The sequence below is a fragment of the Parabacteroides sp. FAFU027 genome, assembly GCF_022808675.1.
In the GTDB taxonomy this organism is placed as follows: domain Bacteria; phylum Bacteroidota; class Bacteroidia; order Bacteroidales; family UBA7332; genus CAXXIC01.
This window is the reverse complement of the sequence record NZ_JAKZKV010000004.1, coordinates 288,356-393,883: the sequence shown is the minus strand read 5'-3', so window position 1 is coordinate 393,883 and position 105,528 is coordinate 288,356. Positions and strand designations below refer to the sequence as shown.

General features: G+C 41.8%; 52 protein-coding genes and 2 pseudogenes (1 of these 54 running past the window's edge). 1 reads left to right on the top strand and 53 read right to left on the bottom strand.

From position 1 onward, the window contains the following. Positions 1–921 precede the first annotated feature (921 nt). The 53 genes and pseudogenes from MLE17_RS08795 to MLE17_RS08540 all read right to left on the bottom strand — a co-directional run bounded on the left by MLE17_RS08795 (position 922) and on the right by MLE17_RS08540 (position 105,016). Entirely contained in the window at positions 922–1,137 is a 216-nt protein-coding gene (locus MLE17_RS08795) for a hypothetical protein (protein ID WP_243348408.1), read from the bottom strand. 639 nt (positions 1,138–1,776) lie between these two features. Continuing rightward, positions 1,777–2,448 carry a hypothetical protein gene (locus MLE17_RS08790; protein ID WP_243348407.1) on the bottom strand — a complete coding sequence of 224 codons (672 nt, stop codon included), beginning with the start codon at positions 2,446–2,448 and terminating at the stop codon, positions 1,777–1,779. A gap of 769 nt (positions 2,449–3,217) precedes the next feature. Next, positions 3,218–5,131, bottom strand: coding sequence for an RICIN domain-containing protein (locus tag MLE17_RS08785; RefSeq protein WP_243348406.1), 1,914 nt, complete (start codon positions 5,129–5,131; stop codon positions 3,218–3,220). 919 nt (positions 5,132–6,050) lie between these two features. Further along, positions 6,051–6,824, bottom strand: coding sequence for a T9SS type A sorting domain-containing protein (locus MLE17_RS08780; protein WP_243348405.1), 774 nt, complete (start codon positions 6,822–6,824; stop codon positions 6,051–6,053). A gap of 368 nt (positions 6,825–7,192) precedes the next feature. Continuing rightward, positions 7,193–8,827 carry an alpha-galactosidase D gene (locus tag MLE17_RS08775; RefSeq protein WP_243348404.1) on the bottom strand — a complete coding sequence of 545 codons (1,635 nt, stop codon included), beginning with the start codon at positions 8,825–8,827 and terminating at the stop codon, positions 7,193–7,195. Between the two features lie 160 nt (positions 8,828–8,987). Beyond that, positions 8,988–10,556: a glycoside hydrolase 43 family protein gene (locus MLE17_RS08770; RefSeq protein ID WP_243348403.1), complete on the bottom strand. Its 1,569-nt coding sequence runs from the start codon at positions 10,554–10,556 to the stop codon at positions 8,988–8,990. 50 nt (positions 10,557–10,606) lie between these two features. After that, on the bottom strand, positions 10,607–11,143 hold the full coding sequence (locus tag MLE17_RS08765) for a DUF3237 domain-containing protein (RefSeq protein WP_243348402.1): 537 nt from the start codon (positions 11,141–11,143) through the stop codon (positions 10,607–10,609). Positions 11,144–11,152: 9 nt separating this feature from the next. Then, a complete protein-coding gene (locus MLE17_RS08760) occupies positions 11,153–12,715 on the bottom strand; it encodes a carboxylesterase/lipase family protein (protein ID WP_243348401.1) in 1,563 nt (520 codons plus the stop codon). 30 nt (positions 12,716–12,745) lie between these two features. Next, positions 12,746–14,338: a glycoside hydrolase 43 family protein gene (locus tag MLE17_RS08755; RefSeq protein ID WP_410795617.1), complete on the bottom strand. Its 1,593-nt coding sequence runs from the start codon at positions 14,336–14,338 to the stop codon at positions 12,746–12,748. Positions 14,339–14,498: 160 nt separating this feature from the next. After that, positions 14,499–15,200, bottom strand: coding sequence for a hypothetical protein (locus MLE17_RS08750; RefSeq protein WP_243348399.1), 702 nt, complete (start codon positions 15,198–15,200; stop codon positions 14,499–14,501). 127 nt (positions 15,201–15,327) lie between these two features. Continuing rightward, positions 15,328–19,698 carry a family 43 glycosylhydrolase gene (locus MLE17_RS08745; RefSeq protein WP_243348398.1) on the bottom strand — a complete coding sequence of 1,457 codons (4,371 nt, stop codon included), beginning with the start codon at positions 19,696–19,698 and terminating at the stop codon, positions 15,328–15,330. Between the two features lie 31 nt (positions 19,699–19,729). Next, positions 19,730–22,198, bottom strand: coding sequence for a glycoside hydrolase family 95 protein (locus MLE17_RS08740; protein WP_317236628.1), 2,469 nt, complete (start codon positions 22,196–22,198; stop codon positions 19,730–19,732). Between the two features lie 202 nt (positions 22,199–22,400). After that, positions 22,401–23,309, bottom strand: coding sequence for an alpha/beta hydrolase (locus MLE17_RS08735; protein ID WP_243348397.1), 909 nt, complete (start codon positions 23,307–23,309; stop codon positions 22,401–22,403). A gap of 12 nt (positions 23,310–23,321) precedes the next feature. Then, complete coding sequence (locus tag MLE17_RS08730) at positions 23,322–24,239, bottom strand: alpha/beta hydrolase (protein ID WP_243348396.1); 918 nt, start codon at positions 24,237–24,239, stop codon at positions 23,322–23,324. Between the two features lie 164 nt (positions 24,240–24,403). Next, positions 24,404–25,525, bottom strand: coding sequence for an alpha/beta hydrolase-fold protein (locus MLE17_RS08725; RefSeq protein ID WP_243348395.1), 1,122 nt, complete (start codon positions 25,523–25,525; stop codon positions 24,404–24,406). 41 nt (positions 25,526–25,566) lie between these two features. Continuing rightward, positions 25,567–27,138 carry an alpha/beta hydrolase family esterase gene (locus MLE17_RS08720; RefSeq protein WP_243348394.1) on the bottom strand — a complete coding sequence of 524 codons (1,572 nt, stop codon included), beginning with the start codon at positions 27,136–27,138 and terminating at the stop codon, positions 25,567–25,569. 286 nt (positions 27,139–27,424) lie between these two features. Beyond that, entirely contained in the window at positions 27,425–28,339 is a 915-nt protein-coding gene (locus MLE17_RS08715; RefSeq protein WP_243348393.1) for an alpha/beta hydrolase family protein, read from the bottom strand. A gap of 22 nt (positions 28,340–28,361) precedes the next feature. After that, positions 28,362–29,705 carry a family 43 glycosylhydrolase gene (locus MLE17_RS08710; protein ID WP_243348392.1) on the bottom strand — a complete coding sequence of 448 codons (1,344 nt, stop codon included), beginning with the start codon at positions 29,703–29,705 and terminating at the stop codon, positions 28,362–28,364. An 88-nt stretch (positions 29,706–29,793) separates the two neighbouring features. After that, complete coding sequence (locus tag MLE17_RS08705) at positions 29,794–31,776, bottom strand: alpha/beta hydrolase-fold protein (protein WP_243348391.1); 1,983 nt, start codon at positions 31,774–31,776, stop codon at positions 29,794–29,796. 22 nt (positions 31,777–31,798) lie between these two features. After that, positions 31,799–34,408 (bottom strand): TIM-barrel domain-containing protein, encoded by a 2,610-nt coding sequence (locus MLE17_RS08700; RefSeq protein ID WP_243348390.1) that lies wholly within the window; start codon positions 34,406–34,408, stop codon positions 31,799–31,801. 276 nt (positions 34,409–34,684) lie between these two features. Further along, the gene (locus MLE17_RS08695) at positions 34,685–36,070 is read right to left on the bottom strand and encodes a glycoside hydrolase family 43 protein (protein WP_243348389.1); all 1,386 of its coding nucleotides are present in this window, start codon (positions 36,068–36,070) and stop codon (positions 34,685–34,687) included. Positions 36,071–36,104: 34 nt separating this feature from the next. Continuing rightward, positions 36,105–37,475: a glycoside hydrolase family 43 protein gene (locus tag MLE17_RS08690; protein WP_243348388.1), complete on the bottom strand. Its 1,371-nt coding sequence runs from the start codon at positions 37,473–37,475 to the stop codon at positions 36,105–36,107. A gap of 14 nt (positions 37,476–37,489) precedes the next feature. Beyond that, entirely contained in the window at positions 37,490–38,869 is a 1,380-nt protein-coding gene (locus tag MLE17_RS08685; RefSeq protein WP_243348387.1) for a glycoside hydrolase family 43 protein, read from the bottom strand. A gap of 59 nt (positions 38,870–38,928) precedes the next feature. Next, positions 38,929–39,801 (bottom strand): carbohydrate-binding protein, encoded by an 873-nt coding sequence (locus MLE17_RS18955; RefSeq protein WP_410795616.1) that lies wholly within the window; start codon positions 39,799–39,801, stop codon positions 38,929–38,931. 336 nt (positions 39,802–40,137) lie between these two features. Beyond that, positions 40,138–41,511 (bottom strand): annotated as a pseudogene (locus MLE17_RS18950) (glycoside hydrolase family 43 protein); the annotation flags it as partial. 11 nt (positions 41,512–41,522) lie between these two features. Beyond that, the gene (locus MLE17_RS08675; protein WP_243348385.1) at positions 41,523–44,693 is read right to left on the bottom strand and encodes a glycoside hydrolase family 2 TIM barrel-domain containing protein; all 3,171 of its coding nucleotides are present in this window, start codon (positions 44,691–44,693) and stop codon (positions 41,523–41,525) included. A gap of 24 nt (positions 44,694–44,717) precedes the next feature. Further along, positions 44,718–47,336, bottom strand: a complete 2,619-nt coding sequence (xyl3A, locus tag MLE17_RS08670; RefSeq protein WP_243348384.1) for a xylan 1,4-beta-xylosidase — start codon at positions 47,334–47,336, stop codon at positions 44,718–44,720. A 31-nt stretch (positions 47,337–47,367) separates the two neighbouring features. Then, positions 47,368–49,299 (bottom strand): glycoside hydrolase family 97 protein, encoded by a 1,932-nt coding sequence (locus MLE17_RS08665; RefSeq protein WP_243348383.1) that lies wholly within the window; start codon positions 49,297–49,299, stop codon positions 47,368–47,370. 34 nt (positions 49,300–49,333) lie between these two features. Then, positions 49,334–51,469, bottom strand: a complete 2,136-nt coding sequence (locus MLE17_RS08660; RefSeq protein ID WP_410795612.1) for a carbohydrate-binding protein — start codon at positions 51,467–51,469, stop codon at positions 49,334–49,336. Positions 51,470–51,896: 427 nt separating this feature from the next. Then, positions 51,897–53,909, bottom strand: coding sequence for an NPCBM/NEW2 domain-containing protein (locus MLE17_RS08655; RefSeq protein WP_243348382.1), 2,013 nt, complete (start codon positions 53,907–53,909; stop codon positions 51,897–51,899). 206 nt (positions 53,910–54,115) lie between these two features. After that, a complete protein-coding gene (locus MLE17_RS08650; protein ID WP_243348381.1) occupies positions 54,116–55,312 on the bottom strand; it encodes an endo-1,4-beta-xylanase in 1,197 nt (398 codons plus the stop codon). Between the two features lie 140 nt (positions 55,313–55,452). Then, on the bottom strand, positions 55,453–57,792 hold the full coding sequence (locus tag MLE17_RS08645; RefSeq protein WP_243348380.1) for an alpha-L-fucosidase: 2,340 nt from the start codon (positions 57,790–57,792) through the stop codon (positions 55,453–55,455). 53 nt (positions 57,793–57,845) lie between these two features. Continuing rightward, positions 57,846–59,639: an NPCBM/NEW2 domain-containing protein gene (locus MLE17_RS08640; protein ID WP_243348379.1), complete on the bottom strand. Its 1,794-nt coding sequence runs from the start codon at positions 59,637–59,639 to the stop codon at positions 57,846–57,848. Positions 59,640–59,717: 78 nt separating this feature from the next. Then, positions 59,718–61,787: an alpha-glucuronidase gene (locus tag MLE17_RS08635; protein WP_243348378.1), complete on the bottom strand. Its 2,070-nt coding sequence runs from the start codon at positions 61,785–61,787 to the stop codon at positions 59,718–59,720. Positions 61,788–61,823: 36 nt separating this feature from the next. Beyond that, a complete protein-coding gene (locus tag MLE17_RS08630) occupies positions 61,824–64,802 on the bottom strand; it encodes a glycosyl hydrolase 115 family protein (protein WP_243348377.1) in 2,979 nt (992 codons plus the stop codon). Positions 64,803–64,866: 64 nt separating this feature from the next. Beyond that, positions 64,867–66,639, bottom strand: coding sequence for a family 43 glycosylhydrolase (locus MLE17_RS08625; protein ID WP_243348376.1), 1,773 nt, complete (start codon positions 66,637–66,639; stop codon positions 64,867–64,869). Positions 66,640–66,662: 23 nt separating this feature from the next. After that, positions 66,663–68,060, bottom strand: coding sequence for a family 43 glycosylhydrolase (locus MLE17_RS08620; RefSeq protein WP_243348375.1), 1,398 nt, complete (start codon positions 68,058–68,060; stop codon positions 66,663–66,665). Between the two features lie 100 nt (positions 68,061–68,160). Then, positions 68,161–70,500, bottom strand: coding sequence for a TIM-barrel domain-containing protein (locus MLE17_RS08615; protein ID WP_410795615.1), 2,340 nt, complete (start codon positions 70,498–70,500; stop codon positions 68,161–68,163). A 271-nt stretch (positions 70,501–70,771) separates the two neighbouring features. Continuing rightward, positions 70,772–71,599, bottom strand: a pseudogene (locus MLE17_RS08610) (sialate O-acetylesterase); the annotation flags it as partial. Between the two features lie 168 nt (positions 71,600–71,767). After that, a complete protein-coding gene (locus tag MLE17_RS08605; RefSeq protein ID WP_243348373.1) occupies positions 71,768–73,492 on the bottom strand; it encodes a sialate O-acetylesterase in 1,725 nt (574 codons plus the stop codon). Between the two features lie 272 nt (positions 73,493–73,764). Next, entirely contained in the window at positions 73,765–75,867 is a 2,103-nt protein-coding gene (locus MLE17_RS08600; protein ID WP_243348372.1) for a cellulase family glycosylhydrolase, read from the bottom strand. A gap of 143 nt (positions 75,868–76,010) precedes the next feature. Continuing rightward, complete coding sequence (locus tag MLE17_RS08595; protein WP_243348371.1) at positions 76,011–77,030, bottom strand: DUF5627 domain-containing protein; 1,020 nt, start codon at positions 77,028–77,030, stop codon at positions 76,011–76,013. Positions 77,031–77,058: 28 nt separating this feature from the next. Continuing rightward, on the bottom strand, positions 77,059–78,816 hold the full coding sequence (locus MLE17_RS08590; protein WP_243348370.1) for a RagB/SusD family nutrient uptake outer membrane protein: 1,758 nt from the start codon (positions 78,814–78,816) through the stop codon (positions 77,059–77,061). A 116-nt stretch (positions 78,817–78,932) separates the two neighbouring features. After that, entirely contained in the window at positions 78,933–81,746 is a 2,814-nt protein-coding gene (locus tag MLE17_RS08585) for a SusC/RagA family TonB-linked outer membrane protein (RefSeq protein ID WP_243348369.1), read from the bottom strand. A gap of 29 nt (positions 81,747–81,775) precedes the next feature. Then, positions 81,776–83,602, bottom strand: coding sequence for a RagB/SusD family nutrient uptake outer membrane protein (locus MLE17_RS08580; protein ID WP_243348368.1), 1,827 nt, complete (start codon positions 83,600–83,602; stop codon positions 81,776–81,778). Positions 83,603–83,611: 9 nt separating this feature from the next. Further along, positions 83,612–86,740: a SusC/RagA family TonB-linked outer membrane protein gene (locus MLE17_RS08575; RefSeq protein ID WP_243348367.1), complete on the bottom strand. Its 3,129-nt coding sequence runs from the start codon at positions 86,738–86,740 to the stop codon at positions 83,612–83,614. 535 nt (positions 86,741–87,275) lie between these two features. After that, positions 87,276–89,273, bottom strand: coding sequence for a family 43 glycosylhydrolase (locus MLE17_RS08570; RefSeq protein ID WP_243348366.1), 1,998 nt, complete (start codon positions 89,271–89,273; stop codon positions 87,276–87,278). A 583-nt stretch (positions 89,274–89,856) separates the two neighbouring features. Continuing rightward, positions 89,857–90,831, bottom strand: a complete 975-nt coding sequence (locus MLE17_RS08565) for a sugar-binding protein (RefSeq protein ID WP_243348365.1) — start codon at positions 90,829–90,831, stop codon at positions 89,857–89,859. A gap of 341 nt (positions 90,832–91,172) precedes the next feature. Further along, on the bottom strand, positions 91,173–92,093 hold the full coding sequence (locus tag MLE17_RS08560; protein ID WP_243348364.1) for a hypothetical protein: 921 nt from the start codon (positions 92,091–92,093) through the stop codon (positions 91,173–91,175). A gap of 366 nt (positions 92,094–92,459) precedes the next feature. Further along, positions 92,460–96,329: a hybrid sensor histidine kinase/response regulator transcription factor gene (locus tag MLE17_RS08555; RefSeq protein ID WP_243348363.1), complete on the bottom strand. Its 3,870-nt coding sequence runs from the start codon at positions 96,327–96,329 to the stop codon at positions 92,460–92,462. 753 nt (positions 96,330–97,082) lie between these two features. Beyond that, positions 97,083–98,882, bottom strand: a complete 1,800-nt coding sequence (locus MLE17_RS08550; protein ID WP_243348362.1) for a DUF6055 domain-containing protein — start codon at positions 98,880–98,882, stop codon at positions 97,083–97,085. Further along, on the bottom strand, positions 98,879–101,125 hold the full coding sequence (locus tag MLE17_RS08545; RefSeq protein ID WP_243348361.1) for a LamG-like jellyroll fold domain-containing protein: 2,247 nt from the start codon (positions 101,123–101,125) through the stop codon (positions 98,879–98,881). Before MLE17_RS08545 ends, MLE17_RS08550 begins: the two co-directional genes overlap by 4 nt. A 390-nt stretch (positions 101,126–101,515) precedes the next feature. Next, positions 101,516–105,016, bottom strand: a complete 3,501-nt coding sequence (locus MLE17_RS08540) for a beta-L-arabinofuranosidase domain-containing protein (RefSeq protein ID WP_243348360.1) — start codon at positions 105,014–105,016, stop codon at positions 101,516–101,518. 475 nt (positions 105,017–105,491) lie between these two features. On the opposite strand from MLE17_RS08540, the gene MLE17_RS08535 reads away from it, so the two are divergent. Next, on the top strand, positions 105,492–105,528 hold the 5' end (the start) of the coding sequence (locus tag MLE17_RS08535) for an NPCBM/NEW2 domain-containing protein (RefSeq protein WP_243348359.1). It continues 2,786 nt past the right edge of the window; 37 of the gene's 2,823 nt are visible here — the first part of the coding sequence; its start codon is at positions 105,492–105,494; its stop codon lies beyond the right edge, outside the window.

Here is a 105,528-nt window from a genome sequence, read left to right as displayed (position 1 = left end):
CCCAGTCCTCCCGGATATACCATAGAACAGCGGTGTGCGTTAGCGAGATTTGCAATCTCGCTTTTTAGTACTATAAGGATCTGTGATCCGACAACAAATATATATCTATTTTCGCATTTCAAATGCTTATAACAACCAAGAGGCGGATCACCGATCTCGCCCCGACAGCACATCATTTTTCTACGGCTTCATATCCGGTGGGACGGGAGCGATATTCATCGTGGAGATGAAGTCGTTAAAACCTCACACATCAGCCGTTACTAAGAATTGAGGCAGCAGGTACACGATTATACCCACCGCATCAATCTGATACTTCGCCTATTTCAGTCGGAGACTGCCCTGATTTTAGGTCCAAGTCCCCGCTGCGCTCAGACATTGAACCAGATACAGACTGCGATTAATTAGACTCGCGCGAAGAGGGGCAACGGGAGATCCTTCAACAGAGATTGTATCTTGATTTTCAATGTTCAATTTTAAAGTTATTATTGATTACCTTTTTCCAGTATGATCTTATACTTCTTATTTCATTTTTATTTATCACATATCTTTTTGCCTTTAAATCATACCTCCATTTAAGGTTGTTGTAACAATAATTTATAATACTCCCTTCGGCATTATAACTACAAGAAAATGAGCCATTTTGCGGTTCAAAAATATGTGTAAGTAAAACATGGATAGTCACAGTTTTGCTATTTATAGACAAATGATTGAATAACTTACATATCAAAATTGAATCATTATACCCGAGTTTGTTGATTAAAGAATCATTCAGTGCTATCTGAACAAAATAATTAGTTGAAACTTGAAATGAAGTCCAATCAATCTTATTTATTTGTCCATCTATCAAATTCTCTTTATTCTTAGTTTGGGAAAAGCAAAGACTAAAGAACATTATACAAAGTATTAAAACTCTTGCTTTCATCATTTTACATTGTTTGTTACACTGCCAACGCTAATATTCCCATTAGTAAAGATAATAGTTACGACTTTAGTTTGTCCTTTAAAAGTAACGGGAACTGTTATTGAACCATTCGGATTTATTGTTGCGCCACCACTTGTTGTACCATTTATTTTATTTTCATTAGGTATACCTGTAATGAAGTGTGCAGAGTTCGGTTTAACTCCATTAACTTGCATACCCCAGTCCTCCCGGATATACCATAGAACAGCGGTGTGCGTTAGCGAGATTTGCAATCTCGCTTTTTAGTACTATAAGGATCTGTGATCCGACAACAAATATATATCTATTTTCGCATTTCAAATGCTTATAACAACCAAGAGGCGGATCACCGATCTCGCCCCGACAGCACATCATTTTTCTACGGCTTCATATCCGGTGGGACGGGGTTATTACGATCTAATCAGCGGTTAAAAACCGCAGCACCTCCAGTCCTCCCGGATATACCATAGAACGGCGGTGTGCGTTAGCGAGATTTGCAATCTCGCTTTTTAGTACTATAAGGATCTATGATCCGACAACAAATACATATCTATTTTCGCATTTCAAATGCTTATAATAATCAAGGGGCGGATCACAGATCACGCCCCGACGGCACCTCACTTTTCTACGGTTTTATATCCGGAGGGACGGGGGAGTCTCTTGCTATCCGTGAGGCTGGCATCTGATTATGACGAAAGCCGAGCTTTTGCCAAACGGCATTACATATTACGTTAAACCCGGCACCAACACATTCTCAAAAAAAGCTCCTGCTTTTCACGATTGCGAAAGCAGGAGCTTATTCTCACTTATGTTATTCAAGCCGTCTGACTATTGGCTTATTTAAGTACACAAACTTTTTGGTTGTTTACAATATAAAGTCCAGGTTGCAATCCGTTAATTGCCTCCGATTGTTTTACGGCCTTACGGATCAAATCGCCGGCAATGCTATATACATTAACTGGTGCATCCGGATTTTCAGCTTTTGTTGTAGTTACACCTGATGATGTTGATTGTGTTTTTAATGCAATATAATTTAGTGTAACCGGAGTATTTGATGGTGTTCCATCATAAGTAAAAGACCAATGTGATGAACCATTGTAAAAAACTATACCACCAAGCCCGATAAAACCATTTGCATCTTTGTATTGCTCCAATGGAACTACAACTGTAAGGGTTGACGAATCGGTCGGAAGAGTCACTTTTAATGGATCTTTTGCCCCACCATTTATTGCAAAACGTATAACCACCTGATTTCCTCCATCCGCGGCATCAAAGGTCATTTTGAAAACCATTTCTTTGTAATTCGACAGATCATGATCTTGTAAAGCCCCCCAACCAGAAGCTGGACCGACAAATTGGAAACTAGTACCAGCAGCCACTTCGTGTGGACAAACTTCTGTCTCTTTATTCAAATCATATATGGATACATATCCGGTCGGTAGATCCAATGCAAAAGAAGATGAAACACACAACAGAGTAACGAATACTGAAAGTAAAATCTTTTTCATAAATACGAATGCTTAAAAGGTTGATAATTAATAATTGACATTGACAAATGTAACATTACACCAATCTTCATCGTATTTAAAAATAGATATTTGATTATCAATTACAAATATACTTGACTACGAAATCAGAATTCCTCCGGATTTTACTCCCGCCCCCCGTATTCTGCCAATAAACTGCCAAACAGCAACAAAACCGCACTCAGCCATTCTATCCCCAAGATGCCATAGCCTATCCGTCAACAATTCTACAATTATCAATAGCCGCAATATACCGTTAAGCGTGGCTCTGTCTTCGCTTAAAAAAAACGAAACTCAGGCTTGCATATCATTCGTAAGCAAACATAAACAATCATCTGAAATACCAGAAAGATACTCCAGATTTTCACGGAGGTCGCCTTTCTGAATATTGCTCCGCTACTCTTACCAGCTGGGACGTTGACTTCTAACAATGGCGACAGCAGAGCTGTCGCCAAACTACCTAGCGACCATTACACGTTACATCGAACCGGAGGGAGACAGTTATCTGAGAATCAAAAAAATACCGCCCAGAACTTCTGTTTTGAACGGTATTATTAGCAAAGCTTGTTAGGGTGTGTCGTAAATACTCACCTTATTTCTCATCTACCTCTTTTGGTGAACTATTGAAAATGTAATGATAGAGGTATTCCGGCTAAATAAAAACTCATTAAAAAGTTTCACGCAAGATATATCGAATAGTTAAACCCCGACCATGATCAAAGACCTTATCAGGGCTTAACCCAACGAAATTTTACCGTACGATTAATTTTACCTCAGAAGTCTTCTCGCCACATTTTATCTTTACAATGTAAATTCCTGCTTTAAGGGCTGACTGTATGTAGTTATCCCCTGCATTTAAGCCTTCCCGTTCATATACCTTCTTCCCCTCTATAGAATAAATACTTAAGTAGGAGTCTTCATCATTTACATTTTGCAATGTGATGGTAAAATTACCACCGACTGAAGGGTTCGGGAAAATCACAACAGAAGAGGCCGGTGTTGCATCAACCCCTGTAGTTATCATTGCAGATTTTAGGGTTGTTTTGTAATTAAACTTATATTTCTGACACGATGAGGCAATATAATCGTAAAGTTGCATTCCCTGCGAACCATCCATATTGCAATAAGGAATATCCCAACCGCGGGTTAGCCCCTGACCGACCGCCACCTTTGACAACACCTGATAATAACCGCCTCCAAGACTGGTGACTTTCCATGCCTGAGCGTCATTATTGTAATAATCCCACAATTTGATTTGTGTCCCATTTGACGGATTAGCGGTATAAAGATCGATACAACGATTTGTAGCGCTTGCCATTGAGACAAATCGCCAGTAACCGTTTCCAGCATCTATTGCTTTCCATTGCTGTGCACTTGCTCCATTTCTATCCCAGGGGCGAATGACAGTGCCATTGGCATCAGTACCGTTATAAAGATCAAGAACTTTACCTGGGTCTGTCTGGATTTCGATCTCGTAAACCCCATTATTTTCGAGGCTGCAAGCCGAAGCAGGTGTATTGGAAGTCGCATAGGCCTTGAACCAGGAATAAACCGGATTTGCACACGCCTCCGGATCATTATTGAAAGCTATGCCTCCACTGGGATCACCATTATTGATAAGGTCTTCCGGCATAAGGACATTCCAGCTAACATTTCCTGAGGCATCTATCAACTGTTTCAACTTATTACCAAAACCAGAGGTAAGACCGCCTTTTCCAAATACGCCATATTGCGTTGGAGCCCAGTCTGTTTCGGTAATAGCAATGGGGGCAATATTGGCTACAGGGGCTATGTGAGCGTTCCATGCATTTTGATAATTGGCAGCATCATTGAGCCCTACTCCCCAATAACCGGGATAGACATGTACCGCATAACCAATATTATTGCCGGTAACCGGATTATTAGCCAACCCTCTATAGAGCGATTGATAACCTAAACCTGGAACCCAAACTACATTATTCGCTCCATTGTTCCGTATCAAGTTCACAATCGGCTGGAAAAAGTTTTTCAGCGCATCGTAATATTTCTGGTCGTCGTTACCATATGTTCCATCAGATGCCTTTATGACGACCGGTTCGTTTGCCAATTCAAACATCACATTTGGTGCGTTCTTCAAAGCCGAGTTCTGTGATAGATAAGTCCATACAGTGACCAGATAGTTGTAATAGGCATCGTTTGCAGCTATCGTTTGCGGGCAAACACCCGGTGGACGAAGAATTACATACATTCCCCTGTCTCTGGCATGGTTGATAAGCGGGATAATGACACTGTTTGTGTATGTAACCAACCTGTTGTAGTTGAATTGCGAAATATCACTTTCACCGGTTGTTGAGGTCCCCGGGTTATTAGTCCAATAGGGATCGATATGAAGTCTGATATAATTTAGATACCAGCCTTGAGAGGTAGAAGTAAGCTTATCCATAACAGCATTATTATAGTTTAAGCACCCTTGAATATCATAATTATCCCAACGGCATGTTCCACTTGCACATCCATTAAACCAAGGGCTGGGGGTTATAGCAACACCATGCAAATTAATATTATTACCACACGGGTCTTTCAAATATCGCCCCTCCACGTGTAAAGCAGGTAATGGCATCCCAGGCCACGCAAAAGTTGTAAAAGGAATTAGTCCTAAAACAAAGATCAAAACCAGTTTTTTCATTTTTCTCATGTTTTACTTTAGATTTAATATTAAACAATAGCAAAATGAACCATGAATGATTATCCATTAAGGCCAGGTTAAGATAAGTTCACCACTGTAGATGACCAAGTTCCAAATATACCGTGTGTAATTGGAGACTAATTCCAATTACAGATATTTGATTTTTAATTTTAAATATCTATGCAGGCAATAAATCAATATAGGAAGCTTTTTAGAAACTAATCCCTGGTTACCCATAGCCTATCCCTTTAATAACCGCAGTCTGCCATTAAGCGTATGGCTACGCCTACGCTTTTTTAATAACCCCTCGCCCCGTCATATATCTACCGTAGGAATTAGCGGAACCGTCGATGGGATTTGCAAACCCATCTCCTTTATACTAAAAGGATTTGCAATCCGAAAACAAGCTATTCCGCTCTAAAATTAAGCATTTCAGCAATGCTTCGAATATTCTTTCGGATTTTAAATCCTTTCCTGTACATCACTTTTCTACGGTTTTATATCCGGTGCGACGGTGGCCATTCCATCCCCCAGATGCTATAGCCTATCCATCAACAATTCTACAATTATCAATAGCCGCAGTATGCCGTTAAGCGTGGCTCTGTCTTCGCTTAAAAAAAACGAAACTCAGGCTTGCATATCATTCGTAAGCAAACATAAACAATCATCTGAAATACCAGAAAGATACTCCAGATTTTCACGGAGGTCGCCTTTCTGAATATTGTGCTATTGCTACTCTTACTAGCCGGAAGGCTGGCTATCGGCAAACCACCTAACGACCGTTTACTCGTTATTTCGAACCGACAGGGAAGGGAAATGACTAACCTGTGATAATTTAAAAAAGATCACCCGGTGTAGCATTTTACTACACCGGGTGAAAGCGCTACCACTGATAAAACTGTTTTATTAAACTACTATATTATTTTTCTATCATCAGCTTCTGAGTAGTGTTGCCTACTTTTAACAAATAAGCTCCAGCCTTGATATTTTCCAATGAAATTGATTTGCCATCAATAACAGATGAAAGAACCAACTGACCTGCAAGTGAATAAATCGTCACCGCATCACCCACTTTTCCTCCATTAATAAACACAAAATTTTTCGCAGGGTTAGGATAATAACTAATGCCTATTTGGGAAGCACCTTTTATTCCTGCTGCTAGCTTATTCGTCAAAGAAAAATTGTCAATATAAATTTTAGTTCCTGAGTCTTTGCCATTTAATTCAAACCAGAACAAATAATTCATAGTTTTAGTACATCCAGACGTTGTAGTCAACGAAAAATGTTGAGAATCGGCAGTCAGGTTTAATGTCTGGCTTATAATCTCAGTTTGCCCTTCGTTACCATCTGTATTTAATTTTACAGGAATTGAAATCTCACTGCTGGCTTTAGCATCAAAAGAGACAATATACTCATCGCCAATATTTGCAGGGAAGGAATATCCAGCCACATTTTCGAACCAATTCCCCACATTATCAGCTATGTTAATTTCCAAAGCATTTACGCCTGTTAGCGTTGATTCTGTGTTTATCGAAAGTGCCGCATGCTGAGCCCCCCCAATAAAATTCGCGACTCTCCATCCCGAAGGAACATCGCTGGAACTTTCGAAATCATCACTGTAATTTTGTGCTTTCACACATACTAAAGACATTAAAGCAAATAATGCCACAAACAAAGAAGTTTTCATTTTCATAATTAATAAAATTTCATGTTAGACATAGTTCAGCGTTATCAGTTAACTATAGTAGTTTTGTCTAACAAAAGAAGTAAAACTGCCTATTTGCGAATACCATTATCAGATATTAAAGTTATAATTTTAGATAAATAGAGATTATTATCCGGAGTATGAATAATATAATAGGTAGATGTTCAAAAAAAGGATGTTATAATCCAGAATAAGCATAGAGTGCAAAAAAGCAGCAAGACAGTTTATCTTTATATCAAAAAGATAACCATTCCGATCCGGTTATACCACTTCATCACCCACTAAATACAGAAAGCAGCTTCAGACCTTTTTTCTGCTGAAACTGCTCTCTGCATTTTTATAATGAATCGGATAAGTTATCTATTCAAATCAATCTCAATCTTGTCTATATCAGGAGCCATTCCTGTCGGATTTGAAATGCGAACCACATTGTAGCCTTCTTTCAGTTTAACCGGAATAGTAACTTTAGCTGTAGATTTTGTGCTGCCTGAGTTCAGGTGGGATAGCTGAGTATCGATACCATTTACAGAAAGGATAGCGCTGCGGTTTTCAGCGGAAAGATACCAGAGGGTCAGCGTGTATTTTCCGGACTTTTTCGCATAAATATCTCGGAATTCAATAAAGTTATCGGCATAGCCGCCGATGTTAATCACTTTGCCTCCCCCTGAACATGTGACATCCGACACTGCTTTGCCCTGATTGGGGATGATCGCACTGTTATTGGTCAGGTTGAAATTATTTACCCACGCATATTCGGCTTCAAAGTGCTCTTTAAGCTTTGTCTTTCCGGCTGTCACTTTAATCAGGGATATGCCATGTCCGGGCAGCGTAACGGTGTACACCGAATCCATCACACCCACATCTGTACGCGCCCATAGGTCACGCACCTTAGCGCTACCCACAATATTCAGATCTTTCCATTTGACAGAAATCGTCGCCGGATTATTACCCTGATTAAACAATGCCACGGCAGACTCTTTACTCTGCCGGTAGTAAAGGTTCTTAGCCCATACCTGCACACTATCCTTTTGCGAGATAAGTTGCGCCTGCAATCCTGCCGGATCCTGATTTACAGCGATCACTTCCGGATTGGTAAGTATGGCTTTTGTTTCAGCGGTCATGTGCTCCATATCATTACCCAGCACCAACGGAGAAGATAAAATACACCACATGGAAAAATGGCTTTTATCCTCTTCTACCGTCATTCCACGCCCCACTTCGAGCATATCCATATCGTTGTAATGGCCCGGACTGGAATAAGGAGCCAGATATTTATTCAGGTCAATAATACTCAGGATGCTGCTCCATTTGGGCTTAGAACCCGGCACAAAGTTGATATCGTGCGACATACGCCACGAATCGGCAATCTTCGTCACCCAGGTACCCGGAAACTGCCAGCGACAAACGTTGTAATTAATATCGGGCCGGCCCGTATGATCAATAGCATTCCGGATTTCCGTGTAACGGGTCTTTTCATCCAGCTTTTGAGCTAGGCCTCCACAGTAGTCCACTTTGAGGAAATCAAAGTTCCACGTCTTGAAAAAGAGATCGGCATCCTGTTGGTCATGTTTATAAAGGCCGCCCCCTACCCCGCCGGGCTGTCCACTGTACTGCGAGCCACAGGTATTCTCCCCCGCTTCGGAATAAAAACCGGCCTTTAGTCCTTTTGAGTGAATATAATCGACCAAATGACGCATACCGTTAGGAAATTTGATCGAATCTATCCGCAAGGTACCATTGGGATATCGTCCATTGAAAAAACCATCATCAATATTGAGGTAATGAAATCCAGCAGCTGCAAGCCCGGAAGAGGCCATCATGTCTGCCTGTTTTTTGATTACGTTTTCATCGATCTTCACCCCAAACTGGTTCCAGCTGGCCCAGCCCATCAGTGGTAATCGGGGGAGCTGCGATTGAGGATTAGTTTTTGTTTGTGCAATTGCCATTGAGCCGAAAATAGTAAGGGTCACTCCAAGTAACAGCTTTTTCATACGTCATTATTTATTTTTGTTTTGGCTACGTATGGAACTCGCATATAATGTCATCTACTCTGATGAACATTAGTTCATGCTTGTTTCATAGTTAGATAATTAAATAAAAGAGCACCCTTTGAAAAGAGTGCTCTTCTGATTGTTATGTTTTTAAATAGGTTTATTTTGAAGATATCTTATCTGAGATGCGAAAATAATCGAAATCGGCATATCCACCTACGTTTTGTGTTGCATAATTAAACAAGCCGAAGCGATAACCCATAAAGTGTTCCAAGGAATATTGCATGTGCAGCGGTCCTCCAATTACATTCCACGATTTACCGTCAAGGCTATAGAAGAATTTCGCAATGTCAACCCTGTTTCTGAAGTCACATTCGATTTTAAGATAAACTTTATTCTGAGAAAGAGGAATGCTTTGCAGTTCTGTTGGTTTGTTGGATTCGCCGCTAACCATGAATAAATATCTAGCTCCGTCTTTCACTTTTACACCGACCTGTCCGAATTTCCATTGCAAAGCGCATAACCCGGCGTAATCTCCATTCTTCATTTTGGACACATCGACTAATGTAGTTCCTGAGCATACTGGTCCGATGGTTCTTTGAGTCAGGGTATTTCTTGATTTGAGGAAAAGAGAATCCAGGCGACCTGTTTTCAGACGTAAATATCCGGGACGTTCGGTTACCGACCACAATCGGTTATCTGGATTGTGATTCCACTGCCAAACCAACGGCAATGCAGGTTCCCCTTTTTTACGGGTAAATTCGTCGGAGTTGACAATTCCCGGGATCAAGCCTTTACTTGCGGGCAGATCAAGTGTTTCTGGTACTTTTCCATTTACACCCAAAACCGGCCATCCATCTTCCCATTTAACAGGAACTAAATAAGGAATGCGACCTACAGCTCCATAATCACGGAAGAGATAAGAAAACCATCGTCCGTCAGGAGTATCTATCAATCCCCCCTGAGCAACCCCCAAATCTTTCAAACCCAGGCGACCTTCGTAAGGGCCAGTAATCTTATCAGCACGGTGTATTACTACTGAGCGCATACCATTTCGGGGCCAGGTGATATTAAACAGGTAGTACTTTCCTTTTATTTTGAACAGTTGCGAACCCTCTGCAGGTAATCCTATCGGACCTGCCGGAGCACTGGCATTATCTATGATTACCTGTTCGGTACCCGGTTTTATTCCTGAAAGATCCTCTTTGAGCTCTACCAGATTAATTTTACCACTGCCAAAGACTAGATAAATACGTCCGTCTTCATCAAAAAGCAGGGAGTTATCATGATAAGAGGGACCAAACGATATGGCTTTCCATGGCCCCTTTTCAATATCTTTGGTCGAATAAATGTAGGTTTTACCGGTGGTCTGGGCAAAAGTACTCACGTAATACCGTCCTTTGTGGTAACGTATGCTACTGGCCCACGAACCTCTTCCATAGGTGCTTTTCCCGTTCACCAGATTCATTGCGTCAACATCGGCTAACGTATCATAGGCATAATTCACCAACCTCCAGTTTACCAGATCTTTCGACTTCATAATCGGTACCCCGGGACTCATGTGCATGGTTGTACTGGACATATAGTAAGTATCACCCACCCGAACCATCGACATATCGGGTACATCCGAGTAAATAAGTGGATTTTGGGCTTTGGGAGTCTGCGCTTGTAAATGCCCGCTCAGGCATAGTAGCAAAACAGATATTCCTAAAACAATTGTTTTTCTCATAATTAATTATTGATTTTAATGGTTTATGCTTCAAGACAGATGTATAAGCTTTACAAAACCTTATACACGCTAATAATCACATACGGCTCTTCTCCAGGTTTTAACACAGGCATCGTTAGCGTACCCAGAAATATGGCATGGTTCAGATAATCGTAAGGGCTTTTTGTTGGCGCTTCTAAATCGATAACCGATTTGCAGTAAAAAGCCCTGCTCTGAGTATCGGTGTGCATCAATGCCTGATTAATAACCTGAATGACATGACCGTCATCGGTTTTCAGGAGGTAGCGTGCATTCAACTCGGTATCGCCGTCGGGACGAACCAATTGCCAATCTTCGCCTCCGGGCAACACTACCCCTTTAATTTTAGGGCCGCTGAAAGTGCCTCCCGTTATTGGGATCACCCGCCTCACTCCTCTTTTACTTTCTCCGACATTAATCATGCCGCTAATTTTCACCTTCGCATCCCACATAAACTCGGTCTTGAAATCTTTGAACAAAGAATCAGATTTAACCGAATTGCTGTGTTGGGCATTGATGGTTTGATAAGCACATAAAATAAATGCCGCTATATAAATTAGTTTTTTCATCTTTCAGAATTATTTTGCCCAGGCTTCACCTTCCGGGCTTCTTCTCCATTTAAAATAATTATCCAACACTTTGAGTGACTCCAGACTTGGAACTGATCCAACGTGGGGTGTTTGTTGCAAGTACATTACCGAAGGTTTTCCCTCATTAAATGCCGGCCATTCTACACTGCCTTTGCCGTTCGGGGTACCATATTTTGCAAAGTTTGTCCAATAAGTTCCCATGGCTTCCGATATTGCAAGATCCGATTTTGTAGTTTGAGGATTAGATGGATCAAGAAGCATAAACACGTAGCCGACATCCTGTCCGTGTGGGGATCCGAAGCCATAACGAGGCGACTCTTTCGGATAATCGGGATGTTGGTCGAAATAGTACAAAAAGGCTTTTGATTTACCCGTTTTTGTCTGAAGGCGAGCCCAACTCCAGGTATGCCAGCCAAAGGCAGCATCACGAGCAAGGTCACGGGCCGTTTTAGGTACCGAGTTTTCTGCTGCCGGATAAGCTTTTATAAGGTCATCGGCAAATTTCCCGTAGCGTGCTTTTACTCCTGCGATATAATCTTCAGGGTTTCTTTCGTGCGAGAAGCTGGCACCCTCATCAGAGTTGTAGCCAATAAGCACCGGCACATCGTTGTATTTGCCGGCTTCGTACAACTTATACTGATCGTCGGGAATTACAACGCCGTCCACAATCGGCCAGCCACCAGGCATTCCGAATCCCATAGGAAGTTTGTCGGCTTCAATTTTCCGCAACTCGGCAAGTGATGTCACGCCGGCTTTCTTCATATAATTCTCGCCTTCGGCTTCCGCCTGTTTGAGTGTTTGCATGTTTTCTCCCGGAAAAGAGACCAAACGGGTAGGTCCGAAAGAGCCGCCGCTTTGAGAGATTGCTCCCTGAAAAAGGCCTTTTGCCAAAGGCGATGCGCACAGCATGCTGACTGAAATAGCTCCGGCAGACTCTCCGAAGATGGTAACTTTATCCGGATCACCGCCAAAGGCTGCAATATTTTTCTTAACCCATTGCAATGCAGCTATCTGATCGAGCAAGCCGTAATTACCGGAAACGTGGTTTGGACTTTCGGCACTCAATTCGGGATGAGCTATAAAACCGAGCTGGCCAACACGGTAGGCAATACTAACCAAAACAACTCCTTTTTGCGCCAGCTTTTCACCGGAATAACCCGGTTCTGAAGTAGATCCGAAACTAAATCCGCCTCCATAGATCCATACCAGTACCGGAATTTTGTCACCTGCCGATTTCGCAGGAGTCCATACATTCAGATACAAGCAATCTTCGCTCTTTCCTGATGGAGTGTTTCCTCCCTGAAAAGGAGCCGGAGCAAATTTATCTGCTTGTTTTACGCCTTCCCAGCTTTTTGCCGGCTGAGGAGCTTTCCAGCGAAGATCTCCGACTGGCGGAGCGGCAAAGGGAATTCCTTTGTAAACCGTCAAGCCATTTTCATAAATACCCTGAACAAGACCTTTGTCTGTTTTTACCGGTGCCGGTTGTTCTGCCTTACAGTAGTTTGCTACAACTGTAAGTAACATAGCTATTAATAATGTTCGTTTTTTCATGATTAGTTTGTTGCTGGATTATGAATCTTCCTATTCAAATTTCTTATAATGGAAAAAGTCAACATCCACATAACCACCGCTTGATTTAGTGGCATAGTTAAAAATGGCAAACTTCGTTCCCATAAATAATTTTCTGTAATCGAATATCATCTTGAATTCCAATCCAATCGGCATCCAGGTCTTATTATCCAGACTGTAATAGAATGTAGCCAGATCTTTACCCGGATTAAAATCACCGTCGATACGCAGATAGATCACATTCTGAGTCAAAGCAACTCTTGCTTTTTCTTCAACAGCAACGTTAAGAATCGCTTTGCTTTTATTGTCCAGATCAACCACATTCGTTGACATGGTCAGGTATTTTTTATCGCCTTCCATTTTCACGGACAAAAGGCCGGAATGACCATTAAATGCACTAAATCCGGCAACATCTCCATCTTTCATCTTAGACAAATCCAGAGCTACGACACCACTGCATTTGGGACCTTCCATCCGTTGAGTTATGGTATTGTGAGCTGCATAAAGATTGTCGGCCAGTTTATTCGTTTTTAATCGTAAATATCCTGGTCGTTCGGTCAGTGACCAGGCTTCATCAATCGGATTATGATTCCACTGCCAGGTGATTTTGAGTTTTGCCCCGCTAAAATCATCACTCTCGACAATTCGTTTGCCTGTATCATATGGTTTCAACGGAACCTTTCCGGTTAAAGGTACTTGACCGTTAGCATCACTCAACATTGGCCATCCGTCCTCCCAGCGAACAGGCAGCAAAAGAGGTACACGACCTACAGCTCCACGATCCTGAAATACAAGTCCGTACCAGTTGCCCTTTTCGTCATCTATAATGCAACCCTGACCCACATACGGGAATCCGCCAAAGGTCGACTGCAGAATCACTTTCTTTTCGTAAGGGCCTGTAATCTTGTCAGCCCGGTAGCAGACCTCACGACGAGGTTTACCATTTGGCCATGAAATCATCAACAGATAATATTTACCATTATGCTTGATAACCTGACTGCCTTCTAGCAATCCGGTCTCTTCAGAATCTCTTTCAAAAATCTTCATATCTACGCCATCAGGCTTTACATCCGAAAGATCACTCTTCAACTCTCTCAGAGATCCGGTGCCGGAAAAAACATATACCCGGTCATCATCATCGAAGAAAAGTGAAGCATCATGAAAATGCGGTGTTCTGGAAAGCACCTCCCATTTTCCGGCAGGATTGGTAGTGGTATAAATATAGGCTCTAAAGGGATTGTCATTAGGGGAGAATAGCACGTAATATTTTCCTTTATGGTAACGGATAGACGAGGCCCATTGCCCACGCCCGTAAACAGTCCCATCAACTAAATCATATTTGGGAGTATCTTTAAGTTTGTCAAATACGAAGCTAATTGGCTCCCAGTGAACCAGGTCTTTCGATTTCATAATAGGGCCACCTGGCATCAGGTGCATAGTGGTGCTGATCAGGTAAAAATCACTGCCTGCTCTTGCGACAGACAAATCGGGCACATCGGCCCACATGATAGGATTGGTAAAAGGAGTACTGCTCTGTGTCGATGCTTGCTGCTTAACAGCTTTCGATGCGGGTCTGTTTGCCGCTTTGCATACCAGGACAGCCATACTTATAAAAAGTATCGTACTGACTGTTCGTAGTTTTTTCATGTGCATGTTTTTAATTTATAGATTATGATACGGACAACATCAAGGAAAGAATGCAGACAACGCGAGAACTAAAAATCGCATGCCTGCATTCATCTGTATTCATTTAATTAAGTCTTTTTCATTTAACCTGAAATGAACTAACTGTCGATATGGAACTGTTTCCGGCTTTGTCGGTCGTAACCACCTTCCAGTAATAAGTTTTACCACTTGTAAGCGTCTGTGTGGTGGTAGCAGATGTGAGGGAAGATGTAACAAGCGTCGATGCATCTGTATTATCGAGGTAAAAAGTATAACCTGCAATGTCGTTATCCGAATCACTACCTGTCCATTGGAAGGTAACCTGTACTGTAGCTGCCCCATTGGCATTGATTACCGCTCCTGATGCCGGAGCTGTCAGGTCAGCAGGGTTAGGCGCATACTTGCTGGCGGGCGTGCCCGAAAGATAAAATTGCAGGGTATCACTGCTCGTGCTACCACCGCTGTTGATAGCCTTCACACTCCATGAATAGTACGCATTGATATCCAGTATCGCATTACAGGATAAACTTTTGACAGTCTGGCTGGTAGTAGTCTGCGTATTCAGGTTTGTGATGTCTATGCGATAGCTTTCGGCATTGCTTGCCGCTTTCCATGAAAAAGAGACTGAGGATGTTTTCCCTGCAATGACTGTTGTTCCCTGAATGCAGGTACTTGTTCCTGACGGAGACAATAACGCTATTGCACCCGGAGGAAGCACTTCATCTTTTTCATCACCGCCACAACCGGCAATGAATAATGCTACTATAAAAGCAATTGTTGCGAATAAATATTTTGTTCTCATTGGTAAATTGAATGTCACTTGGTTGAATATACTTTTCTTATTTTCTTCCAATGGAACAAGCGTTATCCCCTAATATGATAAAATAGTGAAATTGCTTGTTCCATTGAATAATTCATTTCTGGCAATCTTACTTCTTCACCATTTTTGCCGTACCGTTAATGGTGGAACCATATACCCTTACCGTATAAATGCCGGCAGGTAAAGCTGTCGCATTTATGTTGATTAACCTATCAGTTTGCACAGATAATAATTGTTTGTAGAGAATGCTTCCACTTAGCGTAACTATTTCCACAGTCACCTTCTCTTCTTTTCCAGGCACACCAATGGTTATCGGGCCTTCAGTCGGATTTGGATAAAGAATTATCTGACCGTTTTCATCTACAGAAACAGTCTCTTCATAAATACCCTGACAGGTTTTATCCGTGCGGATACTGATGCGGTTTTCTCCTTTTCGCAATGGTACGTCCACTGACGCTGAACGTGTTACAAACGTTTTATTATTTACCGAAATGTAATAATTCTCTCCTCCGGCTAAACTATATTGGGCAACGCTGTTTGCCGTTTTTACCTTTTGAACAGTTAACTCTTGCGGTTGACTGATTACTATTGAGAAATTCATCTGATAACCGGATAATGAAGCAGATGTGATATTGATATTATATGTACCGGCTGCCAATCCATTGAGACTATACGAACTGGAAGCAGAAGAGGTTTTACTATAACTACTTCCCGTAACTGTAACGGTATAGTTGAGTGGCTGAGCAAAGATTATACCGATAGTACCATCATTACTTTCCCGACAGCTACAGTCGGTAGCTTTCACCTGATAGTTGCTATTACTCATTGTAAAATTGGCGACCAATGAACGGGTTGAACTCACCGTAAAGGTATAAGTAGAATTCGAAGAAACAATGACGCCATTTTCAGTCCAGTTGGCGAAGGTATAACCTGTTGCTGCTGTTGCAGTTACAGTACATGATGATCCTTTACTGTAAATACCGCCTCCTTTAACCTTTCCTCCGGATAACAGATTTGACGCAATGGAAATTACAGGGTCGGTAGCCAATGGTTTTGAGTAATCACTGTTGTTGGTTACATAAACGTCGCTGATTACAATTGGTGAGTTACCAACTGACCAAATACCTACAATGTAAATGTGTGATGGATCAAATTTAGTGGTCGTAGTCGTACTTGTTTTGTAGGAATTTGCAAGATTGATAACCGCTTGCTTGGTTGAGCCAAAATCCACTAAAGTAGGTGTTGACCAATAACTGCTTTCATCGTATGCCCTCAAAGAAGCACCGCTTGATGTTGTGCTGCTTAGTTTTGCCACCAGATATTTATAATTTGATAAATCCAAACCGGTACTATAATTCCAACCACCAAATCCATATTGACCTGTAACCAACGTCTTTGTTGTAGCATTGAACGTTCCGGTCGCGTAAATCGAAGGATTAAACAAATCGCTGGTCAATGGGAAATAGGTTGAATTGACATGAATAGATAACGTCTTCGCATCACCCATACCACCTTGGTAGGAAACCGTTAAAGTCGCTTCACCATTGTTTTTTGCCACCATCTGTCCGTTTTTGATAGTCAGGACATCCGGATTGGAATTGGTGTAAGTGGCACTGAGGGTAACATCCTCGGTATGACCATCTTTATATACAGCAGTAATGGCAAAGCTTTTAGAGCTACCCGTCAGCAGATTTAAATCCGTCTTATCCGTTTTCAGATTGGTCAGTGTCAGTGTCTCTTCACTGTATCCGGTAAATGAATTGTCAAAAAAGGTATCTTCCGAGAAATCTTTCTCGGTTGAGAACCAGTCCACATCTACATAACCGCCTAAGGCTTCGGTTGCATAATTAAAGATACAGAACCTGTTCCCTACGAAAACCGACAGATTATATTTCATATCCAGCGTACCCACCTGAGTGAAGGTTACATTATCAGTGCTATAATAGAAATCAGCCTTATTGGTATTGTAATTAGCAATAGCCCTGAAGTAAACGATACTGTCTGTAATAGCCGCTCCGGTCTGTTGTGTCTGGGTGCCGGTATTCAACCATACTATGTTCTTTTGACCGTTTGTCATTTTCACACCAATGAATGCATACGGATCCTGAAAGACTGCTAATCCGACTAAATCGCCGTTGGCCATATTTTTGATGTGCATTTTCACCGTTCCGTAGGACTGGTTCTGATTAGCTGGAAAACCAAGAATACGTTGTGTAAGCGTATTTTTTGCTTTGGGAAGACTATCCGTTACGTTTGCCGTATATAAACGAAGGAATCCCGGACGTTTAACCAGAGACCACTTTGAGTTATCTGAATTGTGGTTCCACTCCCACTGTGGAGCAAATTTGTAATCACGGAAATTATCATTGGTTGGCAAATAAGTTGCCGGATAGGTTTTGCCTACATTCGGTTTGGTATAAGTGGTAACATCTTTACCGTTTACGCCGACAATAGGCCAGTTGTCAACCCATTTAACAGGTTCTAACATTGGCAATCGGCCATATGCTCCCTTATCGGCAAAAAGTATAGTCCACCATTCGCCGGTCTGAGTCTGTATCAAAGCTCCCTGATGAATGCGGTTACTATTGAATACCTCTTTTTCGTCATAAGTACCAAAAATAGAAGACGACCGGTAGCAAACCTGTGTGGCGTAATAACCTCCGGTAGTTGCATAGATGTAGTAATTGCCATTAATCTTGTACAGGTGGCTGCCTTCTGTTCCGGTATTTACGATTCCCGATTGTACATTACCCAGAGTTATGGCTTGGTCTTTAACCACGTTAAAGTCATTATCCAATTGGGCTATATGCAGGTTATTAATTCCATAGACGATATAAATCTTATCATCATCATCGAAGAATAGCCCCGCATCATAGAATGAGGACGATAATTTCTTTTTTGTCCAGGGACCTGCAGGATTTGTAGCGGTTAGCAGATAACTGCCTTCATCCAGGGTATTGAAATGGAGGTAATAAGTACCTTTGTGATATTTCAGGCTACTCGCCCACTGTCCATGGCTGTAACGGTTGCATCCATCCAGATTATAACAGTTGGTTGATTCGATTTTGTCCAATGGATTACTGCAATATTCCCAGTTTACCAGGTCTTTCGATTTCAGAATAGTAGCACCGGGGAAATTATGCATAGTAGTAGTGGACATATAATAAGTGTCTCCGACACGGATTACGTCTGGATCAGGAAAATCACCTAACACCACCGGATTGGTAAATGTACCATCCCCATTATCACTATGCGACAAGTTGGTATATTCGGGGTGAGGATAATTTACACTTGCATAGTTCTGAAACCAGTGATAAGCAGCCCACGGACAGGCTTCAGGATCATTAAGGAAGGTGTAGCTTTCGCCAGCAGCAGGAGCAACATCTTTAAACTGTGCCATCAGATTTGCATCTGTAAAAATCAACCAGCTCACATTACCGGTTTCGTCCATGATTTTTTTGAAATTGGCGCCAAATCCGGTTCCTCCGGCGGTACCGGTCAGCCCTTTACCCCACGAAGAGTTATATTTTGCATCGGCCCAGTCCATCTCGGTAACCATAATTGGCGCGAAATCGGAGACCGGTTTGATTTCGTCATCCCATGCAGCCTTAAAACCGTCATATCCGTTGATGGTCGATGTATTTCCACCATCCTGACTACCAAACCAACCCGGATAGACATGTATGGCATAACCGATATTATCTCCTTCTATTGGATTGATGGCAAATCCCTTGTATTTCGCCTGCCATCCCAATCCTGGAGCCCAGAGTATATTTGAGCAGCCGTTGGCTCGCATCGTATCAACTACAGGTTGTAAGAACTTCTTCAGGTTATCGAAATGGCCTTGCGAACCACTACCGTAATCACCATTAGGACCAAGAATTCTTACCGGTTCATTGGCCAGCTCAAACATGATGGCCGGATTATTTTTCAGTTTCGGGTGTTGCGACACGATATCCCACACTTTAATCAGGTATTTATTATACTCGTTACCAACGGATATGGTATCCGGACAAACACCGGGAGGACGCATAACAACATACAGTCCTTTCGAAATGGCATATTCAGCCATGGGGATAAATACCTGATCCAGATAGGTTCTAAATCGGCTCTCATCAAATGCCGAAATATCATTTTCACCTGTAGTATTTACCCCCGGTGTATTGGACCAATAAGGATCCATATGTAAGCGCATGAAATTCACTTTCCATCCTGCAGCTATAATCCCATCAATCTTACTTTTGTTGTAATTCAAACATCCCGCAACATCATAGTTTGTCCATTTTGTACCCTGTTCATTGAACCATGGACTGTAAGTTTGGGCAAAGCCGTGAAGATTTACCTTATTTCCGTGAGAATCTTTCAGATAACGACCTTCGATATGCAGCCGTGGCATTGCACTTCCCACCCAGGCATGCATATTCAAAGCCATTGCCAGAAATGAAACCGAGAGTAAGAGCCTAGTCAATTTTGTCTTCATGTAAATTTTATGATGTATGAATGGTTTATTATTATTTTCTGATAATCGTGTATGTTTTACCGGCTTTAGTTGGCAAATCGTATAACCAGGTCTTCTTCAGATTTACAGGTTGAAGCTTTGCCGAAGCTGAGATAAGAGACGTTTTCACCTTAACGGTTTCAAAAAAAGGATTTGAATTCTCTCCTGAAGCTGTAACCATTGACTTTCCACCGGCCAATTTAACTTCATTGGGTACCCGCAAACGGCAATTTCCTCCCAGATTGGATTTAATGACAATTTTCTGTACCTGATTATTTACCCAGGACACACTTACCTCAAAACCACCATATGATTTCAAACCGGAGATACTTCCCTTTTTCCAGTCATCGGGCAATGCGGGAAGAATATCAATAGCGCCATCGTGGCTTTGCAACAGCATTTCGGTAATACCAGATGTGCAACCGAAGTTTCCATCAATCTGGAAGGGAGGATGCGCATCGAATAGGTTGGGATAAGTACCTCCGTTATTACCGGAGTTTACCGGATCGACCAAAGTTAATTGATCTGTAATCAGGTTCAGTGCATGATTACCATCCAACAATCGCGCCCAAAGGTTGATCTTCCACCCCATCGACCATCCGGTAGAGACATCACCTCTATGAACTAAAACAGTGCGTGCTGCATCAAATAGTTCCGGGGTTGCTTCCGGCGTAATCTGATTACCGGGGAATAATCCATACAGGTGGGAAACGTGCCGGTGCTTATTTTCCGGATTATCCCAGTCCCCCATCCACTCTTGCAACTGGCCATATACACCAATATGCATCGGAGGCAGACGGTCGAGTATTTTCTGGAACTCAGCCATAAGGTCAGAGTCCTTCTTCAGCAATTTTGCCGCTTTGATGGTTTTGGTAAAAAGGTCAAACAAAATCTGGTTATCCATGGTCGTCCCGGCAGATAAAGCGCTGCTATGTCTGTCAGGAAAGTTCTCCGGAGAGATCGAAGGGCTTACCACTAACCATTTGTGCGTTGGCTCTTCGATCAGGAAATCCTGATAAAATTCGCAAGCAGACTTCAACACCGGATAAACCGATTCGAGGTATTTCAGGTCGCCATTATAGAGATATTTTTCCCACAAATGCTGCGACAACCAAGCACCACCCATAGGCCACAATCCGGCATTGGCAAAATCGACTACGCCACAGATGCGCCAAAGGTCGGTATTGTGATGAGCTACCCAGCCGTCACAACCATACATGGTTTTAGCTGTCTGTTTTCCGGTCTCGGAAAGTTCTTTAATCATTTGGATCAATGGCTCATGCATTTCCGACATATTACATTTCTCAGCCGGCCAGTAGTTCATCTCTGTATTGATATTGATGGTGTATTTACTATCCCATGCCGGATAAACGCTTCCGTTCCATATTCCCTGTAAGTTGGCAGGCTGGCCACCGGGCTGAGAAGAGGAAATCAGCAGATAACGCCCAAACTGGTAATACATCGAAACTAACGCCGGATCATACTTTTTGGAAAAATTCTGAATGCGGACATCGGTAGGCAATTTTGCCGCAGGAGATATACCCAAATCAAAGCCTACACGATTGAAATACTTCTGAAAAGCCGCAACATGACTTTTTAATATTGAAGAGTAAGGTTTTTTCTCTACAGCAGAAAGATAATTGGCACATTTCTCTGTTTCATTGGTTGACAGCGTTTTGTAATCTGTGAAATTCGTAGCAATAGATACCTGGATAATGACCTCATTGGCATTGATCACGTTGATCTTATTTCCCTCTATAGCCGTTGTTCCGCCAGTATTGATAATTCTGGCCCGCGCATCAAATTTCACCTGCCCCGTTACGCCTTCATGAGTTGAAGAAAGTCCGGTCATTTCGAGTGTTTGGGCATCCAGTGCTTTTGAAGTTTTTTGCAATGGGCCGTCGAAACTTGTGGTGAATGTCAGTTTTCCCGGCTTGTCAGCGGTGAGTCTAATGACGATCACCTGATCCGGTTGGGAAGCAAAAACCTCTCTTTTGAAAGTAACTCCGTCCACTTTGAAGGTGGTTGTAAAAACAGCTTTTTCAAGATCGAGCTCCCTGTAATATCCGGTATAGTTTTTATTCCCATTAAACGAGATATTCAAATCGCCAACAGTCTGAAACATGGAGCCATGCAACTGTTTTGCTGTAAGACCACGATTTGCAAGCATATCAGCACGTTGATAATCTTCTTTGAAAATGTAATAACGTACGGAATCAAGAACTGATAATCCGTCCGGATTATCATTCCGGGATGGTCCACCAGACCAAAAAGTGCTTTCGTTTAATTGGAGTTTTTCATTGGAGGGATCTCCGAAAACCATTGCAGCCAAGCGGCCATTCCCAATAGGTAAGGCTTCGTTCCACACCTTCGCAGGTTTATCATACCACATTTTGAGCTTACCACACTGTTGTGCTTTACCATAAGAAATGCAAAAGCAAAAACAGAGGGCTGTTAGAAGGATTGAATTTGATTTTTTCATATACTAATTTCAAGGATATAAGACTTCAAAATTAGTCACCTTTAACAGCATGAAACTTTCAAATATAGATTCTTAATTTCCAGAATTGGGTATTTATTTGATTTAAGAGAAAAACGGAAGGATATTGTAGAAGGGTTTTACCAATAGGTCACGTTATAAATAGAAACTGCCGGGACCATCTCAAAATCACCCGGCAGTCTAATTATCTGTCTGCAATCAACTTAGCATCCACAAGCCATTGAAACAAAGGATCCATCCAACCTCTACGACCAAAAACAAAGCCATGTCCGCCTTTGGGGTAAATGTGCATCTCTACCGGAACCTTATGATGGCGCAATGCCTCGAAATATCCGATACTGTTATCCACATCGACCACGTTATCATCAGCAGTATGAGTTATGTAAGCCGGTGGGGTATCTTCATTCACCTGAAGTTCGTTGGAAAACAAGTCCACAATTCCCTTTGAAGGATTATCACCCAACAACTGGCTCCTGGAGCCGCTATGAGTGAGTTTATCCTGCATGCTGATAACCGGATACACCAAAATCTGAAAATCGGGACGAAGGCTCGTATTATTGAGGTTCTCGATCAGGGATTTCTGGTAATGAGTAGCCTCGGTTGATGCCAAATGCCCCCCGGCGGAAAAACCCATAATCCCGATTCTATGAGCATCAAGGCCCCATTTAGCCACATTTTCACGAACCAGTTTAATCGCTTGTTGCGCATCCTGTAACGGGGCTATTGATTTATCATTCATCCTTGAGTCATCCGGCAAACGATATTTGAGCACAAAGGCCGCAACACCATTTTTTGCAAACTCTTTAGCCGTAGAAACACCTTCCCCCTGATATACAATGACGCTATATCCGCCTCCCGGGCAAATAACAACAGCTGTTCCGGTTGCTTTTTCCTTTTCCGGAAGAAAGACTTCCAGGGTAGGATTTGAGACATTACGGCACATACCCGATTCGAAACTTTCAGAGGTTATCGTTCCGACTGTTTTTTTCGCGTTTGGAATATCACCGCTGTACAATGAAATAATCTCCTGAGCACCTACCAACAAAGGGCTCAGGAGTATTATTGAAAACGCAAACTTTAGTTTTTTTATCATGTGCGCCAAACTTTACAGAGCTTTCTTTTTCTTTGCACAAGTGGTAAAAAAGTCAACCATCATTTGAATGTTCTTTTCATCATGTACACCTGGCCCGTGGTTTCCTCCGGGAACCAGATAGAAACTGCTGGGCACTTTGGCCTTTTGCAAAGCATCAAAAAGCAATTCACTCTGACAATGAGGCACGACATTGTCTTTGTCTCCATGGAAAATCAGGAATGGAGGGTCTGTCGGATCTACATAAGTAATCGGACTGGCCAGCAAGCACTTCTCTTTATTTTCCTGAATAGCTCCACCAATGTAAAGAGAAGCCGGTGACTTTGCATCGTTATGAATAAAATTAGTACCACCGCAAGAGTCCATGACCAGCATGTTTGTAGGTCCAAACCAATCGACTACCGCATCGACTGAGCTGCTGTATTTGGTAAAAGGGCCAACAGTCCCTTCAATATCAACTGTCGTAGATCCGAGTTTCTGCGTTTTAGTATTTCGGGATGTTCCGGCCATCGCAGCCATATTTCCACCCGAAGAGCTGCCACTAATCCCCACGAAAGAGGTATTAAAATGATACTTGGTCGCATTAGCCCGTACAAAGCGAATAGCTGCTTTGACATCATTCATTGGAGCTGGAAATTTAGCATCCATACTTGAACGGTGATTGGGGGTTACGACTGCAAAACCGGCGTCAAGCAAGGCTTTTCCTATAGTACCCATATCTGCTCCTTTGGATGAATTTGACATCCAAGCACTACCGTAAACGTAAATCACAACTGGATAGGTCGGCTTTTGTATCGCAGGCAAATAAATATCCAGTCGGTGATATATCATGGAATCGCTGGCATAGTTGACTTCTTTCCAACTTTTAGAATCAGACTGGCCAAAACTATGCAACGACACAATTAAGGCAAATAGAATCGAAACAAATCTCATATTCAACAATTTAAGTATTAAACGAATCAAATCCACAAAAAACGGTTATCCACCCGGGAAGCATAAGAAGAGCCGACATTCTTCTTTTCATGAATATCTCTTGACGCTTGCCCGAATTAGGGGATAGTGCAAATCTAATGATTATCCAACTATTAACCTCCAAATTACCTAAAAAGCATTGGTGCAAGTTCGCGCAAACTACGACGCCAAGTAAGAAACTCGTGCGCTGTATTTTGCGACACATACGATACTACATTAAACCCGGCCCCCCTCAAGTCGGTAACCGCTTTTTTGACGCCATCAGGATTTTCACGGCTCCCACAACTAATGAAAATCAGCTTGAGCTTTGATTTATCTTTAATCTCAGTCGGTGTATAAACACCTCCACTCAAAAGAGCATAATACGAAAATAAATCAGGACGAGCCAGTGTAATCATGTGAGTCTCCACACCACCCATCGAAAGCCCTGCCATAGCGCGGTTAGAAGGATCAGCAAGCGTACGGAAGTTAGTATCGACAAAAGGTATCAACTCATCAACCAAAACCGTTTGGAAAGGCTTGATGTCGAAATTTTTAAGTCCTCCGAATTTTACATCATTCGTCATCCCGTAAGTCATAACGATGATAAACGGTTTGATTTTACCATCGGCAATCATATTATCCATAATAAGGTTGGCATGTCCCTGATTACTCCAAGCTGTTTCATCTTCGCCCCAACCGTGTTGCAAATACAATACAGGGTAGCGTTTTTTGGGGTCTTTGCCATAACCGGGAGGAGTATAAATAAAAGCCCGACGTGAAGTCCCGGTGCTTTTGGATGGGAATAAAACCTGCTGAACATTTCCGTGAGGAACATCTTTCAGGGCATAAAAGTCTTTATCCTGAGCGGGAATCTCAATACCACTTTCCCAACGGGCAGAACCGTAAAAATTTAAAGTACCAGGATCGTTGAATACGCCACCATCAATAGAGAGATGATAGTAATGGAAGCCTTCGTCCATCGGACCTTCAGTCGTACCTGTCCACACGCCACCAGCACCCTTAGTCAGTACTGTACCTCCTTTTCCACCTAATCCGAGGCTCACACTAACACTCTGAGCCTGAGGCGCCACTACACGAAACCGGGCATAACCTTGTGAATTTACTTGCGGGTACTCCTGACCAGGTTGATTTTTTGTAGAAGGCTTGAAGTCTTCAACGATTGCAGGCTGATTAGTCTGAGCTAAACAGGCGCTTCCGGCTAATACAGCGATGAAAATTAAAGATAAAAATTTGTGATTCATCATTACTAGATATTTTTACATTTATAAAAGATAAAAAGATATGCTCATTTCAATACTTTAGTTACATAGCTTCTTTCACAACTCGAAACTATATAAACTCCGTTCTTCAATTCCCGGAGAGAGAGGGACAAACTCTTTTTCGAACTTACCATATTGCCATTCACCGTATAAACATCCACAAGTTCATCAGCAGAGACAGTGTCTATTTTAGTTGTTTCAACCCCGGTATTATCATTAATAAAAGAGTAAACGCCAAGATCTGCCACCATCATCTCTACAAAACCGGCAGGCAGTGTGAAGCTCAGTTGATATTCACCGTAATTTCTGATTGTCACGTCATAAGATGCCAGCGTAAAGTTTTTAGCCACATTATTCTGAATACAATTCACCGGTTGGACAGCTAAGCTGTAGATGTCAGTGTTATTATTTCTGTTTTTCAATTGCATTGTCAGGGTTTTGCCGACACTTTCTGAATTATATGCTATCACGCGAAACTTAATTTTATAACGTCCTGGCTGAAGTTGTAACGTGCGTTGTTTATCGAACCCATAAGTCAGTGATCCGGTTTGTGACCCCGACTGTAGAAGAAACCCATGTTGATAATCACTTCCATCTCCGAGCGTTATTATTCGCGGTCCACTGGTTACTATTTGATTGCTACCGTTGACACTTCTACTATCCACAAAGGTTGTCCAGCCAACGGGTACAATACCTTCTTTCTGCATCTGAAAATTCGGATTCCACTTCAATGTAGTGTCGCAGACATCGTTAAGTGTATATCGCTTTACAAAATTCCATATTTCCTTACTCGGATTAAATGTATCCGTAATAGTGTATTCATGCCCCCTGCCGTCAAGTGCATAATAAATATATTGAAAACTACTATTGGCGGCAGAATAGACACTCTTAGTATAAACCCCGAGCTTATCAGTGACTACCGGAACAGGATTACATCCATTGCGTATCACCCAATTGTCAACTACAATAGGCACTGAATCTACCTTTACAAACCCATCATATTTGCCATGAATGTGCATAAATGGGACAGGCCGGGCGCCTATGTAATAACGATGGTACTCATTCAACGGATAACCGCTCACCGACGCGAATGCGGCGAAAGTCTTGGCTGCAACATTTGCTGCATGATACGTCTCCATTCCTCCTATTGAAAACCCAGATAAATAAACGCGTGACTTGTTTATTTTATACCTGTCATACATGGTATTGATAATAGCCCTGAAAAAAGTAATATCATCATCAGTTGCCCCACTAACATCCCATCCGGTATTCCCCCCACCTCCGAGAATTGCCTGTGGCAGGCCATCCGGATAAACTACGATAAAACGGGCTGTATCTGCGATGGATTCAAATCTTGCGCATTGCTGCTGTGCTGCCCCATTCCCCCAACGACCGTGAAGGGAGATCATCAGCGGACTGTTTTCCTCGATATTCGCCGGGACATGAACGACCATTGTACGATTATTTCCTGAAACATTTATGCTCATTGTACCGTCAAAAACGGAATTTGTAGCGTAGGTGAACAGAATATTTAGACACATTACCGACATTAACACCATTTTTATCAGAAAAACTTTGGGTTGATTTAATTTGTTCATTTTAAATATTTGGTCAAGCATTAAAAATGCCAGTTTTACATTTATATTCTCGTTATACAATAGATAATCAATACATATCCTTTAGCGGTTACACTTGAAACTTGCATAAGAGCCACACGCTTTGGCGAATGGCTGAATATGCTCGCTTCTTATCTTTTCTCTATTTATGTAAGTTCAAAAAAAGTGGTAGTTTACAAATTACAGAATATCACTTTGAGTAAAATCCCTATTTATGAATTACCCGATGTCTCAGTCTTAGCTGATTGCCCCCCACCTCAATAAGTCATTAGGGAATCATTTTCTTATCCACTTTCCATATCGGATTCTGAGACAGCCCGCAAGGATTACCGGCAAACATTTTACCAGCTTCTGCATCGCCTTTCAGTTGCCATTTAAACCATGCTGTCGCTACTTTGGCAAATTCACCGCCATGTGGTTGACTGTATGTTCCTCCATGGCCCACTTCCATATTGGCAACAAATACCGGAAGATGATTAATCCGGTTGAAATCATCCATTCCATTACCATAGGCAATATCCTTTTCACCACCAAGGATATACAACGTCGGAGTATGCAGTTTCAGGAGATTATCTTTGGTCAGATTTGGCATTCCGGGAAATCCACCTGCTGCATTCACAAAGATTCCGCTGTTACAAATAACCGCAGTCGTGACACGTGGATCGGGGGCTGTCTCCAGAGTCTGCAAACCGCCGCACGACATGCCGCTCACGGCTATTTTTGAAACATCGAGTTTGTTGTATAAGGGACTCTTTTTATCGCTGTTCTGAGCAATGGCCCAGTTAATCGCATCGGTCATTTGTGAGGATGTTGATTTACCCCCACCCTTTTCACCTTCCTGCGGCATTGGGCCAATTGCTATTACCACGAAACCATGCGAGGCAACTTCAGACAGGAAATTAAGGTGTTCCCAGGGCGAATTGGCACATGCACCATTTCCCCAGGCAATTATCGGGAGCTTTTTTGCCTTACCAAACGCACTCATATCTTTCGGGCGAAAAATAGTGTGCGTAGGCAAACTTTTGTCGGCGTACATGATGGCGCTGTATGGGCCTGTGCCTCCATCTTCGATCGTCCTTACTGTAGGCTTGGTAGCCGAAGCCTCTGTTTGTGCTAGTGCAGGCTGAAAGAAGCCGATCGCTGTAAATGCGGCTAATAACCAAAACAAATTCCGTTTTTTCATTGATATATAATAATTTAAAAGGTTAGAATTTTATCCAGTCAATCTCTACTGGATTGTTTCCGGCATTGGAAAGTATAAGGCTATGGATCCCTTTTTTCATACCTGATATTTTCACCCTCATCGTTTTCCATTCGGCAGATGCCGGAACTTTAATTGTACTTACCATTCCAGCTTTTTTACTATCCTGACAAATCGTCAAAACACCGCCTTTGGGCGAAATATATTTTATATCCAACCACTTATATGATTCTTTATCAAAGGCAACACTATTGTACTGAATCCAGGCATCCTTTGCGGTCAAAACAGTTTTCCAGCCTTTAAAGTAGTCCAGCGTATCGTTATATGCGATTGATGCACCTTTATCACTGATCAGGTTATATCTATCCAGCTGAATTTCATCGGATGCTTTTGTCAGGCCTACTCCCCGTAAGGTCGGTTTAACTTTACGGATAGTTCCGTCAGCATTAAAGTTCAGGCTATCGATACGAACCGAACGATTTTTGTCAAATTTCGGAGACCAGTCGTTTTGATGATAAAAGAGATACCATTGATCTTTGAAATTCACAATGGATTGGTGGTTGGTCCAGCAATTAGTAGGCGATTCATCCATGATTACTCCGGCAAACTTAAATGGACCCATCGGATTATCAGCTGTGGCATATTCGAGGCGTTCGATGGTATTTTCGACATGCGGATAGGTCATATAATAAATCCCGTTGCGCTCAAACATAAAAGGGCCTTCCTTCAACCCTTTTGTAGGAAGATCTTTGATTTCCTGTGGTTCGGAAGCAAGCTCCAGCATGTTCTCTTTCAACTTGGCGATAGAAATCTTTCCCATTGCCCAAATCAAATAAGCTTGCCCATCCTTGTCTATAAAGACATTAGGGTCAATTCCGGGTACTCCTTTTATGGGCTCATCCTGTGGAAGATATGGACCTTCGGGTTTTTCCGCAATCGCCACTCCGATACCAAAGCCTTTGCGACCGTTCGCTCCTACCAGATTAGTATTGGCAGGAAAATAGAAATAATACTTTCCATTGCGTTCCACACAATCGGGAGCCCACATGCTGTAAGAAGTTGAATCAACCCATTTCACCTTCTCCTGGCTTACGATAACGCCGTGATCTGTCCAGTCGGTCAGGTTATCGGAGGAAAAAACGTGATAATCGGCCATACAGAACCAATCCGGACGAAGACCTTTGCCCTGTGGTGTCAGAATATCGTGAGAAGGAAACAGATACACTTTTCCGTTAAACACCCTTGCGGTCGGATCGGCTGAGTATTGATTACGGATAACCGGATTCTGGCTAAAAGCCAGAACCGGTATTATTATCAATAGAATAGTTATTACAATGTGTCTTTTCATGGATTATAGAATCAAAAGTTATAATTTAATTAAGAAGCAAAGATTGGAGCTCTTCTCCATATGATTTTCGGTAAAATCAAAACGGTTCCTAATGCGAGGCGTTTTTAAAAATCTGCGAAGCAAATTCTTTTAAATCTCTTCGCCATGTGAGCCATTCATGAGCAGTACCCGGTGATTCGTAATAGACATATTTTACACCCTGTTGATCAAGCATGGCACGAAAAGCACCTACAGAGCCTGGAAATGGCACCGGTTCGGTAGTTCCTAATCCCAACCAGAAAAGTTTCAGCTTACTATTTACCGCTTTGCCATCTTTAAAAGCACCTCCCATAAAGGTTGCAGGATCAATAGCAGATGTTGACGGATAATTGGAAGTTCCACTAAACCCGGCTAAATAAGAAAACTTATCCAGATTATTCATTGCGATTGTGATTGCCTGGTTTGCACCCATTGACAAACCGGCAAGAGCACGGTGTTCGCGATCGGCAATAGTGCGGAATGAAGCATCAATCATAGGAATTACCTCCGAAGTCAGCACACTGTCAAATGCTGAGAACATAGGCTTTTGTTTATCTGAAGAACCGCCGGCTGGTCTGCTGGCATAGCCGTTATCCATGACCACAATCATAGGTACCGCCTTTTTAGCTGCAATCAGATTATCCAGAATCAGGTTTGCTTTCCCCTGATTAGTCCATCCGGTTTCATCTTCGCCACTTCCGTGTTGCAGATAGAGAACCGGGTATTTTCCAGTGACATTTGCATCATATCCGGCAGGAGTATAGACAAATGCTCTGCGCCATGATTGGGTTACCTTGGAGAAATAAGGGATCTGTCTGACCTGACCATGAGGAACATCTTTAGCAGCAAAAAAATCCACGCCTTTTTCCGGTATTTCAATACCACTGGCCATGCGACTCATTCCATAAAAAGTCTGGCTACTGGGATCACAAACGGCCACGCCATCAATCAAAATCGAATAATAGTGAAACCCTTCCACAATAGGATCAGTGGTGATTGCCCAGGAGCCTTCCTCCTCTTTCACCATATCGTATTTTTTGCCCAAATCAACCTGAACTTTGTGCGCCTCAGGTGCCTTTATGCGAAACAACACCCTATTATCAGATAATACCTGCGGATATTGCGCACCCGGAATATTTGTAGAGGCCGGAACAGCTGATACAACACTATTTCCCGCCGGAATATTGCTATACTGATTAATCAAAGCAGTTGTAACCGGTTTGAACAATAGTTGTGAAAACATATAAAGGTTCTGTTTCCATACTTTGAAATCATGGTATCCACCAGGTATAACCTGATAAATGTGAGGCACGTCATTAGCTGCCAGATAATCATGAGTCCGCTTACTAAAGGTAATCAGGCCATCCTTATCACCACAGGAAATCCAGAGCAGTTTTAGTTGTTTTTTAGTTTCGGCTGGATTTGGCGCCAGTTCCTGAGGAGTCTTTGTATTCGGAGCAGAGGAAAACCCTCCTACCCAGGCGAATTTGTCCGGGTTACCAAGACCGAAATTCAACGATTGCCCACCTCCCATTGATAAACCGGCAAGAGCCCGATACGCACGATCTCTGATCACAGGATATTTCTTTTCAATGGATGGGATCAGGTCGTTAAGCAGGTCTTTTTCAAAAGTTGCAAAACCCTGTACTTTATCTGCGGTCATGATATTCCCAACAGCACGGTCATCTTTGATTGCGCGACCATTAGGTAAAACCACGATCATCGGCGCTACTTTTTTATCAGCATAAAGATTATCGAGGATTGCCTGCGGATTCCCCTGATTAAACCACTCTTTTTCATCACCGCCAATGCCGTGCAAGAGATAGAGAACCGGATATTTTTTTTTAGGTAAATAGCCCGGTGGTGTGTAAACCAGCGCTTTTCGAGTTGCACCTACGGTGGCAGATGCATACCCAAACGTATCAATCTTGCCGTGCGGAATGCCATTTCGCGAAACGTCAAATCCTTCAGGCGCTTTTTCAAAATTCTGACTTTTCACAGTACTAAAACCAACTGTAAGACTTGTCAGAAGAAACAATGCTAATCTTTTCATTTTTTCAGTATTTCTATTTATCTCATTTCAGTTGAACTCTGATACTTTTTCCCGTATAATAAACTGCCTTTTTCATTTGGCTCAATCCAGCTCCTTTACCTGCCGATTCATCGACAACTACGATATTAAATTGACGTTTTGCCAGACAACCGGGGTAAGCACCCTGACGATCTCCAATTACCAAAGTGTGAGTACGTTCACTCCAATTAAAAGGAATTATTGAATACTTCCCTTTCTCATAATTGTAGCTATCGCCTTCATCTTCATACAATTCAAACTTGCCATCCGCACCTTTATACACTCTGATCTCAAGCGCCTCCGAAGATTGCTGGGCTGAATACTGAACAACTTTACCCATTGGAATAATGGAACCTGCTTTGACAAACAGAGGTATTCTGTCAAGCGGAGCTGATACAACGACTGTTTGTCCTCCGACGAAGCGTTTTCCTGTCCAGAAATCAAACCAGGAAGCCGATTCAGGCAAATAAACACTCGTTTCTGTAATTCCGGGTTCAGTAACAGGAGCCACCAGAATAGACTTACCAAACATATATTCAAAGGGCTGATTTAGTGCCTTCTTATCCTCTTTAAAATCCATTACTAACGGACGCATGAGAGTGGATCCTTTTCGGGTAACTTTCGACGCTTCAGAGTAAATATACGGTAGCAGCTGATAACGTAGATTCAACATTTTGCGCATGTTGTCCTCCACCGTTTGCCCGTATTTCCACGGCTCGGTTTCGGTCATGTAGCCGTGTATGCGGAAAACAGGATTGAACACGCCCCATTGAAACCAACGGGTCAACAGTTCGTGGTATTTCTTGTCGGTATATTGCGACTGCCCCGGACGGAAAAAGCCTCCGATATCGGTTGTCCAGTAAGGAAATCCGGTGACGGAATAATTCAATCCTGCCACAATCTGACGTCTGTATGTATCCCAGGTTCCGCCAATATCGCCCGACCAGTTGATAATACCGTAGCGTTGCTGCCCCAGATAAGCCGAACGGGTAAGTATGCACACCCGCTTTTGATCGGATGTTGCACGCTGGCCTTCGTACACCGATTTACTTACAAAATAAGGATAGGTCAGGCGGTAGAAGTCACCAATGTCAAAGGTGGTCTTTTCACCTTTCAACGCATCGTTTTCAGGTTCTACGGCATCCATCCACCACGAATCCACACCGTTATCGAACATATTTGTTTTCAAAATATTCCAATAATCTTTTCGGGTTTCGGGATTGAAATAGTCCAGCCATTTGGTATTCGGGATAAAGCGGTTTTTAGCAACAAACTCTTTGCCTATATCCGAATTTTTATCAGGATTTGACCAGATTGAGATATTGAAATGAGCATTCAAATCATGCAGTTTTCCAATAAATTCTTTTGGATTCGGGTAATTCTTCTCATCGAATTTCGGTACACCCCAACCATTATTGCCCCAATATTGCCAGTCCTGCACAATCACATCCACCGGTAAACTGCGTTTCCGGAACTCTTCTATCGTTTCTACTAATTGCTTGCCTGATGAGTAACGTTCGCGACATTGCCAGAAGCCATAAGCCCATTTGGGAAATAAAGGAGCATTGCCCGAAAGCTTGCGATAAGCGGCTATGACATCGTCAGCCGATCCGGCAAAAACCACGTAATCCAACGATTTGGCAACCGGAGAACGGAAAGTTGTAGTATTTGACTGCGCCTTCCACGACAAACGCGGCGTGTTATCGGATTTACACAACACTTGCACCTGATGCTCTCCGGCAGTCAACTGCACCAACGCGCCGACGGTAGGCGGCAGCCACATATTGCTTTGATCGACAACCGGTTTTCCGTCAATGGCAACAAAATGACGGTTTCCCATATCGCCAAGGTCAAGGAAAAGCGAATATTCCCCATTCTGAGGGACACTGAACTTTCCATTATAAAGCGATTGGTTTTGAGATACTTTTTGAGTACCAGCTGTCGTGGTTACTTCCGCTTCCTGATTGCCAGTTGTTGCCTGCTCCTGTTTGTTCAGTGCAATGGCATTATCAGTAGGATTGAAATCGGTAAGGCCGTACTGGTGCCACAACAAACCGTAGCCCCGGCTGGAATAGATAAACGGAATCGAAATCTGGGTATTGACCTGAGTCAAACGACGGGCAACACCGCGCAGGTTGTAATGTCCGTCCTGAAACTGTCCCAAGCCGAAGATTGCCTCTCCCGCAGGAGAATCAAACGTTTGTTCGGCCATAAAGCAGGGTTCACCCTGAATTGTACCGGGCTCTAGCTTGCGGGAGCCGGCCGATTCATTTACCAAAGGCTTGCCGGTTGCATCAAAAAACGACAGCTTGCCCGATTGCTTATCAACAGAAACACTTATTTTAGCGACCTTCACTTCCACCGCAGTAGCAGATTCCTGCACTTTAAAAGCCGGTGTGGGGGCATTGGATGTAAACACAAGCTCCTGCAGGTTGTCTTCTGCACCTTTGTAAAACTTCACCCGCACACTGTTTTCAGTCAACGGATTAAGAGCTAGCGTGCCTTCACTTAGAGTCACGACTACTCCTTTTTTATATTGCGTGAAACTTTTTACAGCCTGAGCAAAACAAATTGCAGGAAGTAAAAAGGTTAGCAATAGTATTTTTTTCTTCATGAATGTAGTTTTTAAGATTGAATATGAATATCAGACAATCTACCAAATAAATTGTCCTATTTGGACTAAATGAGAATAACCCCGCACTGAGTGCGGGGTTAATATACTAAATAGATTTCGGTATCCTGTAAGATTGACGATCATTGCTTAGTTGGACTAACCTCGAGAGATTGAGAAGCTCACCATTTCGATAATATATTATTATACAATCACTTATTTTTAGAATCCCCATCCAAAAGAGGTTCGAAATCAAACCGGATAATAAAAAAGTCAGTCTTATTTCCGGTTGAATTTCCACCAGTCGAAATTGAACAATTCACGTCCGGCTGTGATATTCTGTCCATTGAAATAGAAATAGACATCGTGCGTGCCGGTTACCTCTTTACTAAGGTTAGAGGTAAAGGTGACAAACTTATCCCAGCCTCCTGTACGTGGCAGATTCACGGATGCAATGATTGGCCCCCCCACGCTATCGAGACGAGCCTCCAAAATGCCACCATCTACTCCGGCGGCTAAAGATGCCATAAAGGATTTTGGTGACTGACTTCCAAAGTTCACCTCACGAACTTTAATGTAGCCTTTCAAGCGAGTTGACGAAACATACATTCCATTCTTTGGACTTTGAGTAATGGCGCATTTATCAGACCAAGCCATTGTTTCAGCTTCCTGACGTTTGTACGGATCGATAAAGCCAACCGGTTTGGGACCTTCTTTCGTTGCAGTAACAGCAGGAATGGTACCATCAGGATTGTAGGTAAATTGTTCCACGCAGGCAGCACGTCCATAACTTCCACCGTTAGGGAGCAAGCCGCTATGATAGAACAAGTAAGAATTTCCCTTGTAGTCGATGATACCACCATGATTGGTAAAGCTGTTCAACTTTTGGTTTTCCATGATCTTGCCCTGATACTTCCAGGGGCCGGTAGGTCCATTGCTGGTAGAGTAAGAAAGACATTCACCTCCTTTGCCCATTCCGGCATACATTAAATAATAGAGATTGTTGCGTTTGTAGAACCATGGGCCTTCCACATACATATCTTTGTTCGGATTTTCAACGCTTTTGTTTCCTCTTGCGCCACCAAAAGACTCTACTGTAACCGGAACTGTTACAATATCACCAGAGTACGAGATCATATCTTTGTTCAGCTTCACATAGAACAAACTTCCATTTCCCCAATAAAGATAAGCCTGTCCATCGTCATCAATAAATACAGTCGGGTCAATATTCGACCAGCTGCCATTTATAATCAGTGGTTTACCGATTGCATCCTTGAAAGGCCCGGTAGGACTGTCGGAAACAGCTACACCGATTGCCATATCGTTTTTGGTACTTTGTGCACAAATATACCAGTAGAATTTACCGTTACGTTCGATACATTGAGCAGCCCAGGCACGATCGCGCGCCCACTTGAACGATTCGAGTGAAATTGGAGAACCATGGTCGGTCCAGTTCACCATGTCTGTACTGGAAAGAACACGCCATTTAGTCATATAGTAAAAGTCAGTTCCCGGAATATCGTCACCCACATAGGCATACACCGTGCCGTTATAGACCATTGGCGCCGGATCAGGGCCGAAATGAGACTGCATAATAGGGTTTTCTGCCTTTGCCCCCCCTCCGATAAGCACTAAAAGCAGTGCAATTACAATAAGTTTTTTCATCGTATATATTGATTTAAACAATCAGGTTAATAAGTTATTTAGCAGAAAATTTCCACCAATCGAAATTAAATGCATTCTCTTTCTTTCCTTTAAATACAAAGAACAGGTCATGAATGCCTTTAACAGATTTAATCTTGCATGTCAATGTTTTCCAACTTTGATCACCACCGGTATTGGCTACAGGCAAAGTGCCCATCAATTGACCATCTTTACCATCCAATCGGATCTCTATGCTACCACCGGAAGTTGCTGCAACGCTTGCCTGAAAAGATGCCGCACCTTTCCCAAAATCAACTCCACGTACTTTGATAAAGTCGCCGTTATCAATCTGACATACATTCATTCCGCCCGCTTTGCAAACTTCTGTTTTAATACCGCTTTGAGCATTAAAGGTCTCGGCTTCTGTACGGTCAAATGGATTGAGAGAAGCTTGTTGTTTCACTCCATCCGCGGTATTTTCCATCACATTAATGGTTCCATCAGGATTGTGGCTAAATGAGTCCAAGCAAATATTCCGTTTATAAGTCGGAGGAATGTTGGCCTGCTTCGCAACGATACGGTTGTGATATGCCTCATACCACACACCATTAAACTTGAAAATAGCCTGGTGATTGTTGTTGTCATTGAGCGGTGGCTGCTTTGAAATTACGCCGCCATATGTAAATCCAGAAATCGGGCTGATACTTTTCATATAATCAATTCTCATTTGAGCTCTTGGATTCGAAGAGTATGAAAAATAGTAAATACCATTTTCCTTGTGCATCCACGAAGCTTCAAAGAAATCCTGAGCTGTCAGCGGAATAGCCGGGCCATCAACGCTAATCATATCTTTGTTAAGTTTGATCACACGAACATTATTGTCGCCATTTCCACCGAAATACATATAAGCCTGACCGTCATCGTCGATAAAGGTCATAGGGTCGAAAAGCCACATATTTCTGGCCGGCATCACACCCGGAGTCTCAGAACTAACCAACGCTTTACCAATAGGATCCTTGAAAGGGCCTAATGGATTATCCGATTTTGCCACACCAATACCATTACCACCATTACCAAAATAGAGGAATATTTTCCCGTCGCGGGTTGCAGGTGATGGAGCCCAGCTTTTAGGAGCCCACGCTGCATCGCGCGGCACCTGAAATACGACACCATGATCTGTCCAGTTCTTCAGGTCGCTACTTGAAATACAGACTATGGAGTTCATCTGATAACTGCTTTTTTCGCCAGTAGGGTTATCATCATCGTTGGAACAATACAGATAGACTCTGCCATTATAAACCAACGCTCCCGGATCGGCCAGATAACGATGAGACGCTATGGGATAATCAGCCCAAACACATTGGCTAATCCCTATAAAAGAGAGAAGAACAATAAGAAAAAATCGAGTTCTGAAATAATTGCACATGGTTCTTATTTTAATTATTTGGTTAATTTCCACCAGTCGAAATTGAATAGATTTCCGTCTCCGCCTTTGAATACAAGGTATATATCATGAATGCCTTTAACGGAATTGATTTTACAGGACTGTGTTTTCCAGACCTTATCGCCACCAGTAGCTTTCACGGGTAAAATGCCGAGCAACTTGCCATATTTATCATCAACACGGATTTCAATCGATCCTTTAGACGTAGCTGATCCAACACTTGCCTGAAAGTTTTTCGCACCTTTTCCAAAATCAACGCTGCGCACTTTGATATAGTCTCCGTTACTAATTTCAGTAACGTACACTCCTGTTTGCTCATCTTGTGCTGTTTTCAGTCCTTCTGAAAAGGCAATAGTTTCGGCTTCCGTTCTTTTGTAAGGATCAACATTGGCTGCACTCTCGACAACACCCTTGCTTGTGGGAGTAATCAAAGGAATAGATCCGTCGGCATTGAAATTGAACGGTTCGATACATACCGAACGCTTGAATCCGCCTCCGCCCGGCAAACCGGCATCATGATAAAAGAGGTATGATTTCCCCTTAAATTCAACATAGCCGGGATGGTTGGTAAATGCTCCGTGGTTTTTAATCACGTGCATAATAGTATCGCCATACACCCACGGGTCAGTAGGACCGTTACTGGTGGAATAAGCCAAATGTTCGGGAACACCACCTGCCGGATAAAGCATGTAATATTTTGCATTGCGTTTGAAAAACCATGGACCTTCTTCATAGGACGCCGTACGGTTATCAATCTTTTTTGCACGATACCCAAAATTCTCATCTTTCAAATCTTCTTTTACAATACCCAAAGTTTGATCATAGGAGATCATGTCTTCATTCAACTTTACGTGCCAAAGATTAGGGTTTCCCCAGTAAAGGTAGGCTTGCCCGTCAGTATCGATGTAAACCGTTGGGTCGATATAGCCATAACCGGTAAACAAAGGTTTCCCCAACGCATCTTTAAAAGGGCCGGTAGGACTGTCGGAAACAGCAACTCCAATCGCGTTGCCTCCATTTTTCATATTTACAGGTAAATAATAATAGAACTTTCCATTTCGGAATATACACTGACCAGCCCAGGCATCGCCACGCGACCATTCAAACGTTTTGTAAGATAATACAGAGCCACGATCAGTCCAGTTTACCATATCGGTTGAAGAATAACATTTCCAGTCATTCATACTAAAGAAATTATTGACCGTTACGTCTTCATCATGGCTTGTATAGAGATAAACGGTCCCATTGTGCTCCATTGGTGCTGGGTCAGCGGTATAACTGGTTTGAATAATCGGATTTTCCGAATACGCTAATGCAAAGCACAATACTGCACCCAACAATAAAGAAAATTTCGTTTTTAAGTTGCTCGTTCTCATATTTTAAACTAATAATTTATCATTAATACATCTTATCAACAAGTGTTCATTCGCCAATTTCACGCCCGTTTCAATACCGTTTTCAGACTATATAATTTTAGTCCTCGCCTGATTTGAATTATTACAGCCCCAAAATTCCCTGACAATGACTCTTCAGTTGAAGTAGCTTTGAATGATTTAATTTCCTGGCCTAAACTGTTATATAAAATGACAACATCATCAGGAATAATATTTACTATATAGTTTTGGCCATTTTTTGAAACGATAGCTGGCGTCAACTCACTTTTTGAATCAATGACAGAAGCAGAAGTGGCATAAAACTTCCACCAATTCATGTTAAACAGGTAACCACCTCCACCTGTAAAGACAAGATAAATATCATAGATTCCTTTGATGTTTTCAATCGCGCAGGTCTTTGTCACCCATGTTTGCCAGCCTCCGGTATTCGTCACAGGACATTTACCTATCAAAGTTCCCGAAGGACTATTCAAGCGGATTTCAATATATCCACCACTACTTGCCGAAGAGACTCTTGCCTCAAATTTAGAGATGCCTTTATCAAAATCAAGTGCATTTATTCTAACCCAGTCCCCATTTTCGATATAACCTATATTTTTACCACCATCAATATCGTTGCAATCTTCGGATTGAATGCCTGATTGATCGTTATAATCTTCAACTTCATTCTTTACATATGGTGATCGGTTATAAACATTTACAGCTATGGTACCTGATTTGGAAACACCAATTTCCCCCCGAAAGTCAGCAGAAATAGTAACCGCCCCTTTACTTAGCGCAGTAACTACGCCATTGGATATTGTGGCAATCTGGGGTGATGGATTGAATATCGTTGCCAGATTGGTTACATTTTCTGTATGCCCATCAAGATATTCAGCAGTAATCACAACTGGAGATGTAGTTCCACACAACATTTCGAGATTTCCGGGATCGGTTAGAAGGCGGTTTACGGTTAATTCGCTATCGAGATTCTTGACAATCAGTTTCAGTTCATCCGTCATTCCGCCATAGGAAACTTTCACATTTTCCGATCCATATCCAGTTCCTTTGATTACACCGTTAGTTATTGTAACCAGTCCACCTTGCTGAAAACTAAAGGCTGCTTGCGACGTTACATCACTAGATGACCCATCTGAATAAATGGCAAGGACTTTGATATTGGAACTATTTTTAGCAGAAATAGTATCAATCTTATATTTTTCAGTTGTTGCATTGACAGCAATCAATTCCTTGGTTGTCGATTTTGGAGTAAAAATCCATTTGTCAAAATTAAACACATCGTCGGTTGCTGATTTAAACACAAAATAAACATCGTGTACCCCCGTAGTACCAGAGATGTTTGTTGTTTCATTCAACCATTCATTTGCCCCACCTGTATAAGTTACCGGAAGTGAACCAACTAACAATCCACTTTGGCTATCCAGTCGAACTTCGATTATGCCTCCACCCGTAATTCCTGCACCGGTTTCGCATGTCACAGAAGCAGAAAAAGCTGCTGCTCCGGCTTGACCAAAGTCAACACTATGGACTTTTATGTAATCACCGTTATCAATATCTGTAACGTAGATGCCGGCTTTATCGGATTTTGCAGTTTCTATTCCTTCTTCCCATACCATAGTCTCCGCCTGATTTTCCATATAAGGATTTACATTTTCTACGGCGGTTTGTACGCCTGATGTTGGAGCTATAAGTGAAATTGATCCGTCATTATTAAACTGGAACTCATCAACACATACAGATCGCTTATATCCGCCACCACCGGGTAATGCGGCATTATGATAAAATAAATATGACTTGCCTTTATAGTCAATATAGCCCGGATGATTTGTGAAAGCTCCTTTATCCGCAATTTGGTTCATAATAATATTACCATAAGTCCAGGGTCCGGTTGGGCCGGGGCTTGTAGAATAGGCTAAAACCTCGGGGACTCCACCAGCAGGATACAATAGATAATACTTATTATTACGTTTAAAAAACCAGGGGCCTTCCTCATACGAAGTAATTCTATCTGAAGAGTTGGTACGCGAACCAAAACCGCTAACCGTAAGCGGTGTTTTAACAACTCCAACTGTAGAATTATACGAAATCATATCTTCGTTTAGCTTTACATACCATAAATCAGGATTTCCCCAATAAAGGTATGCCTGACTATCATCATCAATAAAAACAGTTGGATCAATATATCCAGAGCCAATAAGCAATGGTTTTCCAAGCGCATCTTTGAACGGGCCGGTTGGACTATCAGACACAGCAACTCCAATTGCGGTACCACCATTTTTCATATTTACAGGAACATAGAAATAAAATTTTCCGTTTCTGTAAATACATTGCCCAGCCCAAGCATCTCCTCTTGACCAGGCAAAATCTGTATAAGAGAGAACTGAACCATGATCTGTCCAGTTAACCATATCAGTAGATGAATAACACCTCCAATCGTTCATGGTGAAGAAGTTGTTTATTGTCTTGTCTTCATCATGAGTCGTGTAAAGATATACCGTACCATTGTGTACCATTGGTGCGGGATCAGCAGTATAGTTTGTTTGCACTATAGGATTATCGGCTCTGCTCACCGAAATCGAAATGACGGTAAAGAGCAGAGCCAATAATGATAATTTTTTATTCATCTTTTACTTTACTATTGATTATTCAATTTCAATGTATAAGAGAATTGAGTATTATCAGACCATACGGTGTATTTTGCTAACGGTTGTGGGCCACAGCTGTTTGAGCCAACTCCCAGCGTTTTGGTAGAAACGCTCAATACAGTTGCCTTGCTGGCTGGCAAATCAATTTTGTATTCAACCGGAGACATCTGTTCGTCGGTATGAGGAAGAGCAGCCACCTGCATTAGTTTTTCGTCTGACAGGATCAATAGAGAAGGGAAGTCATTGCCGCTAAGTTTCGCCCAACGAACCTCTTCATGGTTGCCACGTTCCATCGGTTTTTCGTATTCGTATTGTTCGTTTACGCCCAAATTATAGATACCTACTTCTGCTGCACTTTTGCGGTCAGAGTAGTTTTCGAATGGGCCACGGCCAAAGAAAGTCATGCGATCGAGCTTTTTATCAAGCAACATGCGTACGCCGATTTTAGCCAGGTTTATACGGAAACCGACAAATTGAATCTGGTTATCAACTTTTATTGAGCCGTCGCCTTTCACCAGATATACCGCTGTGTGGCAAACGCCAAAGCCTTCTTTTCCATCAGCTTTTGTAGTTGAAGTCACTTTAACTGTCGATTTGTCAACTAGTTCAACTTTGAAATCAACCAGCGTATATTGCAGCGCATTTACACCAAATTTCTCCCATTGTCTGAACGCCCAGTCATCATCGGTACGGTGAGCCGCACGCCACAAGTGTAATTTTGGTGCACCATCGGCAGCCAACAGATTGATTCCATTTTTCACCAACTGGCTCATAAAGCCTGTTTTCTTATCAAAGTTTACAGAAAAATCAGATCCTGAAACCGTTGCTGTTTCCTTGTTTTGAACCAGTTTTATAGCTTGTGTAACTTTTGTGTCCACAACGGGCAATGTATTGACAGGTAGTTTAAACTGGTCTGAAGCCACTTCAAAACCTTTATCAGCCCAAAGCGTTTTTTCTTTTTGTTTGTATGAAATACGAAGGAAGTATTCCGCACCTGCTTTCGGTTGTTCTATTTTATAAGGAATATTTGCCTGGAAAAGCCCTTTTCCCCATGTAGGTCGCATTCTAAATGTACCTTTATCAATTTCTTGTCCGTTTTCGCTCAGGCTCCAGGTTGCATCAAAACCATCTAAGGAAATAAACTGGTATTTGTTTTTAATCTGAATGCCGCCGTTAACAGCATCAGTGAGTTCGGTATCGATCCACTGGAACGCTTTTTTCATTTCGGGATAATGAGGCTTCACGTTGTTGCCTTCAGTTGAACGATCATACGAAACCACTCCTTTGTGAATAAAATAATGATCGTTAGGAGCTTCGCCGAAGCCGCCGCCATAGGCTAATATAGGATGTTGAGGATCGCGCTTGTTCCACAATGCCTGATCCTGGAATTCCCAGATCGCACCTCCTAATATCTCGGGGTTCTCATCAAATGCTTTTGAATATTCATCCAGAGAGCCCATAGAGTTAAACATGGCATGCACAAACTCACAGATATAAAAAGGTTTGGTCATTCCCCAGTTTTTAACCATGTCAACATAATCTCCGGCAGTTCCGTACATACGACCTTCAAAATCTGACGGATTTTTGGAGCCTATGCCAAATCGTTCGTAATGAACGAAGCGTGTAGGATCGATGCTCTTAACCTTATTCATTGCAGCAACGAAATTGGAACCAACACCACCACACTCATTTCCGAGTGACCAGATAATCACCGAAGCATGATTCTTGAAATTTTCGACATTTGCCACATTTCGGTCAATAATGGCATTTTTAATCGTAGGCTCTTCATCAAACCGACCGTCATATCCGTGACATTCGCAATTAGCTTCGGCCACCAACCAGATACCCCACTCGTCGCACAACTCGTACCAACGGGGATCGTCGGAATAATGGCTCGTACGCACATGGTTACAATTGCCCTGTTTTATCACTTCGAGGTCGCGGATCATCTGTTCTTCTGTAACAGCATGTCCTACTTCAGACCAGTGTTCATGACGGTTTACCCCTTTCAGTTTGATGGGGACACCATTCACCATAAATACACGGCCTTTGATTTCCAGTTTGCGGAAACCTACTTTTGATGAAAGAATCTCTCCTTCCGAACTGGTCAGCACCACAGTATAAAGATTTGGAGTTTCAGCAGTCCATTTGGCCGGATTATCCACTGTGAATTTCACTGTCAGCTGTTCCTCCTGTTTTGAAGCAAGGGCTTTTCCCACAACACTTCCTTTGGCAACTGCATTTCCCGCTTTATCATACAATGTAGCTGTAAATGTCTGCGGCTTTCCGGCCTTATCGCCGTAGTTCTTCAGTTTTGCCAGAACCTCGACAGTAGCATTTTTATAATCCTTATCAAGATCCTGTTTTACAAAGAAATCGCGCATATGTACCTGAGGAGCGCTCCATAGGGTCACATCGCGGAAAATGCCGTGCAGGCGCCACATGTCCTGATCTTCCAACCAGGTACCCGAGCTATACTGATACACCTCCACAGCCAGCGTATTTTTTCCAGGTTTTACATATTTTGTCAGGTCAAAATCGGCAGCATTACGGCTATTGACGCTGTATCCAACTTTCTCGCCATTTACCCAAATAAAGAAGGCACAATCTACTCCGTTGAAAGTGATAAAAATCCGGCGGCCATCCCATTGAGTTGGCACTTCAAAATCCCGGCGATAGCTTCCTACGGGATTGCGTTCTTTGTATGACGTGTACCATTTTTCAGGTTCACTCATGATTCGGGGGTAATCCTTCTTAATGGTATATCCAAAATTGCGGTAAAAAGGCGTACCGTATCCCTGTACTTCCCAGTTGGAAGGAACCGGAATTTCTTTCCATGCCGAAACATCATATCCGGGTTTATAGAAATCTACCGGACGTTTTTCGGGGCTTGGCACCCAGTTGAATTTCCAGTTTCCATTCAGGCTACGGCATTGCGATGACGCAAGACGTTTGCCTGCCAAAGCCTCTTGCAGATTTCCATAAGGCATTAATGTGGCATGGTATGGTTCTTTATTGATACCCAGGCATTCAGGGTTTTCGATTTCAGCCGGATAGTCAATTCCCGACCGCAACTGCAAAGGATCTTGTCCGAATGCAGTCGTAAATACCCCCGAAAAACAGAGGAATAACAATACAAAGATTAATTTCAAGTGTGACATTGGTATTTTGAATAGTTATTTCATTTATCGAATGACAACGGTAGTTTTTTTCAGGTCTTTAGCATCTGAGCTATTGCCATAATATATTTCATATTCGCCCGGAGTAACCATCATTTTGCGTTGGCTCCAGTCGTAGAATTCAAAGGAAGAGGCGGGCAAATCGATAGTAACGTTTGTTTTTTGTCCGGCATTGAGACTTACACGCTGGAATCCTTTCAATGTTTTGAGCGGACCTTCCACATCATTTACCTTATGAACGTACACCTGCACGATTTCTGTTCCCTGACGCTTGCCTGTATTGGATACCGGAATCGTCACTTTTACAGCCTCATTCGCACTCAGCGTATTTTTATCGAGGGTAGCATTGCCGATAACGAATTTGGTATAGCTCAAGCCGTAACCGAAAGGAAATAGCGCGTCGGTCATGTAGCGATAGGTACGCCCTTTCATTGAATAATCCTCAAAGTCTTTCAACTGATCGGAACTTTTATAAAATGTAACAGGGAGTTTTCCCGAAGGATTATAATCGCCGAAAAGCACATCGGCAACAGCCTGACCTCCCGATTCGCCACCATACCAAGCTTGAAGAATAGCATCGCAGGTTTTCGTTTCAGGCGTTAGGGCGATGGCTGAGCCAGAACAATTGATGAAAATTACTTTTTTACCGGCTTGCTTCAATACTTTCAGGCAATTACGCTGAACTGCCGGGAGCTCAATATCGGTACGGTCTCCCCCTTTGAACCCGGGATACGATACCGGCATTTCTTCTCCTTCTAATTGAGAAGATAGGCCGCCCACAAAAATCACCTGATCAACTCCTTTTAGCTTATTCAACAGATCTGTGTAATCAACATCAACATCTTTTCCAAAGTTAAACTCGAGATTAGCCTGCCAATTATCAAGCTGAGCATATCGAATCGCGATCTTATATTTTTTACCGGCCTCCACTTTGAATGGGATTCTTGATGGAGTGGTTTTCCAGGTAGTGTACTTAACCAACGTATCACCGTTTACCAGCAATTCAAAAGAACCGGTAGCGCCACATTTAAAAACAATTTCTTCGCTACTTACAGGAATAAATTCGGTCTCGTAAAGCCCCGAAAAACCTTCCAACCGAACTCCACTTGCAAATTCATGCTGCCCGGCGGTAGTCATTTTTATCGGAGTTTCTATTTGCTGAGTTGCAACTATATCACCCTTCAAATCCTTGTTATTCCAGTAAGTCGCCTTAAATCCTTTTTTTCCATCGATAGAGCATTTGGGAAAATATGTTTCGGTTACTTTATCTTCTACCAGGTCACAACCTTTATCATAGATTATCCTATCAGCAGATAGTTTTGTTTTGATACCATCAAGAATAGTTATAGTCCGTACAGGTTTTCCATTGTAGTTACCCCACAACATCGTAGCATCTGTCGCATTAGGCCCAATAACAGCAATCTTTTTCGAAGATTTTTCCAGTGGAAGTATATTATTACGGTTTTGCAATAATGTCATTGTCTGACGTGCCATATCTAAAGCCAATTGACGGTGTTCCTGATTATTCACGACTGAAACCGGGATTTTAGACCATGGTACAATTGCAGCATCATCCATTTCTCCTAAGTCAAAACGTCCGACCAACACACGCAACAAATGCTTATTTATTTCCTCCTCCGAAATCAGTCCTTTTGAAACAGCTTCAGGAAGTGTTTTAAAAGGGTATTTGTCCCAGAAACATTCCACATCGGTACCTGCCAATACAGCCTTGGAAGAAGCATGAACCGCATCTGAAGAGACTTTATGAGTTGTATAAAAATCGGCAATCGCTCCACAATCTGACACAACAAGGTATTTAAATCCCCAATTGTCACGAAGAATCTGCTGCAACAAACGGTTACTACCGCAACAAGGTTCATCATCCAGGCGCTGATAGGCGCACATAACTTCACGGACATCCGCTTTTTGAACCAATGACTGAAAAGCAGGTAAATAGGTTTCCCATAACTCCCGGGGATCTACATTATTTACATTTAATGTATGTCGGCTCCATTCTGGCCCTGAATGAACAGCAAAATGTTTGGCGCAAGCCAGCAACTTTCTGTATTTGGCATCTTCCGGTCCTTGCAGACCTTTTACGACCTGAACTCCCATGCGTGAAGTCAGGTAAGGATCTTCTCCATAAGTTTCTTGTCCACGTCCCCAACGAGGATCTCGAAAAATATTTACATTGGGAGTCCAAATAGAAAGGCTCAGGAAACGTTTATTTTCCTCCCCTCTAATCATTGACTCGTTGTATTTGGCACGTGTTTCGTCGGAAACTGCACTGTAAATACGATATAGTAGTGCATCGTTAAAAGAGGCGGCCATCCCGATTGGCTCGGGGAATACAGTCACGTTATCATTGTTAGCTAAGCCGTGAAGAGCTTCACTCCACCAGTTAAATTTCTTAATTCCCAAACGAGGAATTGCGTCTGACTGATCGCACATCAGTGTCGCTTTTTCTGTAAGCGTCAATCGCGAAATAAGGTCTTTGGCTCGCGTTTCGGAACTCAGGTTCGGGTTTTGATAGGGCAACTGCTGCCCCCGGGATGTTGTAGCCAACAACAAAAAAGCAGACACACAAATGCCTTTTACAAAATTCTTAAACATTGTTGTTTCCATGTATATTTAATTAATAATCTATTTGTTAGTCTCAAAACAAGGGTCTCAGGCTGGCAACAAATCCTCCTCTCCGGAGCATATTAACATCTACTGATGATGATTTATCTACCACCAGATATTGCGCAGCGAACTCTTTATCGTGTTTGCCATCGGCAATCAACGTCAGCTTATATTTCACACCTTCAGACAGAAAGCCGAAATCCAGTTTTGTTCTCTTCTCACGCATGTTGTCAGCACTAATGCCTCCAATGTACCATTCATTGCCTTTCTGACGGGCAATAATGATGTATTTACCGGGATAACCGTCAAGCAGTTTGGTATTGTCCCATACATTCGGCACCTCTTTCAGAAATGTGCGGACTGCATCAGGCAGCGTAGAATATCCTTCGGGTCTGTCGGCAAAATGCTGGATTCCAGACTCAAATACAACGCTCAGAGCCAGCTCGTGTCCGTATGAAGTAGTGTGCGAGAACTGGGAATTGGTAAACGTTACCGGCGTATAATCCATCGCGCCGACCACGTTACGGGTAAACGGCAACACGGTGTTATGTTCGGGTGCCGTCGTGGTGAATTCGGGTCCGTTATTATACCATTCAGCTCCGCGAACACCTTCGTATGTCATCAGGTACGGATAGGTCCGCGCCCAACCTCGTGGCACCAAACAACCGTGGAAATAGACCATCATCTGAAATTTTGCAGCATCGTCCAGAATATCCAGATAATACTTAATCATGTCCTGCTTTTCGCTTTCAAAAAAGTCGATCTTCACCCCTGCTACTCCCAGATTCTTCAGTTTGGCAAACTCTTCCACGCGGTTTTCATGGGTCAGCATCCGGTCTTTTGGCGTAGCCGACACCCAGGTGTGATCTCCACCTGAATTGTACCACATCAGTGGTTTAAGACCTTTGGATTTGATGTATTTAATCGCATCTTCCAGTTTTCCGCCATTGCCCATGGCATCCCATTCCCAATCAAGCAAGGTGTAAGGCCAACCCATCGCTGCGGCCAAATCGGCAAACTCGCACACGGTTTTGTAGTCCTTTGTACCGTGATTATCCGACCAGTAGTTCCATGAAGCTATTCCGGGTTTGATCCAATCGGTTTTAGCTACAACAGAAGATGGACAAACATCATCAACCAACGTTGATTCCACAATATCGGACAACGCTCCGACGATGATAACACGCCAAGGCGATTTCCAGGGCAAAGTAACGGTCGGTTGGGATTCTCCTTTTCCGCGTCCATTCCATTGGTCTGGAAAAGTAATTTTATAATCAGTGCTTTTTCCGGCATTGGAAAGTTTTGACCCGCAGTAGTTACGGTCGAGACCGGCTTCGTGAATCAGGTACCAGCACGATTTGTCAGGAGTATTGAACAGCGCCGGATAGCCCCAGTCCTGCTGCACTTTTCCATCTGCCATAGGAGAATAAAGCGCTTCGTTAGCCGGGTTGTATTTTTCCAGCCATCTTTTGGTACTATCAGGTATGGAATAAGCCGTAAGTTCGTCTTTCACCACAAACGAACCGGATTTTTCTGGAAATTCGTAGCGGAAAGCAACACCATCGTTGTAAGCTCTCAGAATAAGGTTCAACTTCGCCTTTGAAGGAGTTTCAAATGCAACTGTCACTTCGTTGGCTGCATTGGTACAATGCGCACGTTTGCCATGCAAAACCGTATATTCTTCATGAATCAGGGTCGGTTTACCCGTCTTGACTAATTTCAGCGCTTTGGAAAAATCCTGGTCGCTGCGCAAAAGGCCAAGTTGAATTTGTGGAATGACAGTTGTTGATTTTCCTTCAGCATTATAATCCACCGTCAAATACCAACCTCCGGTATTTGCGGTGTTCGACTGAACACAAAGTGTTACGCTAACCTTCTTATTGGGAGAAGTTACAGCTACCCGCTGAGACAAAGCCGACAAACAACTGAATACCCCCCAAAAAACTATAATATAATTCTTCATTTATAACGTAGTATCTATTAAAAGCCAAGATCAATTATTTTCTCCGAACGATAATTTTTGACAGACAAGATTGAACATCGTTGCTGATTCTCACCAAATACACTCCATCAACGATGTTTACAGGCAATTTAATCTCAGGGGCATTATTGTTTGTCAGATACAATTGTTTACCAGTCAAATCAATTATCTCCACCTTTGTATATACAAAATCACCAGCCTGTATCACAATCTTATCGTTTACCGGATTAGGAGACACTGTAACAGACTTAACGTTTAATTCATTTACCCCTGTTGACTTGACATTTACATTTATAAAATTCAAATTGAATCCACCGGAAGTCGCGATTAGTTTTAAATAATGTTTCCCATTCGGAATATTTACAGTCGCATTAACAGACTGGAAACTCTGCCAGTTAGCAGTGTTAGGAATTGTAATAGTTCCTGTCTTAACACCATCAACATAATAATCAAATTTACAGCCGTTATACGGAGACGCTACTCTAAACGAAAAATCAAAAAGTGAATTTGTCAGAGTATTATTAATAGCATATTCCATCCGGTCGCCAGTATCAATCCAACCGACATCCTGTCCACCTCCGGTATCACTTGTTTGCTCTGTTTGAGTTCCGGATTGTACGGTATATGCCTCTGCTTCTATTTTAGCAGGTAATTGAACCCAGGCCGGGGGATTCATTCCATTTTGCACAGAAACATTATTAAAAGCCGTCAATGGTCCTTTATCAGCAGAAACAACATTACCCGGAGTGTAACCAACTATTACATTATCCCCATAGTGAATACTGTTATTTGAAATAGTCAAGTTGATTGTTTTCATGTAAGCAGAGCAACTTTTCAACGGAAATGTTGTGCCATTGACCTTGACCGAAAAATATTTATACTGGTCACTCGATACAACCATAGGTTTTGAAAAAGATAGAGTTATCGAAACCCCATCAGTTTCAAGTTTACCAGATTGTATAGTTACAGGTAATCCTTTAGAGAAATTGTTGACTGGAAGATCCACAAATGACTTTAACAGCCCATTATCTGTAGTTGAAATATTATTCCCTGAATAGGATAATGAAAGAGAATAATCAGCATAAACTTTCTGGCTTAAAATGAAAATAAGCTGCGTCGGGTCATTTTGAGATAGAATACATTTATTAAACGGAACTTGAAGTTTTCCATTATAAGTAGCATTCAAAGCAAGCGAAGACAAATCATCCGGCAATTTCATTGCCATATTGAATTTTACAAAAAGAGAATCACCTCCAACATTGGTCTTGACTTCAACCAATTTAGGTGCTGCTCCTATAAGATTGTTATCGACTGAAACATTACTAAAAGCCGACAATGCTTTTTGATATATTGATTTTACATTACCACCACTATAAGACAGTTTTATATCATTGGTCTTTTGAATACTATTAACCAGATTAATCACCAACTTAGATGTATCTTCCAGTGCAATGCTGCTGATTTGAGCTGATTGGTTGTCAACCATCACTGAGAATCCGGTAAATGGTTGTGAATTGATTAGTGATTTACTAAGTCTTACATTAATTTGATTCGGATTGTTTTCAGTAACACAGGCTGATACAAATCGGGGAACACCGTAACCTAACGAGTAGTTTTTACAAAAATTCCAGATCTCCTCACTTGTATTCACCCCCGCAGGATTTGATGAATGCCAGTGACCTACCCCCTCAATACGTAGAAGAACTACACTTACATTGTCAGTTCCTGGTCCCCAATAATATTTTGTTGCGTTTGACGTTGGTTTAGAGCTTGGGTATGGTTGCGTAACCTGAGCAGTAGTAGGACAGCCATTCCTTTTAACCCAAGCATCCATGCAAGCCTGCACGCCACTAAATGGAACCACATCATCTGACGTTCCGTGGGTATGGATGATCGGAATTGGTCTCAAGCTATTGGTATTTGGGCCGGACATTAAATAACCACTTACCGGAGCAAAAGCAGCAATTTTATCAGCTATCACGTTTGCTGCATGATAGGTCATCATTCCTCCCATAGAAAATCCGGAAAGATAAACGCGATCTCTATCAATAGCATACCGATTAGCCATTTCATTTATAATAGCCAGAATGAAATCTGTATCAGAGTTTCCCCCAAGATCCCATGAATTATTTACTCCGGCAGGATAAACCACGACAAAATTATTTGCATCAGCAACTGTTTCCCATTGTGTCTGATTTTGCTGGTATGTAATATCCTGATTTAGCCCGTGCATTGAGATAAGCAAGGGCCTGTTCTTTACAATACTTGAAGGTGCATAAACCAACATTTTCCGGGTCGTTGTTCCTACTTTCAAGTCTTCTATCTGTGCTTTCAGATTGAGTGAAACGAATAAAAAGAGAAGACCAAAAACGATCGAAATTCTAATGTGTTTTTTCATTCTAAAATAAATATCAGTTATATGTATTAGATTTGTTATTATGTGATGTCAGACCACCTCTATGAAATCTGCATCTTATCTATATTACATGGAAGATTCATTTTCAGACATCAAAATAAGTTGGGGATGGAGCTTTTTATAGTCCATCCTTTTCAAGGCTTATCTATTAAATGACACACATCTATTTAACAGAAGTAAATTTATAGAGTAGCACCCCATGAGCCGGTATCTTTACTGAAAGAGCGTCATTCCATGTTGAAACTTTGCATACATTTTTTTGTCTCCACAAATCACGGACAATCTGCTTGCCGGATATTCCGAGTTTTGCAAAATCTTTGTATGACAAGTCAACTGAATCAAGGCCGAAATTACAGAAACCGACTGCTTTGGTACCATCCTCTAGTTCTTTTACATAAATGCGTAACTCACCGATAGTTTGCAAACAGGTAGCCTGTTTTCCCAATGAATCCTGATTTACCTCGATCACCTCGTCATTGGTCAATAGATTATAGGTAAAATCATCCAATTGTTCCATATCGCAACCGATAAGCAGCGGTGCTGAAAACAAACTCCAGAGGCTGATGTGAAGGTATTGTTCATCTGGTTTAAGCTTACTTTTGTGAGGATTTCCCCAACCTACAGTACCCACGACCAACATATCCGGATCATTCCAGTTGCCCGGTTTTGCCCAAGCTGCCGACTTATCCTGATCAAGTGCTATGTTTTTTACACTTACCCAGGTATCGGTAATATCATTGGTGGTACGCCAACAGTTGCCACTCACTGAATCGCCCCATTTCCAGACATCCGACATACCATACTGGCAAAGGCTGTAAACAATATCGCGAGGCTGCTTACGAAGGTAATCGCCCATTACTTTATATGGCTTAATAGCAGTATTCAGTTCATTTCCTCCATTATATGATAATGAAGAAACCTTGTTCGGGTCATTTTCAGGCAGTCCATTGATCACATTACCATAGCTACACCAGTCGTATTTCAGGTAGTCGAAACCCCATTTTGCATAGCTTTCGGCATCCTGTCTTTCGTAACCGAAACTTCCGGCACAACCTCCGCAGGTCCATGGACCGGGGCTGGAATACAAGCCGATTTTCAGGCCAAGACCATGTACATAATCAGCAAGAGCCTTCATGTCGCCAAAGCGTGTGTTGGGAATAATATATCCGGCTTCGTCACGAAACTTGCCACGCAGCGAAGGGTCTTTCGAGTCACGGTTATTTTCCCAAAAGTCATCTACGTTAATATAACTCCAGCCATGATTAACCAATCCGCTTTTTACAAGCGCATTGGCTGCCCGTTTTACTTTATCGGCAGAAACTTCATTCGCAAAGCAGTTCCAGCTATTCCAGCCCATTGGAGGTGTAAGTGCAATACGATCGCCGCAAACGATACAAAGGCTTCTTTGCGCTGTTCCTTTTGCATTCTTAGCGGCAAGGGAAACAGTATAAGTACCAGTTTGAGATACCTTACCTGTTATGATACCCGTTTTCGGATTTATAGTCAACCCTTTAGGAAGCCCTTTAGCCGAAAACGTCATTGGACGATCCCCGGTCGCTGTCACAAGGAACTGGAATGGGGAACCCGGACGCACACCATAAACCTTTGGGCCTGTCAGTTTGGGTGTAGCTAATGCTTTAGGAGTAAGAATATAGGGTACATTTGAAACCGGACTAAATGTTTTCAAGGTATTTGCTCCATTGATTTCAAATTTGGCATTCGCCCAATCGGCATGGTCGTAATAATTACCGTTGCCGCCATCAGCAACGACCAACTCAAGTTTTTTCACACCATCAAGAGTTACATTACATGATTTTGCAGCATCCCCAAGACGCATAGTTCCGCTTGACCAGATCTTCTTGCCATCGGCATACAATTCAAAATCAGCAGCCGGATCGTGTCCTTTTACTTCATCATCGATACCAACCTGAGCAGAAAACGATTTTGCTTTACCATCTAACAATACGGTCAACGAACTCACTGCATGCGTTCCGAATCCTCTTTCGAAAACCTGACCAGCGATAGTCATTGGTTTACCATCGAGTGATTTGTTCTTGGAAGGCACTCCGTATCCTTGTGTGGCTGCACTAAGATCAAGCTGATCCAGCCATACAGTTTGAGCGCTGACACTCAATGTAAATAAGAAAAACGCCATGGCGTATAAAAATTTCTTCATCATTGTTTTGTTTGATTATTAATAAGTTTTGGTATTTATGTCGCTTCTGTCTGATTTTATAGTTAGTTGAGAATTCCAATCAGCAAGAGTTTTAAACGATTTACGATACCAATCTACATACGTCTTAAAATAGTCCCCTGCACTTTCTGTTGAATCAATTTCTCCTTCAATACTCCAACTCCAGTCAGGAGACAAATCGAGAAAGATTATTTAGTCTGACTTGTCTCAATAACAGCTTGATAGGCTGGTTTTGGATTCAATTGCCCATCGAACAAAAGAGCATCCTGTCCACGTCGCCAGGAACGGGTGTCGCTGAGGCCCCATAAAGTTACTCGTTCGATTACGTCAGCATGACGCATGAAAATCTGGAATAGCTTTTTATATACTTCAGCCTGCTTTAGATAGTTCTCAGCCGGAATTTTTTTATCGCCCTGATTCACACCAAAAGCACCACTGTTATCACCCGTTGCAGTTACATCAAGCTCTGTGATAGAAACCTTTAGTCCCAGCGATGCGTAGTTCTCGATGGCTTTTTCAACATCGGCAAGATTAGTATCCAAATGCCAGTGTCCCTGAATTCCTACACCAGTGATAGGTGCGCCCTCTTTTATGAGACGTTTAAGCAGCAACAATGAGCTGGCATGTTTTCCTTTGTTTTCAACCGCACCCTGTTCAATGTTGTAGTCGTTGTAGTACAACTTCGCTTTAGGGTCGGCTTGATGCGCCCATTTAAATGCTTTGGTCACTACTTCCGGCCCGACAACCTTATACCAACTGAAGGTTCTAAGATTTTCTGTCGTTCCGTCACCACCATCAGCAATGGATTCATTAAACACATCCCAACCAATGATACGACCTTTATATCGTCCTACCACGGTTTTAATATGTTTCTCCAAACGTTTCAGTGCGACTTTCTTACTTGCCATTTCGCCTTTAATGCTGCGGGCCCACATTTCATCCATTGAGAGATGCGGTGCTTTTGGGTCAAAACCCATTCCTGGTCGTCTTGCCGGTTGAGTTTCTTCAGTCTTCGGGTTTACTGCTTGAAAAAACCATGTTGGAGTTTGTGAGTGCCAGCCCAAGGTATGTCCCCAAACTTTTAATCCGTTTTTCTCACACCAATCAACCATTGCATCGGTGGTTTTGAAATTATAAGTATTTTCAGAAGGATGAATTGGCTGCGGTTTCATACAGTTTTCCGGCGTAACAATGTCGTACTGCGCTTTAATACTTGCCTGATAGGCATCGTTATTCGAGGTCAGATCATCAGCGCAGCCGATAAGAAATTTTCCAGCAAATGCTTGTTTTAGAGTCTTCTGTGACAATGTATTGTCCTGGCTATATACAGAGACAGCCAAAGTCTCGATCAGGATAAAACCTGCCATAAAAATTTTTCTCATCATAGTTTATCAGATTTATATTTGGTTATTATTTATCTATTCAATAATTCCTCATTATAGCATATACGCCATAATATGGATTGTCAATATCCAAAAAGGTTTAAGACGGCGGATATGTTTCATATAATATTTATACCAATTAGCTATTTAACAACCAGAGCATCAATAGCTACAGGCCCTGAACCTATATTAACAATACTAATGTGATGCTTTCCAGAGGTCAAACCCGATATTTCGCAAACTATCTGCTGAGGTTGTCGCACTCCATTATTCGACAAATCAGCTGTTGCATGTGTCTTACCATCAATCATAACCTCAATTTTCCCAGCCCCGACTTCTTTTGGCGCAATTATTTTAACGCTTGTCCCCATAAATGAACAACTCCACATATCACCCGGTGTTTCACTGGTAGTCAGGTCATTATTAAAATCACCGGTACCCAAATTGCATTTGCGAAGCCATCCGGGAGCTTTTGCTCCGGGATCATCATCATTGATCCAGCCTTTATCGTGTGTGATACGCAGAACCCGACATTTTGCTGCCAACGATTGGTCGGTAATTCCGGGCAGTGCTTGCGGCGATTTTTCAGGCGTAATCGTCAATCCTTTGTCATCCTGAATAAATTTTATTGGGGTATCCGATCCGAGTAATTCGACTTTGGAAACTTTGCCTAATGTTGCGCCGTTTATGTGAAGTGCCGAAAGTGTTATGGGATTACCATTCCAGTTTAAAAGTGTAGCATAAAGTTTTCCCTGACTGCGAGTGTATAGAACGGTACTATCACCAAAAATTTCATACGGACGCGAGCCATACACTGCTTCTCCATTGATTTTCAGCCATGCACCAATATCTTTGCAAATGCGAATCACTTCAGGGTCGAGATCACCACGTCCATGTTGGGTAATATTGAGCAACATCGTGCCATTACGCGATACATTCTGCATCAATAGTTCAATTATTTCCTTGGCATTCTTATATTTCTGACCGGTTAAGTAATGCCATTCAGCGATACTGGTTTCAGTTTGGAAAGAATAAGCCGTAATCTCCGATTCGATGATAGCCTCAGTACTCTTTACAAGAGAGCGATCAACAAAAGGAAGCAACTGTGGGCTATTTTGAAAACTATTATATGGCCCCCCTACAGCTTTGAGGTTAATCACCACATCCATATTACCACTATTCCACTGTAATGATTTGTTGTAGTAATTTGCAATTAGTTGAGGGGCAAGAAAACCCAATCCCATTTTTACACCTAAATCAGTTTGCGAGTCTCCTGCATGTTCATCAAAGTAAATCATATCGGGATGATACTTTGTGATGGCATCATCAACCCGCCACATAAACTGATTAGCATACGGTGAAAGCAGCGGATCTTTTTTATCATGTTTCGAACCGTAAAGATCGACAGGATCCATGCCTTCCCACCATGTTCCTTTACCATCAAGGATAGTTTGAAGCGCGTCGTAAGGAACACCTGCCTTTGGCCCCGTTTTATCGCTTGTGTAACGTACTGTCATAAACTGTCCCCAAGTCCGTCCCGGAGTATTATGAAACCCAATTCCAAATCGCAACCCGTGTTGACGGGCAATTTTTTCCCATGTACCGACAATATCTTGTTTTGGACCCACATTTACAGAATTCCATGGCTGGTATTTGGAGTCCCAACAATCGAAATTATCATGGTGTACTCCCATGGCCATAAAGTATTTTGCACCCATCTCCACATACAAATTTATTAGCTCTTCGGGATTCCATTTATCAATCACCCAGTTTTGACAAATATCCTTATAACCAGAGTCTGATGGATGACCAAAATGTTGCACCTGATAATTATATTGTTGGCTATTTTCCATATACATACCCCGAGCATACCAATCGCCTTGCTCAGGCATCGATTGCGGATCCCAATGCGACCACGCCCCGAATTTAGCTTCTCGCCACCAGTCTGGTACAGAGTAAATCCGACTTAACCCTTTCCAATCGGCAGGATATGGACCTTCACTCACCATCAAAGGAGACAAATTCCAGATATCGGACGGTAATCCTAAATCGCCTTTTCCAACAATTATTTTGTCGATATTTACAGGAGTATCATTCTCTTCTAATTTTATGGTTATTGATGCATTCCTTGGAATTTCAATATCAATAATTGAAAAGAGAAAAGATCCTGTAAGAGCACCTGATGAGTGAACATTTACTTTTCTTACCTGCTGGTTATTAACTACAATGCTGATTGTACCAACTCCTAAAGAAGCATATCGAACCGCTAATTTATTAGCAAGTGGCATATTAGAAAATTTCAGACTTTGGCCCGGTTTGGTCAAACTAACAGCATATCCTCCTGAAGCCTTAGAGTCTGATAATTTTAATATTTTTTCTATCGATTTTGTAGCTTCAGCCTCATAACTTCTCACCTGGCCTGTAATCTGAGACAAGAAACCTGATACAAAAACTATTAAAAATGATATTAGTACCCTCTTCATGAGTGTATCTTTCTGTTTATTTAACTAAATAATACAAATTCGCAAGTAATTATTTATCGTAGCGGACTGATTCTGTAAAGCCCAGCACCATGTTGTTTTAACTCCCGACCAAACGATCCGTTAAATACACCCAGATCCTTATGCGCCCACACGTCATATACTTTGGCTTTACCTTTTATGCCAATGGATTGAAATTTCACTTTTACCTCAGCTGTTTCGGGCAAATTCATAGCGCCTTTATCAACAAGCACACCAAACACAACCGAGCCTGTCTCCTGTGTCACATACCCAGTAGCAGAAAAAGTATCGTAACCTTCAGGTAATTGGTAAACTATCACCGACTCAGCATGCGCACCAATTCCTTCGACAGTCTTATCATTAATGACGATTGGCCTGTTATCACATGTGCGGTTCACGTGGGCTTCACCCCATCCCGAAGTGGCACTTAACCACTTAAGATCAGTCAGTTTCAAATCACCTTTTGGTCCATGCAATACAGGATCAGCCCAAACTATATGGTCCCAATCAAATCCGTTACCTCCATCCTTTACAAACAAAACAAGCCTTTTTCCATCTTTAACCGAAACCTCAACCTTTTGAGAGCTACCCTTACCAGCTATGACAGGGCTTGCATAATCAGCATTGTTAAAATCAACATTATCCCCTTTGCTTTGCGCATTGAAGAGAGCGACATATTTGTCTTTACTATCAGGTTTATCAGCAGTCCATACAATCAGATTTTTATCACGAGATACCTGACGGTTATTCACGCTATGCTGATTCACTTTCAGCATCTCTGGGTTTGTCAACATTTCTTTGGTAAAACCATCAAGCTTAGTCATATCTCCTCCGAAAATCAACGGCGAACGGCCGATAGCCCACAAGCTCATAAGGGTGTATTGTTCATCTTTAGTAAATCTTGTTGGTCGGTTAAATTCAACCAATCCGATAGGAAGCATATCTGCATCGGGAAAATGGCCCGGTCCACGATACGGAGTCCAGGCATCCATCCGTTCAAACATAGCCAGCAAAGCACCCCAGCGATCCCAGAAATCGTCAGTAATACGCCACATATTAGCGTGATTCATAACGTGTTCACCCATCTTGACCGGCGTTGCACCTGGTGACAAACTTAATACGATGGGACGACCGGTTTTATCAATAGCATTGCGAAGAGCTTCCACTTCGGCTTTTTGCACATTGTCGTAAGGACGCGAAATGTCATCACACTTTATCAAATCAACTCCCCAGTCGGCATACATCTGAACAATTGAATTATAATAAGCCTGTCCTTCAGGCTTGGTAGCATCCACACCGTACATATCGGGATTCCACGGACAGGTAGAGCTTTTGACTGCAATGTCCTGTGCCTTGAGATTAGTTCCAAGAACCGGAGTGTTTTGCTCAACCGCCTGACGAGGAATTCCACGCATAATATGAATTCCGAATTTCAATCCTTTGGAATGCACATAATCAGCTAATGACTTAAATCCTTTTCCATTTGCAGCAGAAGGAAATTTTTTCAATCCCGGAGTGAGACGACCATATTCGTCCATAGTAAGAATCGCCCCTGGTTTGTACGCATGCCCTTTTGACTCTGGTTCATACCATTGAATATCTACTGTTAGGTATTTATATCCACTGGGCAAAAGGTATTTGGCCATAGCGTCGGCTTGTTCTTTCACCTGCTGTTCGGTTACTGTTGTGCCGTAAATATCCCAGCTGTTCCAGCCGAGCGGAGGCGTTTTTGCGTACGCGTGGTAATTCCTTTTTGTTTGCGCAAAAACAGCGGAAGCACAAATCAAGCAGCATACAAGTAATAAAGTCAGGTGTTTCTTTGAGTCCATCTATTGAATATGTATTAAATATCAGTTTGTTATAATGCTTTTATCAACTATAAGGATGCATCGTACTTCCATTATGATTTATTTTAGTAGCTCTGTCAGATCTGTTTTAAGCAAATAGTTCAAATCATATACAGGGCGTTCGATCTCAAAAGGAATTGGTCTTTTGCTGAATTGCTGAAAATACAGCAAGCAGCCATCTTTCCAAACCTGTGCATCACGGCATTGCTGGCGTAGTTTACTTTGAACTTCTGAGAAACGCTGAGCATCAACATAGGGCTGTACTTTGTCCCACGTTTTTTGAAACTGTCGCACTTCGTTTACCCCTTTATCATACGCGTAACACAATTCGTCCCAAAGAATACGTCCGTTTTTCATTTTATAGTCCCAAGGCAAATGATGAAACCACAACAGATATATTTCGGGACAAGTTGCCACACTTTCAAACTGGCTCCTCAAAGGTTCATGGTATTGACTTACCGCATCTGTTCCTTTCGTAGTACGATCGAATCCAATGCCCAATGAATCGGCTTTGTGGTAATATGCCGCCGTCCAATCCTTACGAATACCCTTAGGACCAAACCATGGACCAGGGCCATAATGAGTATTATTGAGTCCTGCAAAAATATGATGAAGACCCAGCGGCATCGAATAATTCACAGTAGCTTCTCGACTTTCCAGCATCATTTGTTTTACGGGTGCTAAAAAGGTCTTTTGCCAATCGGCAACATTTGGAGTTAGCTTTTCATCTTTGGGCAAAAAGGTAAGCCTTAGCCATTCGTCAGCAATTTTCTCGCTGGTTATCTGGTTATTCCAAGCCATTCGACCAAAAGCATACCAATTTGCCTGGGCAAAATGATGACCACACCAGTTGTTATCCAACCCTATATTGGCCACACCCGCTATTGCTGTGTATTTTTGAGGGAAAATACTACCATCAGTGGTGCGTGCGACGGTACTTCCGTTACCTTCTTGATAAGTATCACTTTTTAGAAACTCTTCCCACATGGTAGCCAGATAAACTAATTGGATTGAATGCCCAAGATATTCTTGAGTTATCTGCAACTCTGGCATAACAGAAGTCTTTTTCAATGCCCCGAATAGAGGAGTAAACGGTTCGCGTGGTTGAAAATCTACCGGACCATTTTTTACCTGAATAATTACATTATCGCGAAACTGTCCATCAAGCGGCATAAACTCTTTATAGGCCTGGCAAGCACGGTCTTTGCTGTTGGCTTCATAAACAAAAGCGCGCCACATAATAATACCACCAAATGGCTTAACTGCATCGGCCAACATGTTGGCTCCATCGGCATGAGTACGTCCAAAATCCTGTGGACCGGGTTCTCCTTCGCTATTGGCTTTTATCAGAAAACCACCAAAATCGGGAATGGTTTTGTAAATTTCATTTGCTTTATCTTTCCACCATTTTATTACTTCGGGATTTAATGGATCGGATGTTTTTAAACCTCCGATTAATGGAGGGGAAGAGAATTTTACTGAAAGATAGGTTTTAATACCATAAGGACGTAGTACTTCGGCAATTGCCTTCACTTTCGCAAGGCATTCAGTTGTCAACATTAGCTTTGAAGAGTTAACGTTGTTCAATACCGTACCGTTAATCCCTATAGAGGCATTTGCTCGTGCATATTCTTTCCACAAATTCCTGTCTTTGTCAGTTACGGCATAACCTTTTTCTACATCATGCCAGAATATCGAACGCCCGGCATATCCACGCTCAATCGAACCGTCCAGATTATCCCAATGGTTTAACACCCTTCGCTGGTATGACGGATTACATATTTCATTCTGAACAATGGGTTGTTCTGTTTGCTGACGGCGCAAAAGTTCGTACACACCATACAAGATTCCTAAATCAGTATTGGCTTGAATTTCATTTCCAGAAAGTTTAAAGCCATCACCTTTGATGGCTTTGTCATTTTTTACAGTTAAAACAATTTTTGCCCCGTTTTGCCCAAGCCAACCTTGCTTCAGTTCCTGTTTTGCAATAGCCAAAGTTGGAGAACTCTTGGCGCAAACAATATTTACTGCTCGCGAGCTATTAGCCCGAAGCCAAAGACTGTGACCATTCTCCGCCTGAAGATTTAAGGTAAACGCCAATAGAATCAAACACAACAATTTATTTCTCATATAAATATTCTATTAATTAAAATGTTAACACGTAGTTTATCTTGCATTATGCTGAATAGAGGGAGCTCCGAAATAACTTGGATGATTATTATCCGGATTTACTACGATCTTTTCAACCACCACTTCAGGATCAATCATAATGATTTTCAGGGTATGGATACCCGGTTCTTTTACATTCACGTCAAAGTCAAGCCAGCGCATATTGTCAAAAATCTCGTTTCTTCGAAATTGGCCGGCGCCAATTAACGCAATATTTTTGTTGAGTGGTGGATAAGGCTTCAACACCGTTGATCTGGCCAGAATTTCGGGAGTATATTCTTTAAACTCATCATAAAATCCTTTTCGTGCATCCAATACCAGCGGCTCCTGACCGTCTAATGCAACAGCGATTCTCAACCCACGTTGTGGATAGACATCCTGAGTTGGTAGAATGCCCAGGCAAACAGTAGTTTTTCCGGTAGTTGGGAGGAATACTTTATACTCAAGTTTCGGGCCATCAGCTGCGGTCGTACTTGGGCTGGTTACGGGATAAATCCCCATACAAGCTTTACCTTTGCCAAGATCAGGCAGAAGAATCCATTTTGCATTTTTACCCGGAGTGCTAACATTAAACTTCTCAGCAGGAATGGTGAATTCGCCCGTAAAGTTTCCAAAATAAGGCTCTGTCACTTTGGGCAAGGCTGCTTTTATTGCACTAACCGTTACAGAAACAAGCTCGTTGCCTTTCCTTATTTCAACAATGCCATCCGATTTGCCTTCGGGCAATGTTTTCCAGTCAACATCTACTATTAGTCGCACATCCTTTTCAACCTTACCCTTGGTCTTATTTAATTTAATCCAGGACTTATTGGCTTTTGCTTCAAACTGAAAAGAGCCAACGCCTCTATTGAAGACATCTATATAATATGATTGATTTTTAAGCCTGTCAAATACAGGAAGCTGAGGCTTTCCGGCACCGCCTGGCCAGGCAGCCTCTGACCCTTCGACAGCAACACCCAAAGTTGGTTCGGCAAGTGGAGTTACCACTTTCATCTCCGGTAGTTTATTTTCACGAGGCATCTGCCAACTTGTATATCCGATATGTATATCAGACATCATGTTTTTCCACTTGCCATTGGACATCGCAACGTTGTAGTAATCGCTTAATTTTTTATCAAGATCGAAGAGATCCCTTGTACGCTGGGCATAATCGTTGGCGTTCACTCGTCCTTGTTTAGCATACAACAAGTTTTTGCCAACCGAAATATACATTTCGGCAACTCCGGCTGAAGCCTTTGTTGGATAAAGTACCAACTGGTAGTAAGCATCTTTTGCTTCAGGAGCAATTTTCGCTTCCAACGCTTCGGCTTTTGCCACCACATCGCGCCAAAGTTTAAGCATTCGGTCGGCTTCGTTGTAGTTGACATAGCTGAATATTTGGGGAGATTGAACCTCGGCCTTTCTTAAAAGATTGTATTTTGAATACTTAGAAACAATATCAGCAATTTCTTCGGCATGTTCTTCGCCAAAAATACCTTTAGCCCAGTTAATCGTATAATCCGATGCTTTGTCTGCCGGATAAGCATCCGGATTCCAGGCAAAATGCATAATGAAGTCGATAGGAAGTTCCTTCGGTTTCAAATCGCCTACGTTAACGATCCATATACGGTCAAGTCCGCTTTGGTATGCCAGATTGAACTGCTCACGAAGTTTCGGAATAGTGGTCGTATTAACCCAGCGGTCGTTATTTGGCCCTCCGTTCATATCGATGTGATAATACAATCCGGCGCCACCTTTCCTGTTCTTTTCTTTTGGAGGCAAAATACGTCGTATATACCCCCAGTTGTTGTCGCAAAACAGCAGCGTAATATCCTCGGGCACATTGAAGCCTGCATCGTAGTAGCGCTGAACTTCGGTAAAAATAGCCCACAACTGAGGATGATTGGCGGGATCGTCATTATAAACCTTTTGGATAATATCCCGCTGACTTTTTATTACATTCTGCAATGTTTTGATATTTTCGAGGTCGTTCCCTTTTCCCATAGCCACATCACCATCACCACGCATACTCATAGTAATCAGGTTCTCGTAATTTTTGTTCCTGTTGAGACCATCAAACCAAAATTTTTCAAGATTCGCACTATTCGTTACAAAGTCCCAAGTGCCGATTTCTTCCTTGCGTTTGGTATATTCCTTTTGAGCCCGCATCATAGGTTCGTGGTGCGAAGTTCCCATCACAATACCGTATTCGTCGGCTAAAACCGGACTCATTGGATCATCTTCATTAAATGCATTGCCCCACATGGCTGGCCACAAATAATTGGCTTTTAACCGTAAAAGCAATTCAAACATATTTACATACATCTTGGAGTTGACACCGCCAAATTTAGCGTTGCACCAACCGGTGAAAGATGGAGATTCATCGTTGATAAAAATACCCCGATATTTTACTTTGGGAGAATCCTGAACGTAACGACCGGCCTTAACGTATAACGCACTGCTTCTCTTGGCAGGAACATCAGCCCAGAAATACCATGGAGATACCCCTATTTTTTCGGAAATGTCGTAGACTCCATAAATAGTCCCGCGTTTGTCGCTTCCGGCAACTACCAGGTTTCCATCCACTGTCTGAATAAGAAATGATTCCCATTGCCCCTTAATATCTGAGACATCTATTTTCTTATCAGCTATAAGTTTGTCAATCACGCGGCTTTTACCAATCGTACCGATAATAATGGAACCTGGGTCGGGAGTTACGGCTTGCTTCACGCTGGCTGCAACACCAGAAACTTTGCGAACATCATCTCCCAAGTCGTTTGCTGCGCGTATAACGCCTTTCCAGTCAGCAGGATCGACAACAATCTGTGCTGCAGCTCCATTAGCCACAATTTTAAAAGATTTTGAAGAGGCAATATGTTGAATGAATTGAGATGGCGTTCTGAAATTGACCTTATCTGATGCATTGACAGAAACTGATTTAATCAAGATAATCCCTGCGATAAGGAAAAGATGTTTCAGGTTGCTTTTAACGCTCATTATACTGTTCATTTAAAGTTACAAATACACTGGTGTTTTCCAGATTCTTATTCTTAAAAACAATCTATTTTTTGGCCGGAATGCTTATTCCTTCTGTTGTAAGCTCAATTGGTTTAATGCTCCCATCCGGATTAAAGTAAAGATATTCAGCACATACCTGACGTCTGCAATCGCCCCCCGGAGTTCCATTCAACGTGTAAGAACCATCGTGATAGAAGAAATACCATTGATTCTTGAATTCTATGATAGACGGATGAATGGTGAAGCCATATTTTGCCGAAGTAGTGAGTAGTCCTCCATACGTCCACGGGCCGGTTATATTTTTAGCAAAAGAGTAGGCAATTTGTTCGGCTTGGACACCAGGTGCATCAGCAGCATATACCATGTAATAAAGGCCATTACGCTTGAATAGCCAAGGCCCCTCCGAATAGTTTCTGAATGGAACTTTGGTAACTGGCCCATCAATTTCGACCATATTGTGTTTCAATTTTACCATATAACAATCGCCATTCCCCCAGGCCATCCATGGAGTGCCATCAGTATCAATAAGGATAGTGGGATCAATATCTGAGTTAGCCCTGTGTGAATCTTTGGTCATATCATCCGTAATGAGGGGTTTACCGGGCAACGCCTCCTGGAATGGACCGGTAGGGCTATCGCTGACAGCCACAGTAATAAAGTGTCCATTTTTCCCATCGAGCGTGACATAATCATAATATTTCCCATCTTTTTCAACCACTTGCGCAGCCCAGGAAGCATTGCTATATGCATTTACAAAATCTTTTGCCGCCAAAACAGGACCATGTGCTTTCCAGTTCTTCATATCGGTAGTTGAGTAGCACAGCCAATTGGGCATGTCGAACCATCCACCAACCGATGCAGCATCCTGACCCACATAAGCATACACTGTATTGCCAATTACGGTCATTGCAGGATCAGCGGTAAAACAGTCGGTAAAAAGCGGGTTCTGACCTGCGACACGGGGCATTGCTTCGCCAGAGATCTTCACCTCATCTATTGCACCATCAAGCACCTGAAGACTATTAGGAAAACCTCCCGGAAACCCACGTCCAATTACCCACATACCGGCATTGCGATTCAACGCCATCCCTTTGAAAGAAATGGAAGATGACTGTCCAAAGTTAGCCTGACCCGAACGTTTTACCTCAAAACGAAGTTGAGTCTGACCGATCTTTGAATCATAGCTAGCTTGGGCTCGAACATCATACCACATACCAGCTTCAACCTCATCTCCGGCAACAATACGACGAGGCACACCGTCAGCACACATCACCTCAACAAAGTATTTTTTATACATGTTGTCGAACCCGATGGACAAATCGCCAAACAACTGTCCTTTTGCGCCTTCTTTGCAAAGATAAACCTGTTCGGTGCCAAGTAAGTTACACTTCAAACTGCCCTCTATTGTCCAGCTTTTGCGCAAGTCGTAGTAAGCCAACGGGCGATCAAATGTCACCACACACTCACCATTCTTTAAGGCAAGTGAGCGAACGTTCGGCTGTCCATTTACCTGAGAAGTGGGCACATCGTCTGAAAAAACATTGGGTGACGGTCTTGATCCGCGTACCTGAAGGAAATTCCCTTTGCCCGACTCGTCGAATACGTAAGGTTGTGGTTCAGCCGCACCACGTTCCGAAGCGGTAAGCGGTTTTCCGACCACGGAAAGTGACGTTGAATCTCCTTGTAAGTGCTTTACCGTATCAAAACGCCAATGAGCAAGAACTTCATTTTTGTTTGTTGCACTGTATGCAAGAGAAGAACCAACTATTGAGCCAACAATCGTTATGACAGATATTATTCTTTTTATGTTTACCATCTTATAATATGACTCACTTATGTTTATTCTTTAAACTGCCACCAGTCGAAATTGAATAGATCTTTTTCTCCTTTGAAAACGAAATAAAGATCGTGAACCCCTTTAATGCTTTTTACTTTAGCGGTAATCGTTTTCCAAACGTCACCTTCTCCCGAAGTTGCAACGTCAGCAATGCCAACTTCCGGGCCATCTTTTTTATCTATACGGATCTCAATCTTGCCGCCATAAAGAGATGCAACTCTTAAATCGACAGAAGAGCAACCTTTTGAAAAATTCGCACCCTGCACCTCTATGTAATCGCCATTATGAATGGATGTCACAAACATTATATCGCCAAGTTTCTTCCCCCTGTTCCATACATCGTCACGTTCCCATACCGGTAATTTATCTGTTTTTACGCCTTCGCTGTAAGCCATAGTTTCGGCTTCGTTTTGCTTGTAAGGATCTAATGCGCCTATTTGCTTAACACCCGTAGTTGACCACCACGGTAGTTTCTGAATCGTCCCGTCGGCATTATAAGTCATTTTCTCGACACATATCGAACGACGCTCATAATGTTTGGCCATGGTTTGTTTCATAATGGCATAATTGAACCCGAACACATACGAATTGCCTTTGAAATCAACTATCCCGGGGTGATTACCTGATGATCTTTGATCCGGATCCATAATCGTTCCCTTGCATTTCCAGGGACCTGTCGGACTATCACTCATAGCGTATCCAATTCCTTCGGGACAACAACGCGATGCCCATGCCAGATAATAATGCTTGTTTTTCTTCCACAACCACGGACCTTCGGTATATGAAGCTTCAGGCGGAGTTCCGGTAAAATCAATTGAAGCAACCTGAATATCACCTGCAAGTGAGATCATATCTTCGTTCAATTTCGCAAAGTAGCAAGGTCCGTTTCCTCCCCAGTAAATATAAGCCTGGCCGTCATCATCCACAAACACTGTCGGATCGTAATCACCAGGGTTAGAACGGTAGATGAGAGGTTTCCCTAGCTCGTCCACAAAGGGGCCATAAGGATTGTTGGATACTGCTACACCAATTGCCATTTTTCCCTGATAAATGGTAGGGCAGTATAAATAAAATTTACCGTTCCGCGCTACGCATTGAGGTGCCCATGCGCTATGACCATCTGCCCACTTAAACGTTTTATATGGTTCTGAAACACCTGCGATGATTCCTCTGTCAGTCCAGTTCACCATATCGGTAGAAGTGTATAACATCCAGTTTTGCATCACAAACCGCTCAGCATTATCTTCGTCGTGACCAGTGTAAAGAAAAACCGTGTCGTTGTACGCCAACGGCGCAGGATCGGCCGTATGTTTGGTTTGTATGATAGGATTGCGGGCACTGATAGAGAAGCATGAAGCCAATACCAGCAAGACTACTGAAGCTTTCAATTCCTTATTCATGTAATTATGGGACTAAGAATATTTATTAATTTAATCTCGGTATCAGTATTAGAACTGACACCGAGATTATTAGGATTTTGGATTATTTGAAAACAAGATATTATTTAACTGAAACTTTTTTCCCTTTGTAAACAACATCTTTTTCTGTCTTATTGCCATTGGCTGCAATTTTGACTACGTGAAATTTCCGTTCGGCAAGCATACCGGGGAATGTTCCTTTACGATCGGCAATAGTCAGAGTTTTCGACTTGTCATCCCATTTGAATGTAATGGTAGAGTAAATTCCTTTTTCGTAATTGTAGTTATCGTTTTCATCTTCGTACAAAGAGAACTCGCCGTTTGCTCCTTCATAAACGCGGATTTCAAGCTTATCCCACTTTTTCTCTGTAGCAAACTGTACGGCAGGTCCAAAAGGAATGATGCTTCCGGCTTTGACGAACAATGGCATTTTATCGATAGAGGTAGCCAGCGTGATTTCCTGTCCACCGTTGTATTTAGTATTCGTCCAGAAATCAAACCAGGTTGTTCCGGCTGGCAAGTATGTCTTTGCCGACTTTGGCTGAGTAAAGTCAACAGCAACCGTTTTGTTGTCTTTCTTTTCATTTTTGTTCCAACCCGAATTTTCATCGGTCTTAATCACTGTCTCAGGTGTATATTGAGCAGTAACGATAGGTGCAACAAGGAACGATTTACCAAACATGTACTCATTATTCAGATCGGCTACATTTTTATCGTCAAAATCCATCATCAATGCACGCATGATAGTTGATTGCCCTTTGGTCACACTCCATGCGGTAGAATAAATGTAAGGCAGCAACGAATAACGCAGGTTGATTGATTTTTCTATCGCATCGAAAATAGGCTCGCCTTTCTTCCCAAAATTGTATATTTCTCTTGGCACATCCGTTCCGTGCGAACGCATCATCGGAGTGAATGTTCCAAACTGAAGCCATCTGACATACAACTCCTGATACAAGGGGTTCTTTGCTCCGGTTCCATCGTTCCATCCCCGGTTATAGCTACCGGCAAAGAATCCGCCAATATCAGTATTCCAGTAAGGAATACCACTCAATGAGAAATTAAGGCCAGCTGGAATCTGATTCCTCAACGACTGCCATGAAGAATTCACGTCTCCCGACCAGGTATTCGCACCAAAGCGCTGTTGCCCTGCGAAAGCCGAACGGGTAAGAATAAATACACGCTTGTCGGAACTTACGCCTCGCTGGTGATCGGATACACCGCCAACAGCCATCAGCGGAAAGGCATTGCGCACTTTGCGGAAAGATCCGAGATAGGTTTTCAAATCGAAATCGGATGGTTTGAAGTCCAAATGGTCGGGTTCGGTAGAGTCCATCCACCAACCGTCTATGCCAAGAGAGAACAGTCCTTTATTGAGGTATTTCCAGTAAATGTCGCGAGCCTCGGGATTGAATGGATCATAGGGTTGTACGCCAGACGGATATTCACGATTGGGCGGCCATGTCTCCAAACCCGACTGTGGCCATGTACCGAAATTCAACAACATTCCCTTCGGTTCCATTTCGCGGAACTGCTTTGTTTGTGGTCCGAACGACGACCAGATAGAAATAATCAGGTGTGCATTCATATTATGAATGTCGTCTATCATTTTCTTTGGTTCCGGAAATTCCGTGTTCAGAAATTCCATGGCATTCCACAGGTAATTATTGCCCCAGTATTGCCAGTCCTGAATAATACCGTCAAGCGGAACTCCGAGTTCCCTGTACTTTTTCACAACACCCACCAGCTCGTTCTGACTTTTGTAGCGTTCTTTGCTTTGCCAGAAACCATATGTCCACAAAGGAAACATAGGAGCCTGACCTGTCAGGTCGCGCATTTGAGCAATTACACCATCGGCGTTGTCACCGTACATGACATAGTAATCGATACAATCGCCTATATCTGATCTAAAAAATGTTGAATCTGACTTGTCTTCAAAAACGGTAGGAGAATAATTGTCCCAAAACAAACCATATCCTTTGGTAGATACAAGAAGTGGAACATAATCGTCGGTGTTTCCCTGAACCATATTGAGCTTTACATTGCGAAGCGATAATTTGCCTCGCTGCTGTTGGCCTAATCCATAAATATTTTCGTCTTTATTTAGTGTAAATGATTGGGATACGATGTAGGATTTCAAACCGGCATCATTACATTCTGTAAACGCTGACCCCAATAGAGTCTCATTCAGAAATAACTGATTATTAGGTGTGTTAAAAGAAACCTGACCATTTTTCAGATTTAAATCCACCTTTACATTTGCACTTCTTATAAATAAGAGATCTCCATTCTGATTGATGCTAAATGCAACCTTCTCCGGTGTTTTTATTACTGATAAACTTTCTTTTTTGAATTTAGATCCAAGGGGAGATTTTAATATCCTGACTATTTGAGAGGAATAAAATTGAACCTCAACATCCATATTGCGAATTTTCGCTTTTACACCAAGAGCTGTTTTCACATAGGACTGAGCCGAAATATGCACAATAAATAACCCACTAAGAAAGGCTATCAAGATGCTCTTATGTTTTAGTTTCATTTCTAATTATCATAGATTTAACATCAATATATCTTAGCGCCTTTAAACTATCATATCAGGCAATCTAATCCGGAATCAAGATTATTAAATTCGATTCGGAACGATTAGATAAAGAACAAACACAGTCCCACTACAATTTAACATTCTTATATCCTAAGAAAAAGAGCATTCGTTCTGCATATCTTTTCCCCAGAGTACGATACCCTTGTGCATTAAAGTGAAGACTGTCCTTTGCAGCAGTACAACCTTGTGACGGGATAATAAATGAGTTGGGAATAGTTTGTGGAAGTGTAGAAATGATCTGATTCATACTCGCACATTTGCCTCCCTGGTCTTTATGCACCATTTCTCCGGCAATAAGAGGTACTTTCTTGGGATCCAATTTCAGATCCTTCATCAGATTACCGTAAACGCCTTTTACTTTTGAAGGCCAGTTTATATCACCTGTATTTGACTCTCCCTGATGAAGCAATATGCCTTTAATAACGCCTTTCTTCTGGGCTAGCTTTGCCATCTCCACAAGACGAGCATAAGGATTTCCGTCATATTGGTTTATCATATTAATCATCCACGATGGAGCTGTTGCCACATAAGATTGGTAATTGTCCTTATCAAAAAGTTCTATTTTACAACCACCGATAGCCACATTGATTATTCCTACTTTTACTTTCTTTGGAAGATTGGCAATCATCGTTCTACCGAAGTAATCCGCCGGAGTCAATCCAGTATTGCACCGACATAAAGGCGGTACTGCCGGATACCAGTTTCCTTTTACCCGTCCCAGGTCAGGACAGTTGAGTGTAGACAAAACCTGAAAGCGCTGGTCATTCATGATTTTATCCTGATCTTCTATTTTGGCATTTCCTTCCATATTGGACTGCCCAAGGCATAGAAAAATATAGAAATTACGATCTTGCGAGAATGTGTTAGCTGTTGCAAGAAGCAAACTCAGAAGGATTAATAAAGAAGCTTTTCTTTTCATTTTTACATATATTATATTCAAACAAATTACAACTCTGAATCAATAATCAATTCATGAATTTATAATATGGCACACAACTAAGCATTGCAAAAACCATATCTGATAAACTTATATTTAATGGGTCTCCAACGATTCCAATTATGTCTCTGAGATTCCCATAACACTAAATCAATAACCTCGAGACATTACAACTACCTTTTGACGATCAATTACATATACACCATCCGAAAGGCCCAGTTTTGCCTCTGATCGTTTCACTTGTGATTTTATTTTCATTCCTGTAATTGTATAAACATCAACAATATCATCACCTGATGGTTTCTCACAAGTAACTCTATCCACCCCGGTAGTTTCCTCACTACCATCAGGTTTATTGGTTAAATACACCTTATCAACAACCAGATCTCCACCCGAGGACCAGAATCTCACTGCTGTTATGTGATTAGGGGTTATCATTACTCCTTCATTGGTTTTCACATTTTGCAGATCAATCATCAACTGTTTCTGACCTTGCCACGTATAGTCTTTCGACTCAGTATTGCCGTCTTTCAGATGAATATTAGTTCCCCAGGGATAATTCAATGTACCAAACTTAAATACCAAATATTTATAACCCGACAAATCCACTCCGTTTACGAAAGACCATCCGGCCTGTCCCCATTGGGAAATATGAAGAGTTCGAGTATTGTTATCAAACGTATTTGTGCCAAACATAGATAAATCCATATACTCAGACTTCAAAGGGAAGGTTACGGCAGAAACATTTAAAGTAATCTGCTTAACATCACCAAGCTCACCTTTGAAACTTGCAGTGACAGTTGTAGCCCCATCCTTTAAAGGTTCAAGATATCCATTTGTAATCCGTAAAAGCAATGGATTACTAATAGCATAGACTGCTTTAGTAGTTATGTCTTGTGTATGTCCATCTTTGTAGACTGCTCTGAGCAAAATTCTTTTTACAGAACCGGTCAACATCGAAACACTCTGATTATCGACCGATAAATGATCTACTGTCTGACCATCTACAGTATTATAAGTCTTTAACAGTGAATACATCTGTTTTCCATATCGACTGCCTAATTCGCGAGCCCCGGCAGTAGAAAAATGGAATAAATCTTTACCATTTCCTTCGCATCCAATCGATGAAATAACATACGAATTGGTTATGTAATATGGTAAAGTCGCAATAATGCTGTTCATTCCCCAACAAAGTCCGCCCTGATCTTTTTGCAACATTTCACCAGCCAACAATGGAACCGAATTTGGTTCCAGATTAAGATCCCCGAGAATATCATTATATATTTTCTGCACTTTTCCTGGCCAATCAGGCTGACCATTATTGGATTCACCCTGATGCAACAAAATGCCTTTGATAACACCAGATTGTTGAGCAAGCTTTGCCATTTCAATAATCTTGGCATAAGGATTGCCTCCATATATATCCATTAGCCCTTTCTGAAATGCATCTGCATTCTGATAGTATTGTGTATAATTATCTTTGTCAAATGCATCAATTCCACTCCCTCCCATAGCTACAACTATAACACCAATTTTTATATTCGAAGGAAGGCTATCAACCAAAACCCGTCCAAAGTAATCGGCTGGAGTAAGACCTGTATCCCAACGACACAAGGGTGGTACTGCCGTATACCAGTAACCAACAATCCGGCCCAAATGAAGATTGTCATCAGGAGAAACCGTCATTACTTTAAAACGACTATCAACACCTATCCTGTCGAGGTCTCCAATTGCAGCATTCCCCTCCATATTTGATTGTCCAAAACACAGATATATATGAAAGTTTGGATCTGGAACAGTAGCATTACAAGATTGATCGCTCAAGAATACAAAACCCAATAAAACAATTACAAAAACGACAAATATTCGATTCATACGATAACTTTTTTCCAACTAATCAATAAACATTTAGCTCAACATCACACTTCCTATTAAACTCATTCGATACAGCAGCTCACCAAAGCAAAACTACATAATAATCAAGCCTTTATAATAGAATCCTCCATTTACATATTTATTGTTTACAAAATATCCGGAAGATTGGGTTACTTAAAAATTACGACTTAAAATAAGGGTGTCCTACCCAAGCAGGACACCCACTTAGAAAATTGCGCTTATCTCCAATCTTTAAATTAGAGAAAATGAACTCAATTAAAAAATCTGCTTCTATTCATCACAATCACTTTCTGACGACCTATTATATACACACCATCTGAAAGACCGTATTTAGCTTCTGATCGTTTCACATGAGATTTAACCAAAACACCTGTAACTGTATGAACATCCACAATATCATCAGCTGAAACTTTATCAATAGTGACATTCTCAATGGCCGAAGTCTCTTCACTCGCATCTGATTTATTGGTTAAATACACATTATCAATTACAATATCACCACCTGCTGACCAAATCCTTACCGCCGTAATATGATTAGGTACGATAGATACACCGGCACTGGTCTTAACATTCTGCAAGTCAATTACCAGTTGTTTTTTTCCTTGCCAGGTATAATCCTGAGACTCTGTACTTCCATCCTTTAAATGTATATTTGTCCCCCAGGGGTAGTTATATGTCCCAAATTTAAACACCAAATATTTGTAGCCTGAGATATCAACTCCGTTAGCAAAGGTCCAACCGGCCTGCCCCCACTGAGTAATATGAAGAGCATGCGTACTATTATCAAAAGTATTGGCTCCCCACATATTCAGATCCATACATTCCGCTTTCAATGGGAATGTTGAAGCAACTACACTTATTTGTTTATCAAGTCCACCATAGTTAATCGTAATATTTGCCGTACCATCTTTTTTAGCGATTAATCGACCTGGGGCACCGGTTGCGACAGTTGCATTATTACTCTGGTAAGTTGCTTTTGAGCTTACGTATTCAATATGCCCATCATCATAAGTCGCTTTTACAAATATATATGTATCCCCGCCTGTTATTAATTGAAGAGGTTCATTATCAGCAATCGGCGCTAAGTTGGAATTCAACACTTCCAGTTTAGTTACTGGCAAACTTGTTGGATTTGCATATTCCTTAAACCAATGAAATGCTTGCCATGGGCAAGCTTCGGGATCATTTAGGAAAACACAGGTATCACCAGTTGCTGGAGGAGCTTCGACAAATTGAGCCAATTTATCAGCATCAGTAAATAACAGCCAGCTCACATTTCCTGAATTATCTGTAATATATTTAAAGTTGGCCCCAAAGCCGTCTCCACCAACTATACCTGTATTGCTTTTACCCCATGATGATTTATATTTTGCCGGAGCCCAGTCCATTTCCGTTACCATTATAGGGGCTATATCCGCAATCGGCTTCACGGATTTATCCCATTCTCTCTGAAATGTCAGATAACCATTTGCACTTCCAAACCAGCCCGGATAGACATGGATAGCATATCCGATATTATCACCTTTTATTGGATATTTAGGAAACCCGGCATACGACGATTGATAACCTAATCCCGGCACCCATAATATATTATTTGCACCGGCACCACGTATTACATCAACAATCGATTGCATGTATTTTTGAAGATTCTCAAATTTAGCATCTCCACTTGACCCATAGGTTCCATCTGTTCCTAATATATCAATCGGCTCATTGCCTAATTCAAACATGACATTCGGATTGTTTTTCAACTTTGGGTGATTACTCACTATCCCCCAGACTTTCTTCAAATATTGATTATACCCATCTCCAACACTTATCTGATTAGGGAAAACTCCCGGAGGCCGCATAACAACATATATACCCTTAGAAATACAATATTCAGCCATCGGTACAAAGACTTTGTCAAGGTAATTTCTGAATCGGAATTCATCAAAACACTCTTCTCCCTCATATCGTCCTGTGCAACCCGGGGTATTACTCCAGTATGGATCCATATGCAAACGCATAAAACTCATTTTCCATTCAGCAGCCAACATCTCATCGATCAGCCATTTATTATAATTAAGACACCCCGCCACATCATAATTATTCCATGCATTATTATTAAAAAAAGGACTGTATGTTTGAGCAAACCCCTTCAGGTTTACAATTTTCCCATCCGAATCCTTAAGGTATCTTCCTTCAACATGTAGTTGAGGCATAGGCATTCCTTGCCATCCGAAAACATTCAGTGAAGAAATGAATGCGAGTAATACAAAACACAATTTAATCAAACTAGTCTTCATGATATAAGTATTTAAGATTGCAAACAAATCAACTTCAAGTGAATACCTATCCCCTGAAGCTTCCATTATCGGTCTATTACCAGTAACGCATCCCTTGAATGTTCCTCCAGAACCTAACAAACCGTTACTCGTATTAATTACATGATATAAATAATAATGTCGAATCAGTGGATTAACAACCCACTGATTCGACAAAATATTTCGATCTACTATTTGTTATAGAAAGGATTAAAAAGTTCAACCTTTTCCGATCGATCGCGCATCACCAGGGTATCGGTCAGTTGATGAACTGAAGTTCCAAACGATACATTGTACTTTAAGTACAAAACATCCCGTTTTTCGTTACCCCAGGAATCCACTTTTTTCACATATCTTCCGCTACCATTAATTGCATAAGATGACACATTAGCAGGATTTGTAATCGAACAATTCCCCAACTTGTCAAATTTCAGAAGAAGCTGGAATGGAAGATTTTTATTACCCTTAGATTTTGCATTCAATGAAATTAAAAGCTCACTCAAAGATTTAGTTGTTACGCTTGATACAACCTGATCATATTCCGTATATTTTTGATGATATACAACAGTTGTATCCGGAGCAACCTCGATTCCCCTACGCAAATAGGTCGCATCCCATGCATTTTTGTATTTTACAGCGAATAGGACATAATCTTTTGGCATGATCTCCCAGTCAGTAGAAACAAAACGATTAGGATTTGACACTCTTGCTTTACCTTCCAAAATTGAATCCGCATTTTGAACCTTTGTGATTTTCACAGGTATTACGTACGTGTTCTTTAGTGATAGTGTATCAGCAAAGAATGCATCGGTCAGTTGCACCTTTATTCCTCCCATCATAGATCCGGAAGGAATTACAATCTGCATTGGAGATGGAAGGGTATAATAATTTGATGGCATTGGAAGCACCTTATTCCCCGTTGCAGATTCAAACGTCAGATTATTACACAGCGAATTATCTACCGCCACATCTAATATACGATTCACTTTATTTGCATAAACCCCGCCCATAGTCGCATATATCATACATTGATGCGCTGTATCCAGGGAATTATCATACACATAATCAGTTCCAAGAATAATCTGCCTAACGGGTGACTGATATGCAAAATACACTGCATTATATTTATAATCAGAAAATTCAACATCCTGATTCTGACAAGCAGTCAATAAAGCTACCCCTAACAGGAGCGCAAAAAATATTTTATTCATAAGTATCAAAATTATTTATCAACAATAATTACCAACCTGCATTTTGCTCAAGTCCCCACTTTAGCACTTCAGTATAAGGCAGTGGTCCATAAAGCATATGGTCTCCATAGACTCTTGGTTCGACATCATTGTAACTAATGGTTCCACTGGCATCAATAGTCACCCCTTTTGCTGTGGTTTTGATATTTTCTTTCCACCTACGCAAATCCCAGAAACGAGAACCTTCAAAACACAATTCCAATCGTCTTTCATTATGAATAAGAGTCCTCATATCTTCTTTAGTACTAATCGATTGCAGATAACTATCCGGCTGTTTTATTCCTGCCCGTTTACGGATTGCTGCAATTACGTCACGCGCAGAATAATTATGAGTTCCTTTTCCATCAGGACCCCATGCTTCGTTTGCGGCTTCCGCGTATGACAAAAAGATTTCTGTATAACGAATACGAGCCACATAATGCTTCTGGGTATTAGTACTTGAAGGATTAAGGTTTACATCTTCACGGAGCAATTTACGCATGTAATATCCAGTTCGGGTTGACTTGGCTATAGCATTCAAACCATCATCCGTTTTTCCTACAGATGTAAAGATCGGTGAACTGCTTGGTCCCATAGTGCTATTATTAACTACAATATACTGAGCCAAACGAGGATCACGGTTCTTGTAAGGATTATTAGCATCGAAAGTACTTTTCGAATCTGTAATCGGATAACCATTAAGCATTGGAAAAGCATCAACGAGATTCTGAGTAGGATTGATACGACCACTTCCAAATAGAGTTGGAGGATAATTATCCTTTTCAAGACCATTTTCATCGGATACATTCGTTCTCCAAAGCACCTCTTTCGGGTTTACCCCATTGGATAAACCACTAATCTCAGACGAGTTCTTTTTAGCATACCAATAACCACCATTACTAGCCATACCTGATATACCGTTAATCAGATCAAGTACTGCTGCAGCATCATCCGCAGCTTTATCCCATGGCACAGATGTGCCACTACTAAACGCCGGACTTGCCGCCAACAAGGAAACTCTTGAACGTATTCCTTTAACAATACGAGCTGATAGACGTTGTCTGTTGTATGCACCAAACACCCGATTATAATCTGACACAATCGTTTTATCTGCATATTTTGCCGGAATCTTACTTGCAGAAGCGACATCTTCAAAATCTAATGGAAGAAAATATTCCGCTGAATCTAAGTCCATATAGATCCGATCCAGACACTCTTTATATGTATTACGCGGTAACTTGAAGTCTGAATTCGGGTTTTGGGGTTTCGTAAGAATTGGAAAACCCAAAAGTTTCCCGTCTGCTGTCCAACCTCCATGAGCTTGCAAAAGATTATACATAAAAAGAGCTCTTAACCCGTATGCTTCTCCTTTAATCCGGTCATTAAACATTTCGTTTGTATATTTCCCGGATGTAGCCCATGTTACCTTATCAGACTCCGCTAACAATGTATTCAAATATTGAATTGCAGCATTAGCGTTTGTCCATTGATCCGTTGGATTATTTAAAGATGACCACTTTCCGGTTGCCATCAGAAGATAACTATTGTCTTTATTATTGGACACAGCATCATCTGTCGCAACATCATTGAAAGAATATCCATTCGATGGTATGCGAACATAGGCATCTAGCAGAAGTCCTTCTGCAAATGGAGCATCAGTGTAAATCCCATCGAGTTCGCGGTCGTTTTGATCAGCAGGGGATAACAAGCCCGAACAGCTTGAAAACAACATGACTGAAGCGACCAATGTCAATAATTTATTTTTCATGAAATTATAATTTACTTATTACATATAATACAAAACTACCATTCAAATGCACCTTAATATCGAATTTCATATACAGAGCACATTATCCAGGATTCGTATAGTATAAAATCTAAGTCTTAAAATTCAGCCTTAACACCCAAATTATAGAAACGGGTTTGTGGTGCACTACCTACATTAAGCTCTAAAACGTCTCTATTTTTAGCGATTGTGAGCAAGTCATTTCCACTAACATAGATATTTACTTTCTTCAGAACCGAATTACCTAACACTCGTTTTGGTAAGGTATAAGTCAATTGGACTTTTGAGAGATTAACTCTATCGGTACTGTAAGTCCAGAAATCAGAGTAACGGAAATTGTTATCACCACTTAATGTTGTTAAACGAGGATATTTGGCAGTAGCTTTTGTCTCCTCAGTCCAACTATCACGCACCACTTCAGAGTATTTCTTATTACCAGAAATCCAGTAATAATCATTATTCTTAACAGCTGTACCACCAAACGATCCAGTTCCAAGCACAAACAAAGTAAAGTTTTTCCATTCAGTAGTCAAATTCAAACCACAGGTAAACGGACTACCCCAACGACCAATCATCACTTCGTCTTTTTCATCAATTACACCATCACCATTCTGATCTTTATACTTGATATCCCCGGGCTTAACTACTCCGAATTTTTGTACAGGATGGTTATCAATATCACTTTGATCAGCAAAAAGACCTTCACTCTGTAACCCAAACAGGGCATCAACAGGCTTTCCTACACGGTTACGATATTTATCAACATAAAACTCATCTCTCTTTAGCACTTCTGTTGCAACATAAGTCCCGGCTCCTCCAACAGACAGATTGACACTTCCTACTTTTTTACTGTAATTAAATTGAAAGTCAAAACCCTTGTAACTGTTGGCTCCATAGTTAATGTATGGAACAAATGAAGAGGATGGGTATCCTTGGGTAAAATAAACCGGATATTGAGTAATTGGTTGTACCGGAATACCATCTTTTTTAATGAAGAATGCCGTAGAGCGCAAATCTAATGCACGGTTAAACAAACTTCCTTCCAAACTAAAATTCAACTCTTTTCTCTTAGCAAAAGTAAGATTTTTATTCCCCCAACGTGCTGAAGCTGTTGCTCGATTCACATAAGTACCATCACTCCAGGAAAAATAATCAGTAGATGAATATTTTGAATTGTACAAGAAATAATCATTAACTCCAAAATCCAGGTCTGTATTTATCACACCGGCAGAGGCTGATAATTTTAAACGATTTAGCATATCCGAACCTTTTAGGAAATCCTCTTCGCTTATCACCCAACCTAAACCTAATGTTGGCGAAAAGGCTACACGATTTGCTGACGACAACTTTGTTGAGTTAATTAAAGCTCCACTGAAATCGGCATAATACTTATGATCGTAATTATAGCCTAATTGCAAACCTAAATTACTATTAGTTCGGTTTTGGAAATCACCGGTTTGGCGGCGAATTGTCCCAGCTCCAACCAACATCGCAGATACATTATGTTTTTGATCAAAGGTATTGACATAATCTATATGTGCATTAAAATCAATAATTTGATCGTTCCATGTATTAGTAATATTCTGTACACCTGGATTAGTATCTTTCGTAGTGTAATTATTCAAGCTTTTAATAGAGTCAGACGGTGTTCCATTAACCCATTCCGGCACATAAGCCGCATATGTCTTGTTAACAACAGTATTATAGATATTGGAAAAATCCACACTCATCTGGGCATGAGCCGAAAGACCCTTTAATGTATTCTTCAGATCCACATCTACTCCATCTGTAAACTGAAATTGACGACTGGTGTAATTCTGATGCCCAGCAGCGTACACATCTGCGATAGGATTCGTCAAATATTGCTGAGTACCTCCAAGCAAATATTGTCCGTCAATTATATTATGACTCGTTTTTACATAGTACAGTGATTGTGTTGCTCCCGGAATTATCAGACTTATAGGAATAAACGGAGAAAAACGGTTAGGTTGCAATGTTGCCGCCTGACTCCAATAATTACCTAAAGCTGTTCGACTATCATAAAATACAGTTGAAACATTAAGATAAGTGCTGATAAAATCATTCAATTTCAAATCGACATTACCACGCACATTGAACCGCATGTTATTTTCATTTTTACCTTCGCCAAAATTCAATAAAGAATTTTGATTCTGAATGCCAACTAAAGTATAAAAACGTGCTCGTTCAGTACCTCCGGAAAACTCTGTATTGGCTGAATATGTATTAGACATACTACGCAAAAAGTCAGACGAATAGTAATCTAAATCCGGATATCGGTACAAATTCGCATGCGATGCATAATTACTTATTGTTGCATCATCATAAAGAGCTGCCAATCCATCGTTCTTACATGCCTGATTGTAATAGGTCATGTATTCTGCCGATCCCAGATATTTGGGATATGATTTCGGCATATTAACCCCGCCATTCACGCGAACATTTTTTATTAGCTGACCTTCTTTACCACGTTTTGTCGTAATCAGGATTACGCCATTTGCAGCACGACTACCGTACAAAACAACGGCATTTGCGCCTTTAATGTAAGAGATCTGATCAATTTCAGAAGCAGTTACATCCGTTATGGCACGAGGCACCCCATCTACCAATACTAATGAAGATCCAATATTCCATAGATTACTTCCACCAATAAAAGCATCAACACCCTCTAACGGATAATTTCCAAAATGCTTATCCAGATATTCTGTTGGATTCAATACGGATACAGTACCGGACAAATCATTCTTATTAACGGTTCCATAAGCAACGTGTACCAAAGAATCGCTGTTTGAAATCTTTGCTCTTTTCATATCAGCGGTCTGCCCCACCACATTGGCTAATGAGGCAAATCCTAATCCGCATAATATTGTTCCTATTCTTATAAGTTTCATCATTGTTCTTTTTAAGTTTAGAATACTCTCTTTTAATAACCTGGATTTTGGCCAAATGACGGATATAACGTCACATCATTTATCTTAAGAGGCAACCAATAATTCTTTTCACTGAAAATACGAGTTGTAACTACCCGCTCCTTTATATTAATCGGTTTTCCATTTGCTCCACGGTCAAAATCAACAGCTGTTTTTTCCAGATATTTTTTATCGTTCCACATCAACCAACGACGTAAGTCATTAAAGCGGAAGTCTCCTTCAAAACCTAATTCAACAGCTCTCTCACGAACAATTTCGCTCATAAATTTATCCTTATCAGCAACATATTTACTCGCAACAGGAGAAGCTCCACAACGCGTACGAACCTTGTTAAACGCTTGTTCAGCTGTTAGTTTTGTATAATCAGGATCTGTTTTTGTTGCATCTCCATAACCTTGCAGTACAGCTTCGGCATACATCAGATACACATCCGCCAAACGCATATAAGACAAATGCATATAATTGTTCGGATATCCATCAATGTCATTGGTTGTCATCGGAGTTAACTTCCTCAATAAATATCCGGTACGGCTTGCTCCTGCATTATCTCTGGCAGCACCTCCGGTATATAAAGCAGCATAACGATACTTCTCTTTATCAGCAGGAGCTGAACCTTTGATAATTTTATCTCCATCAATTACAATATCGTTATAAAAACGAGGGTCACGATTTGACCACGGATCTGCCGGATTATATCCTGATTCCGGATCACTAATAGGCAATCCATTAGCCATACCGTAATTTTCTACAAACCGAGCATTAGGCGAAGAATAACCAGCCCCGATACACTTGGCTTGAAATATTGAAGATGGACCCCATGGACATCCTTTAAACCAGGAACTATAAACAGGAGATTGGAAAACGGCCTCAGGATATCCTGGTATCTTACTACTACCATTTGTATAGAATAAAGTTGAGTAATCCTTAAAATCAACCAATTTAAGCCAACTGTCGCCGCTATCCACGATACTCAACATCTCACCAAACGCTTTCGCCGCTTTTTTACAATATTCAGGATTAAAACCTGCATTACCGGTAGAAGCTTTATTCATCAAAGGACTACCTGCATACAAATAATTTTTTCCGAGATACGCCAATGCTACCATTTTGGTAATACGTTGCTGATTCTTACCTGAGGTTAAGGCCCCTGCAGTCGTCTTATCCCAATCGACAGGCAATAGATCCGCAGCAGCACGTAAGTCTTCTGCTACCCGCTCAGCTGTTTGTTGGTAAGTTAAACGAGGGAGTTCAAGTTTTTCAGTAGAAGTTAAAACTCTATCGATATAGGGAAGCCCTCCCCAATAGGTCATTAATTCAAAATGAAACCAGGCGCGGAAAAACAACAACTGACCTTTGATTAAATCCTTCTCTTCCTGGGTCGCATCTTGTAGTTTATCCAAATTGGCTAATCCTAAATTGGCTTTACGAATACCATACCAGGCATTAGGCCATAGACCTTTATCGAAAGTCGAGTTATTACTAGTATTAGGGGATCCGGCATCAAGATAGGATATCCATTGTACTGTAGTCCATCCCCAATAATTACCTTTATCAAATTCATCGTTCAACCAAATACCACCATCTTTATGAAGAACTTCATCAGCCAAATTCCAGTCAGTTGCCCAAGTTTTTCCAATGAAGTCCGGAACACAACAATATAACTCTTCAGTAAAACCCTGAAAATTCGTAAAGTTGATAAAAGCATCCGTTGAGGAGACAGTTGCATCAGGTGACTTATCCAGATAATCCGTACAAGAGGTAAGTCCGGTTATTGCCAGAAAAACGAAGATTCCGGCAATTATATTGATATACTTTTTCATCGATCTATATTAAAAAGTTACATTAAGGCCTAAGTTAAATCGTCTCACTGTTGGATATGCTGATGATAGCCCCATATTTACTTCGCGGTCATCCGGCATTTTTGTCCACATAATTAAATTATCGCCATTTAAATATAAGCGAAGTGTGTTAATACCGAATTTCTTCAGATAAGACTGATTAAAGGTATAGGCAATCTCAGCATTTTTTAAACGCACGTATGAACCATCATACAAATAATTTGTACCCGAATAATCCATATGGGAATTCCAACGTGGCATAGGTACATCTGCATTTGTATCATCCTTCGTCCAATAAGAACCCTGATGATACACCCTGTCTAAATGGGCAGAGAAACTTCCTAATGATAAATAGCGGTTACAATTATTCACCCCATAAAACTGAACAAAAGCGCTGAAATGCTTCCATTCTACACCAATAGTAGCATTATAGGTATTTTGTGGCCGTTCAGGATAGCCGTAAGGAACATTGTCTTTATCATCAACAACTCCATCAGCATTATAATCAACCATATTCAAGTTACCGGGCAACTTTTCTTTATCATAAGTTTTTAATTGGGTGCTACCGTACACCTGATCCCAGGTATTATAATAACCACTGCTTATGTATGAATAAGATTGTCCAATCTGCTTTCCAGCTCTTTTTTGATAATCATCTTTTAACTGAGGATCATCTGCAAAAAGTACTTTATCTTTAGCATGAGTCATACTAAATTCACCCCAAACCCGAAAATCTTTATTTAGTTTTTTATTAAGTCTCAGGCTTAACTCATATCCTTTTACACGTACCTCTCCCAGATTGGCAGTCGCTGGATTACCACCGAAATAGCCAGGAATTGCTCGTTGAGAACCATCCAATAAAATATCCGTACGATGATCATTGAAAAACTCAACACTACCGGCAAAAAGACCTTTTAAGAAAGCATAATCAATACCCACGTTGGTTTTTGTCACTTTCTCCCAGTGTATATCCGGGTTTCCGAGTTTTTTCAAAGTCCACCATGTATATGGACTCATAGTCCCAGCCTGAGCCCCCAAAGGAGAATTGCCTCCATAAGACCATTCGTTCACATACAAAAAACGGTTGGAAATATTATCGTCTCCTACCTGTCCCCAGGAAGCTCTCACCTTCAACATATCAAGGATATTAAGTTTTTTCACTAATTTCTCCTCACTAAGCATCCATCCGAAAGCAGTAGAAGGGAAAAAGGCAAAACGATAGTTGGGGCCAAACTTTTCAGAACCGTTATATGCACCATTAAATTCGGCAAAATATTTACCCGCATAATTATAGGTTAAACGACTTACCCAGTCTTCACGATAACTAGGAAATACACTACCACCTGCACTTTGGTCACGGCTAAACAAACCTAAACCCGAAACTTCATGTTTCCCAAATTTGCGGGCATAATCCAACTGAGCCTGGTAGAACATCTTCCGGTAAGTTGCGCCATAATTTGCTGCATCAGTATTTGCACTCCAACGAGTTGGAAGCCAATCAAATTGGTTAGTGCCCAAATAGTTACTATGCTTTACCTCTCCCGTAACAGGATCTATATATGTTTGCTGCACATTACCATTGTCGTAAATACCTCCTACAGACTGAAATGAGTTATCAAGAGAGATCAATGCCTTAGCAGATAAACCTTTGGTAATCATACTAAGATCTTGTCTTAATGAAAAGTCAGTATTTATACGTTTATTGGTAGTTTTCCTGACTCCATTATTAGCCAATGTTAAAGCAGAGTTAATAGTGGATACAGGATCCGGAGGATAATATCCCCATGTACCATCAGAATAATGAGGGTAATAAATATCCGGAGCAGAACTATAAATACTTTGCCAGATACGATACTCCCATGCATCCTGATTATAAGTATCCTGTTTTACACCATAAGAACCAGACAAGTTTACAGACAATAAAGTGGTTTTAGTCAGATCAAAATCTAAATTGCTTCGAACATTAAGTCTTTGATAGCCATATCCGGGATCATATGATTTTCCGGCATCAATTTTTTTCAAAATATCACCTTCATTCAAATAGTCAATTGACGTGAAATATCTTACAGAAGAGGTACCGCCTGAAATATTAATATTCGCATTATGCGACATAGCGGATTTGTTAACTAATTCGTCTGCCCAATCAACATTAGGGTAACGTTCAGCTTCAGCCTGACTGCTTGGATTTCTATATTTATTCAACTCAGAGTATGGGGTGTATTTATCCCATGACGTTGAATAAAGACCCAATTCACGCTCAATAGCCATATTACGAATACGCAACGCATCATAAGAATCATACTTTGTGGCTAAACGAGAAGGGACTTTCAAGGTCGTATTAACAGCAACACGAATATCAGCCTTACCTTCTTTTCCTCGTTTTGTGGTAATCAGAATTACCCCATTTGCACCCTTAACACCAAATACAGCTGTTGCAGATGCATCTTTTAAAACTGAGATGCTAGCTACAGAGCTAATATCCACACTATTCATCGGACGTTCAATTCCGTCAACCAAAACCAGTGGATCTGAATTATTCCAGGTACTTTGACCGCGAATAAAAATTTTGGGATCTTCACCACCAGGTGCGCCACTCGTTGCGACCGTAATAACACCAGGCAAGTTACCGGTCAAAGCAGATCCGATATTTGAAACCCCTCCGGCTCTTTCGAGTACTTCCCCTTTAGTTTGTGTTATCGCTGCTACAACACTCTCTTTCTTCTGTTGGCCATAACCAACTACGACAAGCTCATCCATCTGATGCGTATTACTACTCAACAGAACCGTTACAGAGTTTTTCCCTGCCACATTAACTTCAAGAGTCTTGTAACTAACAAATGAAACTACAAGGGTTTGCTTATCAGATGGTACACTTAAGACAAACTGACCATTTAAATCAGTAACAGTTCCTACATTCTTGAGTCCTTTAACTAATACAGTTGCTCCAATCAAAGGTTCTTTCTTTTCATCAAGAACACGCCCTTTTATCACACGCTTTGTCTGAGCCATAAGCGTTGTGCTAAAAAAAAGCAATGACAAAAGCAATATACTTGTTTGTCTCAATCTCTTTTTTGTTGAAATATGAAACTCTTTTGAAAGAATCCCGTATATTTTTTCCATTATATTTTTGATTAACATATTAATTTGATTTGTATCAATTAGCACCAAATAAAAAAATTCAATCAGCAATCAATATATAACTCTGATTTCTGCTAATTCCTCTTTGTATTAAATATTTCAACTATCGTCTTTCACAATGCCCATAACATGATTTTTAAGATTAACAATATAGTAACCAGATCCCTCTGCTAAACAGTTGAGCTATTGGTCTCCGGAACCGAAAATTCAAATTTCTCGCCTTTTGTCTCTTCCTGTGTCTGTTTTTAATCTATCGGATTCTGTACCTAGTAAGATTTAAGTTCTGTTTTTCAGGTTAAAACAGGGGATCCATATAGTAAAATCCCCTGTTGAGATTGTGAAGTTAACTCGTCCTTCATTTTTCCATTTCTGAAAATGGATATTCCATTTCTAATTGTGGATATTAAACAAAGCACACTATATCAGCCCAGCTAATACACTAATAACCAGAACCATCTTAAACCAGCAATTTACATCGGCACCCCAAGACATCTATAAAAAACACCTGCCAGCAGACCTATTTTACAGACTTTGCGGTAAAGACAAATTCCTTCAAGGCAAATAATTTCAGGCCTTCTTCTCCCACAAATTTCAGATAAACATCGTGACGTCCGATAGTCGGAGCTGTTTTTACCGTAAACCTATTTGCCTTGGATAAACTGCCGGTATTTCCAATCCTACAGGTTGCAATTTTCTTTCCGGTTTCAATGGAATCGAGCCACACTTCCACAACACCTCCTTGGGTATCACAATATGCAGTAAAGGAAACCTGACCTGTTGTTTTTTTATAGTCCGGACTGCCAAACTCAACTCCGGCATACAATGCCCAATCATTATTATGAATGTCACCCAACAAAGAAACACCATCTACAACAGCACTTTTCCCTGTCCCAAACTGATTCGCCGGACACTCTGCCAGAATCGGAGTGTAGGCATCGCGATAGAGATACAAGTCAAAATCGGCTGACTTATTTCCCTGCACATACAATCCTTGTCTGTTTGCACACCAGCCGTTATAATCTTTCGTGAAGCGATCAAGAACGGACACGTCTATTTTTTCACCAACAGGAAGCCAGTTTACTCCGTCCAGGCTGTAATACCCACTCATCTCGTGATTTACCCGGATCAGTTTCAGCCAAACCGCCTTATTACCGGCCGTATTTACTGTTTGATACAAAGTCTTGTCGTAGCTGAAGCATATAACCGGTTGACCTTTACCGTTTCTTGCGGAATAGAGTTTCACAGCCAGATTTTCCAATCCGTTCATCAATCTCAGACCGGCTTCATCGGTTGCGGAGTCTGGTTTAAACTCTACCCGTGTGATCAGTGAGTAGTTGTGCTCCGGATCAGTTTTTATCACAGTATTGGCTTTGGTTGCACTTTTAGGATTTAGTCTTAACCAACCTGGTCTTGCAGAAAGCGAGTAGAGTGACGAGGGAGTCTGTCCAAGGAATGACCATTCAGGATTGAGTTTCTGAGAATTAAAAAAGTCTGACTTCGGAACCATCCATGAAATACCGCTTGAAGGCAATTGGGGGGCTCTTTTCACCTGATTCACCGGATAATCAGCCAATACAGAGCCATCCGTTCCATATTTTACCTCATTAACCAATCCCTGACGTCCCTGACCATACCATTCATTATTATTGGCGCGCGCCCAGACCGGGTGCATCAGCCAACTTGTACCATCATTCAGATGTACTGCACCTGATGCATGATTGGGGCCAAAGAAAATTGAACCCGGTTTGTTAGGGTCTTTTTCATTGAATAAATCGACTGGCGATGTCCAGGCCGATTTATCAGCAGTCAGGGTTTTACTTCTCATCACCTTCTGCCCTCCGGACACATCCCGTGCAAAAGCATAATAATAGTAACCGTTATGTTTCCACATCACCGGACCTTCCGCCCAACTAAAAGGATGCATATCTGTTCCGGGATTTAACCAGGTCAGGTCATATACAACACCTGTCGGTTGTCCGGTTTTATCCAATTCAACAATGCCATTATTGGACTGTCCGTTTTTTACAATCATATACCACTTCCCATCTTCGTCAATAAAGATTGAATTGTCATATCCAAGACCGTAAGGAAGCTGTGACGGATTATTCACTTTAATCGGCATACTCCATGGTCCTTCAGGTTTATTGGCTGTTACAAAATACATGGTATTGGCTCTGGAAAAGAAATCCCAGTATTTATTATTGTAGTAAACGATCTGGCCACCCCAGCAACCGCCACTTGGAGCATCTCCGTATAAAGCCCAATCTGCAGAAACTGGTTGAGCAATCGCCTCCCAGTGAACCAAATCGGTAGAATGATAAATAACTGGGGTTGGATTAAATGATGATCCCGTTGTATAGAAATGACTTCCAATCTGACTCAGAGTACAATCAGAATGATCACCGGGAATCACCGGATTCATAAATGTGTTAAAAGATGGGGTTTGTCCAAATCCTGATAGTGGAAAAAAGAAGCAGTTCATTCCAACTAAAACTGCCGCAAATAGTTTTCTCATCGTGTATAATATAATTTAAATAGTTTGCACGGAGTGGAGTAATGAATATCTCTGGAGATTTAATTTTGCAAATGAGATATGGCACAGATTATTAAATAAGACTTCAATAAAGAATACAGATTGGAGTGATTTTCACTCCAATCCTATTCTTACCACAATTTACCAATCTTGGTTACCTTAAACTCTATTATTGTCATACCTATTTATGCTATAATTCTCATGTACAGATTTTATACCATTGACTCATTTGTATTTTCAAATACTTAATGCGAAGATAGACCAGTGGCTAATTCTCATTTTCAAAAATCAGCCATTTGTTTTCCAGTTTCAGATATAACAAACAACACATACAGCATATAGACATCTAAAATACAGACACTTAACAAAATCAGAATAACATATACCTAGCATATTCTATAATTTGAATAAAGTAGAATATGAGGGCATTCCAAAAGGAAAATGAAAGCGCTGAGAATTGAATATTTGAAATTCAATCTGTAGATGTGCTCAAATAAAATGAGGATACCCAACTTGGATACCCTCACATATATTCTTTTACTTTGATCTCTCTTAAAACCGTGGTTTATAGAACAATCTTAGTTAACAAATTATTGCCTTTTACAATATACACCCCTTTAGCCAAGCCAGAAATAGATGTTTGTCCTCCATTTACATTCACTTTTTTAACTAAGATGCCATTAATATTGAGCACTTCAACTACTCCATCAACATTCACTAATTGAATAGCACCATTATCAACAAAAGCAGATCCCTGTTTCTCAAAAATACTTTTCACAGACATTGGGGCTGTTTGACTTGAAAACTGAATATCAGTAAATTTTGTTGGATCATTATATTGAGTATCACTGTTATCTTGCCAGAACAACTGACATGTTCTTCCCCCTGCTTCACCAGTGGTATTATCTGCTGTTTGAATATCAAATTTCAAATTTGCCCCATCAAAAGTAGCATCTTGCTGAAGCATTGAAATCGGAAACTTAGCTTCAAGAACATATCCCTCTGATGTTGATACCGTTTTAAATTCAAATCCATTATCTGCCATTGAGGTAGAATCGAGTGACCACTGCCCGCTAGACCGGCCTGTCAGCTGATTCCCATCCCGTTGTATTCTTACCTGCCAAACACCAGATGCATAGGAGGTGCTTGTTGGATCCATAGCAAAAAAGGTTTCAACGCAATCTCTTTCATATGAATTCGCTATTGAAAATTCAGAATGAGGTGTATTATCAACTACCTGAACAGCCAGATATATGTTCTGCGCATCTTTGGCTAGCTGAAATTTTGATGTTGAACCACTTGCTGTTCCTTTTACTGATGTTTGATCTTTCCATTGATTTGCCGACCAGCTGTCTTTATTATCAATAATACCATCAATGACTGGCGGAGTAGATACAGAGTAGAAAATTTGAGCTTCCACTGCTTGAGATTTCAAACTTGCACCGGAATTTTTCAAATCCACCTTTTGTGCCACCATTACATTACAAAACAAAACACCTCCCAATAATGGAAGAATACTTTTACTGAGTAGAATTTTCATAAACAAATAATTTAAAGTTAATACAAAAACAATTTTCATACTTCCCGATCATATATCGGAATCATGAAGTACAAAAGTATCAACAACACTGTTATTTCTTTTTTGATATTGAGTATTTGCTTTTTGATTTTAGATATAATGATGATTTCAGACACTTATATGATCAAAATAGATTGAAAATACACACTTAATTTCCTCATATATCTATTAATATTCGACAGCATTGATTTGGAACAGACTTAAAAAAAAGCAGGAGTTCCAGACCTTTTCCTCGTCATCAAAACTCCTGCTTAAACTACAGAGCTTGCCTTCCCTGTAATAGTTAACCACAAATCACAAACTTATTTCAACAAGACTTTCGAGGATTGAACTGTCCCGTCAGACAAATGTTGTCTAAGAATGTACAAACCTCTCAAATCGTTTAACGAATGGCTTATTTTCTCTCCAGTCAGCGTATAATATTCTTCTGACACAACTACAGGAGATGTTTTTGTAGCTTCAACTCCTGTTGGCACAGAACTACTATAATAAGTTATATTATCCAGGCGATAGTCATTTGTTTGTGCGGCAATTCCCCACACCAGTTGAGTAGAACCAGATGTATAAGGAGTTGCACTTGCATCGTTAAAAGATAGTAAGGTATTCCATGCCACACTGTCAGTTGAACAGGCGATACTAATCGTAACCGGACTAACTCCTGAAACTGTAGCCTTCAGCCAGGTTGGAGTCCCAATCGAACTGATAGTATAAACACTGGAATTCCAAGGATCAAGACGTGTTAAACCTGCCGCAGCACTGGTTTTGTAAATTCGTCCGGCCAGTTGTAATTGCGAATTAATATATGCCATGACATAATACCCCTCCATTATCCCCGGAGCGTAACCTGTATTTGCATCCTGACTTGGATTATTCCCTCTTAATAATACGCCAAACTTTGCCTCTGAAGCTACCGAAAGATATTCTTTCCAGATAACAGAATAATCTGTTGCATTTGAAGGAAACGAATTAAGGTTCAATACTCCGGTAAGATTCTTTACACCGCCGGTGTACATTTTCAAACAATTACTGGTCATATCATTACCTGCATACGATACAACACCAGCAGTTCCTCCATTGGCTGTCAGAATTGATGTATTCGCTGCCGGCGGTGTAATTGCGGTAGTACCGGCCACATCATTGTCAAAACTGTACGTAATTTTAGTTTCTGCAAAAGCAGTTAAGCCGACTAAAAGGGCAGCTGTCAAAAGTGTAATTTTCTTCATAAATCACGGTTTTAAATTTGTTTATAATTGGAATTAACAAAAAGCCTGATTGTATCTGTAGTAGCAACCATCACATTAATTTGTTTATGATGAATTTTCCGGGAAATAAAACAGATATACCTTTATGAATAAATTATAGGCCAATCTTTACAACACAACATCAGCACCGCCTCATAATTCATTAATTCAATGACCGTTACAAACATAGGCAAAACACCTCCTCTAAAACTTTCGTTTTTAGATATTCAGTTTTCAATTTTAAACATATCGGCTAAAATGCAAAATCTATATACAAAAAATGAGAGCCAATTACGAAAATCGGCTCTCATTTGTATTTGAATGACACTATTGATCTGAAATATAAAATTAGATCTCTGTCGGAGATTTCCCAAAATGCTTTTTAAACACGGTGCTGAAATATCCGATGGAAGAAAACCCACAGAGTTCACTGACTTCTGTAACACTGTATTTTCTGCTCTGTAGCAATTCCTGCGCATAATCCAACCGTACTACTTTTATGAAATCAGTAGGAGACTGGTCGGTAAGCGCCTTTACCTTTTTATAAAGTAATGACGAACTTACATTCATAGCCGCAGCAAAATCATCTTTCCCAAACTCTGAATTTGAAATATTTGCCCGTACCACTTCCGACATTTTCTTGAGAAACTTATCGTTTAGCTCATTTGTCAGAATCTGGTCATTATTGCTAGTCGGGACTTTAATCAGTTTTAGCGCCTTTTCTTTTACTGCAGCCCGGTTACGAATAATCGTTTTTATCCGCTGAACCAGCAAAGTCATATCAAAAGGCTTAGTCAGATAGTCATCTGCTCCAAGACCCAATCCATGCAACTGCTCAGCTTTTCCGGAAAGTGCGGTAAGCATAATAAGGGGAATATGTGATGTTTCGTAAGTCGATTTCATTAACCGGCAAAGCTCAAATCCATCCATATTGGGCATCATCACATCCGAAACAACCAGATCAGGCATCTCTTTTTGAATCATCTCCCAGGCCTCTACGCCATCTTCGGCCAACAAGACCTCAAATTCGGTCTGAAGCGGATATCTCATAAAGTTACGTAGATCATCGTTGTCCTCAACAATTAAAATACGCATTTCCCGTTTAGGCAACTCTTCCTGTTGCATTTGGATCTGAGATCCCTTTTCCGGTATTACATAAGGTAGTGATTTGGATATTATTCCTTTGGCAGAAGTCTCATCCTCAACCATCTCTTTAAATGGTATTACAAGCCTAAAGGTGGAACCCTCATTTTCCTGACTTTCGCAACTGATATCACCGCCATGCAGTGCTACATAATTTTTCACCAATAAAAGCCCGATACCCGAACCGACAATCTTCGAATTTATAGCATTCTCTCCACGGTAAAACTCCCTGAATAGCTGGCGTTGGGCCTTTTTGCTGATTCCTATCCCATGATCCTGCACTTCCAGAGTCCAGATATCGGGGTTACATCTCAAACTGATCTGAACCCGGCTATCCGGATGTGAATATTTAATCGCATTGGAAATCAGGTTGTCAATTATCTTTTCCATCATGGACTCGTCGATAGCTGATTGATAACATTCCTGGTCTGAGTCAAATTGCAGATCAATGTTTTTACTTTTAGCACAAGACTCAAACATCATACTTCGATGCTCAACCAATTTTACAACATCAACCATTCTTAGAGAGAGTTGTTCTTTACCGATATCCACTTTCTGAAAATCCATCAATTGAGTCACCACTGTCGAAAGACGTCTGGCTTGTTCAGTTGCCAGTGAAAGATAGTGTCGTCCTACATCCGACAGGTTTAGCTCTTTCGTCAGTTCTTCAATCGGAGCCTTGATTAATGTCAGTGACGTTCTGATATCGTGTGCTGTATTGGTAAAGAAACGGACTTTTTCTTCTGTATGTTGTTGCTTGAGCCGTTCGATATAATAATTCAGGATAAAATAAATAATACCGACAGTCAGTAAAAACAAAAACAGTCTGAACCACCAGGTTTTCCAAAAAGGAGGGACAATAGTCAGATTCAATGTTCGCTCCGCGATTACCTTAGAGAGCGAACTATCATAAAGTTTTATCTTCAACTGGTAATCTCCGCTTGGTATATTTGAATAGTTTATAAAATGGTTTCCCGACGGCTGACTCCACTCATTATCAAGACCTTCCAACTTCCAGGAATACTTTGCTCCGAAAATATTCCCAATAGACAATAATTCCAGATTTAGTGTATTTTGATTATAGTTCAATGATAGCTCCTGTAGACTATCTAAAGGAGTGCTGAGGCTTCCGCGAATGGATCGACCAGCCAGACTAAGATCCTGGAAAAATATGGCTCCTTGAGATTTTATACCGGTCAAAGCCTCAGGTGAAAAGCGAACAGCGCCCATACTGGTTCCCCAGACCAGTTGACCATCTCTGAGCCTGCAATGAGAGTTTCGGTTATAAGATACGCGGGAGAGGGAAAAAACAGAGTTATATGTGAGCACTCCCATATTATTGGGATTTAAGCGGCACAATCCACGTTCTGTTCCTAACCATAAATATCCGTCTGCACTCATTATACTATTCACATAATTCGAAGGCAATCCCAGTGTGGTTGTTATCTTTTGCGTTTTGTGCGTTTTCAGATTAAATCGAACCAGCCCGTCACCCGAAGTACAAATCCAGACATCGTTATTTAAAGTCATCAAATCCTGTACCATATATCCATCCAGTAATGTTTTTATCTCTCCGGATTTTTTATCTAAAAGACATAAGCCATATGAACAGGCTAAAAGCATTTGGTTTGATGACAATTCAGCAAAAGCATTGATAGGTTGTTGAGTGAATGTCCTGAATTTGTTTTCCTTTGAAAGGTAACAAATTATCTTTCCTCGTATTCCGCCAATCCAGAGGTCCCCCTGGCTATCTTTGAATATATCCAGTACAAAATTGCTCTCCAATGTTGATCCGGGCGTATCTTCGGAATAATGAGCAACTTCACGTCCGGTCTGTTCGTCCAGAACATAAATACCGGAGGAATAAGTCCCGGCCCAGATCCGACCTTTGTCATCTTCACACAGAGACAGAAAAGCCCGCGCCTGCTCTTGCTTATTTTGATAAAACGTCTGCCACCGTCCTGTCCCGGCTTCCCGACGACTTATACCATTATCCGTAGCCATCCAGATATTCCCTCTTTTATCCTGAATGATCTTATTTACATTATTATTCCCCAAAGAGTTGGGATTATTGATTCTATGTGTTAGTTGTTCAACGAGAGGTGAAGTCTGATCAAAAAAAGAAACGCCACCACTATAAGTACAAATCCAGACACGTTTGTTTTGATCACTGAAAATATCATATACTCCGTTACCACGAAGTGATGAGGGATCATCCACATCCTCTTTATATATATTCAGCACCTTGGTTCCTGCTCGGTTCAACTCCCAAATACCCTGACCATCAATTCCTACAAGAATTGTAGAATCGGAATTTGCCTCAATGGCTAAAATCGGTTGTTTGGGAAAACTTGTTATCTGCACCTTCAATAAAGTATGTTTACCCAAATCATAGAAAAACAAACCTTTAGAATATGTTCCAATCCAAAGTCTTTTCGCTTTTTTATCATAGAAAAACTTAGATACATGAAGTCCGGATTGCGCATTATTACGAAAAAGCCATTTCCGCTTCATCGAATGTATATTCAATAATCCAATTCCTGTAGATTTGGCAACAAATAGCTGATTTGCATCATACTTCGTTGTAAAGTAAGTCTCATCCGTATTTTTAATGAGAGTTAAATGCCCTTTCCGATACCGGTAAAGACCAAATGTAGTTGCCATCCAATAACTTCCGTCATCATCAATTTCGACACTATTAACACCCAAGAACCGATTGTTCAAAACCTTCGGCATACTCACCATCAGGTTAAAACGATCTTCGATTGCATTGTATCGAAATAACTGTCCGTTATTGGTATAAGCCAGCAATCCCAACTTTGAATACACCAGTCTTACTGATACAATATCTGCATTCTCATAGGGAAGCTGATAAATTCTATAGTCGTCACCAGCAAGCCTTAGCACCCCGGTTTTTGATGAAGCCCAGATAAATCCGTTTTTATCTTTACATACGGAAGCAACCTCCCGCATGGATATTCCATAAAGAGAGTTTATACTGTAAAACTTTGCGTTTGAGGAGTAAGTCGAAAATGATAGTAGAAAAAGAAATAACGCAAGTAAAGTATTTTTCATGTATTACTGGTTTTATCGTTTTAGCTACGCTCAATACGTTTTTCTATCGGTTGAAGCGTTCAAGGTTAAATTGTATCCGAAGATGTCTGAGTATATATCCGGAATAAAGTTACTGCAAATATAGGCATCATTCATTCAAATTCAAATACAAAAACCGAATCAAAACTTAGCTACAACCACAGATTAACTTTACTTGCTTAAGCAGACATGACAGAAATAATAAAACCTATAAAAATCAACCCTACTCTTATTTGTGTTTTCAGATAATATATATAAATCCAGATACAATCCAATCCTAGTCCTCCCTACCGGCTATTCTTCAAAGAATTAAAGCTCTCTTCGGTCACCTTTCCACTCAGTCAAACCTATACCCAAGATTACTATATCCCAGGTACAGGTTGACTCTATGTTGACATAAGCATAACATAGGGTATAATAACCGAATGCGCGACATGGCGCTTACCCTAGGTTATCGCCCATGCTGGGCGAACTAAAAAAAGCCGCAGCGATTTCACAATCACCACGGCTTTCATAACCACACATTCAAGTTATCGGACAAATGTCCGTAACTTCTTCCATCCGGCTGGTAACATCATTAATGCCGATGGAAGTCTTCTCAAAAACTTATATTTTCTGACATAAAACTGAATTAATGTCGTATTAATATGGCATTTTTCCACTCCTATATCCCCATAAGAGGGATTGGGGGTAAATATAACAATAATTCAGGCACATCACATACAATCGGTGTGTTTAATAACTTGTATTCTCGAATTTTACCTGGTAAGGCCACTGTTCATCGTTTGCAGCATTATCATCCCAGGAGTGAACCTTATAGGTGGATGGTGCGCTGGTTACCACCAACCAGAGCCTGGAGGTGGTAGCCGGAATATCCAGTGTAGCCGTTCCGCCGTTGGCATCGCTGCCGGTCTGGCCATACAGACGGGTACCGTCGCTCAGTAGGGCTACGAAACCGTAACGCCATCCGGCTCTCGATACATTGTCCACATTTCTATATCCGCTCGCACCCGCAAGCCCCTGGAAGGTTACTTTTACAGTAGCTGGTTTTGTTGAAATCTTCAGCGGGATAATATTGATACCGTGGTCCTGAAGACACTGAGCACTGTCCACCTTCCAGAATCCGGCATCCGTTGAAGCCTTCATCGTAGTGGAAATTGCCCCGATGTAGTTTGCCCCCATCGTTCTTAAAGCGGGGATATCCCAGGTAGCCCAACGTGCGCCCATATCCCAGTTCTCGTCGTTGAACTGTTGCAGGGTAAGACCGTTCAGGCGCATATAGGTTTGAGCAGGGTCTTCCGGTTTGATCGATTCACGCCAGATGCGTCCGACCATGTCGCCGTTACCGTGTTTGTAGTTCCAGTAGAAGTTGATGAAATAGTTGTTGTAGCGGGTATCCTCATGAAAAGGCGATTTGAATGTATTCTTAGTAAATCCGCCAAAGAAATCACCGGAAAAGGTCTCGGTGGGCGCTACCAGATATCCCTGCCAGTTGGCACACATTTCCCAGTAAACATTTCCGGTACCGCTACCCAAAACATACATAAATCCGCGATTATTGTCACCGATATCACAATGCACCTGATACTGGAAACAGTGGCCGATTTCATGACAAATCGTCTGTCCGGTGCGCGAGGGAGCTGCCCACGGGCTGATATTCAGGGCGCCAATCGTATTGTCATATCCGCTGCCACTCGCCACCCAGTCTGTGGTGTATTTCAGTAGGATAATCATTTTATAGTTATTCATCCTGGTGCTGTTCTTGTCCACAAACTTCAGCGAGTCGGTGTACATTTTATAACAGGCTTCTGCCCGTTGCAGCACAAGATTTACATCAGTCTTATATCCCGTCGCGGCTGTGGATGGATCATTGCCAAAACCAGGTTCCCAGAATAAGATAAAATGGTCAGATTCAATGCTACGTCCCATAAAGTAGGTTCCGGTCTTATCGAGCACACCGCTACCGGTATAGGCCGTGGAGACATACACATAGTTTGGCATATACACAACTGTTTTTTCTTCTCCGTAAGTTGTACCCAGGCAATTGGTGGCATAAGGACGGACATAATAGGTAATGCCGGTAATTAACCCTGTCATGATACCATAATATTGTCCGGCCCCCGTACCGCTGGCGGTTTTAGCGTTCAGAACGGTAGGGTTGTGTTTCGTGGACCAGCAAATGCCCCTGTCCATGATATTACTGCTGCCATCGTTGGAAATATTTGCAATGCAGACCGCCTTTCCCAGAAAGTAATCATAAGCGATAGAAAGAGACTGGACAGTAGGCAGCAGGTATTCGCCCGAAGTGTAGTTCATGCTATCGATCTCGGTCATACTGACGGTACTCTTGGTTCCGTCCTTTTTATGAATCAATATCTGGTTGGTGCTATTGTTCGTTTTTACACTATCAATGGTGGACAGGGCAAAACGCAGTACCTGTCGGTTGGTTTTGAAAAAGTTCAACGTTTTGTCGGTCGCAAACAGCGAGGTCAGGACCAGCAATGCAATTATGGTGAATATTACTCCTTTCTTCATTTTTTCGAGAATTTAGCTACGTGAATTCCTGATTTTACAATATAAACTCCCTGCGGAAGAGTGCTGACATCGATGGACACATCCTGTGCGCCGGCCTCCAGGGTCAGCACTTGTTGTCCGGCAATGGAATAGATACTGATTGTCCCCTGCCCTGCTTCCGGGCGGTGAAGGACTATGTAACTGGTAGCAGGATTAGGATAAAGTGACAGCTCTGCTTTGGCAAGCACGGTAGGAATAGAGGCCGTGCCGTCACTCAATACCATTTTGCGGATGTCGTCCGTTGCGAAGTTTAATGCTCCGGAGGTCAGTACGATGCTGGTCTGTGCATCCGTAGCGGTCATTTTGCTGAAACTGGTCAACGGAACTTTTTGGGTAGAGTTGTCGTTTTGTAAAATCTCCAGATAAGTGGGAACAGCATGAATGACAGGGTCTGAAATAGCGGTTTCAGCAGTTTTGGCCGTTCCGGCAAAGGCTTTATAGGCAGCCTCCAGATTGGCAATATTGGCCGGGACATTCAATTCCGTTTGCTGGATTTCCAGCGCAGTCAATGCCTTTTTATACAACCTGAAATCATAGACCAATGCATTTGACAGATAAGAATCCGAGGCGTAACATGAACGACCAATCCAGTTATAAAGGGTCCCCGAAGAGCTCTCTCTGACCAATGTAGAAACGGGTAGATTAGTGATTTGGTCAGTTCCCATAGAGATGCCGTCAATGTAAATGGTGCCGAGGGTTCCTTTCTGCGTATAGGCGATGTGGTGCCAGTTGCCCTTCAGCGCTTGTCTCCGGAATGATAAGGACTGATTGCCCGTACCTACATTGTAGGTCGGAGTAACATTAAGACTTTGGTCGTACAGACTAGCCGCCAGATAGCCGTTTTGTAAAGATGATGCATTGGCACTGTTTGTAAAACACCAAATCATGTTTCCCGCGTTAGCCAGACTGGTATTCGCCGCATCAATGCGATAGTAGGCGCTTACGGTATAGTCGTTGAGGAGGCTAAACATCTTACCCACTTCATAACCCATATCGAAGTAGGCGGATGTAGCACCCAGTTTCAGCACATTATAGATACCGGTTTCCGCCGTACCCATCGTTACAACGGTCGCATTATTCCTCAAAGCTCCGGAGAATTGTTTCTCAGCGACATCTTTGACAGTCACACCGCTCAGGTTGGAGAAGTCGTAACGCACCAGCAGGTCTTTGGTGAAGCCCGTTCCGTCAGCAGCTAGAATCTTAGGCGTGAAGGTTTTCGTCATCGTGGTAATGCCATTGGAAAGGGTGGCCGTGAGGGTAGCCGTATAATCGAAATAGTTAGGACGGGTGACAACGCCCATCGTATCAATGATTTTATTGCAGGATGATTTCCAGTAAACCCTGACACCCTTATCTCCGAGTGTTTTGGGCAAAGTCAGGTTAGCGGTCACGGCGGAAATATCACCGAGACTAAGCTGGTTGTATTGAGTAGTCAGTTCCTCCAGTCCGGTCAACGCCGAAACATCAGAGGCTGTTAACGCGCGGTTATAAATGCGGATATCGTCGAAGATCCCGTTGAATCCGTTGGTATCGGTTGACCAACGGGAATATCCGAAGTAGTTATTGGCGGTACTCCCCAGGAATGTCGAAGGATTGAAAGTGATACCGGAAGCTGTGCCGACGGCTTTTCCATTCAGGTAAATGGTACCGGTTCCCGATGAGCCGTTCCAGCTATAGGTGACGGCAATGTGCGCCCACGCACCAACGGGACATTTTTCTGTCGAAGCGATATTGACAGCTGTACCGGATGCCGGACGGAACCGCAATGCCATATACTGGTCATCGCCATTATAACTGGGGATAAATGCCAGGAAATTATTGGTACCGTCTGCACCTGTCCCCCAATCGAAAAAGCGGGTAGCATTCTTCAAAGCGGTCATCTTTACCCAGGTCGAAAAAGTAAAAGAAGAGAGACCGGAATTGATGTTTGCCGGAGCTGTGATGTAGTCGGCTTTGGCGGTACAGACAATGCCTTTCCCCGTATATCCGGTGGTTACGGCAGCAGCGCCCTGAAGCGTACCGGTCTTGCCATTGCCGGAATCATCGGTGACCGTTGTCCCGGTGACATTGTCAAACGAATACTTCAGGATAAGACCGGTAGTGGTATCCTGCGCATCCAGTGAAAAGTGCGTCAACAGACCGGTGCCCAACAAGGCTGCCAGTATGACCCGCTTTTGAAAAAAGGAGTAAATGGATTTCTTCATATCGTATCAGACTAAGTAAATACAGTGTTTCAACGCATTAAGGCTAAAAACAAACAAAAGTACTGTTACTCAATCTGAACAAGGATTTAATAAGAATCAAAAAGGGTGAAGATTCAGTCAATAAGGGATTATGCCTCTATTCTATTGAGTTTTTGTTTATCTGACAGGAGATGCAGTTTCTTAACCGGGAGATGCGGTTTCTCAGTCAGGAGATTCAATTTCTCAATCGGGAGATGCGGTTTCCTGACCCGGAGATGCAGTTTCTCAGTCGGGAGATACACTTATTCGGCAAGGAGAGCCAATATATGTAGTGCCGGAAGTAAAAAAGAAAGCGGCTCCAACCTTATGCCGGAACCGCCTTCATTCACCTTTATCAGGTGATTATTATTTCTACTTCACAACTACTTTTTCCGTTCCGGACTTACCACCTGATGTCACGCGGATTAGTTTCAATCCTTTATGTACACAGGGAATAGCCAGCGTCGTCAGGTTCGTTGTAGCCTGGGTTAACAGGTGACCACAATAGTCATACACAGATATGGTCGATGATTCAGGCAGCCCGGTAACCACAATCTGACCATTCAGAGCATAAGCCGCCCAGCCATTCTTTGAGGCTTTGGGGGTAATCACTTCACTGGTCCCGGCCGGTTGCAATAACCTGACATAGAACAGACCTCCGGCAATGTTACTGGTATTGATGGCCTGGAATTTTACGATAATGGTATCCTTTCCGGTAGTCATGGAATTTGGAATCGGGTATTCCACATTGACAAACTGGTTCAGGTTCCATTTGCCCACGATATTCTCGGTCGTAAGTTTAACCCCATCTATCAGGATATCGAACGAGCGGCTTCCAGTTTCATTCCCCCAATAGCGTACCATCAGAGACAAATCCGATTTCTTTTGGGTCAGCATGCTGTAGCTGATGTATCCACCGCTACGGGCATCCCGCCAAAACTCATTCTGGTAGCTGCCTGTGTAAGAGTTGGTACATTGCAGCTTGTGGTCCACTTCCGGTTGTTGTTCTCCCGGAGCCACTTTATCCACGGTACGGGCTTCCAGTTGAAGCGCTGCCGCCTGAGCTGCCGCCACACTATCCAGTACAGCCTGGTATTGGGCTTTAGTCAATGCCATCCAGTACATCATGTAACGGGAATCGTGGATTTTGTAAAATGGCTCAAGTACCAATGCCGAATCCGCTTTGGTCACAAACAATGCTTTTGCGGTAAAATTCAACGGTTTTCCGGCAACCGGAACAAGCTTCGTCGGAATGGAAGTCCGGTCGCTAACAATAACCGGAGCCTTATCCAATGGTAAAAGCGTTCCATTGGCAATGTGTCCCCAGCGGCTGTCATCAGCTACCAGACCGGTCAGGTCTTCAGTGCCGGTTTTGGCGCCCAATAATACCGGGCCGTGCATGATAGCCACATACGATGAAACATTCGGCATCTGCTCGATGGTATTCTGCACCGGCAACAGGATGCGGACAGAATCCCCGTTACTCCAGGTACGGTTAATTCCGATATAGCTTTGCGGAACTGAGATTATAGACAACGTATCGATATTGACTACAATCTTCAGTGCTCCGGCTTTCACCCATTTCGGAGAACGAACCATCAGGGTAAATGCTTTCGGGGCATCCGCGGTAATCACCAGTTTGGTCTTTTCTTCTTCGGGAAAAGAGGTGGTCTGGCGAACTTTCACACCTTTATCTTTCCAGTTGAGTTCCGATGCAACGAAGAGGTTCAGATACAACGAATCCTGGCTGTGCGTATAAATAAACTCTCCGTATTTCCCGTGATTTTCCATTCCGGTTCCCACACAACACCACATGGCCTGGTTAGGTGCCGAATAAACCCGGTAATGACGGGGACGGGCCGGTGTAAAATAGACAAAACCGCCATGATCCGGATGCTGGGTCGAAAGAATATGATTGTACAGGGCACGCTCGTAGAAGTCGGTATATTTTGCCTGCGGACTGATGCGAAAAAGGTCTTCGGTCAGTTTGAGCATGTTATTGGTGTTACATGACTCCGGACCTTCCGGCACATTGACATAATCGCTGCAGGCTGAGGCTGCCGGGAAATATTCTTTTCGGCTGTTACCACCTGATGCCAGAGAACGGTTGGAGGTTACCGTTTGCCAGAAATACTGGGCCGCTGTGGTATAAGTGGCATCTTTCGACACTTCGGCAATGCGCTGAAATCCGACAGCTTTCGGTACTTGTGTATTTGCATGTTTATCATCGAGATTGTCTGTTTTGGCCGCCATACTGTTCAATATCACTTTGTGTGAAAAACGTTTCGCAGCAGTGAGGTATTTGGCATTGCCGGTCATCTGGTAAGCATCGGCAAAAATCTCATTCATACCGCCGTGTTCTATATTCAGCATGGTCTCCATTTGAGTATCGGTAAGGGCAGATGTGATATTGATGGCCCAGTCACAGAATGCTAAGAATACGGTTTTTGCAGTAGTATTGCTGCCATACAGCCAGGCATCACGCAGGCCGGCGTATGTTTTATGCAAATTATACCAGGGCACCCAGGCTGCATTGAAGCTGGTAAAATCACCTGTCTTAAATGTTGACCATACGGATGCGCTGGAAGGAACACCACCTGCGTAACCGACACCCCATGAGGCATTATTTACGCCATTGGCATCCTGACAGGTTTTCAACTCGGACACCACATAATCCATCAATCGCTTGCAGGCTGTATCTCCCTTTGCGGCATAGTTGATAGCTAATGCAGTCAGATAGTGCCCTCCGATGTGTCCATCCAGACCAATCCAGTTGGCGTAGCTGGTTCCTTTTGCTGTCAGGCCGGCCTCTTTACGGTAAGGGGCCAGTAAGCGGTTTACATCGTATTTCAGAATAGTCTGGATATTGAGATCACGGGCATGCTTAAAGGGACCATCCAGCAAGGTAACATCGCTCAACGGAAACTCGTTGGTATAAAGCTTAGCTTGCTGTGCGCTCGGGTCGGTGACCTCTTTCTTGTAGTTGATGGTATAGGTCTTCTGAGTTGTTCCATCCAGTGCCGTAACGGTAATGGTCGAGCCGCCGCTACCGGAAGAAACATCCACGGCTCCTGTTCCTGTGACAGTCACACCTTCAACGGTCGGAATTACCGAAGGTGTAATTGAAGTAACACCATCGGGAAAAGTTGCGGTATAGGTCAACGTACCCGGATTAAATGTCACATCCAGGAAACCACTGTTCAATGAGATATAATCCAGAGTTGCCACGTTTGAAACTTCAGTCAGCGTAAAATTGTCGAACTTAAAGAATCCGGCATCCCCTTTGGTTGTATAGGAGAAATCATACCCTTTGGTGGTTGACTTGCCACTAACGCGGATACCGAGAGTCAGGGAACCATCTGTAACCTGTTTGACCACCGATAGTTTATAGAATGGTCCGTTTTCAGCCGAAGACTCCGAATAGCCACCGAAGGAATAGGTTTCCGTTGCACCCAGTTTTGTCAGATTGGCCGCTGAATAGGCAGTATGGGTTGACGGACCGTAAAGCATTGATTTTGTAGTTCCTCCCGAAGTAACGAACAGTCGCTGATTGGTCAGGCGGTTGGTGCTGACGGTGACCAGTGCGGTCACTTTGTAATAACCTGCCGGAAGTCCGGTAATGGTTTGAGCACATTCGGCATCACCGATACTGCTGTTCCAGAGGCCGTTGATGTATGAGCCGTCTTTGGTTGCATCACCGTCCGTGTTGGGACCTATCCAGGCATAACCGGTTGTTCCGGACCATGTCCATCCGGTTCCGCTTCCCGTTTCAAAACTGGGGTTGGTAATCTTACTGGTGTAGCTGGTCTGGGCATGTACTCCGGAGAGGAGACCGAGCAGACAGCTCAGCACGAAAAGATTCGTTTTTTTCATGTAGGTATGATAGATTGGTTAATAAGCTCTTATTGACAAATATAGAGGATATTCCTGATTATTACGAGGCTATTTCTTTCAATAAAGGTGGACAATATTGTCATTCCCCGGTTTTGAACATCTAAAACAGCCTTCACTACCCGATAAAAGCGACAAATTGTAAGAACAAATTATCATAGCGATCCTTAATGGGTATCGATAAATCGGTGAAGTCAAACTGGGGCAGTCGAAACGGTACAACTATAAATTTGTAAGTACAGTGGTGTCTGAATCGTTTTTCAGAGGCTCTCCCGGATTGTGCTTTGACCAATTTATGACGGGTAAATGACTGAAATACGCCACCTGATTAGGATGTATAATCAGTACGTTTGTAAGAATCCTTTTGAACGCAGAACTGGTCTCTGAGCCAAAGTGGCAATAAACACGTTTAACCGGTTCTCAGTAGTATATTTTTCTGTCTTAATCACATAATACCATGAAGAAAAATCTTACCTTTTGCCTTCTCTTATTTT

Bases quoted from the DNA above. Each gene is read 5' to 3' on its own strand.
- MLE17_RS08795 (WP_243348408.1), bottom strand. From the start codon at position 1,137: ATGCAAGTTAATGGAGTTAAACCGAACTCTGCACACTTCATTACAGGT.
- MLE17_RS08790 (WP_243348407.1), bottom strand. From the start codon at position 2,448: ATGAAAAAGATTTTACTTTCAGTATTCGTTACTCTGTTGTGTGTTTCA.
- MLE17_RS08785 (WP_243348406.1), bottom strand. From the start codon at position 5,131: ATGAAAAAACTGGTTTTGATCTTTGTTTTAGGACTAATTCCTTTTACA.
- MLE17_RS08780 (WP_243348405.1), bottom strand. From the start codon at position 6,824: ATGAAAATGAAAACTTCTTTGTTTGTGGCATTATTTGCTTTAATGTCT.
- MLE17_RS08775 (WP_243348404.1), bottom strand. From the start codon at position 8,827: ATGAAAAAGCTGTTACTTGGAGTGACCCTTACTATTTTCGGCTCAATG.
- MLE17_RS08770 (WP_243348403.1), bottom strand. From the start codon at position 10,556: ATGAGAAAAACAATTGTTTTAGGAATATCTGTTTTGCTACTATGCCTG.
- MLE17_RS08765 (WP_243348402.1), bottom strand. From the start codon at position 11,143: ATGAAAAAACTAATTTATATAGCGGCATTTATTTTATGTGCTTATCAA.
- MLE17_RS08760 (WP_243348401.1), bottom strand. From the start codon at position 12,715: ATGAAAAAACGAACATTATTAATAGCTATGTTACTTACAGTTGTAGCA.
- MLE17_RS08755 (WP_410795617.1), bottom strand. From the start codon at position 14,338: ATGGCTGTCCTGGTATGCAAAGCGGCAAACAGACCCGCATCGAAAGCT.
- MLE17_RS08750 (WP_243348399.1), bottom strand. From the start codon at position 15,200: ATGAGAACAAAATATTTATTCGCAACAATTGCTTTTATAGTAGCATTA.
- MLE17_RS08745 (WP_243348398.1), bottom strand. From the start codon at position 19,698: ATGAAGACAAAATTGACTAGGCTCTTACTCTCGGTTTCATTTCTGGCA.
- MLE17_RS08740 (WP_317236628.1), bottom strand. From the start codon at position 22,198: ATGAAAAAATCAAATTCAATCCTTCTAACAGCCCTCTGTTTTTGCTTT.
- MLE17_RS08735 (WP_243348397.1), bottom strand. From the start codon at position 23,309: ATGATAAAAAAACTAAAGTTTGCGTTTTCAATAATACTCCTGAGCCCT.
- MLE17_RS08730 (WP_243348396.1), bottom strand. From the start codon at position 24,239: ATGAGATTTGTTTCGATTCTATTTGCCTTAATTGTGTCGTTGCATAGT.
- MLE17_RS08725 (WP_243348395.1), bottom strand. From the start codon at position 25,525: ATGATGAATCACAAATTTTTATCTTTAATTTTCATCGCTGTATTAGCC.
- MLE17_RS08720 (WP_243348394.1), bottom strand. From the start codon at position 27,138: ATGAACAAATTAAATCAACCCAAAGTTTTTCTGATAAAAATGGTGTTA.
- MLE17_RS08715 (WP_243348393.1), bottom strand. From the start codon at position 28,339: ATGAAAAAACGGAATTTGTTTTGGTTATTAGCCGCATTTACAGCGATC.
- MLE17_RS08710 (WP_243348392.1), bottom strand. From the start codon at position 29,705: ATGAAAAGACACATTGTAATAACTATTCTATTGATAATAATACCGGTT.
- MLE17_RS08705 (WP_243348391.1), bottom strand. From the start codon at position 31,776: ATGAAAAGATTAGCATTGTTTCTTCTGACAAGTCTTACAGTTGGTTTT.
- MLE17_RS08700 (WP_243348390.1), bottom strand. From the start codon at position 34,408: ATGAAGAAAAAAATACTATTGCTAACCTTTTTACTTCCTGCAATTTGT.
- MLE17_RS08695 (WP_243348389.1), bottom strand. From the start codon at position 36,070: ATGAAAAAACTTATTGTAATTGCACTGCTTTTAGTGCTTATCGGAGGG.
- MLE17_RS08690 (WP_243348388.1), bottom strand. From the start codon at position 37,475: ATGTGCAATTATTTCAGAACTCGATTTTTTCTTATTGTTCTTCTCTCT.
- MLE17_RS08685 (WP_243348387.1), bottom strand. From the start codon at position 38,869: ATGAGAACGAGCAACTTAAAAACGAAATTTTCTTTATTGTTGGGTGCA.
- MLE17_RS18955 (WP_410795616.1), bottom strand. From the start codon at position 39,801: ATGTTGTGTGGAACTACATCTCCAGTTGTGATTACTGCTGAATATCTT.
- MLE17_RS08675 (WP_243348385.1), bottom strand. From the start codon at position 44,693: ATGTCACACTTGAAATTAATCTTTGTATTGTTATTCCTCTGTTTTTCG.
- xyl3A (WP_243348384.1), bottom strand. From the start codon at position 47,336: ATGGAAACAACAATGTTTAAGAATTTTGTAAAAGGCATTTGTGTGTCT.
- MLE17_RS08665 (WP_243348383.1), bottom strand. From the start codon at position 49,299: ATGAAGAATTATATTATAGTTTTTTGGGGGGTATTCAGTTGTTTGTCG.
- MLE17_RS08655 (WP_243348382.1), bottom strand. From the start codon at position 53,909: ATGAAGAAATTTTTATACGCCATGGCGTTTTTCTTATTTACATTGAGT.
- MLE17_RS08650 (WP_243348381.1), bottom strand. From the start codon at position 55,312: ATGATGAGAAAAATTTTTATGGCAGGTTTTATCCTGATCGAGACTTTG.
- MLE17_RS08645 (WP_243348380.1), bottom strand. From the start codon at position 57,792: ATGAAGAGGGTACTAATATCATTTTTAATAGTTTTTGTATCAGGTTTC.
- MLE17_RS08640 (WP_243348379.1), bottom strand. From the start codon at position 59,639: ATGGACTCAAAGAAACACCTGACTTTATTACTTGTATGCTGCTTGATT.
- MLE17_RS08635 (WP_243348378.1), bottom strand. From the start codon at position 61,787: ATGAGAAATAAATTGTTGTGTTTGATTCTATTGGCGTTTACCTTAAAT.
- MLE17_RS08630 (WP_243348377.1), bottom strand. From the start codon at position 64,802: ATGAGCGTTAAAAGCAACCTGAAACATCTTTTCCTTATCGCAGGGATT.
- MLE17_RS08625 (WP_243348376.1), bottom strand. From the start codon at position 66,639: ATGGTAAACATAAAAAGAATAATATCTGTCATAACGATTGTTGGCTCA.
- MLE17_RS08620 (WP_243348375.1), bottom strand. From the start codon at position 68,060: ATGAATAAGGAATTGAAAGCTTCAGTAGTCTTGCTGGTATTGGCTTCA.
- MLE17_RS08615 (WP_410795615.1), bottom strand. From the start codon at position 70,500: ATGGATGTTGAGGTTCAATTTTATTCCTCTCAAATAGTCAGGATATTA.
- MLE17_RS08605 (WP_243348373.1), bottom strand. From the start codon at position 73,492: ATGAATCGAATATTTGTCGTTTTTGTAATTGTTTTATTGGGTTTTGTA.
- MLE17_RS08600 (WP_243348372.1), bottom strand. From the start codon at position 75,867: ATGGAAGCTTCAGGGGATAGGTATTCACTTGAAGTTGATTTGTTTGCA.
- MLE17_RS08595 (WP_243348371.1), bottom strand. From the start codon at position 77,030: ATGAATAAAATATTTTTTGCGCTCCTGTTAGGGGTAGCTTTATTGACT.
- MLE17_RS08590 (WP_243348370.1), bottom strand. From the start codon at position 78,816: ATGAAAAATAAATTATTGACATTGGTCGCTTCAGTCATGTTGTTTTCA.
- MLE17_RS08585 (WP_243348369.1), bottom strand. From the start codon at position 81,746: ATGATGAAACTTATAAGAATAGGAACAATATTATGCGGATTAGGATTT.
- MLE17_RS08580 (WP_243348368.1), bottom strand. From the start codon at position 83,602: ATGAAAAAGTATATCAATATAATTGCCGGAATCTTCGTTTTTCTGGCA.
- MLE17_RS08575 (WP_243348367.1), bottom strand. From the start codon at position 86,740: ATGGAAAAAATATACGGGATTCTTTCAAAAGAGTTTCATATTTCAACA.
- MLE17_RS08570 (WP_243348366.1), bottom strand. From the start codon at position 89,273: ATGAGAAAACTATTTGCGGCAGTTTTAGTTGGAATGAACTGCTTCTTT.
- MLE17_RS08565 (WP_243348365.1), bottom strand. From the start codon at position 90,831: ATGAAAATTCTACTCAGTAAAAGTATTCTTCCATTATTGGGAGGTGTT.
- MLE17_RS08560 (WP_243348364.1), bottom strand. From the start codon at position 92,093: ATGAAGAAAATTACACTTTTGACAGCTGCCCTTTTAGTCGGCTTAACT.
- MLE17_RS08555 (WP_243348363.1), bottom strand. From the start codon at position 96,329: ATGAAAAATACTTTACTTGCGTTATTTCTTTTTCTACTATCATTTTCG.
- MLE17_RS08550 (WP_243348362.1), bottom strand. From the start codon at position 98,882: ATGAAGAAAGGAGTAATATTCACCATAATTGCATTGCTGGTCCTGACC.
- MLE17_RS08545 (WP_243348361.1), bottom strand. From the start codon at position 101,125: ATGAAGAAATCCATTTACTCCTTTTTTCAAAAGCGGGTCATACTGGCA.
- MLE17_RS08540 (WP_243348360.1), bottom strand. From the start codon at position 105,016: ATGAAAAAAACGAATCTTTTCGTGCTGAGCTGTCTGCTCGGTCTCCTC.